This is a genomic window from Streptomyces coacervatus (assembly GCF_029223485.1).
Classification (GTDB): domain Bacteria; phylum Actinomycetota; class Actinomycetes; order Streptomycetales; family Streptomycetaceae; genus Streptomyces; species Streptomyces coacervatus.
This window is the reverse complement of the sequence record NZ_JARHTP010000003.1, coordinates 569747-685089: the sequence shown is the minus strand read 5'-3', so window position 1 is coordinate 685089 and position 115343 is coordinate 569747. Positions and strand designations below refer to the sequence as shown.

The window sequence follows — 115343 nt, the reverse complement described above, 5'->3', positions numbered from 1 at the left end:
GTGCTGGTCCCCGCCTGGGTGGATCCGGTGAGCAGTTACCGCTGGTACGAACCCGAGCAGCTCGAAGAGGCCCGGCTGCTGGCCCGCTTGCGCCGGGCCGGGATGCCTTTGGCGGACATCCGGCTGGTGCTGGCCAGCTGGTCCGGCACAGACACTGATCTGGTCCGGAAACTGCTTTAAGAGAGGTGTGCGGCTGCGGTCTTGTACGAGGCGGCCTGCCCGGGCGTCAGGTAGTGCGAGACGCGGATGACGACCGTCCCGTGGACGTAGTCGTACTCGGTGAGCGCGGGCATGGATTTGGTGACGGCCTGAATGTACTTGGCGCGGGCTGCCGCATCGGCCGGACTGCCGAACACCTCGATGGCGCCGCCGCGTTCGATGTCGCCCTTCTCCGTGCCAGCCACGTCGGCCGCCTTGATCCTGCTGTCCGTGAAGGTGACCTTCGACGTGTACTGGTTCGGCCGACCGAGGAGGTGATTCGGGTCGTTCTCGGCCGTGACCGTGCCGGACAGCTTTGCGGAACTGACCTTGCCGGAGACGGACGCAAACGCAGCGTTGGCGGTGAGCGGCTTACTCGCGGTGGCACTGGGTTTCTGCGACGAGCCCGAGCCGCTGTTGGACGTGCCGTTGCTGCATGCGGTGAGTCCCGTGAGGAGGGTGGCGGCGAGCGCGGCGGCGCCGAGGGTTCTGTTCATGCGGGCGATCATGGACGTGCGGCACGTGACGGGTGGGCGGTGTGGCGCGATTGTGACGGACTGTTCGGGTCGAACGAACGCCAGTTCTGCAGACGCGGGTGAGTAGCACGTCCTCTGGTTACGGGATGGGCAAGCTCGTGCACGTGGGGTCGTTCGCGCACTTCTGCAGCGCCTGCTGGTTCTGCCTGTTCCGCTTCTGCATCCCCTTGTATTGGGCCTTCTGGCCGGTCTGAAGACATCCAAGACCCTGCCAGTTCGGCTGCTACGCCGAACTGGCGGCCCCCGGGCTGTTCTTGAGATGGCTGGTAAGGCTCTGAAGCGCCGTCCAGGCCCCGGCATCGGTTCCGTCGCCAAGCAGGTAGTGGAGCGCCGGATAGCTGGGCGAGCCGAGCTGCCGCGGTTTCGTAGCGAGGGGTGGGCGGCGCGCGTGAGTAAGCCCCACGGCGCGCACGTCGCGCGGGCCGAGGGTGAAGGAGACCGGGAGGGGTGGCGCTTCCAGGTGTGCGGGCAGGGTGAGGTCGGTGCGGCCGTTGCGGAGGGTGGTGAGCATCGTCGTCAGGCCGTGGGAGCCGACGAGCGTGGCGGCGAGGGATTCCAGGGTGTTTAGGGGGACTTCGGTGGGTGTGGCGTAGCCGAGCGTGAGGGTCGTGTCCTCGGCCACGCCTGCCGTGGTGCGAGTGATGCGGTGGGTGGCGATGGCGGGGTGGGCGGGGTTGCCGATCGCGATGAGGTGGGTGGGGGCGGGGGCCCGGTCGCGGGCGAGGTCGGTCAACTGGCGTGGGGACCAGGGGAGGTTGACGGGTTCTGCGGTGCCCCAGCCGGTGGGTGCCGCGCCGGTGAGGTGGTGCCAGGCTGCTTCGAGGGCGCGGCCGAGTACGAGGTCGGGGTCGGGCGCGTGCACCGTGCGGAACGAAACCGTGAGTTGCCGTTGCTCGGGGGGTGTGCTCGCTGCCGTGAAGGCGTCGGCGACGGTGGTGTCGGTCGGCGCGAACGTGCCATTCTGCCAAGTGAGTTGTACGCCGGAGAGGCCGTCGTAGTAGCCGCCCGCAGGGGCCTGGATGACCCAGCGGTTGGGCGCGCCGCCCAGTGCGGTGCGCAGCGGCAGGGTGAGGCGGACGTGGGGCGGTGTGACGAGGTGGAGGGCACGGTTCGTCTGTGCGGTGGTGCGCAGGATGTCCGTGAGCCAGGCGGTGAGAGGGGCGAGTGGGCGGTCGGCCAGGACGACCGCGGTCGATTCGGTCAGTACGTCGACGATGGGGAGCGCCGAGGGGGGTGTCTGCGGCTGCTCGTCCGTCGAGTCGTCCGGGACCGGGACATGCACCGTGTGTGCGGCGCCGGGTGGCCAGCTGGTTCCGCCGAGCAGCATCGTCAGGCGGCCGCACACGGATCCCGCTAGGTGCTCCGCCTCGGGTACGGCCGTGGAGGCGCGGGTCTCGGTCCACCAGAACGGCAGCTCGGGCGCTGTTACTTGGGGGCCGAGGAGGCGTTTGGCTTCGCCGGGGACATGGACGAGGACCGGCGCCTCGACCGAGACCAGCGGGCGCCCGCCCGTCGTGCACAGCTGCAGGACCGCGCCGTCGTCGGTGGCGGTCAGGCTCAGCTCGGGGCCGCCGGCATGTAGGCCGGCCAGGAGCGAACGGGTGTCGGGCATCTTCGGGGTGAGCGCGATGACGTCCTTGGTCACGCGGGGGTCTCCATCGGGTCGGTCTCCTCTGTGAGGGCCGTCTGGATCAGCTGGTGACGGCGGCCGCGGCGGACCAGGGTGCCCCGTCCGGGCGGCTGCGCAGAGGCGTACAGGCCGGGGAAGAGCTGGCCCTCCGTGCGGTCCCCGGTCATCACGAGGGCTGTGGCGCCGGTCTCGCGCAGGGTCGTCAGGAACGGCTCGTACAGCGCGCGCGAGGCGCCCGCGACGCGGCGGGCGACGACGAAGTGCAGTCCGATGTCCTGGGCCGAGGAGATGTAGGGCAGGAACGGGTCGAGGGGCTGCTGTCCGGCGGTGGTGAGGATGTCGTAGTCGTCGATGAGGATCACGATCCGCGGCCCGGTGAAGGCCGGTTCGTCGTTCACCGCGTCGGGGTCGGCGCTCTCCGGGAGGCGCTTTTCCAGTTCGGTCGCGATGCCGGTGGCGAGGGCGGCGGACAGTTTCGCGTTGTGCGCGTAGCCGCCGCGGTACGGCTCCGGGATCACGCCGCGCAGGCCGCGCCGCGGGTCGAAGATGCCGAAGACGAGCTCGTCGTCGCTGTATCGGTCCACGAGCGCGCGGGAGATGAGCTTGAGGAGGTTGGTCTTGCCGCATTCGTTGTCGCCCAGGACGAGCAGGTGCTGGTCGGTGCCGAAGAGGTCGAGGACGGCGGGGGACAGGGACTCCTGGTCGACGCCGATGGGAACCGCGTGCGGTACGGCGGCAGTGGACGGCAGGCGCTGCGCGGGCAGTCGGGTGGGCAACACCCGTACGGGAGCGGCCTGTTCGCCGTGCCAGGTGGCGCGCACCGAGCGAACGGCGTCCTCCAGGGCTGGCCCCAGGTCCGTGGCCTGGGCGAGCGCATCGAGGCGCGGCAGGGCGACGTGCGCGAAGAGTTTGCCGTCGGTGAGGGCACGGCCGGGGGTGTCGGCGGACAGGGTCTCGGAGAGTTTGCGGTCGACGGAGGAGTCGGCGGGGTCGTTGAGGCGCAGTTCGATCCGGCTGCCGAACATCGACTGGGTGGCGATGCGTACGTCGTTCCAGCGGAGCATGCCCGCGACGACGTGGATGCCGTAGCCGCCGCCGCGTTTGAGGAGGTCGGACACGGAGTCGTCCAGGTCGGCGAACTCGTCGCGCAGCGCGCCGAAGCCGTCGATGAGCAGGACGACATCCGTGGAGCCGAGTTCGGGCAGCTCGCCCTTCGCGCGCAGGGTGCGCAGCTGGTCGACGGAGTCGATGCCGTGCTCACGGAAGAGGGCCTCGCGTTCGGCGAGCATGGTGCGCACCTCGGCGACCGTGCGGGCGGCGCGCTCATGATCGGCGCGCCCCGCGATCCCGCCGACGTGCGGCAGGCCGGACAGCGCGCTCAGACCGCCGCCTACCAGGTCGAGACCGTAGAGCGCGACGTCGTGCGGTGTATGGGTGACGGCGAGGGACAGGGCCAGGGTGCGCAGCAGGGTCGTCTTGCCGGATTGCGGGCCGCCGATGACGGCCGTGTGCCCGCCGGCCGTGTTCAGGTCGTGCACCCACCGGCCCTGCCACTGCCGCGCCGGGTCGTCGAGGACCCCGAGCGGAACCCGCAACGGGCCTTCCGTGCGGGCGAGTTGCAGCCCGTCCGCCGATGCCTGCACCGGCCCGGCCGCTCCCCTCAGCGTCACCGCGTCGGGCAGCGGCGCCAGCCAGATCCGCCGCACCGGCCCGGCCGCGTCCGCGAGCTGGTCGACCACGGTGGACAGCACGGTGGGCCCGCTGTCCCGCTCGCGCGGCACGGCCGCGCCGTCGTTTCCCGCCGCCGCCCCGGTCGGCGTCTCCAGCGTGTTGTACGACGGATACAGCCAGGCCAGCGGCTCGTCGTCGGCGACCGCATCGCGCTGTACCGGCCCGCGGTAGGCCCCGGAGACGAAGCCTGCCTTGAACCGCGTGTACGTGGACGTGTCGACCTTCAGATAGCCGAAGCCCGGCAGCGGCGGCAGGTTGAAGGCGTCCGTGGTCTCCAGGACCGTACGCGACTCGTCCGCCGAGAAGGTGCGCAGCCCCAGCCGGTACGACAGATAGGTCTCCAGCCCCTTCAGTTTGCCGCCCTCGATGCGCTGGCTGGACAGCAGCAGATGCACGCCGATGGAGCGGCCGATCCGGCCGATGGAGAGGAACAGGTCGATGAAGTCCGGCTTGGCGGTGATCAGCTCGCCGAACTCGTCGATCACGACGAACAGATGCGGGAGCGGTTCGAGGTCCGGGCGTGCGGTGGCGCGCAGCGCCCGGTAGTGCCCGATGTCGGCGATGTTCCCGGCATCCTTGAGGACCTGCTGACGTCGCTTGATCTCACCGGCCAGCGAGGTGTGCACGCGTTCGACGAGACCGGCCTGGTTCTCCAGGTTGGTGATGACGCCCGCCACATGCGGCAGGCCCGTGAACGGGGCGAAGGTGGCGCCGCCCTTGTAGTCGACGAGCACCATCGCCAGATCCTCCGGCGGATGCGTGGTCACCAGCGCGAGTACGAGACTGCGTAGCAGCTCGCTCTTGCCGGAGCCGGTGGCGCCCACGCACAACCCGTGGGGCCCCATGCCCAGTTCGGACGACTCCTTGAGATCGAGCAGCACCGGCTCGTGCTGGTCGTCCAGCCCGATCGGCACCCGCAGGAAGTCACGCTCACCACGCGGCGCCCACTGCCGGACCAGGTCCAAGGCGGCAGGGGCGTCGATGCCGAGCAGTTGGGGGAAGTCGACCGGGCCGGACACCGGCGTGCCGTCGGCGGCCGACTCGCCGGACAGGCGCAGGGGCGCCAGCATCCGGGCGAGCCCTTCGCCGCCGGCGGCGCTCACCGGATCCAGGACGCCCGAGACTCGTACGACGTGCTCGCCCCGCAGGTCGTCGACCGTGACCCGCTCCCCGCCCACGGTGATCCGCACGGCGACCTGATCGGGCTCGTGTACCTGCTCGGCGAGCAAGTGCACAACGGTCACCCCCATGTCGCCGAGGGCGACCGCCGCGTCCGGGCGGGGCAGTTCGGCCGCGTTCTCCCCGTACTCGTCGCTCACCACGAGCAGTCGGCTGCCGAGACTCAGCGCGGTGCGGTCGGACAGGCCGCGGCGCACCTCGGCGGCGTAAGAGGAGCGCTTTTTCAGGTCGCCACCGACGCCCCGGGCCAACTGAGCGAGATCGGGCGCGATGCGTCGTGCTGCCACCGGCCCGTCCAGCTCGTCCGGTTGGAGAAGGTGCGGCAGCCACTTCGCCCACTCCCACTCCGCCATATGCTCCCCGGGCACGCCCAGCGCGAGCGCAACGTCGTCGGGCGCGTGCGTGACGGCGGCCTGCACGAGCAGCGCCCGGGCGACGCGCAGGACGCCCTCGCGGTCGCCGACCACGCTCACGTTGCCCGCCCGGTCCAGCGGCACCGTCAGCGGATGGTCGGTCGTGGTCGCGAACCGGGCCTGCAGCGCCCGCGCCTCGTTGAGCATGAACGGGTCCGGCGGCGTGAGCACCCCACTCGCCGAGTTCTGCCCGACCACCACGTCCTGCACCGGTACGTCACCGATGCCGATGCGTACCCGAAGGAAGTCGGCGTCCGTACGCCGCCGCTCCCACAGCCGCGCCGGATCGCGCACCAGGTCGTACAGGGCCGACGGCGGAGGGTTCAACTCCCGTGCGGTGCGCCGTCGTGCCCGCTCGGCCGTGCCCAGCTCCTCGCGCAGCTCCTCCAGATATTCCAGATACCGTTCGCGCTGCACCCGCCGCTGTCGCTGTGCCTTGCCGCGCTGCGACAGGAACAGCGCCACGGCCCCGAGCAGCGCGATGACCAGCACGACCGCGCCGAGGCCCGCGAACTGGCTGGAGCGGATGACGGTCATCATCACCACGGACGACATGACACCGGCCATCGGCAGCAATGCCGTGGCCGCGGTGCCCATCTTTCCTTCGGGCAGATTCGGCGGCGGCTCGATGGTGCGGGCCCGGGTCGCAGGCAGCGGGCGGGTGGCCCGGGCGGGGCGGTGGATCAGGTGTTGCGTCATCGGACTTGCACCGCCCGCTGCAGCGCCTGCGCCGCGAGCTGCGTGGCGGCGCGGCGCGTGGCCGAGCCGAGCAGCTGGGTACGGATGGGTCCGCCGGCCGCGAGATGCCGGTCGTAAGGCAGGTGCACGATGGTGACCCCTGTTTCGCGCAGATGCGCTGTGGCCGTCTTCAGGTTGAGGTTCAGGTCGGGTGTGCCCGAGGTGAGGGCGACGACGGTGGACGCGAGGGCATCGTGCGGCAGTTGGGCGAGCCAGTCGAGAACGATGCGTGTACCGCCGACGCCCTCGGCGGTGAGGGGGGCGACGACCACGCGGGCGTGTGCGGTGTCCATCGCGGTACGGGCCACTTCACCGGGCAGCGTCTCGCAGTCCACCAGCGTGATGGAGAAGTAGCGGCGCAGCGCCAGCGTCACCGTGCGGTAGGTGCGGATGTCCAGCGGGGGGCCGAGGCGTCCCTGGCTCGCGGGCAGCAGCCAGCCGCCGTCCGTAACCGGCACCAAGTACCCGGTGATGTCGGTGAGTTGCATCGAGGGCGTGAGGATGTGGGCCAGTTCGGTGCACGACCAGCGCACCGACTCGGCGCCAAGCCGCACCGGCAGCGTGCCGAGCGCGGCGTCCGCCTCCAGCGCGAGCACCGGATCGTGCCGGTAGTGGTTGAACGTACGGGCCAGCAGCGCGGCAACCGTCGTCTTGCCGACACCGCCCCTGATCGACGTCACGGCGATCACCCGACCCGTCGTGACCGGCTGCTGCAACTCCCGACCGATCCGCGTCTCCTCGCCGACCTCCTGTGAGGCCGACGAGGTCAGCCGCCGTATCGACTGCCCGGTCCGCCGCGCCACGGAATCCCCGTGCAACGGCTTTCCCAGCGCGAGCGCGAGGCGCGGGTCGATGGTGGGGACGGATTCGGGGGTGGGGAAGGGGAGAGCGGGGCTGCCGGGGCGGTGACGGACGACCGGCCTGCCGCTCGCCGCCGGCGAGGCTACGGAGGGCTCGGCGGGGCGGGCGGCCGGGGCCCCTTGTTCTTGGAGGTTCGGACGGGCTTCGGGCTGGGGCGCGTACATACCCGGAGCGGTGGAGGCGGGCTCGGGGAGCTGGGGCTGAGGGTCGGTAGCGGAGGGGCCCGGCCTTACAGGCGCGGGCGGGGCGGTGGCGTCGTGATCGGGCGTGGTGTGGGGATAGAGAGGACGAGACTGGGACACCGGCCGCGGGACCTGTTCGGCCGGCCGGGTCGGGTTCACGGGCGGATGCGGCGGTATGTCACCGGGGGTTGCAGCCGAGCCGGTGTGCGGGGGAGACGGTTGCCCCGGGTTGGGGCGCTGTTCGGCGGGGTGACGGAGCGGGAGGGGAGCCTTGGCGCCTTCCGCTTCCTTCTGGCCCGCCGTAGTACCGCGCTCAAAGCCATCGGGCTCCGAGGCGTCGTTCGCGTTTGCCGCAGGTTCCGAACCGGCCGGCGCTGGCGCGCTGCCCCGCAGTTCGCGCAGCACCTCGTCCTGCCAACCGCCGCCTTGGGCCCTGGTCATCGCTGCCGCCTCACGCTCACGCGAAGGTGCCGAGCAGCCGCCCGTACACCCCGAAGGCGCCAATCACCAGCGGGAACAGCGCGATCACTCCGACCGACTCGAGCACGTCGCCGAACCGGCGCAGCCGCACCCGCACATGCTCGGGCGGCTGCACCGCGAGCACGGCCAGCGGCACGACCGCCAGCACCACCAGCGCCGCGAGCGGACCGACCGCACCGGAGCGCTCCAGCCACACCCAGGCCAGCCGAACCGCCACCACCGCGGCCGCCACGAGCAGCGCGACGACCTCAGGGACCAGCGGATACGCCCGCGCCCGCAACGCGAGCACCAGCGTGACGGCCATCGCGAGCAGCACTGTCCACACGGTGGTCGTACGCAGCACGAGCACCCCGGCGACGGCGGCGGACACCCCCGTCACGATCGTCGCGAGCGTGAGCCCGCGGTGCGTGGCCGCGAGCGCCGTCGACACCTGATAGCGGCTCACCGATGCGCCGCCCGAGCGTCGGTCGTCGAGCCCCGAAAGCCCGGATGCCATCAACGCGAACCGAGGCAGCAGTCCCAGTACGACCACCGACACGACGGCGAGCAGCGCACCGGCCCGCCCCGCCGATTGGAAGGCGAGCACCACCTCCCAGCACAGCCCGCCTCCAACGAGCGCAGCAGCCCCGAATACCCCGCCGCGTCCGAGTGGCGAGCACCATCCGAGGAGCAGCAGCGAGACGGCCGTCACCCCGGCGACACCCGCAAGCCGCACCGCGCCCGACCAGCCCTGGGCATCGGCCAGACTCCACACGCCGAACACACCCAGGGCGCCAGCGGTGACGACGAGTGTGCCGGCCAGCCCGCGGAGTCCGGCCCGGCCGAACGCTGCTCCCACGGCTGCGGCGAGCACGGTGATGACGAGCAGCACGGCACCCACGGTCTGCGCGGCGAACGCCTGCCGTGCGAGGAAGGAGGCGGCCAGCGCCCACCCGACCGTCGCGCCCCCGGCGACGACGCGTCGCGCGGCGGGCCGCCATCGCCAGGCCCGTACGTCGAGATCGTCGGCGGCCTCATCGGTCACGTCGTGGACGACGGGCGCGGACGGCGCGTCCTCGACACGCACGAGCCGCAACACCGCACCGTCGGCCACAGCCGCCGACTCCAAGGTGGCGTCCGGGTCCAGGACACTGCCGTCGCCCGCCACCAGATGACGTGTTTGCGGCCGCGTACCAACCCGATCGTCCAGCAGCCGCATCACCTCGGGAAGCAGCCGCCCGATCGGCTCCTGCGACGGCAGTACAAGATCGACCCGCCGTCGCTCACCAACCAGAGTGACCCGGCTCAACGCCAGCCCCGCACGGCTCGATGCCCCCGTAGATATCACGCGTTCGAACCTATCACCGGGCAGAAGACGCACCGGTCGGCGTTTGGGTGGGTGGTGAGGACGGCACCGTGGTCGAGGTCCCGTACGGACTCGCGCTCTTGCCTAGAACCCGATGCGAAACGAACGACCACCCCACACACCCGGCACACAACACCGCAGCGATCACCACACCCGCAAACACCTTGCCCAGCCGCTCATCCACGGTGCGCCGTTGCCGCTGCCCGCCGAACAGCACAGCGTCCCGCAGCCGCCGACGCCGGACCGAGACCGACTCAAGAAGCTGGCTGTCGTAGTCCTGGGCTGACATGGCTCAATTCCGAATCGTTGGTGGCGCGACGGCCTGGATGAAGATCAGCGCTTCCTGCCCGTCGACCACTACATCCTTCATGTCGATGTGCCAGCGTCCGAGGCGGGAGGCTCCGGCGTATCAGGTGGGGAATTCGCCGACCCACGTCCGTTCCAAGAGATGCTTGGGCAGGTACTCGGACTCGACTTCTACGGGGATGTCTGCGTCGAAGGCCATGCAGGCGATGGCCAGTGGGCCCAGTGCCACTAGTCCCTCGCTGCTCGTGGGCCGTGTGGCATCGCCAGTCCAGTACTCGCGGTGCCAGGTGACCGCGTCTGCCAGGGCGGCGTTGAATGGTTCCGGCTCTTGTCGCTGGTAGCGATGGAAGATCTCCAGCGGCGGGTAGAGGATCTTGAGCATGAGTTCGGCACTGGCGATGTGGGGGGCTGCTGGGTCTGTGCCGTTGATGGCGGTGACCAGGGTGTCCCAGGTCTCCTGGCGGCCGAACCAGGCGTTCTGCAGCGTCTCCACCCACGCATAGATGTACTCGTCGAACTCCACTCCGGAAGCGCGAAGGAACGAGGTGGGAATACGGGCCAGTTGGTCGAGGCGCTCGTTGTCGCGGCAGATCACGGCCAGGTAGTACGAGGTGAGCCAGTTGCCCGCGTGCAGGTACTCCTGAGGGCCGGTTGCGGGGAGGCTCTTGATCTCACCTTTGCTTCCGATACGGCATGGCACGGGGCCTTCCGCGGCGGCTCCTGAGATGAACAGGCCCGAGCCCACCTGCATCGCGGTGACCCACGCTTCCCACGTCGGGAATTCCCCTGCCGCGGGATCTGTCAGACAGGTCCACTTTGCGAGGGTCAGCGTGTAATCCAGAGCGTCGAAACGGTCGAACTCTGAGGTTTCGAGTTCCGACAGTGTCTCTATGGTGCTCTGGATGATCGGCGCCATGGCTTCGTCCGCGTTGTCCACGGGGAAGTCGTGGCGGGGAATGCGGATGACCACGGACCCCCCTTTCTCTCAGTAGATCTTCAGTTCTTCCACTATGACACCATCATAAAGGGAGCCGTTGGGCTCTTGGGCCTTGACCAGGACGTATCTCAACTTCCCTGTCTTCAGCGCGTTCCGGAACTCACGTGCAAGCTCGGCGTCACGACCGCCACGTTTCGTCATTTCGGCCATGATGGTCCGCAGGTACAGAAGCGTGCCTTGCTTCACCCTCATGCCCGCTGCGCCGCCGTCGTCGCCGAGATGTGGATTCGTGGGGTCTTCAGGATCGGCGCGCCCCTGCCGCCAGTCGAGGTCGTTCCCTGGAGCCTTGTCCTCGGCTATCAGGATTCCGTCGTCCTTGATCCTGTATGCCCCGTCGAACATGTGGGCGCCGTTGGCTGTCTTGGGAAGCTTGATGGCCTCGGCACCCGGAAACTCGTGCGGAATCGCATGGAGCCTGGAGGCGTCCTCACCCAGGTTCTCGGAAATCTTACTGTTGGGTGGCACGTCACCAAGCTGTTTGGCGTACGTCTCTTGAGCAGTGGTAAGGGCCTCGTGGTTCGATGCGGAGGGCGTCCCTTCAAACGCTCTCTGCGCATTCATGAGGTCCCGATAGGCCTGACGTTCCGCAGCCCGCCTGTCGAGAGTCGGCAGGACCTTGTCGGGCGCAGTACCCCGCGGGAGCGGCTTCGAGCCGAACCGGACTTCGGAGGGACCGCTCGGCAAGTTGTGCTTGGCGACCCAATGCCCGTGAGGATCCTTCGCGAGCTGAGGGAGTTCGACTCCGTCCACCAGCCCGATGTTGGGCTTCCTGCGTCCGAGGATGTCGTAGTGGTCCTTGCGCCACTCGGGATCTTCGTTGGCCTTCCGGACATGCTCGTCCTGGATGGCTTTACGCTCGGCAGGAGTCAGCTCCCGCTGTCGCTCGCCTTGGGCGCCGTCACCGTGCGTACGGTCCGTGTTGTGCTCATCGGGTCCTGTTGAGTGCGTGGCGCCGTCATGCGACTGGCCATGCTGCGGGCCGGTGCCGGACACGCCGCGGCCCGCTACGGGGCCGTTTCCCGAACCGTGTGAAGCGCCGCTGGCGCCTGTAGCCGGGCGCTCCCCGGTAGCTGCGCCGTTCCCGAGATCTCGTGCGCTGCTCCCTGCAGCCTGCTCACTGGCACGACCCGTGTGGGTGACAGAATTCTTCGATGCGTGAGCCCCGACGAGTTCGGGCTCCCGGGATCCTGACGTCGTTGAGCGTGGCGTGGAGTCGCTCCCCGCACGGTCGGCGGCCGATGATTCGACCTCGGCCTGGTTGACGTGCTGGTGAAGTGTGCCGTCGGCATTGAGGACGTGGCCGTCGCTGGTGAGATAGACCGGGTTGCCCTTGGCGTCGACGTACTCGATGGCGCTGTCGGGCACGGAGACCGGGCGTTCCGCGAGCGGCATCGGGTGTTCGGCAGGCGCGTACCTGTCGCCGACGTTCGCCATGTCCAGGTACTTGCCGGTGTGGAGGTTCTTCAGCGTGCTGAAGGTGTCGCCGACCTTGACGAAGGCGAACTTGCCCACCTTGCCGACATAGGTCATCGGGTCGATGGCCCGGCCGACCTTGCCGACCACCGAGAGGGTACGTGCCGCAGCGCCGACCTTGCCCGCCCCGCTAGCCGCGCTGCCGATGCCCTCGGTGCCGGCCACGGTCAGCACGTTGAAGCCGAACGCGCCCGCCGCGCGGGCCGGGTTGGTCTTCCACTGGTCGTAGGCGACGAAGCCCTTCACCGCCTGGTTGTGGACCTTGCGCGAATCACGCAGCCAGGAGGGCAGTTGGTCGTCCGGGATCAGCCACCAGGCGCCCAGCGTCGCACTGGTGAGGGAGGTGGCGGTGCCCAGCTTGGCGAGGTTCTTCCAGGCCTCACCGGCCGCGCCCCAGCCGTCCGAGCCGAACAAGGTGCCCAGGCCGTGGAGGGTGCCGATGACACCGTCGTGCCAGACGCCGTCCCAGACCTGCTTGCCCTGGTGGACCAGCCAGGACCAACCCTCATACTCCCGCTCGACCGGCGCCCCCCAGGGAGTTTCCTTGGCATGGTCGAGGTCGTCGGCGTTGTAGCCGTACGTGTTCTTGCCATGGGAGCCGTCGTCGGCACTCAGCGCGGCTCCGCCGATCAGCGCCATGATCTTGTTGTACGCAGCGCGTTCGGCGGCCTCAAAGGCGGCGACCGTATGGTTGACGTCGTGCCACAGGTCGTTGTTGTGGTCGACCTTGTCCTGGTCCTTGCGCCAGTCGTCGTCCCCGGTCACCGAGTTCACGAACGCGGTCGCGTCGGCCTTGAGCGCGTCCAACTTCTGTACCAGCGGCTGGACTTCGAAACTGTAGTCCGACAGGGCCGTGGTGACCTTCTCCAGGTCGTCGGCGAACGCGTCCGACTTCTGCTTCACCGGCAGCGTGGTGGCAAACAGCTGCTCCGCCTCTGGCGCCGCATAAAACGCTGACAGACCCTGGAACTCGGTGTGCACATCCGAGCCGGACGCTCGGAACTGGCCCGCGTCCGCGGTCAGCAGCATCACATCGGTATCGAGCGTGGCCAGGTCGCCGATGAAGTGCGGGATCCCTGACGGGTCTATGAGCTTCGCCTCGTCACCCACCGCTACTGGCCCTCCCGGGGACGACCCGTCTCACCCTTGCCGGGCATGTCCACCTTGGGTTCCTTGGCGGCCGCCTGTTGGGCGTTCGCCGCCTGCTCCAGGGAGCCGGCCATGTAGTGGCGGGTGGCCTCATCCGCTCCGTGCAGGGACTTCGAAGTCCGCTTGGCGATGTAGAGGAGATCCCGGCCCCAGTGCTCCGCGAACTGGCCCAGTGCCGAGCCGACCAACCCGACCGTGCTGGTGTACGGCCCGTACTGACTGGTCAGCGTCCCCGCCGCGGAGGCGGCTTCCTCGAGAGTGCCCTGCATCGCCGAGCCCGCGTCCGACATGTCCTTCGCCGCGGTTGCCGTCTTGGACAGCACGCTGTACACCCCGGCCGGATGGATGTCCCACCCCGTCACGACATTCCCCCTCGTCCCCGTACCTGCCGGGCATCTGCCCGCCGTGCGCCTGCCGCTGTGTCAGCCGATGTTGTCGACAGCCGACTTGGCTTTGGCCAGGGTCGACTGGGCGGTGCCGTCGTTCTGTTCCATCGTCGAGCGGACCAGCCGGATGATCTCGCGGACCTCGCTGGCCACGCGGTGCCAGCGGACTTCCTTGCCGTGGTACTCGTCGGCGACGCCGTCCGCGGTGAAGTCGGCCATCGCGGTCTTGACCGCGCGGTCGCGGTCGGTCAGTACGCGCTCCAGCTGACCGATGACGCCGGCGAGGCTGCCCTGGACCTCGGCGGAGGCGCCGGTGTCGTAGGAGCGCCGGTCTTGGTTCTGAGCCATGATCGAGTTTCCCCCTGAAGTTGGTGACGGATAAGGCGGCTTGACGGCTGGCGGTTACGACGCTCAGCGTGCGCCGAAGCGGGCCGCGTCGAAGTTGGCGGCGCCCATGTTCTGGTGCGCGTTGTCGCCCAGCTCCACATCACCGCTACCGAACGCGGTGTCCATGCCGGACTGACCGCCCAGGATCGCACCGAGCGAGCCGTTCAGCTCGTTGGTGATCTCGTCGGCATGCGCCTTGAACGCGTCGAACGCCGCCTTGCCCGCCCCGTTGAACTTCCCCTCGAGCGGCTCCGCCGCCTGGATCAGCAGTCTGATCAGCGCGCCCAGGTCCTCGCTGGAACCGACGGTGCTCTTTCCGAGCTCCGACAGGGTCGTCGACCCCATGTCGAACTTCATCAACCCACCCCCGTAAGTGTGTTGTGTGCCATTGCTGCATGATCGCCGCGACGTGATCGTGTGTCACGCACGCCTCACAGCTCATCGAACATCCTCTCGTGCCACACGTTGCAGGCGCAATGTAAAAGGGGCCGAAGTGGCGTGATCTAGTTCATGAGGGGCCGTGAAAGACGTGCGGGGTGCAGCGCGGCCGGTTCCCCGCCCGGCTACTGCCCCAGGTCACCTGGCCCAGGCCGCCCTGCCAGGTCCGCTCGAGCAGCCCGTATCCGCCCAGCTCGGAGGGTTCAATTGGAGCTGGGCAGCGTGAACCGGCAGCCGGAAGGGGCGATCACGGACGGGACTCGAATCCCCCTCCACAACGCGGTGCAGGATCCCGTGCCTTGGGAGGTGACGATGGTCGGCCAGACCGCCGGGCTGAAGACTCTCCTCCTTGCATCCTTGCAACGGGTGATAGTCGTATCTGACGTAATGGTGAGCAGGCAGACGCCCCGGGTGCCGCACTCACGCGAGCAAGCACGCCTTGGAGTGGGAGGTCTTTGCAGAGGAGACGCTTGTCGCGATGACCGGGCCCGTGAGGGGGCGTCGATGGCTTTGCCAATGCCCCTACCTACGGGTCCCCCTGCTAGAGAGGAAGCCCCCCTCGCCACTCTTTGTTGCAGGTCAGTTGGTGCGTGACCCCCTCCTGCGTATCCTGCAACTTTTATGTCCCTCTGGACAATGAATAGATGCGTGCGGGGGAGCGCCCCGAAGGTTTGCTGTTTGTGCGTTACGGCGGCAACCGCTGTTGACCATCAGCGCGGTCAGCCGACGGCATGCGCTTCAAGACGCGTCGACGTAGGCGAGATGGGTGCCGCAGATGGTGCAGCGGAAGAGCATGGCGCTTGCGTCTTCGCCGAGGTGGGTCAGGAAGCGCTCGAGCTGGGCAGCATCGTGCCAGCCGCCCATACGCAGGTCGAGACGGAGCTGGTCGAGGGCGTCCGGGTGGGCCGCCAGTTCCGTGTATCCGACCTCGCCGATGAAGGCGGCAGCGTCCCGGCAGTGGACGAGCCAGTGCGGATCCTGCCAGGCATGGAAGCCAGGAGTGCGACGGGTGACCTCTCGCAGGGTCTCCTCGCTGACGCCGACGAGCCCGTAGGAGTCGGTGAATTCACCTGCGAATCGTTCGGCGGCGCTGCCGTCGGCGATGCACCAGGGGCAGAAGTCCCCGTTGACCTCTTGAGCGGTATAGAAGGTCGCGGTGTAGATCCACCCCGTGCTGCGGTTGCAGCAGACGCACTCCTCGGCGCTCGCACGGATCGATCCGCTTGCGAGGGGGGCAGGGTGGTAGCGGAAGAAGGGCAGGCGGGTACTCAATGCTGCCGCCCAGGAAGGGAGATGGCGACTTCGTCGCCGGTGCTCTTTGAGTCGACGGCCGCTTCTGTGAACCCCATGGAGATGCACTCTGTCCACAAGGGTGGCTCTTGATCAAGCTGGTGGGGTCGAGGGGGCCGCCGTATGCGGCGGATGTCGCCTTCGACAGCACTGCGCGAGCGCCGACGAACAGTGTGACGTCCTAGTCCCAGAGCCTGAGTTCCCGGGTGGCCAGGTGCAGATGACGGGGCTCCGGCGGGTAGCTGGGCGGGGCCTGGAACCGCCATTTCTTGCCACGGTTGCCGCATCACGCGTTCCCCGATCTTGTGCAGGGAAGGTATGGGGAGGATCACTCGTCACGAAGGGACCGCTCATGCGCGGCTTCGCACACGTCTGGGCCCTGCGGCTCATAGTCCTTGGCAATTTTCTGCGCAAGGTCGTCGCACCGTTCCGCGTACGGGAGAGCCGGCAGTAGGTCCGGTCGTCTCCCCTTCTGCCGCCACTCCGTACCGTTCGCGGAGGGAGGTGGCGAAGGGCAGGGGGGTTGGGGAAGGGCCGGAGAGCATGACTCAGCACCTGGGCGACGCCGGCAGGGATCGGCCCGCCTGGTGCTGCTGTCCAACGCGCCGCTCTTGCTGGCCGCCACTCTCGCCGTCGGGGCCTGGTTCGGAGGGTGGGATGGACTTAGAACCGCAGGGATTGGCGTAGCAGGAGCCATCGTGGGTGCCTTCGCCCCGTACGCGGGCCGGGGGACGAGAGCGCTAAGGCTGATGGGCATGGCGTGCGAGGGGGACGGCAACGCCGGCACCGTCTCTGACCAGTGGCGCCGCAAGAGACACGCGCTAGAGGCCGACCCCGGCTCGGGGACGGGTCCGGGGGCGGACGGTCATCCGCAGGGCGCGCGGCCGAACGGTGAGCCGGGCGACCTGGCGGACGACCCGGCCCTCGGCGAGCTCCAGCCGTACCGAACGCAGCATCGTCGCGAGCGCCGTGACCATCTCGGTGAGGGCGAGTCGGTCCCCCATGCACTTGTGCTTGCCGTCCCCGAAGGGCAGGAACGCGCCCGGCGGCAGCGTCTGCGTGGCGTCGTTCCACCGGTTCGGGTCGAAGGTGAGCGGGTCGGGGAAGCGCGCGGGGTCGCGGTGCAGGGCGTGCTGGCAGTAGGCCAGTTCGGTGCCGGCGGGCAGCGTCCACGTGCCCAGCCGGGTCTCCTCGGTGGTGCGGCGGGTGACCAGCCAGCCGGGGTGGTGCAGCCGTAGGGTCTCGGTGATCACCCAGTTCAGGTACGGCAGCCGGATCACGTCGTCGAAGGCGACCGGCCGTTCGCCGAGGACCTCGTCCAGCTCGGCCAGGACCCGGGCCTCGACGCTGGGGTTGCGGGCGAGCTCGTACAGGGTCCAGGACAGAACCGACGCGGTGGTCTCGGTGCCCGCCACGGCTAGGGTGAAGATCTCGGAGCTGATCTGATGCCCGGTCAGCGGCTCGCCGGTCTCCTCGTCGATGGCGCGCAGCAGCATGGAGAGCATGTCCCCGGTGTCGTGCCCGGAGGCCTGCAGGTCGTCGACGGCGGTGTTGATGGTGGTGCGCACCCCGGCCCGGGCCCGGTCGAAGCGGCGGTTGAAGGGCAGCGGCAGGCGCTCGGCCCAGTCGGGCAGCATCATGCGCGCACCTACGCCGTTCATCACCACCGACAGGTCGCTGCGCAGCCGGCGGAAGACGGCGTCGTCGAGGCTGCCGGCGAACACGGTCTTGGCCAGCATGTCGAGACTGAGCCCGACCATCGCCTCGCGTACGTCGAGGGACCGCCCGCGCTCCCAGGCGGCGACCGTGGCTGTCACCTCGGCGCGCATGAGGTCGACGTACCGGCTGATCTCGGTGTGGGCGAACGCGGGTTGAAGCTGGCGGCGTTTGCGTACGTGGTTGCGGCCGGTGGCGGTGACGACGCTGTCGCCCAGCAGCTGACCCAGCTTGTCGTAGAGCCGGCCCTTGTCGAGGCTGGGTCCCAGGGCCTTGAGCATCTGGTGGATCAGGGCCGGGTCCTGGACCACGATCGTGCGCGTCCCGGGCTGCAGGACGATCTCGACGAGGGGTTCCCGTGTCTCGCGCAGCGAGTCGATGAAGCCGAGGTTGTCGCGCATCTTCAGCGCGTGACCGATGAGCGGAAACGATCCTGCGGCTCGGGGTATGGGGGGAGGCGCAGTGGACGTCACGGGTAATCCCTTCACGGCAATCGTGGGCGCCCCTATGACTTCCCTGAACATTCCCCAGCACAATCCTGTCATGAACGTGTCCTGCGCCACGTTGGACGCGCACCAGCCCCGCAAGCCTGCAGCAGCTGCTGGACGACGCGATCGCCTCGGCCCGCCAGACCAATGCCTCGAAGTCCCACGGCACCGTCACCACCGCAGCGGTCAGACTCTGGCTCCGACCATGATCCGCCGGACAGAACCTAGCCGGCTCGGCGTGCCCCTGCATATATAAAGACCGCTCAGTGCGGCGTTTTTGGACAGCCCCGATGAGCTGCTTTCCTTGGGCTTGAGCGGCGCTAGCGGCGGCCTGGACCGCACGTACTGGAACTGCCTTGCCTGGCCGGCTATTAGCCGTGATCTAGGGGCAATTCAGCTACTGCGTAAGGGTTCCGTAGTAGGCGTGTCGGTAGCGGCTACGACATGCTTTCCGCATGTGCTCAACCGCTGCGGGGTATGAGCCGGCATCCGTGTCGGCAGTGCTGGCGCACGCTGCCGGCCACGAGCAGGCCGCGTCAGTCCGTGTCCGTACCGGAACGGAGCCCAGTCGGACTCCAGAGCGCCTGTCTCGCGGTGTCACGGAGGCCGTCGAGTCCGTCTTGCGACTCGGTCGGACCGGGGCGCGAGGCCGGTGTAGGCCTTGCGGCCTCCAGTCGGCCTAATCCCAGACCGACGGAGTCCGTAGTCAGCCGCTCAGCGGAAGCACGGGTACGACTCCGCCGCCTCCGGCCCGCGAGCGCTTGACCGTGGTCGATGCGGAGTCGGGCCCAGGCCTTCTGTTCAAGGAGCGGCCAGCGGACCGCTCGGGTGCCGCCCCTGCCCCTGCCGCACCTGACGAGATCATCTGGGTGCGGCTCAATGTGCCTGTGTGGCACGGAGTCTCACATGGCGTCCTTGAACAACCGCCGTATCAACTCCGGGTAGGGAGAAGCGACTTCGGACAGCACTTCCTTCAACGCCTCGGGCTGGCCCACCCGGAGCGGCGTCGGAGTCCCCATGAGGCCAGGGATGGAGGAGAGGTCTCCGCCGCCGAAGCGTGATTCCGGTGTGGCCGGGAGATGTACCTGGTAGGTGCGCCAGACGCGAGCCGGGGGATTCAGCAGGACCAGGTGGGGAGCCGCTCAGGCGACGAATGCCCAGCGGTTCCTGCTCCGGGCCCGGACGAGCACGCCGTTGGTGTGCTGCCGCCCGCGCCGGTCGGCGGCTCTCGCCACCACTGGGACTGGATTCCCGAACGAGCCCGCGATCTCCCAGATGCCGTCCTCGCACGTGCTGACCGCCGGCGTCGGTGGCGGTCAGCACGTGCGTCAGCCACTCCTGCTCGGGCGCCGACGGAACACCGAGGACCGCATGCCGGTCGCGCCGCCGCTCAGCAGGAAACGGGGGCCGCGATCGGACCCGCTCGGTGCCCAGCTGTGCGTCGCCCCGGCCGCGATTACTCCCACGGGAGTACGCCCGCTGACGACTCTCGGTGGATGATCTCGGTGCCGTACAGGGCGATCCTTGTGGGGCAGGGACGAAAGCCGTCGAGATCGTCGGCCAGGACAGACAGGAACCGACGTGGAAGCCGACTCCCAGGCCGGGCAGATCGAGCCCCCACCCGCGGATTCCAATCCCGCACACCCGGCGTCGCAGCGCCGACCGAAGGCCAGGCGGTGGTTGCGGCGGCTCGTGCTCAGCTGCTCCGTCCTACTGCTGGTCGTCACCACAACCTCCTTGGTCTACAACGCATTCACGGCACAACGCGCCGCGCCCCCCACAGGGCTGCGCTACGTCCAGGCGGCCGACATCCGCACCCGTTACCAGACATGGGGCACGACCGGCTCGCCCATCGTCCTCGTCCACGGTGCCTTCGAGCAGGTGGACACCTGGTCACGGCTCGCCCCGCTGCTCGCGCGCGATCATCGGGTCTACGCGCTGGATCTGACCGGAGACGGCTACAGCCAGCGCCGCGGCCCGTACACCGTCGACCACTTCACAGAGCAATTCCTGGGCTTCCTCAGTGCCATGCACCTCGGCGGGCCGGGGGAGCGGCCCCTGTTGGTGGGTCACTCCAGTGGGGCCGCCGTCGTCGCGGAGGCGGCGCTGCGCGCGCCGGGGCGGATCGGGAGTGTGATGCTGCTCGACGGGGACGCCCTGGACACCGGCGCCGGTCCGCCGTCGGCCCTCAAGTACGTGCTGATCGATCCCTATCGGACCAGCCTGCTGCGCCTGGGACTTGGCGTCGACTGGCTGATCCGCTCCTTCTACGACGCCCAGTGCGGACCGGGCTGCCCGCGCCTCGACTCCGCCGGACTGGATCAGTGGCGTCTGCCGCTGCGGGTGCCGGGCGCCGAGGCCGCTCTGTGGAGCATGCTCGGCGAGGGCGTGCCCGGCCTTCCGGAGAGCCAGGTGGCCCGGCTTGCCGGACTCCGCGTTCCCAAGTCGGTCGTGTTCGGCGCGCAGGACGACGTGTTCAGCAAGCAGACTCCGCAGCAGACGGCCCGGCGTATCGGCGCGCCGCCCCCCACCCTCATTCCCCGGGCCCGCCACCTGACCATGATCTCCAGCCCCCATGAGGTCGCGGCAGCCGTGGAAGCCCTGGCGGGCGGGCACCCCGCTGCGCCGTAAAGTGGCGCCGTTACCGAGTTGGACGGCACGTGAACGGCCTCACGGGTGATCGGCGGACCATGCGAAAGGTGACCATGCGCTCCTTGACCTTCGTCATCGGTACGGGACGCAGTGGCTCGACGGCGCTGTCACGCATCGTCAACGCCCACCCGGACGTACTGAGTCTCAACGAGTTCATGGCCTCGGTGGGCGACACCGCCTTCCCCGAAGGGGAGTTGACCGGTGAGGAGTTCTGGCAGACGCTCTTCAGGCCCGCCCCGCACTTCGAGCGGATGATCCGTAGTGGGCTGCCGTTGCCGGAGTTCCTCTACACACGTCGCCCCGGGAGATACACGGCGGAGACCACGGGTATCCCCGCGCTCTCCCTCATGGTGCTGCCTCACCTCACTGACGACCCGGACGGGCTTCTCGACGAACTCGGTGCAGCGGTGGTCCGGTGGCCCGAACGGGCCGCCGCCGAGCACCACCGGGCACTGTTCGACCTGCTGTGCGCGCGGTTCGGGCGGACCGCCGTCGTGGAGAGGTCCGGCTACTCGACCGGCTGGGCGCCAGGACTGCGGGCCGCGTTCCCGCACGCGAGGTTCGTGCACATGTTCCGGGACGGGCCGGACTGCGCCCTGTCCATGAGCCGCCATCCGGGATACCGCACGATCTCACTGCTGCGCGAGATCAAGGCACGAGCCCGCGTCGACAGTCTGGGCGACCTGACGCCCGAGCACGTGCGCGCGCTGCCCGCGGACCTGGCCCCGCTGCTCGACGAGCGCTTCGATCCCGCGCTCGTACGCGACCGGGACATCCCCCTGCGAACCTTCGGCGCGCTGTGGTCGGAACTCGTCACCGAGGGCACACGGTTCCTCGGCGAGTTGCCCGCCGACCAGCGCAGCACGCTCTCGTACGAGAACCTCCTGGACCGTACCGACGAAGAGCTGACCCGCCTGGCTGAGTTCATCGGCGTCGCTCCCCTGCCCGAGTGGCTGCTCGCTGCATCTGAATCGCTCGACCACAGCCGCCGCGGTGCCGCCAGCAGGCTGCCGACGGCCGAACTCGACGAACTGAGCGAGAGCTGCGCACCTGGCACCCGCGTTCTGCAGGGGGAGCCGGGGCGCTGACCTGACCCCCGGTTCGCGGGTCCGCGGCACAGCCGTCACCCCCGCCGCAAAAGCGTCTCCATTGTCGCCTCCAGGTACTCCGGAAACCCCTCCGCCGACGGCAGCGCCGACGGCACCGCATGCCCCAACTGGCTGTGCCCCAGATAGAAGCTGTACGCCATCAAGCCCCGCTCTCGTGCCTCGTCCTCCGTGAAGCCCACGTCGGCGAAGAGCCCGGTCAGGTAGTCGATCCTGCGCTCGGTGACCTGCCGTAGTGCGGCCGCGACCTGGGGGTGGTCGGTGCTGGCGAGGAGTGAGAGTTCGAGGGGGTCGGCCGTGCCCGGCTTGGTGACCCGTTTGAAGAGGGCGCGCAGGCGGTGCTCCGGATCCGGTTCCGTCTCCACCGCCGCGATGATCTCGTCCGTGTTCGCCTCGACCCAGCGGGCGAGTGCCGCCTCGATCAGGGCCTCGCGGTTGGTGAAGTGCCAGTAGAAGCTGCCCTTTGTGGTGCCGAGGCGGGTGGCGAGCGGTTCGACCGCCACTGCTGCGAGGCCTCCGCCCTCCCGGATTGCGGTGAGGGCGGCCTCCGCCCAGTCGAGTGCCGTGAGCCTGGGCTTCTTGGGCTGCTGCCGTTGCACCATGTCCATACGCTACCGTATGGTTTCCATACGCCAGCGTATGGAGGTGCGCGATGCGCAAGGACAGGCCCGTGGCGGTGGGGTTTCCCGTAGGCGCTCGGTTGATCAGGGCAGCCGTGGAACGGCCCGACTATCAGGATGCGTACGCCATGCAGCTGCGGCCCGGGATGCCGCGCGATCCGGCCGCCTGGACTGGCATCCTGCGTGACGCCTTTCCGGTCGTCGCGCGGGAGGACGGCGAGGTGCTCATGGAGGTGAGCGCGGGCGGGCTGGATGCCTGGGCTTCGATCGTCGTCGATGCCGAGTCCGTCGTCCTGTGCAGCTCCGTGAAGACCAACGCGTGGCGTTCCAGGCTGTATTGGGGTGTGGTGAAGCGGGTGCATCCCTTCATGGCCCGGCTCATGATGGTCCGCACCCATCGTCGGCTTGCCGCCCTCGCAGCAGCACGGAACATCACATAGGGAGTCGCCCCGCCACGTAGTCCTCCCGGAGTGCGTTCTTGCGGATCTTGCCGGAACCGGTCAGCGGGAAGCCGTCTACGAACACCCAGGTGCGGGGCGTCTTGTGCGGGGCCAGGTGGGCGCGGACGTGGTCGAAGAGTTCCTTCTCACCCACCGTTTCTCCCTCCGGGTTGAGGCGGATGAACGCGGCGACCCGTTCGCCCCAGACCGGATCCGGTACGCCCACGACCGCCACCTCGGCGACGGCAGGGTGTTCGGCCAGCACCTGCTCGATCTCGCGAGGGTAGATGTTCTCGCCACCGCGGATGATCATGTCCTTCAGGCGGCCGTCGATACGGCAGTAGCCGCGGTCGTCCATCGACGCCAGGTCGCCGGTGTGGAGCCAGCCGTCGGCGTCGATGGCCGCGGCGGTCGCCTCAGGGGCGTCGAGGTAGCCGGTCATCACGTGGTAGCCACGGGTGCAGAGCTCGCCGGTGACCCCCGTCGGTACGACGGCGCCCGCCGCGTCCACGATCTTCACCTCGGCCAGCGGCAGGGGCCTGCCGACCGTGTGGGCGCGGTCGTCGGGCGTGTCGTCGGGGCGGGTGATGGTGATGCCCGGGGAGGCCTCGGTCTGGGCGTAGATGATGGACATCGGTACGCCGAAGGCCTCCTCCACCCTGCGGACCAGCTCGGGCGGGACGGAGGCGCCGCCGGACAGCATGTACCGCAGTGACGAGAGGTCGGTGCGGGGGAGTGCCGGGTGTTCGAGCATGGCGATGAGCATCGTCGGGACGCCGCCCATCGCCGCGCAGCGTTCGGACTCGGTGAGTTCGAGCATCAGTCCCGGGTCGAAGTACGGGGGCAGGACATGGGTGCCGAGGCTGCCGATCGACGCGAGGGTGGCCAGTACGCAGCCCGCTGTGTGGAACAGCGGCATCGGGTTGAGTTGGGCCTCGCCCGGTTGCAGTGCGAAGGTGCGGACGTAGGCGATGCGCGCGTTGTTGGTGATGCCGCGATGGTGCAGGACCACGCCCTTCGGCAGCCCGGTGGTGCCCGAGGTGTACTGGATCTGGGCCGGTGAGGAGGGGGCGACCTCGGGCAGCTCCCGGCCGGCGGAGCCCTCGGCGCAGAACTCCGCCCAGTCCTCGAACAGCACGCTCGTGTGCAGGTCGGGCAGGTCGTCGCGGATGCCGGCCAGGGTGCGGGCCATCGGGTTGCCGCGGTACTCGTGGCGCAGGAAGACGCCGGCCGCCCGGGAATGGCCGAGCACGTGCCTCAACTCCGTCTCGCGCAGGGCCGGGTTGACCGTGACGAGCGTGATGTCCGCGAGAGCCGCGGCGAGTTCGAGGATCACCCACTCCGGGATGTTGTTCGCCCACACCGCCACCCGCTCGCCCGGCGAGAAGCGGCCGAGCAGGGCCCGCGCCGCGCGCTCGGACTCGTCGAGCAGTTCGGCGTACGTCCACGTGCGGCGCTCGGCGGGCTCCGGCACGCCCTCGACCAGGGCGACGGTGTCGGGTGCCTGCCCGGCGGCGCGGCGCAGCAGTGATCCGACGGTCTCGTCCAGTACTTCTACTTGCTCGCCGGACTTGCCCGGCCAGTACGACGTCGCCACCATGTCAGCCCCCTGGCCCCTCGTACGGTGTGCCGTGGCCGGCCGGCCACGGCGCCAGTATCCGGACCCCGGCCCGCGCGGAGCAACCGGCGCGGGCCCAATTCCCGTTCCGGGCAAGCTAGTTGCCGGACAGGGCGCTGGGGACGTATCAGCTCCCGAGGGAACGTGCGGTGACCTTCGCCAGATGCCGCGTGAACACCTCCCGGGTGTCCGGTGTCAGCGTGCGCAATGCCACCAGAGCCGTGATGACGACATCGCAGAGCTCGCCCTGGACGTCCTCCCAGGTGTGGCTGATCCCCTTGCGCGGGTTCTGGCCCGTCGCGCCGATCACCGCCTCCGCCACCTCGCCGACCTCCTCCGACAGCTTGAGCATGCGCAGGAGCATGCCCTCCCGGCCGCCGTGCGGACGGTTCGCGTCAAGCCAGGTCCACAGATCGTCGACGGCCGCCCAGAGGTCGGGGGAGGCCGGGGGCTGGGTAGCAGTGGGGGGCTCGGCGAGAGTCGGCGTTTCGGGGAGCGGGGCCTGATCAGTCATGGGCGCAGCCTGCCCGACCGGATCACTCCCTGAACAGCGTCTCCCGGTCACTCCCCGAACAGTGTCTCCCGGTCACTCCCTGAACATCGCCTCCTCCTCCGCGAACAGGGCCTCCTGCTCGTCCGGCTTCTGGTCCCGCAGCCTCTTGTTCCGCGCGCCCACGACCAGTGCCGTGGCCGCCGCCGTCACCCCGAGTGCCGTCGGGACCATCCAGCCGCGGTCGAAGACATGGCCCAGCGCGTGGTCGAGGGAGAGACGGCCGGGGCCGGCGACCGCGAGGCCCGTGGCGGCCAGGGCGAGGGTGGCTGCGTACTCGTAGCCGCCCTCCGCGTTGAAGAAGCCGTTCGGGGCGTGCACCGCGGACGCCCCGGCCATTGCGCCGGCCGCCGCCGCACCCGCCGCCGGGGTGGCCAGGCCCAGCGCCAGCAGCGTGCCGCCGCCTGCCTCCGCGAGGCCTGCCGCGGTTGCGCTCGCCTTTCCGGGCGCGTAGCCGACCGACTCCATGAACTGGCCGGTCCCCTCGATACCGTGTCCGCCGAACCAGCCGAACAGCTTCTGCGCGCCGTGCGCCGCCAGCACGCCGCCAGTACCCAGCCGGAGCAGCAGCAGGCCCAGATCACGCCGGTCGTAAGAGCTCATGATTTCTCCCGGGACAGACAACACGGACAATGGAGCCGGACAACCAACACAGACAATGGAGCCGGTCAACGGGAACACTCCCCTCCGCGTGTCCACCGTCCCACTCCTCGCACCCCGCGGACCCGTCCGCGCAGCCGTTCGGGTGGCGGGTCCCGGCGGGCGGTGTGAGTCTGCTGGCATGACGATTCAGCCAGCCAAACTCACCGACCCGGCCGTCCGCGCGTTCGTCACCGCCGTCAACGCCCACGACCGCGATGCCTTCCTCTCCCTCCTCACGGAGAACGCGACCATGGCGGACGACGGCTCCGACCGCGACCTCACCGAGTGGATCGACCGGGAGATCTTCACCTCCAACGGCCACCTGGACGTCGACAACGAGTCCCAGGGCGGCCGCGCCCTCCTCGCCCACTACCGCAACGACGCCTGGGGCGAGATGCGCACCCGCTGGAACTTCACGATCGAGGACGACGGCAGGATCTCCCGCTTCGAGACCGGGCAGGCCTGACAGCGACAAAAACCTTGCCTTCGCGTGCACTTCAGCTTCTAGCGTCTTCGGCATGGAGACGATCAGGAAACTGGGCCGCAGCGGTATCGAAGTGAGCGCTCTCGGATTCGGCTGCTGGGCGATCGGAGGCGAGTGGCAGACCCCCGACGGGCAGCCCCTCGGCTGGGGCAAGGTCGACGACGACGAGTCCGTACGGGCGATCCGGCGCGCCCTGGACCTCGGCGTGAGCTTCTTCGACACCGCCGACGCATACGGCACCGGACACAGCGAGCGCATCCTCGGCCGTGCGCTCGGCACCCGCCGGGACGAGGCCGTGATCGCCACCAAGTGGGGCAACGTCTTCGACGAGCGGACCCGCACCGCCACCGGCAGCGACGACTCCCCCGAGCACGCCCGCCGCGCGCTGACCGCATCGCTCCGGCGGCTCGGCACCGATCACGTCGACCTCTACCAGCTGCACATCTCCGACGCCGATCCGGAGCAGGCCGCCCGGCTCCGGGACCTGTGCGAGGAGTTCGTCAAAGAGGGGCTGATCCGCGCCTACGCCTGGAGCACCGACGACCCCGCGCGTGCCGCCGTGTTCGCGGAGGGGGAGCACTGCACGGCCGTGCAGTTCACGGCCAACGTGCTGCAGGATGCACCCGACATGTTCGCCCTGTGCGAGAAGCTGGGGCTGGCCGGCATCAACCGCGGTCCGCTCGCGATGGGGCTGCTCACCGGCAAGCACGCGGCGGGGCGGAAGCTGGAGGCCGGGGACGTCCGCAATGCCCCGCCCTCGTGGCTGCCGGGGTTCAAGCACGAGGCCGGTGCCGACGAGGAGTGGCTCGCCCGGGTGGAGGCGCTGCGCTCCATCCTGACCTCCGACGGGCGCACCCTCGCCCAGGGCGCCCTCGCCTGGCTGTGGGCGCGCAGTCCGCGGGCGATCCCGATCCCCGGGTTCCGCTCGGTCGAACAGGCCGAGCAGAACGCCGGCGCGATCGCCAAGGGGCCGCTCACCGCCGGGCAGTTGGCCGAGATCGACCGGATCCTCGGGCGGTGAGCGGCCCCGGGCCGCAAGTGGGCGGCGCTCAGTAGGCCTGGTTGCCGTACTGCGCGTACTGCTGCTCACCGCCGTACGGCGACTGCTCCGTCAGCGTCAGCTGCCCCGCCTTGATGGTCGCCAGGCGCGGGGCGCGGCGGGCGATGGACGAGTCGTGAGTGACCATGATGAACGTCAGGCCGTGCTCGCGCCACAGGCCCTCCAGCAGGGCCATGATGTCGTCGCGGGTGCCCTCGTCGAGGTTGCCGGTGGGTTCGTCGGCGAGCAGCACCTTCGGCTTCTTGACCAGGGCGCGGGCGATGGCGACGCGCTGCTGCTGGCCGCCGGACAGCTCGGTGGGGACGTGGGAGAGGCGCTCGCCGAGGCCGACGGAGCGCAGGGCCTCGGCCGCGCGGTCCCGGCGTTCGGCCGGCTTGACGCCGAGGGGGACCAGGGCCGTCTCGACGTTCTCCTGGGCGGTCAGCGTCGGGATGAGGTTGAACGACTGGAAGATGATGCCGATCTTTTCGGCGCGCAGCCGGGTCAGCTTCGCCTCGCTGATCCGCGCGAGGTCGACGCCGTCCAGCTCGACGCTGCCCTCGGTCGGGCGGTCCAGGCCGCCGATCATCTGCAGCAGCGTGGACTTGCCGCCGCCCGTGGGGCCCTGGATGACGAGCTGGTCGCCGTCCTCGATGGTGAGGTCGATGCCGCGCAGCGCCTCCACCGTCTCCTTGCCCCGCGTGTAGCGCTTGGTGACGCTGGTGAGTCTGTACATGGGTGCTCCACAGAAAGGTATGGGGTGGCCACAGAAGGTATGGGGTGGGGCGCCGCCTCCCGGGGGGATGTCGGAGGCGGCGCCCCAGTTCAGGGGGTGATGCAGGAGGGTGATGCAAGGGGAGTGACGCAGGGGGTTTAAGACACGCTGCGCAGCGCGTCCGCCGGGCGCATCCGGGAGGCGCGCCAGCCGCCCATGGCACCGGCGATGAGGCCGCCGGTGACCGCCAGGCCCACCGCGAGCGCGATGGTGGTCAGGGAGACGGGCGCGGACAGGGCGATCTCCATCGTGTTGGACGCCGACTGCTGGCCGGGGCCGCCGCCACCGGGGCCGCCCATGCCACCGCCCATGCCGCCACCGCCGCCGGAACTGCCGAGCTGCGCGGTGAGCTTCGGGCTGATCGCGGTCACCGTGTAGGCGGCCGCGAGGCCCAGGCCGATGCCGAGGGCGCCGCCGAGCAGTCCGTTGACCATGGACTCGCCGACGACCTGCCGGGTCACGTTGCGGCTCGGCCAGCCGAGCGCCTTCAGGGTGCCGAACTCACGCACCCGGCGGGAGACCGCGGAGGAGGTCAGCAGCGCCGCCACCAGGAAGGCCGCGGCCAGCACCGCGATCGACAGCCACTTGCCGACGCTGGTCGCCAGGTTGGAGGCGGTGGAGAGGGAGCCGGAGACGGTGGACGCCAGGTCGGCGGAGGTGGTGACCGTCGTACCGGAGATGTTGCTCTGGATCGTCTTCTTGACGGTGGCGATCTGCTTGGAGTCGGTCGCCTTGACGTAGATCGTGGTGACCTTGTTCTTGGCGTCGCCGAGCGTCTGCGCCTGCTTCAGCGGGACGAAGACATCGGTGGTGGACTCGCTGCTGTCGGGTGTCGCGATGCCGATGACGGTGAACTTGGTGCCGTTGATCTTGAAGGTCGAACCGACCTTGTACTTCTTGGACTTGGCGTACGACTTGCTGATCACGGCGGCCTTCGCGCCTGTCTGCGAGGCCGTGAACGTCTTGCCCGAGGTGATCTTCGAGGTGGCCAGCGGGCCGAGCTCCTGGTCGGTGACGTCGATGCCGGCCACCGAGTAGGAGTTGACGTTGAAGGAGGCGCCGCCGCCCTGGACCTGCGGCTGGCCGCCACCGCTGCTGTTGCCGCCGGTGCCGCCGGGGCCGCCCTGCTGGGAGTTGGAGGACCCGGAAGAGGTGGTGGACTTCGCCTTGCCCTGGGTGAAGGAGCCGTCGACCTTGGTGACGTTCAGGGTGATCGCGCCGACCGCGGCGGACACGCCCTGCTGCGCGGCGACCTTGGTGACCAGCGCGGACGACAGGGCCTGACCGCCCTGTGTCATCACCCGGTCCGAGCTCTGCTTGGAGCTGCTGCTCTGCTTGGCGTCGAACTTGAAGTTCGGGCCCTGCGAGCTGCCCGCCTTGGGAGCCGACTGCGCCTTGGTCACCGTCATGTCGGTGCCGAGGCCGTAGAGCGACTTGAGGACCTTGTCCTGAGCCTGTGTCATACCGGCCGACACCGAGTTGACGGTGATGACCAGGGCGATTCCGAGCGCCAGACCCAGTGCGATGACCAGGGCCGCCTTCTTTCTGCGGCCCAGTTCGCGCTTGAGATAGATGCCAAACATCCCGTTCCTCGAAGGTTCTTGGCGCCCGCTGTGGGCGCTGCCACAAGCTAGGGAGAAACCTTTGAGCCAGACTGAGTAAAGGATGTGTCAGGGCTGAGAAAGTGAGGTGCCGGGTCAGAATTCCATAAGACAGGCAATTCCTATGCCATAGACGGTGTACTGCCAGGAAACCCCTGTTGGGTGGGTGTTACGGTCCCGGGATGCACGGTTCTTCTCCGCTCTCTCGGCGTGCCGCTCTGGGTCTCGCCGCAGCCGCCATTCCGCTTGCCGCGGCGACTCCTGCATCCGCCGCCAACACCGTCGTCGGTGGCGAGCGACTCGCCCGCAAGGGAATTCAAGTGAGCGGCGCCACAGGTCTGCCCGGGAAGCTCACCGCGAGTGCGTGGCTCGTCGCCGATTGCGAGAGCGGGGAGGTGCTCGCCTCGTTCGCCGCGCACCGCCGCCTGCCGCCCGCCTCCACGCTGAAGATGCTGTTCGCCGACACGGTGCTGAAGAAGTTCGACCGCACCGAGCGGTACAAGGTGACCGACGCCGACCTGGCCGACATCCCGGCTGGCTCCAGCCTGGTCGGCGTCAAGCCCGGGATCACGTACACCGTCGAGCAGCTGTGGCAGGGCGTCTTCCTGCGCTCCGGCAACGACGCCGTGCATGTGCTCGCCCATATGAACGGGGGAGTGGCGAAGACGGTCGCCGAGATGCAGGCCAGGGCCGAGGACCTGCAGGCCCTGGACACCCATGTGGTCAGCCCCGACGGCTTCGACCACAAGGGCCAGCTGTCCTCCGCCTACGACCTCACCCTCTTCGCCCGGCACGGCCTCAAGAACGCCGACTTCCGCGAGTACTGCCACACGAAGATCGCGAACTTCCCGGCGGGCGGCAAGAAGACCTTCCAGATCCAGAACACCGACCGCCTGCTCACCGGCGCGTGGGGCGTGAAGACGTACGACGGACTGATCGGCGTCAAGAACGGTTTCACCAGCAACGCCGGCAACACCTTCACCGGGGCCGCCACCCGCGGCGGCCGCACCCTGCTGGCCACCGTGATGCATCCCACGAGCGGCTACAACGCCGTCTACGAGGAGACGTCCGCGCTGCTCGACTGGGCCTTCACGCACGGGGGTTCGGCCCAGCCGGTGGGCACGCTGGTCGAGCCGCTCAGTGAGGGCGGGGCGAGGGCGACGCCCACGCGGAGGACGGCCCAGGCGGCGGCCGGCGCCCCGGGCACGGGCTCCGGTGGCCCCTCGGCCTGGCGGCTGCTGGAGGGTGCGAGCGGCACGGTTGCCCTGCTGGCGGGCGGCGTCTGGGCGCTGCGCAGGCGCGGCAAGCGCGGCGGCAAGCACGCCAACTGACGTACACGGCAGCCGTTCCACGTATCGGTGCGTACCTCGCGGTCCCACGCGAGATCCACCCCCACCCGATGCCGTGGAACGGCTGCCGTCTCCCCCCTCGGTTTGGTCTACGGAACTACGCTCCCCCAAATGTGAAGCTCTTGTGGAGGAGATTTGAGCATAGGTCCACGACCGGCCGCAATGACCCGGAAGGTCATATTCCGCTTGTGCAAGTTGATGGGCGGAGGGTCTGTGGGGGCCGTCAGCCGCGGCCCACGTACGGCATCGCGGTCGCCAGCACCGTCGCGAACTGCACATTCGCCTCCAGCGGCAGCTCTGCCATGTGCCGCACCGTGCGCGCCACATCGGCGACGTCCATCACCGGCTCGGCCGCGATCTCGCCGTTGGCCTGCAGCGCTCCGGTCTGCATCCGCGCGGTCATGTCGGTCGCCGCGTTGCCGATGTCGATCTGCCCGACCGCGATGTCGTACGCCCGCCCGTCCAGCGAGAGCGACTTCGTCAGTCCGGTCAGCGCGTGCTTGGTCGCCGTGTAGGCGACGGAGTGCGGCCGCGGCGTATGGGCGGAGATGGAACCGTTGTTGATGATCCGCCCGCCCTGCGGGTCCTGTTCCTTCATCTGCCGGTAGGCCGCCTGCGCGCACAGGAACGCCCCGTTGAGGTTGGTGTCCACCACATGCCGCCACGCGTCGTACGGCAGCTCCTCGACCGGCACCCCTCCGGGGCCGAACGTCCCCGCGTTGTTGAACAGCAGGTCCACCCGCCCGAACCGCCCGACGGCGGCGGCGAACAGTGCGGCGACGTCCTCCGGCTGCGAGACATCGGTGCGTACGGCGAGGGACGCGCCGCCGGGCACCAGCGCCGCCGTCTCCTCCAGCGTCCCGGGGCGCCGCCCCGCCAGCGCCACCGACCAGCCCGCACGCAGCAGCTCCACGGCGACCGCCCGCCCGATGCCGGAACCGGCGCCGGTCACCACCGCGATCTTCGATTGCATTCCAGTCCGCTCAGTCTCCAGGGCACTCATGGGCCCGCAGCGTAGGCGAGGGACCGGACGGGTCCGGATCGCGGTGTGGTATTCGGCAGTGTGTGCGAACTGAGAACATGGGGGGCGCAGCATTCGGAGAGGGACCGGAGAAGGACCGGAGAGGGAGGGGAACATGCCCGAGCAGGGGGCATCGACACCGCACATAGAGCAGGCGGCCGGACCGGAAGCGGAACCGGCCGCCGCCCGTACCGTTCCCCGCACCGGACTGCTCGTCACCCTGATCCTCGGCGGCCTCACCGCGACGCCCCCGCTGGCGATGGACATGTACCTCCCCTCGCTCCCGGAGGTCACGAAGTCCCTGCACGCGCCCGCGGCCACCGTCCAGCTCACGCTCACCGCCTGTCTGCTCGGGATGGCGCTCGGACAGCTGGTGGCCGGCCCGATGAGCGACCGGTGGGGCCGCAGGCGCCCGCTGCTGACGGGCCTGGTCGCCTACGTCGTCTCGACCGTCCTGTGCGCGTTCGCACCCACCGTGGAGTCCCTGGTCGCCTTCCGGCTGGCGCAAGGGCTGGCCGGCGCGGCGGGGATCGTCATCGCGCGCGCCGTGGTCCGCGACCTGTACGACGGTGTGGCGATGGCCCGCTTCTTCTCCACCCTCATGCTGATCGGCGGGGTCGCCCCCATCGTCGCGCCGCTGATCGGCGGGCAGATCCTGCGGGTCACGGACTGGCGGGGCGTCTTCGTGGTGCTCACGGTCGTCGGGACGGTGCTGACTGCCTTCGTCTGGGCAAAGCTGCCCGAGACCCTCCCGGCCGGTGAGCGGCACGGCGGGGGAGTCGGCGAGGCCCTGCACTCGATGCGCCGCCTCCTCGCCGACCTGCCCTTCACCGGCTTCATGCTGGCGGGCGGGTTCGCGTTCGCGGCACTCTTCGCCTACATATCGGCCTCGCCCTTCGTGATCCAGGAGATCTACGGCGCCTCCCCGCAGACCTTCAGCCTGCTGTTCGGCCTGAACTCGGTGGGGCTGGTCGTCGTCGGCCAGATCAACGGAAAGGTGCTGGTCGGAAGGGTCCGCCTGGACCGGGCGCTGGGCGCGGGACTGCTCGTGGTCATCACCGCCGCGACCGCGCTCCTGCTCATGTCCACCGGCGTCTTCGGTGATGTAGGACTTGCTCCCGTGGCCGCCGCCCTCTTCGTCCTGATGTCCGCGATGGGGGTGACCCTGCCCAACGCCCAGGCCCTCGCCCTGATGCGCACCAAGCACGCCGCCGGCTCCGCGTCCGCGCTGCTCGGCACGTCCTCGTTCCTCATCGGCGCCGTCGCCTCCCCGCTCGTCGGGATCGCCGGGGAGCACACCGCAGTCCCGATGGCCGTCGTCCAACTGGCCGCAGCGCTGGTGGCACTGGCCTGCTTCATGGGAATGTGCCGACCCGGGAACGGGCGTACGAGCGCGGAAGGAGCGGACAGCTGAGCGCACCGAGACTGCGCAGGGACACCCCCGAACGGGCCGGACTCGACCGCGGCGAACTCCGCCGCCTCGTCCGGGAGGTCCACGACCTCACCACCGGCGAACACCCCTGGGCCGCGGGCACCGTCGTGGCCGCCGGGCGCGGCCCGGTGATCGCCGTCGAGGAGGCGGCGGGCTGGGCCGTGCGGTACGCGTCCTACGACGCCGAGAAGGACCGCGGAGTCGAACTCCCGCCCTCGGCACGAGTCCCGATGACCGTCGACACACCCGTCGACCTGGCCTCCCTCACCAAGCTGTTCACGGCGGTCGCCGCCGTGCAGCAGATCGAGCGCGGCACCCTCGGAATCGACGCCCGGGTCGGCGCGTACCTCCCGGAGTTCCGCGCGGCCGTCCGGCACGGCATCACCGTACGACAACTGCTCACCCACACCTCCGGGCTGCGCCCCGAACTCCCGCTGTACGACTGCGCCGACGACGCGGAGCGGCTGGCGAAACTACGCGCAGAGGCGCCGATCGGCGTACCCGGCACCTACACCTACTCCGACCTCAACTTCCTCCTGCTCCAGTTCGTCCTGGAACGGATCACCGGCCGCACCCTCGACGTCCTGATCCACGACGGGATCACCCGGCCGCTGGGCATGCTCTCCACCGACTTCGGCCCCTGCCCCGGCGCGGCGGCGACGGAGGACCAGCGCCGGCCGTGGGCCAAGGCGGACCGGGGGATGGTGCGTGGCGCCGTCCACGACGAGAACGCCTGGGCGCTCGGCGGCATCGCAGGCCACGCGGGCCTCTTCTCCACGGCCTCGGACCTGGCCGTCTTCTGCCGCACCCTCCTCGCCGGCGGCTCCTACGGCCCCGCCCGCATCCTCGGCACCGACTTCGTGGAGCTGCTGCTGGCCCCTCCGGGGTTGGGGTTTGCGGTGGATCAGCCGTGGTTCATGGGGGAGTTGGCGGGGCGAGGGGCGGCGGGGCATACGGGGTTCACGGGGACGTCGCTGGTGGTGGATCCGGCGACGGACACGTTTCTGGTGCTGCTGGCGAATACGGTGCATCCGCGGAGACGGGACGCCAATAGCCGCCCCAGGGCAGCGGCGGCGACCCGCCTGGCGAGGGCGGTGTACCGCAGCCCGACCGGGTCTTGATCTTTCGCCCCCGCCGCCCCTACCCATTCCCGTCCCCTGGGGGCTGCCGCCCCCAGACCCCCGCTTCGGCCCTTAAGGGGCCTCGTCCTCAAACGCCGGACGGGCTGGTTCTTTTCAGCCCGTCCGGGGTTTGAGGACGAGGCCGTTCAGGCCGATGGGGGTCCAGGGGGCGGAGCCCCCTGGCGGGGTCGAAGGGGCAGCGCCCCTGGGGACGGGACGGGTAGGGGCGGCGGGGGCGAAATAGAATCGCCGGGTGAACGACCCCGCATCCCCGGCAGACGTCCTGCGCAGCAGCCTCGCCGCCCTCCTCGACGGCCTCCCGCCCAAGCAGGCCGCCCAGGCCGTCGACCGCCTCATCGCCAACTACCGCGGAGCGACCCCCACCGACGCCCCCATCCTCCGCGACCGCGCAGACGTCGCCGCCTACGCCGCCTACCGGATGCCGGCGACCTTCGAGGCGGTGCGCTCGGCGCTGGAGGCGTTCGCCGAGGCCGTGCCGGACTGGGCGCCCGGCAGCCACACCGACGTCGGGGGCGGCACCGGTGCCGCCACCTGGGCCGTCACCGCCACCTGGGACGGCGAACGCAGCGTCACCGTCCTCGACTGGGCCGACCCCGCCCTCGCCCTCGGCAAGGAACTCGCCGCCGCCAACCCGGCCCTGCAGCACGCCAGTTGGCGCCGCGCCCGCATCGGAGCCGCGCTCACCCTCGACCCCACCGACCTCCTCACCGTCTCCTACGTCCTCAACGAGCTCACCGAGCCCGACCGCGCAGCCCTCGTCGACGCCGCCGCGGCCGCCGCCCAGGCCGTCGTGATCGTCGAGGCCGGCACCCCCGCCGGGTACGCCCGCGTCATCGAGGCCCGCGACCGCCTGATCGCCGCCGGCTTCCATGTCGCCGCGCCCTGCCCGCACAGCGCCGGCTGCCCGATCGTCCCCGGCGAGGACTGGTGCCACTTCTCGGCCCGGGTCAGCCGTTCCTCCCTGCACCGCCAGGTCAAGGGCGGCTCGCTGCCGTACGAGGACGAGAAGTTCAGCTATGTCGCCGCCGCCCGCTTCCCGGTCGCCCCGGCGCCCTCCCGCGTCGTACGCAAGCCCCAGATCCGCAAGGGCCAGGTGCTCCTGGACCTCTGCGAGACGGACGAACAGCTGCGCCGCACCACGGTCACCAAACGCCACGGCGACCTGTACAAGGCGGCCCGGGACGCGGACTGGGGGGACCCCTGGCCGCCGCACACCCCGCAGCCGTAGCACCGCGAACCGCAGAACCACAAGCCGCAGAACCACGAGCCGGTACCGTCGGTTCCATGGTCAAGAAGCCCGCCCCCGACTCCGCCCGCCGCAGCGAGAGGTCCCGTCGCGCGATCTACGACGCCGCTCTCGCACTCGTCGCGGAGGTCGGCTACCCCAGGACGACCATCGAGGGCATCGCCGCACGGGCCGGCGTCGGCAAGCAGACGATCTACCGGTGGTGGGAGTCGAAGGCGGACGTCCTGCTGGAGGCCTTTCTCGACCTGAGCGAGCAGGCGTCCCGGGACGCGGGCCCGGAGTACGGGTTCGCCATCCCGGACACCGGCGACCTCGCCGCCGACCTCAAGGCCGTACTGCGCCTCACCGTCGACCAGCTGGGGGACCCCCGCTTCGAGGCCCCGTCCCGCGCCCTGGCCGCCGAAGGCGTGGTGAACGAACAGCTGGGCCGCGTCTTCGTGGCCAAGCTCCTCGAACCCTCGCTCCAGCTGTACGTCGACCGCGTGCGCGCCGCGCAGTCGGCCGGCCAGGTCCGCCGGGACGTCGACCCGCGCATCGCCCTGGAACTGTGGGTCTCCCCCCTCGCCCAGCGCTGGCTGCAGCACACGGGCCCGATCTCGTACGACTACACGGACACCCTCGTCGAGTACGCACTGAACGGTCTTGCCCCCCGTACCCCGGATGTCCCTTCTGGTCCTTCTGGTACCCCGGAGCACGGTCCGGTGGGACCATAGGGCATGCTGTTCCGCACGACGGCAAGGCGAGGGGATAGATGAGCGCGGAGTTCGGCGGACGCACCGGCCGGCAGGGCAGGCTCTCCCAGTGGCTGCGTGGCCGCCGCCCGAAGGAGACCGGCGCCGACGAAGGCGGCCGTGAGGCCCTGCTGCTCGCCGCCGCCGGAGCGGGACTGCCGCTCGCGCCCGCCGCGTATCCCGCCCCCGGCTACCGCTGTTCCTGCGACCGCGTGGGCTGTCCCACCCCGGCCCGGCACCCGGTGTCGTTCGCCTGGCAGACGCAGTCCACCACCGACCGCGCCCAGATCGAGCGCTGGGCCCGCAACCAGCCGCAGGCCAACTTCATCACCGCGACCGGCATGGTGCACGACGTCCTCGACCTGCCCCTGGAGGCGGGCCGGGAGGCGCTGGAGCGGCTGCTCGGGGCCGGCATCGAGGTCGGGCCGGTCGCCGAGAGCGACGACGGGCGGCTGCTGTTCTTCACCCTCACCCGCGGTACCCCCGAGGACGAGGACGAGTGGTGGCCCTGCGAGCTGGACTGCCACCCCGAGACGATGGACGAGCACCCTGGCCTCCGCTGGCACTGCCGCGGGTCGTATGTCCTCGTACCGCCCGCCCGGCTGCCCGGCGACGACGGCCAGACCGTGCACTGGGTACGCGGCCCTGAACACCCGCTGCCGGACCCGCTGAGCCTGCTGGAGATCCTCACGGACGCCGGCGCCCGCTACGCCGTCGAGGAGCCCGACCACGCGAACGCGGCCTGGCCCCTCCGGCGTTGAGCTGCTAGGACCCCTGCGCGGAGGTCAGTCCCTCCAGCCGGGTCAGGACCGACACCTGGCCGTTCCCCGAGCCCTGCTTCGGGTCCAGGGCCACCCCGTTGGACATGTACTCCAGGGTCAGCGACTGCTTGATCTCACCCGTCGTCAGGGCCCGCACGCTCGCGGTCTGCGTGGGGATCGAGGTGCCCTCGAAGGCGGTCTGCTTCTCGTAGCGGCGGTTGGTGAAGAACACCAGCGCACCGCCGTCCGCCGTGCGCAGCGCCAGCGGGGCGTAGTCGCCGCTGATCAGCGGCTCGTCGATGAACTGAGTGACGAGGCCCGGCTTCTTGGCGGCCTTCGCGCGTGTCGCCCGCCACTTGTCGGTGTGCTCGCCCGAGGCGAAGGTCTTCCCGCCCTTCTTCAGGTACGTGGCGTAGTCCTTGGCCAAGTCCTCGGGCGGGACGGCGAATTCGGTGGAGTTCACCGGTACGGCCTGGGCCCAGCCGTCCGCGTCCTTCTTGAATTTCGGCAGTGTGCCCGGGCGGATCAGCGTCAGATACGCCACCCTGAACGGCCGGCCCAGACCGTCCCGGGTGAACACCAGCAGCCAGTGCAGATTGCCGCCCTTGTTGCCCTGTGCCTCCGCGACGAACCAGCGGGGCCAGCCCGCCTTCTTGGGGATCGTGTACGTCACGTCGGTCAGCTTCAGCGGCGTGTGCGCCGGGTTGCCGGATGCGCTGAGCGCATGACCGGCCTTGAGGCGGGCCGCGTCGATGTCGCCCAGGGCGCCCGTGACATGGTCGGCGTCGAGCGAACTGTCGTACGCCTTGTCCGCCTTGTTGTACGCGGACGTGAACTGCTGGAGCGCCTTGGCTGCCTCGGCGCGAGTGGTGGAGGGGAGCACCTCGCGCTCCCCGTGCACCACCACACAACCGCTCGCCGTCAACGACAAAGCGGTCACCGAGGCCGCAATCAGTGCGCTTCGCTCAAGCCTGCGGAGCCTTCGAGGGCCGCGATCCCTGCTCATCAGGTGTCTTCACCTTCCCCTTCCCGGAGGCGAACCCTACCGGGGCGAAGAACAGCGTGAGTGTCGGGATCAGGTACAGCAGCCACACCGTGACCTGGAGGACGGTCGGGTCCGGCTGGAAGTTGAAGACGCCCTTGAGGAGGGTGCCGTACCAGCTGTCCGGCGGGATGGTGTCGCTGATGTCGAAGGCCAGATGCGTCAGGCCGGGGATCCAGTCGGCCTCCTGCAGGTCGTGGAAGCCGTACGCCAGCACGCCCGCGGCCACGACGACCAGCATGCCGCCGGTCCAGGTGAAGAACTTCGCGAGGTTGATCTTCAGGGCGCCGCGGTAGAACAGCCAGCCCAGGAAGACCGCGGTCGCCAGGCCCAGCGCGACGCCGATCAGGGGGCGCGGGGTGCCGTCGCTGGCCGCGTGGACCGACGCCCATACGAACAGGGCGGTCTCCAGGCCCTCCCGGCCGACGGCGAGGAACGCGGTGGCGACCAGGGCACCCGTGCCCATGGCGAGGGCCGCGTCCAGCCTGCCGTGCAGCTCCGACTTCAGGTGCCGGGCGGTGCGCCGCATCCAGAAGACCATCCAGGTCACCAGACCGACGGCGACGACGGAGAGCGAGCCGCCGAGCGCCTCCTGCGCCTCGAACGTCAGTTCCTGGGAGCCGAATTCGAGCGCGCAGCCGAAGCCCATCGCGATCAGGACGGCCACCGAGATACCGATCCAGATCGGCCGGATGGCGTCCCGGCGGTCCGTCTTGACCAGGTAGGCGATCAGGATGCAGACGACCAGGCTGGCTTCGAGACCCTCGCGCAGACCGATCAGATAGTTGGAGAACACGGGCTACGCCTCCTTGGAGAACAGCGTGCTGCCCCACCAGTCGTCCTTGTTGCGGACGCCGGGCGGAACGGCGAACACCGCCGAACTCACATGCTGGATGTACTCGTTGAGCGCATCCTTCGCCGACAGGTTGCGCTGGAGCGGGATGAACCCCTTGCGCACGTCCCGCTGGTAGGCGAGGAAGAAAAGGCCCGCTTCCAGGCGGCCGAGGCCGTCGGTGCCGTCGGTGAAGGAGTAGCCGCGGCGCAGGATGGTGATCCCGTTGTTGGAGTCGGGGTGCGCGAGCCGGACGTGCGCGTCGGGCTTCATGGCCTTCAGGAACGGCTTGTCGTGCTCCTTGGCCTTGCCGACCGGAGCGCCCTCGCCCTTGTCGCGGCCGAAGATGTCCTCCTGCTCCTGCAGCGAGGTGCGGTCCCAGGGCTCGATGTGCATCCGGATGCGCCGGGCGACGAGATACGACCCGCCGGTCATCCAGTCGGGACCGTCCTTCTCGCCGACCCACACGAACTTCTTCAGACGGTCCGTCTCCGTGCCCGCGATGTTGCGGGTGCCGTCCTTGAACCCCATCAGGTTGCGCGGGGTCTGGGCGTCCGGGGTCGTCGAGGAGGTCTTGCCGAAGCCGAGCTGGGACCAGCGGATGGTCACCTTGCCGAAGCCGATGCGGGCCAGGTTGCGGATCGCGTGCACGGCGACCTGCGGGTCGTCGGCACATGCCTGGATGCACAGGTCGCCGTTGCTGCGGTTCTTGTCGAGGTTCTCGTTGGGGAACTGCGGCAGGTCGACGAGGGCCTCGGGCCGCTGGTCCTTCAGGCCGAACTTCTCGAACAGGGACGGACCGAAGCCGATCGTCAGCGTCAGCCGCGAGGGCTTCAGGCCCAGCGCCTCACCGGTGTCGTCCGGCGGGGCCTCGGCGAGACCGCCGTACGCGCCCTCCCCGACCGCCTTGCCGCCGGTCATCCGGCGTGCGGCCGCCGTCCAGTCCTTCAGCATCTGCACGAACTCGGCGCGGTCGTCCGTCTGCACGTCGAACGCGGCGAAGTGCAGCCTGTCCTGCACCGGAGTGGCGATGCCGGCCTGGTTGGCGCCGTGGAAGGCGACCGCGGCTCCGGCCTCGGCGGCGGTCGGCTCCACGTCATTGCCGACGCGGGTCATCGCGACCGCACCGCCGGCCGCGGCGGCACCGAGCGCGAGCCCGGCACCACCCCAGCCGATCAGTGAACGCCGGGACGGAGCCTGCTCGTTGCCGGCGTCCGCGGTGGTGGCTTCCTGGGTGTCCGTCATGGTGTTGTCCGTCCCCTGCTTCTACTTCACGACGGCGGCGGCGAGCTTGGACAGCGGCTCCGCGAGCGCGTTCACCGCGTCCGAGAGCTCCTTGCGCTGGGTCTCGGTGACGGTGTCGTACGAGACGAAGCCGTCGGAGGTCTTGCTGGTGCGGTACTTGTCCAGCAGCGTGTTCAATGCGGCGAACTGCTTGTCGAGCTCGGCGGCCAGCGCCTTGTCGTTCTCCTGCGCGACCGGCTTGAGCAGCTCGTACGCCTGCTGCGCGCCCTCGACATTGGCCTTGAAGTCACTGAGGTCCGTGTGCGAGTAGCGGTCCTCCTCGCCGGTGACCTTGCCGGTGGCGACCTCGTCGAGCAGCTCCTTGGCGCCGTTGGCCATGGAGGTCGGGGTGATCTCGGCCTTGCCGACCCGCTTCTGCCAGTCCTTGAGGTCGGTGACCAGCTGGTCGGCGAGGGTCTTCTGCTCGGCGCCGATCTTCTTGTCCTGCCACAGCGCCTTCTCCAGCGCGTGCCAGCCGGTCCACTTCTGGCCCTTCTCCAGGCCGTCCGCGCGGGTGTCGGTCTTCGGGTCGATGTCACCGAAGGACTCGGCGATCGGCTCGGTGCGCTCCCAGCCGACGCGGGAGGGGGCGTAGGCATCCTGGGCCGCCTTCAGGTCGCCGGCCTTGATCGCCTTGGCGAAGACCTCGACCTTCGGGAGCGTGGCGTCGGCCTGCTCCTGCGCCCACTCGCGGTAGTCGGCAACGGCCTTGTCCAGCTTGGGGTTCCGCTTGGCGACCGCGCCGGATCCGGTGACCGTGAGCTTCTGGCGGACGCCACGACCCTTCATGCCCGGCCGGCAGGCGACCTCGTATTCGCCCGCCTTCACCTCGGCGGTCAGCGTGTACTTCGTACCGGACCCGATGTTCTCCTTCTCGGAGACGATCCGGTCGTCCGGGAAGAGGATCTCGACCTCGGTCGCCTTGGAGCCCTTGTTCTCGATCTTCAGGGTGACCTGTCCGGCCGGCACCGACTTGGTGGAGGTCTCGCACTTGGAGTCGGCGGCGGTCACCTGGATCGCGGCGTCACCGTCGCCCTTGCTCTTCTCCGTGCACCCCGTGACGGCGGTCAGCGCCGCCGCGGTGGCAACAGCGGTGACGACGGAGAGTCTGGCGGCTCGCATGCAGGCTCCTGAGGCTGGCGAAAAATCGCGTGTCGAGGCTCACACAGGGATGGTGAGGCTCGCCTAACTTATCTAAGGCTTGCCTATGCGATACCCACTCATGGGGTGATTCAGCTCTCATGGACGGTGTATGGGCACGGGCCGATCACGGTGGCCAAAAACGAACCCCAAGGAATGGTCAATGGGAAGTCAAGGGGTGGAGGTCGCGGGCGGCGGGCCGTCGGTCGCGACACGACCGGCGCACGGAGTCGCGACCCGGTGCGCACAGGTGGCGCCGAGCCCCAGTTCGTGCAACACGACCGCGACCGCATCCCCTTGACAATGTTTCAATGCCCCCGTGACCGACTACGACGTGCTCCGCGTCTTCTGCGCCCCGAACGGCGGCTACGGCAACGAACTCGGTGTCGTCCGTGAGGGATCCGTCATGCCCGACCGGACGGAGCGACAGGCGTTCGCCGCGAAGCTCGGGTTCAGCGAGACCGTGTTCGTCGACGACCCCGAGCGCGGAGTCGTCGACATCTACACCCCGACCCTGCGCCTGCCCTTCGCCGGCCACCCCTGCGTCGGTACGGCCTGGCTCCTCGACGTGGACGAGCTGGTCACGCCGGCCGGGGTGGTCGGGGCGCGCCAGGGCGGGGAGTTCAGCTGGATCGAGGCCCGGGCGGAGTGGGCCCCGCCGCGCACCTTCCGTCAGTACGCCACGGCCGCCGAGGTCGACGACCTGCCCGTGCCGCCCAAGGGGGAGTGGATCTACGCCTGGGCCTGGGAGGACGAGCCGGCGGGGCGGGTCCGCGCCCGCGGTTTCCCCGGCCGGGACGACGGCATCGAGGAGGACGAGGCGACCGGCGCGGCGGCGCTGCTCCTCACCGACCGGCTGGGCCGGGCGCTCAACATCACCCAGGGCGCGGGTTCCCAGATCCTCACGGCTCCTCAGCCGTACGGATGGGTCGAGATCGGTGGTCGCGTGTACCTCGAACGCCAGCCGGAACGCTAGGTCCGATCCCTATGCGCTCAGCGGGAACTCCTCGCCCAGCGCCCGGAACACGGCCGTGTTGAGCGCGAACGCCCGCTTGCACTCCGCCACGATCCGCTGCTTCTCCAGGTCGTCCGCCCGGACCCCGTCCAGCAGTTCCCGGTAGTCCCTCTTGAAGGCGGCCGGGTTGCCGATCCCCTCGAACACGTAGAAGCGGACCCCGTCGCCCTTCCGCTCGAAGCCCCACGTCCTCTCCGCCTTGCCCCGGATGATCTGCCCACCGGAGAGGTCCCCCAGATACCGGGTGTAGTGGTGGGCGACATACCCGCCGGGCCACTGCTCGGCGCACTCCCGCACCCGCGCCGCGTACGCCTCCGTCGCCGGCAGGGCGGACAGTCCCGCCCGCCACCCGGCGCCCCGCAGATGCGCCAGGTCCCGCTCCAGCGCGGCCAGCCGGAACAGCTCCGGCCGGATGAAGGGCCCGGCCACCGGGTCGGACGCCAGCTGCTCGGCCCCGGCCTCCAACGCCTCGTACACGAACCACAGTTGCTCGGTGTAGCGCGCGTACGCGTCCACGCCCAGTTGCCCGCCCAGCAGGTCGCTCATGAACGTCGAGGTCTCGGCCTCCATGTGCTGCTCGTGGGAGGCGGTGCGGATGACGGTCGAGAACGAGAACGAGGAGGAATCCATGAGCCTCATCTTCTAAGGTAAGGCTTACCTAAGTCAATAACTTTCCCGACTCCCCGTCGGTAAAGTTGCCGACACCCTGTCGGTAAAAGCGTACAAGAAAAGACCCGCCCCGGCAGGAGGGCGGGTCCGGTCTCGAAGACTGTGAAGACCGCTAGGGCAGCGTGAGGATCTCCGCGCCGGTCTCCGTCACCACCAGCGTGTGCTCGAACTGAGCCGTCCGCTTCCGGTCCTTGGTGACGACCGTCCACCCGTCGTCCCACATGTCGTACTCGTGCGTCCCGAGCGTCAGCATCGGCTCGATCGTGAACGTCATCCCGGGCTGGATGACCGTCGTGGCGTGCGGGCTGTCGTAGTGCGGAATGATCAGGCCGGAATGGAACGACGAGTTGATGCCGTGGCCCGTGAAGTCCCGCACCACCCCGTATCCGAACCGCTTGGCGTACGACTCGATGACCCGGCCGATGATGTTGATCTGCCGGCCCGGCCTGACCGCCTTGATCGCGCGGTTCAGCGACTCCCGGGTCCGCTCGACCAGCAGCCGGCTCTCCTCGTCGACATCCCCCACCAGGTACGTCGCGTTGTTGTCGCCGTGCACACCGCCGATGTACGCCGTCACGTCGAGGTTGACGATGTCGCCGTCGCGCAGCACCGTCGAGTCCGGAATGCCGTGGCAGATCACCTCGTTGACCGAGGTGCATAGCGACTTGGGGAAGCTGCGGTAGCCGAGCGTCGACGGGTAGGCGCCGTGGTCGCACATGTAGTCGTGCGCCACCTTGTCCAGTTCGTCGGTGGTGACCCCGGGCGCGATCAGCTTCGCCGCCTCGGCCATCGCCTGCGCGGCGATCCGGCCGGCGACCCGCATCGCCTCGATCGTCTCGGGCGTCTGCACCTCCGGCCCGGTGTACGGCGTGGGCGCGGGCTTGCCGACGTACTCGGGACGACGGATGTTTCCGGGTACGGAACGGGTGGGGGACAGCTCCCCTGGTACGAGCAGCGACTGGCCAGACATGCCAGCGAGTCTAACCAGCGGGCATGGGGGAACATGTCGGAGGCGAGAGGAGCAGCTCATGGCCTTGTTCAAGAAGCGCACGGTCGGCAAACCCGGCGAGTGGTACTACTGCCTGGAGCACAAGAAGGTCGAGGAGGGGCCGGAGTGCCCCGCCAAGGACCGTTTCGGGCCGTACGCCTCCCGTCAGGAGGCCGAGCATGCGATGGAGACGGCGCGCGAGCGCAACCTGGAGTGGGAGAACGACCCCAAGTGGCACGACGCACCGGCCACCACCCCTGACGACGACTGATCAGGCCTGAGCCCGGGTCTGGACCTGGACCTGGGCCGGTGCGGCTGCCGCCGCCGCTGCCGTCCGCTGGTCGCGCAGCCGTACCGCGTGCTCGTTCGTGCGCACGTCGTACGTCATCAGCTTCGGCAGGCACAGCGCCAGCAGCCCCACCGCGCCCGCACACAGCAGCCCGCCCGACCAGACGGACGCCCGTACCCCCCACCACGCGGCGAACCCGCCGGACCTGACCTGGCCGACGGTCGGCCCGACCGAGTACGACAGCAGCTCGATCCCGGCGAGGCGGCCGCGCAGCTCGTCCGGGATCGTCTGGTTCCACATGGCCCCGCGGAAGATCCCGCTGACCATGTCGCAGCCGCCGGCCACGGCCAGGAACAGCAGCACCAGCCATACGTTGCCGACGACGCCGGCGGCCGCGATCGCCAACCCCCACAGCGCGGCCGAGACGACGACCATCCGCCCGTGCCGGTCCACCCGTGAGGTCCAGCCGCCGGTCAGGCTCACCAGCAGCGAGCCGAAGGGGACGGCCGCGTACATCAGGCCCAGGGCCCAGTCGGCGTCCAACTCGTCGGCGAGGAAGGGCAGTACGGCGAGCGGCATCGCCAGGAACATCGCGGCGAGGTCGACGGCGTAGGTGCCGAGGAGTTCCTTGCGGCTCCAGGCGTAACGGGCGCCCTCGGCGATCGCCCTGAGGTCCGGCTTCGCGGCCTCGTGGGCGGCGGGGGACGCCGCAATACGGACGACCAGGACGACCGAGACGACGAAGGTCGCGAGGTCCGCGCCGTACGCCCAGCCGAGCCCCGCGTACGCCACGACCACGCCCGCCACCGCCGGGCCCGCGACGCCGCCGACGGTCCAGCGCAGGGAGTTGAGGGCGGTCGCGGCCGGCAGATGCTCGTGGGCCACGATCCGCGGGAAGAGCGAGTCGAGCGCCGGGCGCTGGACCGACACCAGTGCGGAGGACAGGGCGGCCACGACGTACAGCGGCCATACGGCGGGGTGCGGGAACAGGGCGTTGACCAGCAGCGCCGCGCTGAGCAGCCCCTGCCCGGCCTCCGACCACACGATCAGCTTCCGCTTGTCCAGCGCGTCGGCGAGGGCGCCTCCGTACAGCCCGAACACCAGCAGCGGCAGCAGTTCCACGGCCCCGATCGCCCCGACCGCCGCCGCCGAGCCGGTGAGCTCCTTCAACTGCACCGGCAGCGCGACGAACGTCAGAAAGCTTCCGAAGTTCGAGATCGTCCCCGACACCCACAGCCGCCGGAAGTCGACCGAGGCCCGCCAGGGGGCGAGGTCGGGGAGGAGGGTGCGCAGGCGCGAGGGGGGCGCTTCGGAGTCGTCTTCGGTGGTCACGAAGGGCCATGGTCGGTGGGGGTGACGGCCGCGGGCAACCGCTTTTCGCCCCCGCCGCCCCTACCCGTCCCGGGGGCCAGCCCCCGGACCTCCGCTCCTCAAACGCCGGAGGGGCTGGATTTGGCTCAGCCCATCTCAGCCCGTCCGGCGTTTGAGGACGAGGCCGTTCAGGCCGAAGCGGGGGTCTGGGGGCGGCAGCCCCCAGGGACGGGACGGGTAGGGGCGGCGGGGGCGAAAATCACCAGCGCGCCGGCGGCGGCGCAGTCAGCTGCTCCGCCAGCCGGTACAGCCGATCCCGCAACCGCCGGTTCCCCCTCGGCGCAGGCAGCGCATTCTCCCCGGCCGCCGCGCTGACCAGGTGCTGAACGGTGTCCAGGTCCAGCTCGGACCCCTCCGGCACAGCGAGCGACTCATGGGCCATCGAGGCGAGTTCACCCTCCCCGGGGCCGAGCGCCAGCACAGTCGCCCCCGCCCGCCGCACATCGTGCACCCGCTCCAGCAGGGGGCAGTCCGGCCCGGCGGGCGACACCACCAGCAGCGTCTCCCCCCGCCGCGCGGCCGCCAACCGGCCCAGCCCGACGGCCAGATGAGCCGGATCCGACGCGCGCGCGTCATGCCGTACGAGCGTCGGGGCCAGCTCCGGCGTCCCCGACCACGCGGCCTCGTCCACCAGATGGGCCGCCAGATGCCACGGCTCGTACTCCTCCGTGCCCACCAGCAACAGCCCCCCGCCGTGCGACACCACCGACCCGCGCAACGCCCCCGCGAACCGCCGCGCGGCCCCCAACCACTCGGTCCCGGCGAGCACTTCACGCAGCAACGCGACACGTACGGCGTCCATGCGTCCGCATCCTGCACCAACCGGCCACTTGTGACCCGGCGTTCACCATGAATTCGCTCGCCCTGGGGACAGTGCGCGGATGACAGAAGCCACCGTTCCCTTCCGCGCCGGCCGTGAGGGATACGCGAGTTACCGAATCCCGGCGGTCGTCGTCACCGCCGAGGGCACCCTCCTCGCCTTCTGCGAGGGCCGGGTCAAGTCGGCGAGCGACCACGGGCACATCGACATCGTGCTCAAGCGCTCCACGGACGGCGGCCACACCTGGGGCCCGCTCCAGGTCGCCGCGGACAACGGCACCGGCCTCGCCGGCAACCCCGCCCCGGTGGTCCTGAGCACCGGCCGCGTCCTCCTCGTCCACGTCCGCGCGGCCGCCTCCGCCACGGAGGACCTCATCCGGCAGGGCAAGGTGAAGGACGCCGACGGGCGCAGGGTGTGGGTGCAGCACAGTGACGACGACGGCCTCACCTGGTCGAGCCCGGTCGAGATCACCAAGTCGGTGAAGCAGGCAGGCTGGCGCTGGTACGCCACCACCCCCGGCCACGCCCTCCAGCTCTCCACCGGCCGGATCGTCGTCCCCGCCAACCACAGCGCCGCGCCCACCGGCACCGACCTCGGCACCGAGCCCCAGTACAACGGCGGCCACTGCCTGCTCAGCGACGACCAGGGCGAGACCTGGTCCATCGGCTACGTCGACGACAACACCGACGGCTACATCAACGCCAACGAGACCACCGCAGCCGAACTCCCCGACGGCAGCGTCTACTTCAACACGCGCAACGACTCCCCGTCGCCGGGCAACCGCGCCGACGCCCATTCGCAGGACGGCGGCCAGAGCCTGCACCTGCCATTCCGTCCGCAGGCCGGCCTGGAAGGCCCGGTCTGCGAGGGCAGTCTGCTCCAGCTCCGCGACCCGGACGTGCTGCTCTTCTCCGGCCCGGCCCACCCCGACGCCCGCGCCCTGATGACCATCCGCGCCTCGACGAACAACGGCACCACCTGGCGCCCGGTGTACACGATGGACGGCCTGCCCGCCGCCTACTCCGACCTCGTACGGATCGACGCCTCGACCGTCGGGATCCTCTACGAGACCGGGGACTTCGGCGCCTACGAGCGGATCGTCCTGCGGCGGCTGCCCGTGACCCGGCTCACCTGACCGACGGGGTCGGTCGGGGCGGACGTAAAGTCGGCCCATGACCTCTACCGACAGTGCTGCACAGACCCCCGCGAAGGCCCCCGCCAAGGACCCCTGGGACCTCCCCGACGTCTCCGGGCTCGTCGTCGGCGTCCTCGGCGGGACCGGGCCGCAGGGCAAGGGCCTCGCCTACCGGCTGGCCAGGGCCGGCCAGAAGGTGATCATCGGCTCGCGTGCCGCCGAGCGGGCGCAGGCCGCCGCCGACGAGATCGGGCACGGCGTCGAGGGCCACGACAACGCCGAGACCGCGCGCCGCAGCGACGTCGTGATCGTCGCCGTGCCCTGGGACGGCCACGGCAAAACCCTGGAGTCCCTGCGCGAGGAGCTGGCCGGCAAGCTCGTCGTCGACTGCGTCAACCCGCTCGGCTTCGACAAGAAGGGCGCGTACGCGATCAAGCCGGAGGAGGGCAGCGCGGCGGAACAGGCCGCCGCCCTGCTGCCGGACTCCCGGGTCGCCGCCGCCTTCCACCACCTGTCGGCCGTGCTGCTGCAGGACCCCGAGATCGAAGAGATCGACACCGATGTGATGGTGCTGGGGGAGGAGCGGGCCGACGTCGAGATCGTGCAGGCGCTGGCCGGCCGCATCCCGGGCATGCGCGGCATCTTCGCCGGCCGGCTGCGCAACGCCCACCAGGTCGAGTCGCTGGTCGCCAACCTGATCTCGGTGAACCGGCGCTACAAGGCGCATGCCGGGCTCCGCGTCACGGACGTATGAGCGCATGGGGGACACTGGACGCCGTAACGGTGTCCCCCGAGCCCGCCGACAGGAGCCGACCGCCATGCCCCGCCTTGGAATCTATGCACTGATCGTCTGTGTGCTGGCCGTGGCCGCGGCCGTGGTCTCCTTCGCGCAGGGCAGCTGGCTGGGGATCGTGTGGGTGCTGCTGGCGGGGCTGTCCAGCAATATGTGCTGGTACTACGTGAAGCGGGGCAAGGCCCGTAAGTCGGTCACGGGCTGATTGAGCAGAACTCGTTCGTGCCCTGCCAGAAGCGGTAGAGCTCCTGGCCGCAGTACGTGGAGAAGTCGCCGATCCCCAGGCTCCGCAGGATCGAGTCGATCACGTCGAAGAACGCGGTGTTGATCGACGGCACCCACAGCAGCGCGAACACGAACAGCAGGCCGAAGGGCGCGAACGGCTCCACCTGCCGCTTGATCTTGTACGACAGCCAGGGCTCGATGACGCCGTAGCCGTCCAGGCCGGGCACCGGCAGGAAGTTCAGGATGGCTGCCGTGACCTGCAGCAGGGCGAGGAAGGCCAGCGCGAACCGGAAGTCGCGCGGCACGCCGTCCAGCGCATGCAGCCAGAACGGGGCGGTGCACACGGCCGCGAACAGGACGTTGGTCAGCGGGCCGGCCGCCGAGATGAGACTGTGCCGCCAGCGGCCCTTGATCCGCCCCCGCTCGATGAAGACGGCGCCGCCCGGCAACCCGATCCCGCCCATGATCACGAACAGCACGGGGAGCACGATGCTCAGCAGCGCATGCGTGTACTTCATCGGGTTCAGCGTGAGATAGCCCTTCGCGCCGACCGAGATGTCGCCGCTGTGCAGGGCGGTACGCGCGTGTGCGTACTCGTGCAGACACAGGGAGACGATCCAGGCCGCCGTCACGAACAGGAACACGGCCAGGCCCGGCTGCGCGGCGAAGCCGGTCCAGGTGGCCCATCCCGTGACCGCCGTGACGGCCAGGATCCCGACGAAGACGGGACTGATCCGCCGGTCGCTGCGGCTGGTGGTGGCGGTGGTCATGGGGCTCCCTGGACTCTCCGTGCACGCGGTGGGACTGCCCGACGGTACCGGGCGTACCGGGAAAACGTCTCGCGGTGGGGTGGGGGTTCCGTGGAAGGGTGGGGACATGGGGCTTTGGCATGTGTTCTACGCGGACTGGCAGATGGAGTGCTGCGGGACGCCGTTCGCGGTCATGGACGAGGTGAGCTGGCCGCTGCTGCTGCAGGACGCGGACGGGGTGCTCGGCGGGGGCTGGCACGACCAGCTCACCAAGCTCGTGGGGCCGGTGGCGGAGGTACCGGACGAGGAGGGCGAGACCGTGCGCATCCTGCAGGAGGAGACGGGGCTGACGGTGGCCCTGGGCGGGGAACAGGGCGCCGGAGTCGGGCCGGGCGACCGTATCCGCCTGGTCGGACTTCTCACGGTCGAGCGGCACGGTGGCGCATGGCCTGAGGTGAGCGGTCGGGTGCGGGCGGTCCAGGTGGTGACCCAGGTGTACGAGGAAATGGCGCCGGGCTCGCGCTCCTCGCATCCGGTGCCGGGGGAACGGCAGTTGCGCTCGGTCGAGCGCTGCCCGAAGTGGTTCACCGGAGGCGGTTCGGACGAGCGGGGGCGGCGGTCCGTGCAGTCGGGGGTGGTGGCGACTCTGGAGGTACCGGGCACGGATTCCTGGCTGTCGTATGCGGTGCGGTGAGCCGGCGGAGCAGCCGGCGGGGATGAGCACGGTTTGCTGAGCGTTCCGCGGAATGGGCGGCATGTGCTGTCTTTCGTCCGCGGCACCGTTGTGGCTGGTCGCGCAGTTCCCCGCGCCCCTTTGGGGCGCGCCGCACCGGCCGCCCCGAACCCCGTGACCGGCCCCGACGTCAACGGAGACAATGGACCCCGTGCGCTATCGCATCCTCGGCACCACTCAGGCGCTCCGCCCCGACGGCACCCATGTCCCGGTCGGCGGGGCGCGGCTGCGTGCTCTGTTGACCGTGCTGGCCCTGCGCGCCGGGCGTACCGTGCCCGGCGGTGTCCTGGTCGACGAGGTGTGGGGCGGTGAGCCGCCCGCCGACGCGCCGGGTGCGCTGCAGGCGCTGGTCGGCCGGCTGCGGCGGGCGCTCGGTGCGGACGCCGTCGCCTCCGCCGAGGGCGGCTACCGGCTCGCCGCCCGGCCCGACGACGTCGACCTGCACCGTTTCGAGCGGCTGACCGGCGAGGGCATACGCGCCCTGGCCCACGGCGACCCCGCCAAGGCGGCCGTCGTCCTCGACGACGCCCTCGCGCTGTGGCTCGGCCCCGCCCTCGCCGACCTCCCCGACCGCACCGCGGAGGCGGCCCGCCGGGACACCCGGCGCCTCGACGCCCTGCGCGCCCGCCACACCGCCGCCCTCGCCCTGGGCCACGCCGAGCAGTCCCTCCCCGAACTGACCGCCCTCTGCGACACCCACCCCCTCGACGAGCCCCTCCAGGCCCTGCGCCTGCGCGCCCTGCGCGACGCGGGCCGCACGGCCCAGGCACTGGCCGCGTTCGAGGATGTACGACGGCTGCTGGCGGACCGGTTGGGAGCGGACCCGGGGACCGAACTGAGGGATCTGTACGGGGAGTTGCTCAACCCGGTGGCCCGTGGCCCGCGCGGGGCCACTCCTGGCCGGGCCGCCGACGGCTACGGGGCGGACTTCGGCGGACGACCGGGCCTTGCACCGGGCACCGTCGGCGACGGTAGGCCACCGGGTTCGCGGCCCGGCGGCACGCACGGCTCGGCGGCTGTCGGGGGCCCGGCCGAGGCTCCGCCCGGCTCCGAGGCGGGCGTCCACGGTCCGGCCGGCGCTGTCGGTGACGGCGTGGCACCGGGTTCGCGGCCCGGCGGCATGCACGGTCCGGCGGTTTTCGGGGGCTCAGCTCAGGCTCCGCCCGGCTCCGGCGCGAGCGCCCACGGTCCGGCAGGCTCCGGACCTGCTGCCGAAGATTCGACGGCTCCTTGGCGGGATGCCGGAGCTCAGCCCGACCCCGGGGCGGCTGTTCGCGCTCCGGGCGCTCCTGGGGAGGGCGCCCGCGCCCCGTTCGCCGCCGGCGCTGCCGCGCACGCCCCGATCGCCCCCGCGGCTGCCCCCACCCCCCAGCCCCCCGGCAACCTCCGCGCCCGCCTCACCTCCTTCGTCGGCCGTGAAGCCGACATCGATGCCATCCGGGGCGATCTCTCGGCCGCCCGGCTGGTCACGTTGCTCGGTCCCGGCGGGGCCGGGAAGACGCGGCTGTCGCAGGAGGCCGCCGAGACCGTGCGGTATGCGGCGCGGGACGGGGTGTGGCTGGCCGAGCTTGCGCCCGTCGACGACCCGGACGCCGTACCGGAAGCCGTGCTGACCGCCGTGGGAGCCCGGGAGACCGTGCTGTACGGCGCGGGGGCCGAGGCGATGCGGGCGGCCGGGGCCGACCGGAACGACGATCCCCTGGAGCGGCTCGCCGAGCACTGCGGCCGGCGGCGGATGCTGATCGTCCTCGACAACTGCGAGCATGTCGTCGACGCCGCCGCCCGGCTGGTGGAGGAGCTGCTCGCGCGCTGCCCGGAGCTGACGGTGCTCGCCACCAGCCGTGAACCCCTCGGCGTACCGGGGGAGTTGCTGCGGCCCGTCGAGCCGCTGCCCGAGCCGGTCGCCCTGCGGCTGCTTGCCGACCGGGGCGCGGCCGCCAGGCCCGGGTTCCGGACGGACGAGGACCCCGACGCATGCGCCGAGATCTGCCGGCGGCTCGACGGGCTCCCCCTCGCCATCGAGCTCGCCGCCGCCCGGCTACGGATGTTGACGCCACGTCAGATAGCCGACCGGCTCGACGACCGGTTCCGGCTGCTCACCTCCGGAAGTCGTACGGTCCTGCCTCGGCAGCAGACCCTTCGCGCGGTCGTCGACTGGTCCTGGGACCTGCTCGACGAGGAGGAGCGGGAGGTGCTGCGGCGGCTCTCCGTCTTCGCGGGCGGCTGCGATCTCGCCGCCGCCGAGGCCGTCTGCGGGCCGGCCGCGCTGGAAGCCCTCGGTTCGCTCGTCGACAAGTCCCTTGTCGTGGCCGCCCCTTCGGGGGACGGAGGCATGCGCTACCGGCTGCTGGAAACCGTCGCCGAGTACGCCGGGGAGCGCCTGGACGAGGCAGGGCGGCGCCCGGGGACCGAGCGCGCGCACCTGACGTACTACCGCGAACTCGCCCGCACCACCGACCCGTTGCTGCGCGGCCCCGGCCAGCTCGCCGCCATCGGGCTGCTGGAGCGCGAGTACGAGAACCTGCGCACCGCCCTGCGCCACGCCGTCACCGAGCGCGACGAGCAGGAGGGCATCTGCCTCATCCTGTCGCTGGCCTGGTACTGGCAGATGCGTGACGCGCGCATCGAGGCCCGCAACTGGTGCGCCGAGGTCATGGCCCTGGGCCCCGACCCGTTCACGGCCCCCGTCCGCCCCGCCGCCCCGGTCTGGCAGCGCTGCACCGATGTCCCGCCCCCGCTGACCGGCGAACTCCTCGCCGAGGCACGGCGGGGCGTCCATCTCTCGCATCTCGCGTGCATGGACACCGAGTTGGACGCCTGGGAGTCCCCGCAGGCGAAGCAGAAGCTGCGCACCATAACCGAGGTCTACGCACCCGGCCTCCCGCAGACCTGCCGCACCCCCGGCATGTTCTGGTTCTACGCCGTGATGCTGACCGGCAGCGTGGAGAGGCTGCCCACGATCCTCGACGCGTCCGTCGCCACCTGCCGTGCCACGCCCGGCATGGAGTGGGAGCTCGCCGCCACCCTCCAGATGCGCGCCAACCTTCTCGCCAACCGCAGCGACTGGGCGGGCGACGCGACCCGCGACGCCGACGAGTCGCTGGAGATCTACCGGCGGATCGACGACCTGTGGGGCACCGCCGAGGCGCTGTCGGCGCGCGGCGAGGCCCGGGAGCGGATCGGCGAGTACGTGCTCGCCGCCGCCGACTACGAGGCCGCCGTCGAACAGGCCGAACGGCTCGGCGCCCGCGCCCAGGTGGCGGTCCTCGGCGCCCGGCTCGGCAGCGCGCTCCTGGAGGCGGGCGAGTGGGAGCGGGGCGAGCGGCTGCTGCGCGAGGTGATCGAGCGGGAGGACGGCTCGGGCAACGAGGCCATGCCCGCCGCCCGGATGTTCCTCGCCGGCCGACTCGCCATGATCGGTCGGCTGGCGGAGGCGCGCGAGCAACTGCGGTTGCTGCGCGAGGAGTTCAGGATTGCCCACTTCATCGTCTTCGATGCGTTCATCCTCGGCTCGGAGGCCTTTGTGGAGGCGGTCGACGGCAACTACGAGCTCTCCCTCGACAAGACCCGGCAGGCACTGCAACGGGCCGGCGACCCGCTGTCCGAGGCCATCGCCCCGCACATGCGCCCCCTCTATCTGGCCCTCGCCGCGATCGGTCTCGCCGCGGCCGACGGCGGCAGCCGGGCCCGGGACGCCGCCCGCTGCATCGGGGCCTCGAAGGCGCTGCTGCCCACGAGCCATGTCGCCACGTCGATGGAGCGTGAGGTGTATGTCCGGGCCGAGCGCCACGCGCGCACCGCTCTCGGAGACGAGGCCTACGAGGCGGCGTACGCGGAGGGCGGCGGCCTCTCCCCGGAGGAGGCCGCCGCCCTGGTCTGACGCGGACCGAAGTGCCGTGGGCCGAACGTCAGCTCTTGGTACGGAACTTGTGGATCGCGTACGGCGCCGCCACCGCGGTGATCGCCACCGACCAGGCCAGCGTCACCCACAGGTCGTGCGCGACCGGGCCGCCCACCATCAGGCCGCGCGAGGCGTCCGCGAGGGTGGACAGCGGGTTGTAGTCGGTGAAGGTCTGCAGCCAGCCCGGCATGTTCTTCGTCGGCGCGAAGATCGACGAGCCGAACTGCAGCGGGAACAGCACCAGGAAGCCCATGGCCTGCACGGACTGCGCGTTCTTCAGGATCACGCCCAGGGTGAGGAACACCCACATGATCGACGTGGCGAACACGGAGGCCAGGCCGACGGCCGCGAACAGACCGCCCCAGTGATGGATGTCGAACCCGACCAGCACGGCGACGATCATCAGCACGGTGGTCGCGAACAGCATCCGCACCAGTTCCACGGAGATCTTCGCGAAGAGCACCGAGCCGCGCCCGATCGGCAGGGACCGGAAGCGGTCCATGACACCGGAGTTGAAGTCCTGGCTGAAGCCGGTGCCGACACCCTGTGACAGCGTCATGCTCATCATCGCGATCATGCCCGGGATCACGTACTGCACATACCCGTGCTGCCCGCCGCCCAGGGCCTGCCCGATAGAGCCGCCGAAGACGTAGACGAACAGCAGGGTGAAGACGACCGGCATCAGCAGCGCGTCGAACATCGACTCGGGGTCCTGCTTGATCCACAGCAGGTTGCGGCGGACGAGGGCGCCGGTGTGGCGGAGGTGGCCGCGCAGCGGGATGCGCGCGTCCGTTGCGGTGGCAGTTGCGGTCGCGGCGCTCATACGGCGACCTCCTCACGGGTGTCGGTGGGCACGGTGTCCTGCGGGGCACTGGCGCGGTGGCCGGTGAGGGACAGGAACACCTCGTCCAGGCTGGGCAGTTCGGTGGTGATGGAGCTGATCGTGATGCCCTGCGCGATGACCACGCCGGTCACCGCGGTCAGCTGGTCGTCGCTGAGGATCGGGACGATGACGGTGCCGCTGTCGGCGTCGACCGTCGTGGTGGCGAGCCCGGTGATGCCGAGGCCGTCGAGGGTGGCGGCGAGCGGCCGCAGTTGCTGCGGATCGGCGGGCCGCACCCGCAGCGTCCGTCCGCCGACCTTGGCCTTCAGTTCGTCGATGGCACCGCCCGCGATGACCTTGCCGCGGTCCACGACGGTCAGCTGGGAGGCGAGTTGCTCGGCCTCCTCCATGTACTGGGTGGTGAGCAGCACGGTCACGCCCTCGCCGACCATGGTCTTGACCTCGTCCCACACCTCGTTGCGGGTGCGGGGGTCGAGTCCGGTGGTGGGCTCGTCGAGGAACAGCACCTCGGGCCGCCCGATCATCGAGGCGGCCAGGTCGAGCCGCCGCCGCATACCGCCGGAGTACGTACTCGCAGGCCGTTTGGCGGCATCCGTCAGTGAGAACCGCTCCAGCAGCTCGTCGGCACGCGCGCGTGCCGCCTTGCGCGGGAGATCGAGCAGCCGCCCGATCATGTAGAGGTTCTCCCAGCCGGGCAGCTTCTCGTCGACCGACGCATACTGCCCGGTCAGGCCTATCACCCGGCGCAGCTGCCGGGGCTGCCGCAGCACGTCGTAACCGGCGACGGTCGCCTGCCCCGCGTCGGGGGCGAGCAGAGTGGACAGTATGCGTACGAGGGTGGTCTTGCCGGCGCCGTTCGGCCCGAGCACACCCATCACGGTGCCCTCGCGCACATCCAGGTCGACGCCGTCCAGCGCCTTGGTCTCGCCGTAGTGCTTGACCAGCCCCCGCACGGTGACGGCGGTGTCTCCGCCGCTGGGGTTGTTGTCGATTCGCGTCATGCCGAGAACGGTGCCAGCGCCCACCGACAAACGACCGACAGCTCACCTACAGCCCCGACAAGCCGCCGACACCAGCCACTTCCAGCCCGTCCGGCGTTTGAGGACGAGGCCGTTCAGGCCGAAAGCGGGGGTCTGGGGGCGCAGCCCCCAGGGACGGGACGGGTAGGGGCGGCGGGGGCGAGAAAACAAAGCAGCAGCCCGCCGACGGGGGATGATCGGCGGGCTGCCTCTGTGCCGCTGTGGCTCTAGTGGACGGAGTTCTCCTCGGCCGGGAACGCCCCGCCGACCACGTCCTCCGCAAACTCCTTCACCGCGTTCCCCATGACCTCACGCAGGTTGCCGTACTTCTTCACGAACTTCGGTACGCGACCACCGGTCAGCCCGAGCATGTCGGTCCACACCAGCACCTGCGCGTCGCACTCCACACCCGCCCCGATGCCGACCGTCGGGATGTGCAGCACCCGAGTCACCTCGGCCGCCAGCTCCGCCGGAACCAGCTCCAGCACCACCGCGAACGCACCCGCGTCCTGCACGGCCTTCGCGTCCCGCAGCAGCTGCTGGGCCGCCTCCTCGCCGCGCCCCTGGACGCGGTAGCCCATGGCGTTGACGGACTGCGGGGTCAGCCCGATGTGCGCCATCACCGGAATCCCGGACTCCACGAGCAGCCGGATCTGCTCGTGCGACCGCTCGCCGCCCTCCAGCTTCACGGCGCCCACCCCGGCGTCCTTCACCAGCCGGGTCGCCGAGCGCAGCGCCTGCACCGGGCCCTCCTGGTAGGAGCCGAAGGGCAGGTCGCCGACAATGAGGGCGCGCTGGGTGCCGCGCACGACCGCGGCCGACAGCATGGTCATCTCGTCCATGGTGACGGGCACGGTGGTCTCGTACCCGAGGTGGCAGTTGCCCGCCGAGTCGCCGACGAGGAGCACCGGGATCCCGGCCTCGTCGAAGACGGACGCGGTCATCGCGTCGTAGGCGGTGAGCATGGGCCACTTCTCGCCGCGTTCCTTGGCGAGGGCGATGTCGCGAACAGTGATACGGCGTGTGCCCTTCCCCCCGTACAGCGCCTTGCTGCCGTCGGAGGTCCTGTTCTGCACAGTCTGGGCAGCCGAAAGCTGCGTCATTGCAACGGCTCCTTCAGTCATCTCGAGGCGCCCTGACGGCGTCCCCGGATCACCCCCATGGTGGCACTTCGTGCCAGGGAGGGCCAGAGGGGTCTCCGTCTCCTCCGTCACGCGGGGGCTGACGTAAGGTCCGGGTAAAAGATTTACGATACGGCACCGTCTCGTATCGGAATTCGCCTAGCCTGGACGTCATGACGACTCCACCCCTTCCCGCCCCCCGGATATCCGAGGCGGTGCACCGGCGCCGCTGGGCGATCCTCGGTGTTCTGATGCTCAGCCTGCTGATCGTCGTGCTCGACAACTCGATCCTGAACGTCGCCATCAAGACGATCTCCACCCCGGCCCCGACCGGCCTGGGCGCCACGCAGAGCGAGCTGGAGTGGGCGATCAACGCCTACACGCTCGTCTTCGCGGGTCTGCTGTTCACCGCGGGTCTGATCGGTGACCGGGTGGGCCGCAAGAAGGTGCTGCTCAGCGGTCTCGTCGTGTTCGGCATCGGCTCCGCGCTCGCCGCCGAGTCCGGCTCGCCGACCCAGCTCATCGCCTTCCGCGCGCTGATGGCCCTCGGTGCCGCCTTCGTCATGCCGGCCACCCTCGCCGTCCTCATGAACGTCTTCGAGAGGGAGGAACAGCCGAAGGCCATCGGTATCTGGGCAGGCGGCGTAGGGCTCGCCATCGCCATCGGGCCGATCACCGGAGGCGTCCTCCTCGACCACTTCTGGTGGGGCTCGGTCTTCCTCATCAACGTGCCGATCGTGCTGCTCGCGCTCGCCCTGATGGTGTGGCTGGTCCCCGACTCCCGCGACCCGAAGCCGGGCCGCGTCGACCCCATCGGCGTCGTCCTGTCCGTCGTTGGCCTGGTCCTGCTCGTCTACGGCATCATCAAGGGCGGCGAGCTCGCGGACTTCACGGACGTCCAGGTGCTGTCGACCATCGGTGCCGGTCTCGTCGTACTCGCCGCGTTCGTCGTCTTCGAGAAGCGCAGCGACCACCCGTCCCTCGACGTCACGTACTTCAAGAACAAGGTGTTCTCGGCCGCCATGGCCGCCATAGCGCTGGTCTTCTTCGCGCTGATGGGCGTGACGTTCTTCGCGGTCTTCTACACCCAGAGCGTGCGCGGCTACTCGCCGCTGCAGTCCGGTCTGCTGATGCTGCCGCTGGCCGCCGCGCAGATGATCTTCGCGCCGCGGGCCCGGCTGCTCGTCGACCGGTTCGGCAACAAGGCCACCACCGGGGTCGGACTGCTGGTCCTGGCGGGCACGCTCGCCGCGTTCGCGACCTTCGAGGCGGACACCCCGATCTGGGTCCTGGAGGTCGTGTTCTTCCTGATGGGCGCCGGTATGGCACACGTCATGACCCCGACGTCCGTCGTCATCATGCAGTCCCTGCCACGCGAGAAGGCGGGCTCCGCGTCAGCGCTGAGCAACACCTTCCGCCAGGTCGGCGGCGCCCTCGGCATCGCCGTCCTCGGCTCGGTGCTGTCGACGGCGTACCGCAACGGTATCGAGGGCAAGCTCGGTCTCGTCCCGGCCGGCCTCAGGGACACGGCCGGCGAGTCCATCGAGGCCACCCTCGGCGTCGCGGCGAAGCTCGGCCCGCGGGGCCAGGCCCTGGTCGACCCGGCCAACAACGCCTTCCTGCACGCCATGCACGTCACCGCGCTGTGCGGCACGGTCGTCGCGATCCTCGGCGCGCTGGTGGCGTTCCTGTTCCTGCCCGGGAAGCCGCCGGCCCGTCAGAAGGGCGAGGAGGAGCAGGAGTTGGTGGCAGCGGCGGAATAACACCTTCCGCCGCACCCGGGGGCACCAGGGAGAATCGTTCCAGTACGAGGAAAGGGACGCAGACAGTGAGCCTCGCCGACAGTCCAGCCGCCGCACCCGGGGTGCCCGCACGGGGCCGCCCCCGCAGTGAGGCGGTCGAACGCGCCGTCATAGAGGGCGTGATGAAGCTCCTGGAGGACGGCGTCCCGCTCGCCGAACTCTCCATCGAGCGCATCGCCCGCACGGCCGGCGTCGGCAAGGCCACCCTCTACCGCCGCTGGAGCGGCAAGGAGGAGCTCTTCATCGACGTCGTACGCGCCGCCGAGCCCCCGGACCCCGAACTCCCCGGCACCTCCATGCGCGACGACCTCGTGGCCCTCCTGGAGCAGCTGCGGCAGCGCGGCGTCATGACCCGCACCTCGGTGCTCCTGCATAACGTGTTCGCGCAGATGAAGAGCAGCCCGAAGGTCTGGGCCGCCTACCACGCCTCCGTCGTCCGGCCACGGCGCCAACTGCAGATCGAGATCCTGCGCCGCGGCCAGGAGAACGGCGAACTCCGCGACGACATCGACGTCGAGCTGGTGACCGACCTGTTCGTCGGCCCGATGCTGCTGCGCACCGTCATGCGCCACGACGCCGACGTGGAGACCGACCTCTCCGAAGGCTTGTCGGAACGGATCGTGGACACGCTCCTCGAAGGACTACGGCCCGTCAAATCCTCAACCACCTAGCCCGAATGTGCGCGTTGCGTCACAGAGGGCGCTTTCCCCGGCCGCATTCGGAACTCCCCGCGCCGGGTTCGTCGTCCTCGTGCCCGTACGGCCGTCATGCGACGGCAGGATCGGAACCGATCATCCCCTAGGGTTTTGTGTCACGGGGGACGGACGGGTTGCACGGCAGGCAGTGAGGCGACGCAGTATGGCTCAGCAGGCGTACTTGACGGAGACGGACAACGGCGGCTCGGGGCCCGAGCGCCGGGGAGACCGGTTCCGGCGCCTGATGAACCGCCTGTTCTCCGGATGGCGCGGCGACCCGAGAATCTGGCGCCGCGGCATCTTCGTCGCCGCGCTCGCGCTGCTCCTCGCCCTGGTCATGCTGATGCACGCGCGGATCCCGAACACGGTCGGCAACACGGGCAGCCTCACCGAGACCTTCCTGCCCTGGCTGGGCCTGCTGATCCCGGTGCTGCTCCTGCTCGCGCTGGTGCGCAAGTCGGCGACAGCGCTGATCGCCGTACTGCTCCCGTCGATCGTGTGGCTGAACCTCTTCGGCGGTCTGCTCACCGACAAGACCGGCAGCGGCGGCGACCTCACCATCGCCACGCACAACGTCAACGCCGACAATCCCGACCCGTCCGGCACCGCCCGCGACGTGGCCGCGTCCGGCGCGGACGTGGTGGCCCTGGAGGAGCTGACCGCGACGGCGGTCCCGGTCTACGAGAAGGCGCTGGCGTCGACGTACAAGTACCACTCGGTGCAGGGCACCGTCGGCCTGTGGAGCAAGTACCCGATGACCGGGGTCAGGGCCGTCGACATCAAGCTGGGCTGGACGCGCGCCATGCGCGCCACGGTGACCACGCCCAAGGGACAGGTCGCGTTCTACGTCGCTCACATGCCGTCGGTACGGGTGAAGCTGAAGGCCGGGTTCACGGCCCGCCAGCGCGACCGGAGCGCCGACGCGCTGGGCGAGGCCATCTCCCACGAGCCGCTGCAGCGGAAGGTGCTGCTCGGCGACCTGAACGGCACGATGAACGACCGCTCCCTCAACGGCATCACCTCCCAGATGCGCTCCACGCAGGGCGCGGCGGGCAGCGGGTTCGGGTTCAGCTGGCCGGCCTCGTTCCCGATGGCGCGGATCGACCAGATCATGGTCCAGGGCATCGAGCCGGTGAGCTCGTGGACCCTGCCCAGGACCGGCAGCGACCACCTCCCCATCGCGGCCCGTGTGAGCCTGGACACCAGCTCTTAACCTCCCGGAATACTGGGCCTGAGAGGCTTTGTTCCGTGGCTGAACATAAACTGTCCACGGAACTCCGCTCTCCCTTCTCCCTTTGAAAGGCACAGGCCCCTCCATGCCCCTGGCCCTGCTCGCTCTGGCCGTCGGCGCTTTCGGAATCGGCACCACCGAGTTCGTGATGATGGGCCTGCTGCCCGATGTCGCGGACGACCTGCACGTCTCCATCCCCACCGCCGGGCACCTCGTCTCGGCGTACGCGCTGGGCGTCGTCATCGGCGCCCCGCTGCTCGCCGCGCTGACCGCGCGGATGTCCCGCCGCACGGTCCTGATCGGCCTGATGGCCCTGTTCGTGGCGGGCAACGCGCTCTCCGCGTTCGCTCCGGGCTACGACTCCCTGCTGGCCGCCCGCTTCCTGAGCGGTCTGCCGCACGGCGCCTTCTTCGGTGTCGGCGCGGTGGTGGCCACGGCGATGGTCCCGCCGGAGTGCAAGGCCCGCTCCGTCTCCCTGATGTTCCTCGGCCTGACGGTCGCCAACGTCGCGGGCGTCCCGGTCGCCACACTGATGGGGCAGCACCTGGGCTGGCGGGCCACGTTCCTGGGCGTGAGCGCGATCGGCATCGCCGCGATAGCCGCGCTGGCCCTGCTGATCCCGGCCGACCGGGTCGCGGCTCCCAGGACGGGCCTGCGCGGCGAGCTGGCTGCCCTGCGGTCCCTGCCGGTCTGGCTGGCCCTCGGTACGACCGTGGCAGGCTTCGGCGCGCTCTTCGCCGCGTACAGCTACGTGACCCCGATGCTGACGGACTCCGCCGGGTTCGCCGAGGGCAGCGTGACGGTGCTGCTGGCGCTGTTCGGCGTGGGTGCGACGGCGGGCAACCTGGTGGGCGGACGCCTGGCGGACCACTCGCTGCGGGGGACGCTGTTCGGGGGGCTGGTGTCCCTGGTTGTGGTCCTCGGCCTGTTCCCGCTGCTGATGTCGACGCAGTGGAGCGCTGCCCTCGCGGTGATCCTGCTGGGCGCGGCGGCCTTCATCACCGGTTCCCCGCTCCAGTTGATGGTCATGGAGAAGGCGTCGGCGGCTCCGTCCCTGGCTTCCTCCGCCAACCAGGCCGCGTTCAACCTGGCGAATGCCGGGGGAGCGTGGATCGGGGGGTTGGCGTTGGCGGCGGGCTTCGGGGTTACGTCCCCGGCGCTCGCCGGTGCCGGGCTGGCGGTACTCGGCCTTGGGGTGGCGGGCGTGGCCTACGCGGTGGACCGCCGGCGCGTCCCTGCCGGCGGGCGGGAGCGCGTGATCGCCACCCATGTCCCGCAGGAGGCGGAGGCGCTTCACCGCTGAGGGCGGCGGGCGTCGGGGGCGGCTGGTTCTCTTTCTTGGCGGCCTTGCCTTCTTCGCCTTCTTCCGTCCCCAGAGGCTCCACCCTTCGAAGGAAAACCCCGCCAGCGATTGCCTGGCGGGGTTCGACCTCAGCGATCTGTCGAGATCACTCTTGTGTCAAGGCAGTTCGCAGGTAGGCGATCAGATCACCGGTCGGCACCTCGACCCAGTCCGCCCCGGGCACGCCGGGGCGGATGACCTCGTAACTCTCTTCGCTCGGTTCGTACACCAGGACCTGACGGCTCGCTCCGTCGAACAGATCCACACACAGGCGGACGGCACCGTGCGAGATCGTCGGGAACATGTGCCGCAGTACCTCGTCCGCATGAAGGCGGCGCAGAAGGTTCCATTGCCGCCGGTGGAAGTCGGACGACAGAAGGGCATCCCACTGCGAAGAAGTGGGCTCTCCCCTTTCGATCGCCCCGGCGAATTCGTCGAGTTCCAGGAACGTGAATCTCGCCGCCAACTCGTCGATCGGCACGCCTTCGCGCCATGCGACGACCGCCTCGACGAGCAACCCGAAGTCGTCCGTCGCACCGATCTCCCAATTGAACCCGGGAACGTCCCAGAGGATCCCGGGAATATGAACACGCACCCGGAACAGTCGCTCCTCGGTCGCGGGAACGACCGACATGGTGCCCCTTGTCGTCTCGATACCGATGATGTCGTCGGTGGGCGAGGACACTGGCCAGATTTCGCCCATGCCCAGCTCCGCGGCCTTTTTCATCGCCGATACGAGGCCGCCCGCAGCGGTCACGTCCGGGTACAGGTCGTTCTGGCGGGTATCCATGGTCGACTCCTCAGCAGTGGCAGTAACCGATGACGGAACCCTTCACGGGGCGAAGGTCTCCCTTCAGCACCGATAGATCCGGCATAGGTGTCGGGGCATCCAGCACTATGGCTCCATCTGGGCCCGACGGGGAGTAGAACTTGATCGAACTCCACGGGCGTTGACCACTGGCGAGTGCCCTCGCGATCATGGACATCTCGTAGTCAGTAGCATGGCCGGCCTCCCCGGCCGTCAGGCCACGCTGGGCAGCATCTATGAAGGTTCCCTCGTTGGCCAGTCCCGTCATGTTGATGTGCAGCGTCACGCTCGGGTCCGCGATGGCCATTTCCGCAATACGTGCGAAGTCCCTCGGCGACACGTTGGAGAAGGTGGTGAACTTGTTCTCGGGCAGCCCGGCCCACTCGTCGAGCTTCCCGTTGTTCTGCCACCCGAGCGCCACCTTGCAGTTGTGGACAAGGACCGGAGTGGCACCCGCCAGCACGAAGAACGTGTGCAGGTCGTCGACCGTGAGGTCGTAGACCGTGCGCGGAGTCAGGCCCGAGCGGTCGAGAAGGGCGGTCACCGCGTGGACGGAGCCGTCCGGGGTACGCAGGCGGTCGCCGACGCGCAGATCGGAAACCAGCGTCCACCCGCGGTCCACCACGTAGAACCTGTGGCCGGTGGTGCTGGCCAGCTTCCCCCCATCGGCAACGGTGATGTCCACCAGCCGCTGGGTGTCGTGCTTGAAGGTGTCGGTGACCTGCTGGGCCCGCAACCGGCCGGTGGCCGGATCCATGGCCTCAACGCGGTCCCCTACACCCACCTGGCTGATGGGCCGGTGTGAGCCGTCCGCCATGAGCACCTCGGTGGCGCTGGGGAAGCTGTTGGTCCGGCAGGCGGTCCGCATCTCCTCGAAGAGGTTTGCCGACCGCTCGATACCCGCCAACGCCTCTGTGTCGACGTCCAGCGCGCGCAGCGCCTTCAGAGCGTCGGCGACTCCGATGCCGGTACGCAGGGAGGCGTCCACTGCCTTGACCCCGTCAGCGAGCGCGGCCAGAGGCTTCTCCAGTGGGACGAACATGGCAGCAGTCCAGGCGCACGCCGTCTTCGACCCGTGGAAGCACTTGATGGCGTCGCCGAGGATCACCTCGTACAGGATGCTGCCGAGGGTGTCACCGAAGAGGTTCTGCCAGCCCAGGCGGGTGATCTCACCAGCGGTGAAGTGGTGTTCCCAGTCGACGTCCTCGGCCGTCACCGTCTTACGGCTGAGCCACTGCCACGCCGCTTTGGGGCAACCGGTGGCGGTGGCGAGGGCGCTGTCGTCGGCGCACAGGTAGAAGTCGGCCACCAGCTTGGCGTTGACCTTGTACGCGACGTCGCAGCCCTGGACTGTGAGCGTGCAGTTCTTGGTCTGCTTACCGGAGAGGATCTCCGACTTGTCTTCATCGATGACGTAGAAGACGCCGCCGGTGCCGGTACCGGCACCCGTGGATACCTGCTTGTTGGCCTCCTCCTGTTCGGCCCGGTCGGCCGCGTCCTGGGCTTCCTTGGCGTACTTGTCGGCGTCCTTGGCGGCCTGTTCGGCCTCGGTGGCGGCTGCGTCGGCGCGGTCGGCGGCGGAGCGGGCGTCCTTGGCGTCCTGTTCGGCCTGGGTGGCGGCGGAGCGGGCGGCCGCGGCGTCGAGTTCGGCGGCGTCGGCGCTGTCGCGGGCGTCCTTGGCGTAGCCCTCGGCGTTGCCGGCTGCCTTGTCGGCGGCTGCGGCGTCGGCGGCTGCCTGGTTGTCGTAGTCGATGGTGCGGGCGAGGGAGGCTGAGGCTGCCGCGGCGGCCTTCGCGGCGTCGGCCGCGTAGCCGAGGGCCTCCTTGGAGTAGGTGCGGGCGTCGGCCGCGTACTGGGCGGCGTTCGCCGCGTGCTGGTAGGCCTCCTTCGCGTCGCCCTTGGCCTGGTCGGCGAGGTTCTTGGCGGCTTGGGCCTCGGCTGCGGCGTTCTTGGCGTGCGCGTCGGCGACGGCCTGCTGCTGGTCGGCGATCGTCTTCGACGCCTGGCCGGTCAGGACCACCAGGCCGGCCACCGAGTCGGTGTCGACGTAGGGGGAGCCGAGCTGGATCGCGTCGTTGGCCGGGTCGGCGACCTGCTTGGCCGCTTCCCCAGCGTCCACGGCCGCCTGCGCGGTGATGTGGGCGTAGCCCGCGGCCTTGGCCGCGGCGACGAGTGCGTTGCCGGCCTCCTTGTTGGCGGCGTCCGCCTGGGTCTTGGCGTCCTTGGCGTGCTGTTCGGCCTCGTCGGCCAGCTTCACCGCGGTCTTGGCCTCGGCGGAAGCGTCCTGGGAGGCCTTGATGGCGTCAGCTGTCGCGCTGGTCGCGGTCTTCACCGCCGCGTCCGCCTTCAGCTTGTCCGCCTGCGCGGCGTCCGCGTCGGAGCGGGCGCGCTTGGCGGCCGCCTCGGCGCGGGTGGCGGCGGCGTCCGCGTCGGCGGCCGCCTGGGTGGCGGCGTCGGCCTCGGAGCGGGCTTTGCCTGCCGCGGCCTCGGCGTCGTCGGCGTGCTTGTCCGCGTCGTTGGCGGCGGCACGGGCGGCGGTCGCCGCGTCCCCGGCGTCGAGCCGGTCGGCGTAGGCGTCCTTGGCGTCCGCCTTGGCGCGGGCGGCGTCGGCCTTCTGTTCGGCGTCCCAGGCGTCGTCGCGTTTGTCCTTGGCGTTGTCGCGGGCCTTGACCGCGTCGTCGCGCTTGCCTTCGGCGGTCTTCTCAGCGGCCTCGGCCTTGTCCTTGGCGTCCTTCGCGGCGGTCGCCTGGGTCTCGGCGTTCTTCTTGTGCTCGGCGGCCTCGGCCCGGCTGGCTGCGGCGTTCTCCTTCTCCGCCTTGGCCGTCTTCTCCTCGGCCTCGGCGGACAGGCGCTTGGCGTGCGCGTCGGCGGCGGCCGCCTTGGCGTCGCCCTCGGCCTTCAGCGCATCGGCGAGCTTCGCCTCCGCGGTCTCCTTGTCCTTCTTGGCGTTGTCCCGGTGGATCTTCGCGGCGTCGGCGGCTGCCTTCGCCTGCCACTCGGCCGCCTTGGCGGCCTCCTTGCGGAACTCGGCCTTCGACTGGGCGGCTTGGGCCAGGGCACGCTGCGTGATGGTCTGGCTGTCGCCGGCGGAGGCGCGGGTGGCGGCCTCGGCGGTCTCGGCAGCCTTCTCCATTGCCTGCAGTGCGGCGACCGAACCCTTGGTCACCTGGTCCTTCTGCTGGCCGACCAGCAGACCCCGGCCCCTGGGCGCGCCGTTGGTGTCGGCGATGCCATAGGCGGCCTGGATGGCCGAGTCCGACGTCGTGGCGGTCTTCTGCGCCGTGGCGAGCTGCGCCTGGACGGCGGCGAGCTGCTTCTTCGCCTCTGCCTGCGCACTCGTGACGTTCGCCTTGGCCTTGTCCACGTCGGCCTTCGCCGGCGTGGTGCCCGTGTGGCCCTTGGGCACGATGCGGAACTTCTGCGCCGTGGAGCCGTTGCACGCGTTGAGCAGGGCGTCCTTGCCGTTGTCGAACGTGGCCAGGTTCAGGCACTTGTCCGTGGCGATGTTGCGCAGTTCGCCCGCGGCGCGGACGTTGAACGTCCACTGCTGTGCCTTGCTGCTGCCGCAGTCCCTGATCTGGATCTTCGTGCCGTTGGCGTTGGCGCCGTTCAGCACCTCCAGGCATTTCTGCGCGTTGACGTTCAGGAGCGTGTAGTGGCCGTCGTAGACACCCCACAGCTGCCACTGGGCGCTGCTGCTGTTACAGGTGTTGATCTCGACCGGGGAGCCGTTGGTCTTCGCGGCCCCCTGCACATCGAGGCACTTCCCAGCGGCGCCCGGCACCTGGATCTCCAGCGGGGCGTCACCGATCCAGTTGAGGCCGCCTTCGGTGTAGTGGTCCAGCCAGCGGGTGGAGTAGTCGGCGATCCACGACTGGCCCAGCAGCTTGCCCAGGGCGAAGGTGCCGTCCTGCAACGCCTTCGTGGCGGTGACGTTGGCGGCGAGGATCTGCTGGCGCTGCGGGGCCTGGGAGGCGATCTCCTGCTGCCATTCGGTGGACGCCTGGGCCACTTCCTTGCCGAGAACCCGGTCCGGGTCGATCGGGTCGTGCCACGCGCACGAGGCGAAGCGGGCCTTCAGGTCCTCGACCGCGACGCGGAACTCCGGGGTGTCCTGGGCCGGAGCGGTGCGAGGGAAGCCGCCCGAGGACAGGAAGATGCGCGCGTCATCGGCGAACACCCTGGGAACGAACAACTGATTGGGTTCGATCTTCCCGGAGTTCTTCTTCCACAGCGCCCACGCCTGCTGCTCCTGCGGTGTCCCCCCACTGGCGTACAACTGGTCGCCGATCGCGACCGCGGCAGCCTTCGTGCTGTCGTCAGCGGTGGGCGATGTCTCGTAGAAGGGCGAGAACAGATCGATGCCCCGGCCCCATGTCTGGTAGATCCACGGGAGCAGCCCGATCTTGTCGTAGATCTTGTTCGCGTCCTGCGGCGCGCCGGGGTAGGAATCCAGGCCGCTGACGGCCTTGGCCCACGCCTGTCCTTGGTCTCCGACCTTCTTCTGCCATTGGCCGCTGTTGTCCTCATCGGCATCGAAGGCCACATGCAGCGGGGTCTTGACGTCGTTCAGGTCCCGGTTCAGCTTCTGATGGAGCTGATCGGACGGCAGCCCGACGGCGCCCTGGGCCAGGCCGAACAGGTTCGGCCCGCCCTTGCGCAGGGCATCAACCGCCACGCACTGGTCCCCGCGCAGCTGTTCAGCGGCCTTGCTGTCGTAGCCGTCATAGGAATCCCCTACGAGGCTTGCGTCGTCGTGGCCCGAGAGACCGGCGAGGTCGGGTCGCACGGCAAGGCCAACGACGACCGCGACCGCGGTCAGCAGAAGGATGATTCGGGCAAGTAGTCCTGAACGTCCTGGAGTTGGTAGGAGCAATCTTCCTGGGCGGGATCTTCCTGGGCGGGAAGGCAACGGAGCACCACTTTCTTCAGAGTGTGGATGCGCCGGTTGATCGGCCGATGCTCCGCAGAGCAGTGAATTGCAAGGTGTCTCACGGAGACTCAGAAGTGCAGGTCCCTGGCCGGGTTCACGCACATGGATGGCCAGTGCGACGGCATGGCGATGCATTCCCTCCCCGTGAGCGACGGCGTTCCCCCGGTCGCTGACTGGTGTGCGCGTACGGAGTGGTCAGGCTCCGCAGGTACACGTCGACACTCTAAGCACACAGGTGCACTCGTACAACTGTTCATTTTCGTGCAACGAAGGCGGTGGTGCGAACCTTTTGGCAGGTCGGCTGCTGGAAGGCGGGTGCTCACTCGCAGGTCGTCTGTGTCTTTTCTGTGATGTGTCTGTGCGCTTGGGTGGCCGGCGGGGGTCCGGCAGGTAGTCGAGATGACTGATTTTCGATTCCGATGTCGGCCAGTTCGCACCAGACCGTCTTGTGGTCCGCTCCCTGATCCACGCCCCAACACAGGGAGAGTTGGTCGACCAGGGCCAGGCCCCGGCCCGACTCGGCCGTGCCGGTGGCGGACAGGAGGACCGGCAAGGCGCGCGGGTCGGGGTCGGTGACCTCGATGCGGGTGTGGCCGCCGGGTGTGTCGGTGACGCGGATCGCTACCGGGGTGCCCTCGCCGAGGTGGTCGATGACGTTCGTCAGCAACTCCGTTGCACACAGGCGGACTTCGAAGCCGTGGGTGGCGACTTCCCCGGCGCCGCGCTGTGGCGCAAGTCGACCTACAGCAGCGAAGCCGAGGACGCCTGCGTCGAAGTCGCCCACAACATCCCCGGTCTCGTCCCCGTCCGCGACTCCAAGGTCCCCGACGGCCCCGCCCTCATCCTCACCGCCGCCGCCTGGGCGCCCTTCGTCGCCTCGCTCAAGGGCTGACCCGGGCCCCGGGGGCTCTCCGGCCCCCGGGGCTTCAACTACTCAAAGGTCGAAGCGCTCAAGCTCCCGCAGCCAGGCCCGCGCCGAACTGTCACTCGGCGCCCGCCAATCCCCCCGAGGCGACAGCGAACCCCCCGCCGAAACCTTCGGCCCATTAGGCATAGCCGACCGTTTGAACTGCGCAAACGCGAAGAACCGCCGGCAGAACACCTCCAGCCACCGCCGGATCTCCGGAAGGTCGTACGCCACCCGCTTGGCCTCGGGGAACCCCGGCGGCCAGGCCCCGCCCTCGACGTCCTGCCATGCATGCCACGCCAGGAAGGCGATCTTCGACGGCCGGAAGCCGTACCGCAGCACATGGAAGAGCGTGAAGTCGTGCAGCGCGTACGGCCCGATCTTGGACTCGGTCGACTGCATCTCCTCGCCCGGCACCAGTTCCGGACTGATCTCGGTGTCGAGGATCGCTGCGAGGATCTTTCCGGTCTCCTCGTCGAACTGCCCGCTGCTGATGACCCATCGGATCAGATGCTGGATCAGTGTCTTCGGCACACCGGAGTTGACGTTGTAGTGGCTCATCTGGTCGCCCACGCCGTACGTCGACCAGCCGAGCGCCAGCTCGGAGAGGTCACCGGTGCCGAGCACGATCCCGCCCCGCTGGTTGGCCAGCCGGAACAGGTAGTCGGTGCGCAGACCCGCCTGCACGTTCTCGAATGTGACGTCGTACACCGGCTCACCGGAGGCGAACGGGTGCTCCATCTCCTGCAGCATCAGCCGAGCCGTAGGCGTGATGTCCAGCTCGGCCGCGGTGACGCCGAGCGAGCGCATCAACGCGTGCGCGTTGTCCTTCGTGTGGTCGCTGGTGGCGAAACCGGGCAGCGTCCAGGCCAGGATGTCGCTGCGCGGCCGCCCCGCCCGGTCCATGGCCCGCGCGGCGACGATCAGCGCATGCGTCGAGTCGAGGCCACCGGACACCCCGATGACCACCTTCGGCCCGCCGATCGAAGCCAGCCGCTGCTGCAGCCCCTCGACCTGGATGTTGTACGCCTCGAAGCAGTCCAGCGCGAGCCGCTCGGCATCGGCCGGCACAAACGGGAAGCGCTCCAGCCGACGCCGCAGCCCCAGGTCGGTGAGGGGCGGGTCCAGCTCGAAGCCGACCGTCCGGAAGTCGCCGGTCCGCGCCCGGTGCGTACGCCGGTTGTCGTCGAACGTGCCCATCCGCTGCCGCTCCTGCCGCAGCAGATCGAGGTCCACGTCGGCCACCGCGTACTCGTCGCCGAGCGGGAACCGCTCGGTCTCGGCCAGCAGCACGCCGTTCTCGTAGACCATGGCCTGGCCGTCCCAGGACAGGTCGGTGGTCGACTCGCCGAGGCCGGCCGCCGCGTAGACGTAGGCGGCGAGGCAGCGGGTGGACGCCGAGCGGCACAGCAGCTTGCGGTCCTCGGCGCGTCCGACCGTGATCGGGCTGCCGGAGAGATTGACGAGGAGGGTCGCCCCGGCGAGGGCCGCCTCCGCGCTGGGCGGCACCGGCACCCACATGTCCTCGCAGATCTCGGCGAAGAGCACGAGCCCGGGGACGTCGTCCGCCGCGAACAGCAGATCCACCCCGAAGGGGACCGCCTCGCCGCCGACGCGAATCGTTCCGCCGCGCTCGTCCGCACCGTCGGCGATCTGCCGGCGCTCGTAGAACTCCCGGTAGTTCGGCGGGTACGACTTCGGTACGACGCCCAGGACGCGGCCGCGGTGCACGATCACCGCGCAGTTGTAGACCCGGTTGCGGTGGCGCAGCGGGGCGCCGACGACCAGCACCGGCAGCAGCTCCGCCGACCCGGCCACCACCTCCCCGAGCGCCTCCGCGACCTGGTCGAGCAGCGCGTCCTGCAGCAGCAGGTCCTCGATCGAGTAGCCGCACAGCACCATCTCCGGGAAGACGGCGACCGCGACACCCTCCTCGGCGCACCGGCGGGCATGGCGCAGGACCGCTTCGGCGTTGGCATGCGGGTCGGCGATGACGGTGTGGCCCGTACATGCGGCGACGCGTGCGAAGCCGTGCTGATAGATCGACCAGAAGTTCAAGGCAGTCACGGGCCCACTGTAATCGTCAGACCGACGCGATGGGGTGACGGGGCTCCGCACGGTGGCTCCGCACGGCGAAGGGGCGCGGGATGATCACATCCCGCGCCCCCTCAAGGTGCCGTTACCGGCGGTGCCTCACGGCTTGTGGTACGACTCCACGTACCCGTTCGCGGGCGAGCCCACGCCGGTGACGTCGTCGTAACCCTTCACCGCGGACAGCGAGCTGTCCTTGCCCAGGCTGCGGACCGAGGTGGCCAGGCCACCGGTGGCGTCGTAGCCGTTGACGAAGTCGACGCGCGCGACGGCCAGGTCCTTGCCCGTCGGCTTGTCGACGACGTCGTGGTAGACACCCTTGCCGTAGCGGGCGTAGATCTCCGGGTTGGCGAAGCCGATGGCCTTGCCGCCCCGCGCCTCCTGGGCCAGCGCCTGGACGGCCGCGATCACCGGAGCGGCGAGCGAGGTGCCGCCGATGCGGTACTCGTCGTAGCCCAGCGTCCCGTCCGGCAGGGTCTGCGTCTGGCCGACCTTGAAGCCGGTGTTCGGGTCGGCGATCGCCGAGATGTCCGGGACGACGCGGTTGCCGGCGGCGTTGTTGGCCGTGGCGAGCGCGTTCGGGACGATGCCCTTCTGGTAGTAGGGCTGGGCGACCGTCTTGCTGGTGCCGCCGCCCGCACCCGAGGTGAACGCACCGGGGAAGTTGGTCCAGCTCTTGCCGTCCGCGGACAGCACAGCCTTCTCGGTACCCCAGCCGGTCTCCCACTGGTACTTGTCGTCCTGGCCGACCGCCAGCGAGGTACCGCCGACCGCCGTCACCCACGACGAGTTGGCCGGGGTGTCGACCTGCTTCGTACCGGACTTGGCGACCTGGTCGCCGTCGTCACCGGAGGAGAAGTAGAAGCCGATGCCCTCGACCGCACCGAACTGGAACACCTGGTCGTAGGCGGCCGCGAGGTCCGGCGTCTGGTTGGCCTCGATGTCGCCCCACGAGTTGGACACGATGTCGGCGAGGTGGTTGTCGACCACCTTGCTCAGCGAGTCCAGCAGGTCGTTGTCCATGCAGGACGCGGAGCCCACGTACGTGACGTCCGCGGCCGGCGCGACCGCGTGCACGGCCTCGACGTCCAGGGTCTCCTCGCCGTACCAGCCGGCGGCGGAGCAGTCCTTGGTGTTCGTGTACTTCTTGGGCAGCACCTGGTGCAGCTGCCCGGTCGACCACTTGGCGTCACCGTGCTTGCCCGCGTACGTCTGCGCGTCGAAGGCGATGGACGGCGAGGCGTAAGCGTCCGTGATGGCGACGCGGACACCCTTGCCGGTGTACTTGCCCGCACCGTAGGCGGCGCGCAGCTGCTTGCCGGTGTAGCCCTGGATCGCGTACGGGATCTTCGACCCGTATGCGTCCGGCAGCGTGCTCGCGATGTTCGAGCCGTAGTACGAGGAGAACGGCCCGGAGTTGCGGAACACGGTCTCCGGCGGCGGCAGTTGGTCGTTGTGCGTCGACTTGTGCGGTGCGTTGTCCAGGCCGGTGACGGTCAGGACGGCGCCCTTCAGACTGTCCGGGGCGGAGGCGGTCTTCGCCGGCGCCCGGTAGGTCTTCGAGCCCTTGGTGTAGTTGTGCAGCTGGGTGCCGAACGCCTTCTCGGCGGCGGCCACGTCACCGGTGACGGAGACGTAGTGCTGCGTGGTGCCCGTGACCTTGAGGCCCGAGGACCTCAGCCACGACTTGACCGCGGCCACCTGGGCCTTGGTCGCGCCGTAGCGGGCCGCGGCCTGCTTGGCGCTCAGGTACTTGCCGTATGCGGCCGAGCTCGGGTCGGACACGGCCTTCGCGTACGCGGCGAGGCCGGCTGCGTCCTTGCCCGCGAAATAGACCCGGGCGGACAGCTGGGCGCCGTTCGAGGCGTCGCCCTTGTCCGCCTTGGCCGTCGCCCACGCGGGCTTGGTGCCCGCGAGTGCGTCCCGGCCGGGGTTGTCCGCAGCGTGCGCCGCGGGTATGCCGAGCGCCAGAGCACCGGCGATCATGGGCAGTGTCGCTGCCATGCTCACGGTGCGCAGTTTGGCGCGGTTGGATCTCATAGAACCCCCTGCGATGCGGTTCTTCGCATGTGTGGTCGGTCGTCGCAGTGATCCGCGTAGACACCCAGCGCCGCGGCGGAGGCGCGGGCATTGGATCAAGCGATGGGGGCCACTCTTTCGATGAACCGTTCATGCCAGGGGAATGCGCAAGCCAAGAGAAGCCCAAGGAACCGTCATGCAGGGCGATTTGAGGCTTTCGTTCTTACGGCAGTGTTACAGGAGCTGCTAGGAACGCGCTTTCGCGCCCCGCGCCTTGAGCATGTCCGCCATCAGTTGAATTTCCGACTGCTGAGCGTCGACCATGCCTTGCGCGAGACTCTTCTCCACCCCGACCTTGCACTTGGCGACACAGCCCTCGGCCATGTGGATACCGCCCTTGTGATGATCCGTCATCAACTGCAGATAGAAGACCTCGGCCTGCTTTCCGCTGAGCGTGCCGAGCTTGGTCATCTCGGTGTTGGTCGCCATGCCGGGCATCAACGCACCGTCTTTCCCCGAGGCCATGCCGCCCATCCCCATCCAGGTCATCGGCGGATCCGCCGACACCTTCGGCAGCCCCCACAGGTCCAGCCAGCCGAGCAGCATCCCGCGCTGGTTGGCCTGCGTCTGAGCGATGTCGTATGCAAGCCGCCGCACGTCCGCGTTCTTCGTGCGGTCGCGCACGATGTACGACATCTCGACGGCCTGCTGGTGATGCACCGCCATGTCCCGCGCGAACCCGGCGTCCGCGGAGTCGGCGGAAGGCGTGCTCGCGCTGGTGCTGCCCGCCCCGCCGTCCTCGGCAACCGCGTAGGTGATCGCGCCCGCCGCGACGAGCGCCGCCGCCGCTGTCCCCGCGATCCAGCCGATGTGCTTCTTCATGTCACATCGTCCCGCCGGTGCACGAGGCGCCCGGCTCGGGGGTCTGCTTGCCCTGCACATACGTCTCGAAGAACTTGGCGACCTTCGGGTCGTCGGCGCTCGTCACGCTCAGCTGGTGCCCCCAGGCCGACAGCTCGATCGGGGAGGTCTGGTTCGTGTACGGGCTCATCAGCGAGTACGGCGTCTGCTTCACCTTCGCCGCCAGCGTGTCCACATCGGACTTCTTGGCCTTGTCGGTGTACGTCACCCAGACGGCGCCGTGCTCCAGCGCGTGCACGGCGTTCTCGTCGTGCACGGCCTTGGTGTAGACGTTGCCGTTGCAGTTCAGCCAGATCTGGTTGTGGTTGCCGCCGACCGGCGGGTGCATCGGGTACTTCACGGTCCCGGCGACATGGGTGCGGGACAGCTTGCCCGTCCAGGTCCGCACACCGTCCTTGCCGGTGACGAAGTGCCCCGGGCCGTCGCCCGAGGAGGTCGAGTCGCTCGCCGTGTCGTTCTTCTTGCTGTCCTGCGACTTCACGACGAAGACCCCGCCGACCACCAGGCCGGCGACGACCAGCACGCTCGCGCCGATCGTCAGGATCCGGCCGCGGCGCTCGCGGGCCTTCTCGGCACGCCGCATCTCCTCTATTCGCGCCTTGCGCGCCGCGCTGCTGCTGCTCTTCTTGGCGGAGGCCATCGCAGTGTCCTTCTGGGGGAATCGGGTGGGGGGTGGGCGAAAAAGTGTCGATCGGGTCGCCTGATCGTAGTGGGAGACCAGTGACGTTTTGCAGACGGGGCACGGGAAAGCCGGGCCCGGCACAGGCGCGCGTCACCTTCCGCCCGGCCTCCCATTACGAATGTCGGTCCGAGCAGGCAAGATGGGCGGTGAGCAGTACACCCGCTGTTGGTGAGGCGTTCGGACCGGAGTCGGCCGCCCGATCATGGTCGGCAACGCGCACGAAATGCTGTTGTGGTGTGATGCTCAGGTGCCCGACCGCCTCCTGTGGGACCGGGAACAGGCGGCCTGACCAGCAAGGATGGGGAAGCGGAAGATGGACAAGCAGCAGGAGTTCGTGCTCCGGACACTGGAGGAGCGCGACATCCGGTTCGTACGGCTGTGGTTCACGGACGTGCTGGGCTTCCTCAAGTCCGTCGCCGTGGCCCCGGCCGAGCTGGAGCAGGCCTTCGACGAGGGCATCGGCTTCGACGGCTCGGCCATCGAGGGCTTCGCCCGGGTCTACGAGTCCGACATGATCGCCAAGCCGGACCCCTCGACCTTCCAGATCCTGCCCTGGCGCGCCGAGGCCCCCGGCACCGCCCGCATGTTCTGCGACATCCTCATGCCGGACGGCTCCCCGTCCTTCGCCGACCCGCGCTACGTCCTCAAGCGCGCCCTGACCCGCGGCTCCGACCTGGGCTTCACCTTCTACACCCACCCGGAGATCGAGTTCTTCCTCCTGAAGGACCGCCCGCTGGACGGCACCCGCCCGACGCCCGCCGACAACTCGGGCTACTTCGACCACACCCCCCAGAACATCGGCATGGACTTCCGCCGTCAGGCGATCACCATGCTGGAGTCGATGGGCATCTCGGTCGAGTTCTCCCACCACGAGGGCGCCCCGGGCCAGCAGGAGATCGACCTCCGCTACGCCGACGCGCTCTCCACGGCGGACAACATCATGACGTTCCGCCTGGTCATGAAGCAGGTGGCGCTGGAGCAGGGCGTCCAGGCCACCTTCATGCCGAAGCCGTTCTCCGAGCACCCCGGCAGCGGCATGCACACGCACCTGTCCCTCTTCGAAGGCGACCGTAACGCGTTCTACGAGTCCGGCTCGGAGTACCAGCTCTCCAAGGTCGGCCGCTCCTTCATCGCGGGCCTGCTGAAGCACGCGGCGGAGACCTCGGCGGTCACCAACCAGTGGGTCAACTCCTACAAGCGCATCTGGGGCGGCTCGGAGCGCACGGCGGGAGCCGGCGGCGAGGCCCCGTCCTACATCTGCTGGGGCCACAACAACCGCTCGGCCCTGGTCCGCGTCCCGATGTACAAGCCCGGCAAGACGGGCTCCGCACGGGTCGAGGTCCGCTCGCTCGACTCGGGCGCCAACCCCTACCTGGCCTACGCCGTCCTCCTCGCCGCCGGCCTGAAGGGCATCGAGGAGGGCTACGAACTCCCGCCGGGCGCCGAGGACGACGTCTGGGCCCTCTCGGACGCGGAGCGCCGCGCGATGGGCATCGAGCCCCTCCCGCAGAACCTCGGCGAGGCCCTGACCCTGATGGAGCGCAGCGACCTGGTCGCCGACACCCTGGGCGAGCATGTCTTCGACTTCTTCCTGCGCAACAAGCGACAGGAGTGGGAGGAGTACCGCAGCGAGGTCACGGCGTTTGAGCTGCGGAAGAATCTGCCGGTGCTGTAAGGGCAGGTCGAAGCGGGTTTCCTGCTGTTCGAACGAGTGGGGCTGACGGTCACAGACCGTCAGCCCCATCGCGTCGCCGCACTGGTCGACCGCCTTCTTGGCGGCCTGGTGGTCGGGGTCGGAACGGGTGCGGTGCGTTCTCGCGCCGCGTAGCCCTAGGACACCGCCGTCCGGACGTCGTCCTCGGCGACCGGCCCACCGAGGTCGAACGTCTCCTCGTCGGAGACGAACGGCTTGTCCCAGATCCGGTGCGCCAGGGCGATGCGGTGAATGCCCTCGCGGATCATCTCGGCCTCGGAGGCGCCCAGGCGGGCGGCGGCGGCTTTGATGAGGGCGAGGTCGTTGTCGTCGGCGTAGACGGTGGTGCGCTTCAGGGCCACATCTCCAAGGTACGGGACCTGTACCACCGGCCACCGGCGCGGTAAGGGCGTTCGACGTATGGCATAGGTACCATACGTCTATGAGCCTGAAACGAACGACGGTCTACCTCGAAGACGAGGATCTCCGCGACCTCAAGGCGACAGCCTCGCGCAAGGGCATCAGCGAGGCCGAGCTGATCCGCGAAGGCGTCCGTCTCGCGATCACGCGCAACCGCGTGTGGGACGAGCCCGCCGGCCTTCCCGTCCTCGACAGCGGTGATCCTTCCTTCGCGGAGCGGTCCGACGACATACTGCGAGACACCGGTTTCGGGGACTGGGGCCGGGCCTCGTAAGTGATCGTCATCGCCGACACCTCGGGCATCATCGCTTCCGTCGATCGCAGTTGTCCCGAGCATGAAGCCGCCCGTCAGGTCATGGACATCGCGGGCCTGCTCGTCATCCCACAGCTTGTCCTCGCCGAACTCGACCATCTGCTCAGTGGCCGCTTCGGCAAGGACCCCGCCGGGCTGGTCATGGATCAGCTCGTGACACAGGCGCGCACCGGACGCTATCTACTCGGCGACGCGAATGCGGACGTCCTCGCGGACGCACGCCTCGTCCAGCGCCGGTACCGGGACCTCGCGTTGGATCTGACTGACTCGGTCATCACCGTCCTGGCCCGCGAATACGCCACGGATACCGTCCTCAGTCTCGACCGGAAGGACTTCCGAGCCATCCGCCCCCTCACCTCACACGCGGCGTTCCGGCTTCTGCCCGACGATCTGTAGGCGCATCACGGCGTCCTCGGGTGATGACGGAGGGCGTCGGCCCGTGGACCGGGGATGCGGTTGCGTACGGTCACGGGACGTTCTCCCGGGCAGCAGGCCCACCGACGCCGCCGCGCCGCCCGGCCACGGCGAGCCGGGCGGCGCCACGTCCGTCTCAGGAGGCCCAGATCCCCGTGATGTCGGACGCCGAGGCCGCGTTGCCCGCGTGGGACGTCAGGCCCTGGGAGTCCTCCAGGGTGCGGAGCAGGTCGTAGTGGTCGTACGTGGTGGAGCTGGTGGAGCCTGCCGTCACCGGCTGGCCGTACAGGACCGTCGGGATGCGGTTGCCGGACAGTCGGTTGTCCTCGTCGAAGGTGATGACGAGGAGGCTGTTGTGGGTGGACGCCCAGGTGGCGTAGGCGCCGAGGTTGTTCTTGATCCAGGTGTCGCCGGTCGACACCGAGCAGTCGTGCATGTCGCTGCACAGGTCGGGGGTGACGAAGGAGACGTCGGGGAGGGTGGAGTAGTCGGTCGGGAAGTCGTCGAAGGTCTTCGCGGACGACGTCGGTACGTTGCTGAAGCCGAACCACGGGTTGTGCTTCTGCGCGTAGTCGCCGCTGCTGCAGGTCGTGTCGCCCTCGCTGGGCAGCGACTCGTTGTAGCTGGCCCAGGTCCGGCCGGCGTCGAGGAGCTCGGAGCCGAGGTTGGCGGCCGAGGAGAAGCCCGGGGTGACACAGCTGTCGTCGGTGACGCCCTGGGTGGAGCCCGAGAACAGCGCGTAGTAGTTGGGCTGGCTCGGGTGGGTTTCCGCGTATGACGCGGTCAGGCTCGCGCCGCCGGTCTTGAGCGAGTTGATGTACGGGGCGCTGGACGAGCCGATCACCTGGCCGTACGCGTGGTTCTCCATGACCACGACGACCACATGGTCCGGGGTCGGCACCCCGGAGGCGGCGGACGAGGAGCCGCCGAGGCCGGTCCACAGACCGACGGCCGCCGCGGTGAAGGCGAGCGCGGACGCGGCCGCCGTACTGCTGCGGCGATACCTTGAACGGCCAGCACGGGAAGTACTGCTGCCGGGCACATCAACCTCCGGTGGGGGGAAGGACGGGGGCGGCGGTGCGGACAGAGCATGCACACGTCAAGGTACTCCCGCGTCCCACCCCACCCAACCCGGACGGTGAAGATCGGATGAACTATTACCCGGCTCTCAATCGGTGGCTCCGGCGGCTCCGGTGACTACTGCTGTTGGGCCGCCAGGTCGGCCAGCACCTTGTGCAGCGGCTCCGTCTCCCGGCGCCGGTACTCCTGGATCGCCCAGCCGTTGCCGTCCGGGTCCTTGAAGTACATGAAGGTGGCGCCGTCCTGCGGCGCGAACTGCTGCGGCTCGCTGACCTCGAGCCCCCGCGCCGTCAGCTCGTCGTAGGCCGCCTTCGCGTCCGTCACGCACAGCTGCATCCCGTGGTACGTCCCCGGCTGCGGCGTTCCCGTCGGCACCTGCAGCCCGTCGACGAGCGCGATCGAACACCCGGAGCCGGGCGGGGTGAGCTGCACGATCCGTACGCCCTCCATGACCTCGCCGTCGAGGTCCACATGGAAGCCGACCTTGTCCCGGTAGAACTCCTTGGCCCGGTCCACATCGGAGACCGGCAGCAGGATCACTTCGAGGCTCATGTCCATGGAACGACTCCTTGTGTCGTACGTAGGGCGAAATCTGTCGTACGTCGGGCGAATCGCCATCGTGTCTGGCTGAACGGCTCCCCCATACCGAAGCCGAAAACGGTGCGGTGCGCCACCGAGAAGACGAAAGCAGCCCCGGAGCTTCTGTCAGTGTCTCCGGTTAGGCTCGGGCCAATACGACCTTGATCCGACGGGAGGACGGGGATGACGGTGCCCGGGCGCAGGAGCAGTACCTTCACGCGGCTGCTGCGGCACGGCTTCACCGATCCCTCGGCCGCCGAGCGGCTCCTGGACAGCGTGGAGCTCATGCCGGTGCGCGACGACCCGGTGCTGCTCGACGCACTGGGCGCCACCGCCGACCCGGACCTGGCGCTGCTCGGTCTGGTACGGCTCCTGGAGGCCCAGCCGGGGCCCACCGCGCGCCGCGAGCTGCTCGACACGCTGATAGCGGCCAAGCCGCTGCGCGACCGCCTGCTCGGCGTACTCGGCGCCTCCGCCGCGCTCGGCGACCATCTGACCCGGCACCCGCGCGACTGGGAGGCACTGGTCACGTACGAGCCGCGGGACCTGCATCCCGGGGTGGAGGAGTTCGAGCGGGGGCTGGCCGAGGCCACCGATCCCGTCTCCCTGCGCGTGGCCTATCGGCGCTGTCTGCTGTCCATCGCCGCCCGCGACGTGTGCGGCACCACCGACCTCGCCGAGTCCGCCGCCGAGCTCGCCGACCTGGCCACCGCCACCCTGCGCGCCGCCCTCGCCATCGCCCGCGCCGCCGCGCCCGAGGACGCCACGCTGTGCCGTCTCGCGGTCATCGCGATGGGCAAGTGCGGAGGCCATGAGCTCAACTACGTCTCCGACGTCGATGTGATCTTCGTCGGCGAGGCCGTCGACAATGCCGACGAGGGCAAGGCCATCAGGTCCGCCACCAGGCTCGCCTCGCACATGATGCGGATCTGCTCGGAGACCACCGTCGAGGGGTCCATCTGGCCCGTCGACGCCAATCTGCGCCCCGAGGGCAGAAACGGCCCGCTGGTGCGCACGCTCTCCAGCCACCTCGCCTACTACCAGCGCTGGGCCAAGACCTGGGAGTTCCAGGCGCTGCTCAAGGCCCGCCCGGTGGCCGGCGACATCGAGCTCGGCGAGGAGTACGTCGCCGCCCTCGAACCCCTCGTCTGGAAGGCCGCCGAGCGCGAGAACTTCGTCGCCGACGTCCAGAAGATGCGCCGCCGGGTCGTCGAGAACATCCCCGCCGCCGAGATCGACCGCGAGCTGAAGCTCGGCCCCGGAGGCCTCCGGGACGTCGAATTCGCCGTACAGCTGCTGCAGTTGGTGCACGGCAGGGCGGACGCGGCGCTGCGCAGCGGCACGACCCTGGATGCGTTGCACGAGCTGGCGGCGGGCGGGTATGTGGGGCGCACCGACGCCGTGCAGCTCGACGAGGCGTACCGGTTCCTGCGGTCCATGGAGCACCGCATCCAGCTGTACCGCCTGCGCCGCACCCATCTCGTCCCCGAGGACGAGGCCGACCAGCGCCGCATCGGGCGCTCACTCGGCCTGCGCGCCGACCCGGTCGCCGAGCTGAACCGCGAATGGCGCCGGCACGCCGCCGTCGTACGCCGTCTGCACGAGAAGCTCTTCTACCGCCCGCTGCTCGACGCGGTCGCCCAACTCGCCCCCGGCGAGGCCCGGTTGAGCCCGGAGGCGGCCCGGGAGCGGCTGGTCGCACTCGGGTACGGCGACCCGGCCGCCGCCCTGCGCCACCTGGAGGCGCTGGCCTCCGGCGTCACCAGAAAAGCCGCCATCCAGCGGACCCTGCTGCCCGTCCTGCTGGGCTGGTTCGCGGACTCCGCCGACCCGGACGCCGGCCTGCTCAACTTCCGCAAGGTGTCGGACGCGCTCGGCAGGACACCCTGGTATCTGCGGCTGCTGCGGGACGAGGGCGCGGCGGCCGAGAACCTCGCCCGCGTGCTGTCCGCCGGGCGCCTCGCCCCCGACCTGCTGATGCGCGCCCCGGAAGCGGTGGCGCTGCTCGGCGACGGCGACGGCGGGGGACTGGAACCGCGCGAGCGGCCCCAGCTGGAGCAGGAGATCATGGCCGCCGTCGGCCGCGCCGGGAACGCGCAGCAGGCGGTCACCGCTGCCCGAGGCGTCCGCCGCCGCGAGCTCTTCCGTACGGCCGCCGCCGACATCGTCGGCTCCTACGGCACCGAGACCCAGCCCGCCGAGGCCGACCAGGGCGCGCTGGTGGACCTGGTCGGCGGCGCGGTCTCCGACCTGACGGCGGCGACGCTCGCCGGGACGCTGCGCGCGGTGGTGCGCGAGGGCTGGGGCGACACACTCCCGACCCGGTTCGCGGTCATCGGCATGGGCCGCTTCGGGGGCCACGAGCTGGGCTACGGCTCCGACGCGGACGTCCTCTTCGTGCACGAGCCACGGGAGGGCGTGGCGGAACAGGAGGCCTCGGAGGCCGCGAACCGGGTCGTCTCCGAGATGCGCCGCCTGTTGCAGATCCCGAGCGCGGACCCGCCGCTGCTGATCGACGCGGACCTGCGCCCGGAAGGCAAGTCCGGGCCGCTCGTACGGACACTGAAGTCTTACGAGGCGTATTACCGCCGGTGGTCCCTGGTCTGGGAGTCGCAGGCGCTGCTGCGAGCCGAACCGGTCGCCGGGGACGAGGAGCTGGGGCGCTCCTTCATCGAGCTGATCGATCCGCTGCGATACCCGGCCGAGGGGCTCGGGGACGACGCCGTACGGGAGATCCGGCGCCTGAAGGCCCGCATGGAATCCGAGCGGCTGCCGCGCGGCGCCGACCCCAAGCTGCACACCAAGCTCGGGCCCGGCGGCCTGTCCGACGTCGAATGGAGCGTGCAGCTGCTGCAGCTGCAGCACGGCTGGGCCGAGCCGGGCCTGCGCACGACCCGTACCCGGGAGGCCCTGGCGGCGGCCTGCGCGGCCGAGCTGATCTCGACCGAGGACGCGTCGATCCTGGACGAGGCGTGGGTGCTGGCCACCCGCGTGCGCAACGCCGTGATGCTGGTGCGGGGGCGGGCGGGGGACACCTTCCCGTCGGACGGGCGTGAACTGGCTGCGGTGGGGCGGTACCTGGGGTACGGGGACGGGCATGTGGGGGACATGCTCGATGCGTATCGCCGTACGGCGCGGCGGGCTCGGGCGGTGGTTGAGGTGTTGTTCTACGGGGCGTAGCCGGTGGGGGTGCACGCCCCCTGGGGGCTCCGCCCCCAGACCCCCGATCGGCCCTTAAGGGGCCTCGTCCTCAAACGCCGGACGGGCTGGATAGGGCTGGCCTGGCTGGTATGGCTGGCCTGCACCTTGCCTTTTCAGGGGCGCGGGGAACTGCGCGACCAGCCACGACGAAGCCGCACACGATCGACGGCCTGACTCGGCACCACTCGCGGAGCGTCGCGCGGCAACTCATACGGCAACGTCCCGTACCAAACCCGCGCCACCGCGAACCCGAACCCCAGGCACAGCAAACCACCCACCGCATCCAGCCAGAAGTGGTTCGCGGTAGCGACAATCACCGTCAGCGTCGCCAAAGGATAAAGAAGACCCAGCACCCTGACCCACGGCACCTTGGCCAGCGCAAAGATCGTCAGCCCGCACCACACCGACCACCCGATGTGCATGGACGGCATCGCGGCGTACTGGTTCGACATGTGCTTCAGGTCGCCGGAGGCCATCGACCCCCAGGTCTGGTGGACCATGACCGTGTCGATGAAGGTGCTGCCGTTCATCAGCCTCGGCGGTGCCAGCGGATACAGGTAGTAGCCGACCAGAGCCACACCCGTCGTCGCGAACAGCACCAGACGCGTCGCCGCATAGCGGCCCGGATGACTACGGTAGAGCCACACCAGAACACCCAGCGTGATCACGAAGTGCAGCGTCGCGTAGTAGTAGTTCATGCCGACGATCAGCCAAGTCACCGAGTTCACGGCGTGGTTGACGGACTCCTCGACGGCGATGCCCAGATGGTGCTCCATCCGCCACAGCCAGTCGGCATTGCGCAGCGCCTGACCGCGCTGCTCCGGAACCGCATTGCGGATCAGTGAGTACGTCCAGTAACTCACCGCGATCAGAACGATCTCGAACCAGAGGCGGGGTCGGCGCGGGGTGCGCAGCCGGCGCAGGAGACCCGGCCCGTTTGCGGCCGTGGGGGAGTCGGGAACGGCCGTCTGCGTCGTCTGCTCACGGTCGTCCAGACTGGTCACCGTCGAGTCACCCATGGGCACAAAGTCTGCCAGAAACGCCTTCTGCGACCGATCATCCCGCGGTCGGGTTCAGGCCGCACTTTCTACAACAGACAGACGTGCGCGCCTACTCCCGACGCACTGCATGAATTCGAAGATTCTCCGCCCTAGGGACGATTCCGGTCCCCAGGCGCCGAAGCAGTCGAACCCCGCACCACCAGTTCCGGCATGAACACGAACTCACTGTGCGGCGCAGGCGTCCCGCCGATCTCCTCCAGCAACGTACGCACCGCCGCCTGACCCATCGCGGGGACCGGCTTGCGGACCGTGGTCAGCGGCGGGTCCGTGAAGGCGATCAAGGGGGAGTCGTCGAAGCCCACCACCGAGACGTCCCGCGGGACTTCGAGGCCGAGCTGCCGTGCCGCGCGTATCGCACCTAGCGCCATCATGTCGCTCGCGCACACCACCGCCGTGCAGTCACGGCCGATCAGCGCGGTGGCGGCGGCCTGGCCGCCCTCCAGGGTGTAGAGCGAGTGCTGGACGAACTCCGACTCGATCGTCTCCGTGCTCAGTCCCAGCTGGTCCTGCATCGTGCGCACAAAGCCCTCGATCTTGCGCTGCACCGGCACGAAGCGCTTCGGGCCGAGGGCGAGACCGATCCTGGTGTGTCCCAGCGACACCAGGTGCGTGACCGCCAGCGTCATCGCCGCGCGGTCGTCGGGGGAGATGAACGGCGCCTGCACCTTCGGCGAGAAGCCGTCCACCAGGACATACGGCACGCCCTGCGCGCGCAGCCGCTCGTAGCGCTCCATGTCGGCGGTGGTGTCGGCGTGCAGACCGGAGACGTAGATGATGCCCGCGACCCCGCGATCGACGAGCATCTCCGTCAGCTCGTCCTCGGTCGAGCCGCCCGGGGTCTGGGTGGCGAGCACCGGGGTGTAGCCCTGCCGCGTCAGGGCCTGGCCGATCACCTGGGCCAGCGCCGGGAATATCGGGTTCTCCAGCTCCGGGGTGATCAGGCCCACCAGGCCCTCGCTGCGCTGCCGCAGCCGGACGGGACGCTCGTAGCCGAGCACGTCCAGTGCGGCGAGCACGGACTGGCGGGTGGTGGCGGCGACGCCCGGCTTGCCGTTGAGGACGCGGCTGACGGTCGCTTCGCTCACCCCCGCCTGAGCAGCGATGTCGGCAAGCCGTGTGGTCACAGGGGTGGACTGTACCGGCCGACTCTCACTTTGCACACCAATCGGACGCCGGGGGCGAGCGGTTGCACGGCCCCGAGCGGGTTGCTGCGTCATCGCGGTCCCTCGTGTTCTGGTGGGCGCCTGGTACGGCAAGAGCTTGCAGAGTCTTGCACAAGACTCCCACGGCCCGCTCAACGGCTTCAATACCCGGTTGCGCGGGGGTCGAGGAGAGGTCACGGGCGGGTAACTCTCGGACGGTCTTGCAATTTTTTGCTGCAAGGTCTTTCGGTGCCGCTTACATCGCTGTTACGTTCACGTCGCCCGGCGGACGCAACGGCGCAGTCGGCAAAAAGGCAGGGACGGCAGACGGGGCCGCACCTGCACCACACGGGCTTTCACCCTCAAGGAGAACTCATGCGGCGTGGCATAGCGGCCAGCGCGCTGGTGGCGTCCTTCGCCCTCGCGGCGACGGCCTGCGGCGGAAGTGGCAGTGGCAGCGACAAGAGCAGCGGCCCGGTCACCATCACCTGGTGGGACACCTCCAACGCCACCAATGAGGCGCCGACGTACAAGGCCCTGGTCAAGGAGTTCGAGGCCGCCAACAAGAACATCAAGGTCAACTACGTCAACGTCCCCTTCGACCAGGCGCAGAACAAGTTCGACACCGCCGCCGGCTCCAAGGGCGCCCCGGACGTGCTGCGTTCCGAGGTCGGCTGGACCCCCGCCTTCGCCAAGAAGGGCTACTTCCTGCCGCTGGACGGCACCGAGGCCCTGACGGACCAGAGCAAGTTCCGCTCGAACCTGATCGAGCAGGCCAAGTACGACGGCAAGACCTACGGCGTCCCGCTGGTCACCGACACCCTCGCCCTCGTCTACAACAAGGCCCTGTTCAAGAAGGCCGGCATCACCGAGGCCCCCAAGACCTGGGACGAGCTGAAGGCCGACGCCGCCAAGGTCGACTCCAAGGCCAAGGTCTACGGCTACTGGGGCTCCACCCAGTCCTACTACGCGCAGACCTTCCTCTACGGCGAGGGCACCGACACCGTCGACGCCTCCGCCAAGAAGATCACCGTGAACTCGGCCCCCGCGAAGAAGGCCTACGGCACCTGGCTGAGCCTCTTCAAGGGACAGGGCCTGCACAAGGCCGACACCACCGCCGACGCCTACGCCCACATCCAGGACGCGTTCGTCAACGGCAAGGTCGCCTCGATCATCCAGGGCCCCTGGGAGATCACGAACTTTTACAAGGGCTCGGCCTTCAAGGACAAGTCCAACCTCGGCATCGCCACCGTCCCGGCCGGCTCCACCGGCAAGGCGGGCGCCCCGACCGGCGGCCACAACCTGTCCGTCTACGCCGGCTCGGACTCCGCCCACCAGAAGGCGGCCCTCAAGTTCGTGAACTTCATGACCTCCGCCAAGTCCCAGACGGAGATCGCCCTGAAGAACTCCACGCTGCCGACCCGCGACGACGCCTACACCGCCGAGGTCAAGGCCGACCCGGGCATCGCCGGCTTCCAGACGGTCCTGCCCGCCGCCCAGCCGCGCCCCTCGCTGCCCGAGTACAGCTCCCTGTGGACCCCGCTGGACACCGAGCTGACCGCCATCGCCGGCGGCAAGGAGTCCCTCGACAAGGGCCTCAGCAACGCCGAACTCGCCATGGCCAAGCTGGTGCCGGACTTCAGCAAGTAAACCCCGAGTGACCGTCGGGCCCGCCTGAAAAATGGGGGGACGGACCCGGCGGTCACCGGTCTGTGCCCAGCCACTTCTCAGAGCCGTAGAACTTCCAGAAGGTGTCGAACATGACAGTCGCCATCGACCGCGCCACCGGCAAACGCCACGGTGACCGCGCGCCGCGGCCCGGGCTGGGCCAACGCCTGAAGCACAGCTACCAGAAGAACTGGTACGCCTACGCGATGATCACGCCCGTGGCCGTAGTGCTCGGCGTCCTCGTCCTGTACCCGCTGGTGTACGGCCTGTACCTGACCCTCACCGACGCCAACAGCCTCAACACCGCGCGCACGATCGGCGTCAACCACATCGACGCCACCTACAAGTTCATCGGGCTCGACAACTACAAGGACATCCTGTTCGGCCCGACGGCCTACGACCGCTTCTGGTCCCACTTCATCTGGACGATCGTCTGGACGGCACTCTGTGTCGCCCTGCACTACACGATCGGTCTCGGCCTTGCGCTGCTGCTCAACCAGAAGCTGCGCGGCCGCACCTTCTACCGGCTGGTCCTCATCCTGCCGTGGGCCGTGCCGACCTTCGTCACCGTCTTCGGCTGGCGGTTCATGCTCGCCGACGGCGGCATCGTCAACCTGGCGCTCGACGCGCTCCACCTGCCGTCACCGGACTGGCTGGAGGACACCTTCTGGCAGCGGTTCGCCGCGATCATGGTCAACACCTGGTGCGGTGTGCCGTTCATGATGATCTCCCTGCTCGGCGGGCTGCAGTCCATCGATGCGTCGTTGTACGAGGCTGCCGAGATGGACGGTGCGACGGCCTGGCAGCGCTTCCGCTACGTCACCCTGCCGGGCCTGAGGTCCGTCAGCTCCACCGTCGTACTGCTCGGCATCATCTGGACCTTCAACCAGTTCGCCGTGATCTTCCTGCTGTTCGGCAACACCGCCCCCGACGCCCAGATCCTCGTCACCTGGGCCTACTACCTCGGCTTCGGACAGCAACCGCGCGACTTCGCACAGTCCGCCGCCTACGGCATCCTGCTGCTGGCCATCCTGATCGTCTTCACCTCCTTCTACCGCCGCTGGCTGAACCGCAATGAGCAGCAGCTCGCGATCTGAGGCAGGAGTCCCCATGAGCACCACCACTGTCGAGACCTCCGCCGCGACGACCGGGCAGAGCACCGCGCAGGCCGACCCGGGCGAGGCGCGCCGCCGCGGCGAGCGCAGCCGTCCGGCGTCGTTCGCCTCGCACGGCATCCTGATCGTCGCGAGCCTGATCGCGTTCTTCCCGGTCGCCTGGCTGATCTACCTGTCCCTCGGCCCGGACAAGGACGACTACCTCCACCCCGGCGGCATCTGGGCCAAGATGTCCTTCGCCAACTACTCCTTCGTGCTCCAGCACACGGAGTTCTTCGACTGGCTGAAGAGCTCGCTGATCGTCTCGCTGGGTACGACGGTCATCGGCGTCCTGATCGCCGCGACGACCGGCTATGCGGTCTCCCGCATGCGCTTCCCCGGCTACCGGAAGTTCATGTGGGTGCTACTGGTCACCCAGATGTTCCCGGTGGCCGTACTCATGGTTCCGATGTACCAGATCCTGTCGGACCTGCAGCTCATCGACAGCTACCTCGGCCTCGTCCTCGTCTACTGCTCGACCGCGGTGCCGTACTGCGCATGGCTGCTGAAGGGCTACTTCGACACCATTCCGTTCGAGATCGACGAGGCCGGACGCGTCGACGGGCTGACCCCCTTCGGCACGTTCGCGCGACTGATCCTGCCGCTCGCCAGGCCGGGCCTGGCGGTCGCCGCGTTCTACAGCTTCCTCACGGCCTTCGGTGAGGTTGCGTTCGCGTCGACGTTCATGTTGTCCGACACGAAGTACACGTTCGCGGTCGGGCTGCAGACGTTCGTGAGTGAGCATGACGCGCAGCGCAACCTGATGGCTGCGACCGCGGTGCTGATCGCGATACCCGTGTCCGCGTTCTTCTATCTCGTGCAGAAGAACTTGGTGACCGGTCTTACCGCGGGCGGCACGAAGGGGTAAGCGCCGCTGGGGAATTGGCCGTCGATCGTCTGCGGCTTCGTCGTGGCTGGTCGCGCAGTTCCCCGCGCCCCTTCGGGGCGCTGCCCCCCCCGAACCCCCCTTGGACCCGAGGCGGTCGCGGTGACCATCCGACCCCGCTGTGACCGCGGCCGCCTCGTCACCCACCGCCGTATCCACCTCTGACCCGATGACTCCGTTACGTATAGGACGCCATGAGCCAGCAGCACACCGCCATCGCCCCGGCACCGAACTCCGCCAAAGCCAAGCGCAGCGACTGGTGGCGGGACGCGGTGATCTACCAGGTCTATCCGCGCAGCTTCGCCGACAGCAACGGTGACGGCATGGGCGATCTGGAAGGCGTACGCTCCCGACTCCCGTATCTGCGCGACCTCGGTGTGGACGCCGTGTGGCTCAGCCCCTTCTACGCCTCCCCGCAGGCCGACGCCGGCTACGACGTCGCCGACTACCGCGCCGTGGACCCCATGTTCGGCAACCTCCTGGACGCCGACGCACTGATCCGCGACGCCCGCGAACTGGGCCTCAGGATCATCGTCGACCTGGTCCCCAACCACTCCTCGGACCAGCACGAATGGTTCAAGCGGGCGCTGCGGGAGGGCCCCGGCTCGCCCCTGCGCGACCGCTACCACTTCCGCCCCGGCAAGGGCGAGAACGGCGAACTCCCGCCCAACGACTGGGAGTCGATCTTCGGCGGCCCGGCCTGGACCAGGGTGCCGGACGGCGAGTGGTACCTGCACCTCTTCGCCCCCGAGCAGCCCGACTTCAACTGGGAACACCCCGCGGTCGGCGACGAGTTCCGCTCCATCCTGCGCTTCTGGCTCGACATGGGCGTCGACGGCTTCCGTATCGACGTGGCCCACGGCCTGGTCAAGGCCGAGGGTCTGCCCGACCTCGGCTCCCACGAGCAACTCAAGCTGCTGGGCAACGATGTCATGCCGTTCTTCGACCAGGACGGCGTGCATGAGATCTACCGCCAGTGGCGGCTCATCCTCAACGAGTACTCCGGCGAGCGTATCTTCGTGGCCGAGGCCTGGACCCCGACGGTCGAGCGCACCGCGAACTATGTCCGCCCGGACGAACTCCACCAGGCCTTCAACTTCCAGTACCTGTCGACGGATTGGAACGCGGACGAACTCCGCAAGGTCGTCGACCGGACGCTGGACGCGATGCGCCCGGTGGGTGCCCCCGCCACCTGGGTGCTCTCCAACCACGACGTCACCCGCCATGCCACCCGATTCGCCAACGAGCCCGGCCTCGGCACCCAGATCCGCCTGGCCGGCGACCGCGAACTCGGCCTCCGCCGGGCGCGCGCGGCAACGCTGCTGATGCTCGCGCTGCCGGGATCGGCATACGTCTACCAGGGCGAGGAACTCGGCCTCCCGGACGTCGTCGACCTCCCGGACGAGGTCCGCCAGGACCCCGCGTACTTCCGCGGCGCCGGCCAGGACGGCTTCCGCGACGGCTGCCGGGTGCCGATCCCGTGGACGCGCGAGGGATCGTCGTACGGCTTCGGGGGCGGCGGCAGCTGGCTGCCGCAGCCGGAAGGCTGGGGCGAGCTGAGCGTGGAGGCGCAGACCGGCGTCCCCGGCTCCACCCTGGAGCTGTACCGCTCCGCCCTCACCGTCCGCCGGGAGCAGCCCGACCTCGGCGCGGGCGACTCCGTCGAGTGGCTGCGCGCCCCCGAGGGCGTACTCGCCTTCCGGCGCGGGGAGTTCGTGTGCGTCGCGAACACGAGCGGCGAGTCGGTGACGACCCCGGCATACGGCCGCGTCCTGCTCACCAGCGGCGACGTGACCGAGGCGGACGGCGAGACGAAGGTACCGGCGGACACGACGGTGTGGTTCACCACCGCCTGAAATTTCTTGCATCAACTTCACACGGCCCGCTGCCTTTTCAGGCAGCGGGCCTTTAACATTCCCGTCATCGCAAGTTGGTTGAAAACTTTCAGCAAGAGCCTTCAAAGACGAAGGAACCCCCACATGGCATCCAGAAGATACGTTTCGGCGGCCGTCGCGCTCACCGCGGCCGCCGCCGTCATGACCCCCGGCACCGCCGCCGCCTCCCCGCCCGGCGCCAAGGACGTCACCGCCGTCCTCTTCGAGTGGAACTTCGCCTCCGTGGCCAAGGAGTGCACCAACACCCTCGGGCCCGCGGGCTACGGCTATGTCCAGGTCAGTCCGCCCGCAGAGCACATACAGGGCTCGCAGTGGTGGACTTCGTACCAGCCGGTGAGCTACAAGATCGCAGGCAGGCTCGGGGACGCAACGGCCTTCAAGAACATGATCAACACCTGTCATGCGGCCGGTGTGAAGGTCGTCGTCGACACGGTCATCAACCATATGTCGGCAGGCAGCGGGACCGGCACGGGCGGCTCGTCGTACACGAAGTACAACTACCCGGGCTTGTACTCCTCGGCCGACATGGACGACTGCACGTCCAAGGTCAGCGACTACACCAACCGCGCCAACGTCCAGAACTGCGAACTCGTCGGCCTCGCCGACCTGGACACGGGCGAGGAGTACGTCCGCGCCACCATCGCCGGCTATATGAACAGCCTCCTCGGCTACGGCGCCGACGGCTTCCGCATCGACGCGGCCAAGCACATCCCGGCGACCGACCTCGCGAACATCAAGTCCCGGCTGAGCAATTCGAGCGTGTACTGGAAGCAGGAGGTCATCTACGGTGCCGGAGAAGCCGTCCAGCCGACCGAGTACACGGGCAACGGCGACGTCCAGGAGTTCCGCTACGCCTACGACCTCAAGCGCGTCTTCAACAACGAGAAGCTGGCCTACCTCACCAACTTCGGCGAGGGCTGGGGCTATATGAGCAGCTCCGTCGCCGGTGTCTTCGTCGACAACCACGACACCGAGCGCAACGGCTCGACCCTCAACTACAAGGACGGGGCGAACTACACCCTCGCCAACGTCTTCATGCTCGCCTACCCGTACGGCGCCCCCGACATCAACTCCGGCTACGAATGGTCCGACGCGGACGCGGGCCCGCCCAACGGCGGCACGGTCAACGCCTGCTGGCAGGACGGCTGGAAGTGCCAGCACGCCTGGCCGGAGATCATCCGCATGGTCGCCTTCCGCAATGCCACGCGCGGCCAGTCGGTGACCAACTGGTGGGACAACGGCAACAACGCGATCGGCTTCGGGCGGGGCAGCAAGGGCTACGTCGCGATCAATCATGAGTCGAGCAGCCTGACCCGCACCTACCAGACGTCGCTGCCTGCGGGGACGTACTGCAATGTGCAGAGCAATACGAGCGTCACGGTGGACGGTTCGGGGCAGTTCACGGCCACCCTCGGCTCCAACACGGCATTGGCGATCTACGCCGGCAAGTCGAGCTGCTGAGCGATCGACAACAGCCAAAGAGGAACGTGGGATTGACGCTCGCAGAGTGTCGTCCTACGTTCCCTGCTGTCTATGGGAGCGCTCCCATATGTCTCTCATCCGTCTCCGTGCGTTCCTGTGAAGGGAGCACCATGCAGCGCAGACTCAGAAAGTGGGCGTTGACCTCCGTGGCCGCCCTGCTGACAGCCGCCGGCCTCACCGCGGTGGGCGCCCCGGACGCCTACGCCGCCACCACGGCCACCATCAACGGCTCCACCACATACCAGCCGATCGACGGCTTCGGCATCTCCGAGCACTTCGGCCGGGCCGCCATCATGAACGGCTCCCAGGGCTTATCGGCCGGGCACCAGCGCGAGATCCTCGACCTGCTGTTCAACCGCACCACCGGCGCGGGGCTGAGCATCCTCCGACTCGGCATCGACTCCGGCATCCAGCCGACCGATCCCGGCGGCCCGAACGCCACCCCGAAATACACCTGGGACGGTTACGACAAGGGCCAGGCCTGGCTGGCCAGGCAGGCCAGGTCGTATGGCGTGAACCGCTTCTACGCGGACGCGTGGACCGCGCCGGGCTACATGAAGACCAACGGCACGGACGCGAACGGCGGCACGCTGTGCGGCCTGTCGGGAGCCGCGTGCGCGAGCGGCGACTGGAGGAAGGCGTACGCCGACTTCCTTGTCCAGTACGCCAGGTTCTACGGCCAGGAGGGCATCGGCATCACCGACATCGGCTTCACCAACGAGCCCGACTGGACGGCGACGTACGACTCCATGCGGCTGACCCCGGCCCAGGCCGTCGAGTTCACCAAGGTGTTCGGCCCGATCGCGCACGCCGCCGGATACAAGGTCACTTGCTGCGACTCCTTCGGCTGGGACCAGCAGAAGAGCTACAGCAGCGCGATCGAGGCCGACGCGACGGCGCGGAACTACGTCGCCACGCACACCGGCCACACCTACGCGAGCGCTGTCGACGGGCCACTGCCGACCTCGAAGCGCACCTGGATGTCCGAGTGGTCCCCCAACGGCACCACCTGGAACGAGAACTGGGACGACGGCAGCGGCTACGACGGCTTCACCGTCGCCTCCGCGATCAACGACGCCCTCACCATGGGCAACACCAGCGGGTATGTGTACTGGTACGGCGCCTCGACGGGCGCCACCCGCGGCCTGATCCAGATGGACGGCGACAGCTACCACGTCTCGAAGCGCCTGTGGGCGATGGCCAACTACAGCCGCTTCATCCGCCCGGGAGCCACCCGCATCGGCGCCACGACCGGCGACTCGAACCTCAAGCTGTCGGCATTCCGCGGCACCGACGGGACAGTCACCGTCGTAGCGCTGAACGCGTCCACCAGCGCCAACCCGGTCACCTTCAGCCTGCAGAACACGGGGATCACCAACGGGACGGCGACCCCGTACCTGACGGACGGCACGCACAGTACGGCGCAACAGCCGACCGTGGCGGTCAGCGGAGGATCGCTGACCGCCACGGTTCCGGCTCGGTCTCTGGTCACCTACACCGTCAGGCGATAGAGCCCGATCACGCTCACTTACTTCCAGGTGTCACTCGTGGAGTACCCGGACGAACTGCCCGTCGTGTACGAGCGGTTCGTCCCGGACTCCCAGGTCACGGTCCCGGAGCTGTCCTTCTTGATGTACTTGTAAGTGAAGGCCGTGCTCTTCGGGACGATCACCAGCTTGCTCCACGTCGGGTACGACTCCGACGACAGCGGGATCGCGTCGCTCGTGTTCCAGGAGCCGAGGGAGGCGATGGAGCCGACGACGTAGACGTTGGTGCCGTAGTCGGTCGTCGCGTATTCGTTGAAGGTGACGTCGGTGGCGTCGGCGTCGGCCACATTCCAGGAGTTGTTCAGTGAGAGCGCCGAAGTCATGGTCGCGGCCGACCTGTTGGCGTTCGACTCCCAGGTGACGTTCCCGGACGAATCCTTCTTTATGTATTTGTAGGTGAAGGACGTGTTCGTCGGCACGCCGACCTCACCGGACCAGATCGGGTACCCGGACGACGAAAGCTGGATCGCCTTCGACGTGTCCCAGCCGCCCAGCGCCGAGATGGACCCCGCCACGTACACATTCGTACCGCTCGTCGTCGACGCGTACTCGTTGAAGGTCGCGCTCACCGTCGAGCCCGTCGAGCCGCCGCCCGTGTCATCGCAGCCCACCGTGCAGGTGTACGACGCGTTGTAGAAGGCGACCGCGCTCTTCGCGGGGATGGTGATCGAAGCGCTGCCGCTCGACACGGTCACCTTGGTCGCGCCGCCGTCGATGACATTGGCGTACGTTCCGTCGGCCATGCCCGTCGTGAAGCTGTAAGTCGCCGACGAGGAGCCGTTGTTGAGCGCGAAGAAGCCCGCACCCGAGCGCCCGAACCCGATCACGCTCGACGACTTGGTCTGCCAGTTGGAGACCGCCGCCGTGTCCACCGCGTTGTGCCAGGCCACCATGCCGACGACTCCGGTGTCGCGGTCCAGGCAGTACCAGGAGCCGCTGGAGCAGTCGGTGTTCGTGACGAAGCCGGACGAGTTCGGCGGCGCCTGGTCGCTCTGGGTCCACTCCCAGCTGGCGTAGACCGTCGGCGTCGACCACTTGTAGGCGAGCTGGAAGAGGTTGGCGAGCTTGTACGTGTCGCCGTCCTTGTACGACATGTGCAGGCCGTTGCGCTCGGTGTCGTGGTTGGTCACGAAGGACACCGAGTTGGCGGCCGGCAGGATGCCGCTGCTCTCCAGGGAGGACAGGTCGCTCACGTTCCCCTGGAACGCCGACTTCAACTTGCTCGCGTATGTGAAGTCCAGGACGTCGCCGGAGGAGTAGTAGTCCGACGGCTGTGGGGTCGAGCCGGGGTAGATCTCCTGGAAGACGTACGGCGCCTTCCCCGACGTGGTGTTCGTCAGCTTGGACTCGATCGTCGCGAGGTCGGTCTCGGGGATGTGCTTGGCCGCGTCCACGCGGAAGCCGTCAACTCCCAGCGCCAGCTGGGAGTTGAGGTAGTCGGCGAGGCCTGTGCGGACGTGGTCCGTGCCGGTCTTCAGGTCGGGCAGGCCCAGGAGTTCGCAGTTCTGGACCTGGGTGAGGTTCGAGTAGTCCTGGATGGTCAGGTCGGAGGTGGGGCAGTCCGAGGAGTCGTGGTAGTCGGAGCGGTCCCACTCGGGGGTGTCGTACTTGCTGGTGATCGTCGTGCCGTTGTAGCCGGTGCCGGTCTGGGCGGCGGTGTGGTTGATCACCGCGTCCGTGTAGACCTTGACGCCGGCGTTGTGGCAGGCGGTGATCATCGACGCGAACTTGGCCGCCGTACCGAAGCGGCTGTTCAGGTCGTAGGAGTACGGCTGGTAGACGTCCCACCAGTAGTAGTTGGACTGCTTGAGGGACTCGGCGGGCGGGGCCACCTGGATGGCGCCGTAGCCCGCCGGGCCCAGGACGTTTGTGCACTCCGAGGCGATGGAGTCCCAGTTCCATTCCCAGAGGTTGGCGATCACGTCGCCCTTGGCGGACGTGTCCGCGTGGGCGGTCGTGGCGGGCAGGGCTATCGCGCCGGCGAGTGCCAGCGCGCCGGCGGCCGCGGCACTGGCCGTGCGCCGGAAGACACCCGGGGGGCGGTGTCTGGTCATGTGCGGCTCCGATGAAGGGTGTTTGAGTTTCAACCAGTGGTGAGAGTGGGGGAGTTGAGAAGGCGCGTCAAGGTTGGCGTTGAAAGTTCTTGCTGTGGGTTTCAAGACTCTTGCTGTAAACCTTGCGTCAGCGGTACGGTCACGCGGGGTCGGACCCAAGAGAGCCGCTGTCGCTAGGAGTTCACACCGGTGATATACGTCAGACGGGTCGCGGCCGTCGCCGTGGCCGCCCTCGCCGCAGCCCTGATCCAGCCACTCGCAGCCCATGCGGACTCCCCGCCTCCGCCGCCCTCCGACGCCAGGCTCGCCGCCGAGCCCGCCCGGCACGACGACACCCGCGAGCAGTTCTACTTCGTCATGCCGGACCGTTTCGCCAATGGCGACACCTCCAATGACAAGGGAGGGCTGACCGGTTCGCGGCTCAGCACCGGCTACGACCCCACCGACAAGGGCTTCTACCAGGGCGGCGACCTCAAGGGCCTGACCGGCAGGCTCGACTACATCAAGGGCCTGGGCACCACGGCCATCTGGATGGCCCCGATCTTCAAGAACCGTCCCGTGCAGGGGACGGGCAGCAATGCCTCGGCCGGCTACCACGGCTACTGGATCACCGACTTCACCCAGGTCGACCCGCACTTCGGGACCAACAAGGACCTGGAAACCCTCATCTCCAAGGCGCACGCCAAGGGCATGAAGGTCTTCTTCGACGTCATCACCAACCACACCGCCGATGTCGTCGACTACAAGGAGAAGTCGTACGACTACCTCTCCAAGGGCGCCTTCCCGTACCTGACCAAGGACGGCCGGCCCTTCGACGACGCCGACTACGCGGACGGCAGCAAGAAGTTCCCCGCCGTCGACTCCGGCTCCTTCCCCCGCACGCCGACCGTCGCCGCCGCGGACAAGAACGCCAAGGTCCCCTCCTGGCTCAACGACCCGACGATGTACCACAACCGCGGTGACTCCACCTTCGCCGGTGAGAACGCCACCTACGGCGACTTCGGCGGCCTCGACGACCTGTGGACCGAGCGTCCCGAGGTCGTGCAGGGCATGGAGAAGATCTACGAGCGCTGGGTGCGCGACTTCGGCATCGACGGCTTCCGGATCGACACCGTGAAACACGTCGACATGGACTTCTGGACCCAGTGGGCGACCGCGCTCGACGCATACGCGGCCAAGCAGGGGCGCAAGAACTTCTTCATGTTCGGCGAGGTCTACTCCGCCGACACGTCCATCACCTCGCCGTACGTCACCCAGGGCCGCCTGGACGCCACCCTCGACTTCCCCTTCCAGGACGCGGCCCGCACCTACGCCTCCCAGGGCGGCAGCGCACAGAAGCTGGCGGCGCTCTTCGGCGACGACTACAAGTACACGACCGACAAGGCCAACGCCTACGAGCAGGTCACCTTCACCGGCAACCACGACATGGGCCGCATCGGGTACTTCCTGAAGCAGGACAACCCGAAGGCCACGGACGCCGAGCTGCTGGCCAAGGACAGGCTCGCCAACGAGCTGATGTTCCTCAGCCGCGGCAACCCGGTCGTCTACTACGGCGACGAGCAGGGCTTCACCGGCTCCGGCGGCGACAAGGACGCCCGCCAGACGATGTTCGCCTCGAAGGTCGCCGACTATCTCGACGACGACGAGATCGGCACCGACCGTACGCATGCGAGCGACTCGTACGACACGAGCGCGCCCCTGTATGAGCAGATCGCCGCGCTCAGCAAGCTCCGCAAGGACAACCCCGCGCTCACGGACGGCGTGCAGACGCAGCGGTACGCGGCCGACGGCTCCGGTATCTACGCCTTCTCCCGCACCGACGCCAGGACGGGCCAGGAGTACGTCGTCGTCTTCAACAACGCCGGCGACGAGAAGACAGCCAGCTTCGCGACCGGCTCCGCGAACATGAAGTTCCGCGGGATCTACGGAACTTCGGCCGACGTCACCTCCGACACCGACAAGAAGGTCACCGTCACCGTCCCCGCCGGGTCCGCCGTCGTCCTCAAGGCGGCCGGCAAGCTCGCCGAGCCGACGGCGAAGCCGACCCTCTCGCTCAAGGCCCCGGCCACCGGCGCCACCGGCACGGTGGAGATCTCCGCCGACGTCGACGGCGGCCGGCTCAACCGTGTCGTCTTCGCCGCGCAGACCGGCAACGGCAAGTGGAAGACGCTCGGCTCCGCCGACCACGCCCCCTACAAGGTCACCCAGGCCATCGGCAAGGACGTACCGGCCGGAACTGCCCTGCGCTACAAGGCAGTTGTCATCGATTCCGCCGGACGCACGTCAAGCGCGACCGCACAGAGCACCACCGGCACCCCGCCCGCCGAGGAGACCCCCACCGCCTCCTCCCGCGACTACGCGATCGTCCACTACAAGCGCACCGACGGCGACTACGACAACTGGGGCCTGTACGCCTGGGGCGACCTCGCCGACGGCGAGTCCACCACCTGGCCGGCCGGGCACCCGTTCATCGGACGGGACGCGTACGGCGCCTTCGCCTACGTCAAGCTGAAGCCCGGCGCCTCCAGCGTCGGCTTCCTGGTCGTCGACAAGGACGGCAAGAAGGACGTCTCCGCCGACCGCACGATCGACGTCACCAAGACCGGCGAGGTCTGGATCGAACAGGGCAAGGAGGCCGTACAGACCACACGGCCCGACTACCCGGCGCAGGACAAGACCAAGGCGGTCATCCACTACCACCGTACGGACGGGAACTACGACGGCTGGGGACTGCACGTCTGGACCGGCGCCGCGAACCCCACCGACTGGTCGAACCCGCTGAAGCCGGTGAAGACTGACGCCTATGGTGCGGTCTTCGAGGTGCCGCTCAACGACGGTGCCACCAGCCTCAGTTACATCATCCACAAGGGCGACGAGAAGGACCTCCCGGCCGACCAGTCGCTGGACCTCAAGGCGGGCGGCTATGAGGTGTGGCTGTTGAACGGCCAGGAGAAGTACCTGCTGCCCCAGCCGGCGGGTTCCGCCGCGGCCCTGGACCTGACCACCTCCAAGGCGATCTGGATCGACCGCGACACCGTCGCCTTCAACGGCTCCGACGCCGCCGCCTCCACCCAGCTGCTGTACTCCCACGACGGCTCGATCGCCGTGAAGGACGGTGCGCTGACCAGCGACGACGAGCGCTGGCTGCGGCTGGAGAAGACCACCCTCACCGACGCCCAGAAGGCCAGGTTCCCGCATCTGAAGGACTACACGGCCTGGTCCGTCGACCCGCGCGACCGCGACCGGGTGCGTGACGCGCTCGACGGCCAGATCGTGGCCTCCCAGAGGGCCGCGAACGGCGCCGTACTGGCGGCGACCGGCGTCCAGATCGCCGGCGTACTCGACGACCTGTACGCGAACGCCACCAAGGCCGAGCTGGGGCCGACCTTCCACAACGGCCGTGCCACGCTTGCCGTTTGGGCGCCGACCGCACAGAGCGTGTCACTGGAGCTCGACGGCTCGCTGAAGAAGATGAAGCGCGACGACTCCACCGGCGTGTGGTCCGTCACCGGCCCGGGGTCCTGGAAGGGCAAGGCCTACCGATACGTCGTCAAGGTGTGGGCGCCGAGCGTCCGCAAGGTCGTCACCAACAAGGTCACCGACCCCTACTCGGTCGCCCTCACCGCGAACTCCGAGCGGAGCCTCGTCGTCGACCTGGACGACAGGTCCCTGGCGCCGAGCGGCTGGTCGAGCCTCGTCAAGCCCAAGGCCGTACCGCTGAAGGACGCCCAGATCCAGGAGCTGCACATCCGGGACTTCTCCGTCGCGGACAAGACCGTGCCGGCCAAGGACCAGGGCACCTATCTCGCCTTCACCGACAAGAACAGCGACGGCTCGAAGCACCTGCGCGAGCTGGCGAAGTCGGGGACGTCGTACGTCCATCTGCTGCCCGCCTTCGACTTCGCGACCGTCCCCGAGAAGAAGGCGGACCAGGCGACGACGGACTGCGATCTCGCTTCCTACGCGGCCGACTCCGACAAGCAGCAGGAGTGCGTCGCGAAGATCGCTGCGAAGGACGCCTACAACTGGGGCTACGACCCGTTCCACTACACGGTCCCCGAGGGCTCGTACGCGACCGACCCGGACGGGACGGGCCGTACGGTCGAGTTCCGCAGGATGGTGAAGGGGCTGAACGAGGACGGTCTGCGGGTCGTCATGGACGTCGTCTACAACCACACGGCGGCCAGCGGCGAGGCGGACACCAGCGTCCTCGACCAGATCGTGCCCGGTTACTACCAGCGGCTGCTCGCCGACGGCTCGGTCGCCAACAGCACCTGCTGTGCCAACACGGCCACCGAGAACTCCATGATGGGCAAGCTCGTCGTCGACTCCGTGGTCACCTGGGCCAAGGAGTACAAGGTCGACGGGTTCCGCTTCGACCTCATGGGACACCAGCCGAAGGCCAACATCCTCGCGGTCCGCAAGGCCCTCGACGCGCTGACCCTCGCGAAGGACGGCGTCGACGGCAAGAAGATCATCATGTACGGCGAGGGCTGGAACTTCGGCGAGGTCGCCGACGACGCCCGCTTTGTGCAGGCCACGCAGAAGAACATGGCGGGGACGGGGATCGCGACCTTCTCCGACCGGGCGCGGGACGCGGTGCGCGGGGGCAGCCCCTTCGACTCGGACCCCGGCATCCAGGGCTTCGCGTCCGGGCTGTACACCGACCCTAACTCGTCGACGGCCAACGGGACTTCGGCCGAGCAGAAGGCCCGTCTGCTGCACTACCAGGACCTGATCAAGGTCGGGCTGTCCGGCAACCTCGCCAAGTACCGCTTCACCGACACCGACGGCAAGGCGGTCACCGGCGCGGAGGTGGACTACAACGGCCAGCCGGCCGGTTACGCGGACGCCCCCGGCGACGCCGTCGCCTACGCCGATGCGCACGACAACGAGTCACTGTTCGACGCCCTCACCTACAAGCTGCCTGCCTCGACGAGTGCGGCCGACCGGGCCCGGATGCAGGTCCTCGCGATGGCGACGGCCACCCTCTCGCAGGGACCGTCCCTCTCCCAGGCGGGCACCGACCTGCTGCGTTCCAAGTCCCTGGACCGCAACTCGTTCGACAGCGGCGACTGGTTCAACGCCATCCACTGGAACTGCACGGACGGCAACGGCTTCGGGCGGGGACTGCCGATGGCAGCCGACAACCAGTCCAAGTGGTCATACGCAAAGCCCCTGTTGAGCACGGTGAAGGTGGGCTGCCCGCAGATCGAGGGCGCCTCGGCCGCATACCAGGACCTGCTGAAGATCCGTACGACCGAGAAGGCGTTCTCCCTCGGCACGACCGACCAGGTGCAGTCGAAGCTCTCCTTCCCGCTGTCCGGGAAGGACGAGACGCCCGGCGTGATCACCATGGAACTCGGTGATCTCGTCGTCGTCTTCAACGCGACGCCGAGCAGGCAGGAGCAGCACGTCGACTCCCTGGCCGGGACCGGCTACCGCCTGCACCCGGTGCAGGCGAAGGGCGCCGACCCTATCGTCAAGTCCTCTTCCTATGAGCGGGAATCGGGCACGTTCGCCGTTCCGGGACGCAGTGTCGCCATATTCTCCCGGATCTCCTGATAGGGGCATTACTTTGGTGGGGCAGACCGCGAACCGCGGTCTGCCCCACCAGCGTTGTCCAAGGGCTGAAAGATGGACCTCCACGGCAAGCTGACAGACACGACCGTGCTGGTCGTGGACGACGTGGCGGCCAGCCGGTACGCCATGGGCACCGTGCTGCGCCGGGCCGGACACCAGGTCGTACCGGTCGCCAGCGGCGGGGAGGCGCTCGTCGAACTCGACGTACGGCTGCGCAAGGGCATCCTGCCCGACGTGGCCCTCGTCGACGTCGACCTGCCGGACATGAGCGGCTTCGAGCTGTGCCGGCGGCTCAAGGAGCGGCCGCACATGGCGGGCCTGCCCGTGGTGCACTTCTCGGCCGCCGCCGTCGCCCCGGGCGACCGCTGCCAGGGGCTGGACGCGGGCGCCGAGACCTATCTGACGGTGCCTGCCGAGCCCGAGGAGATCGAGGCGGTGATCCGGGCCGCGGTGCGCACCGCCCGGCTGCGCGCCGACGACCAGGCGCTGGTACGGCGGCTGACTCTGCTGTCGCAGGCGATCGTCACCATTCAGTCGGCGCGCTCCCTGCAGGAACTCGCCGACGCGGCCGCCGACGGCACCTCGCGGCTCATCGGCGGTCCCGCCGCCGTGTTCGTCCTCGGTCCGGACGACGAGCTGTACCGCGGCATCTCCCGGGACCGCACCTCCCTCGCCCTGCCGGACGCGGGCGCCCACCGCACCGTGGCCGGTCTGCTGCGGCGGCTCACCCGCGGGCAGGCCGGGGTGCAGATCACCACGGTGCCCGCGCCGCTGTGGCCCGCCGGGTTCTTCCGGCCCGGCGTCCAGCACGACGCGCGGCTGGCGCTGGTCCTCACCCAGGACGGCCAGGCCCCGGTGTGTCTGGCCACGCCCACGCGCGGGGTGCGCCGGGTGAATCCCGAGGAGGAGACCCTGGTGGCCCAGCTGGCGCAGGCCACCGCGCTCGCCGCCGAGCCGCTGCTGATGTACCAGGTCGAGCGGCATGTTGCCCTCACCCTCCAGCACAGCTTCCTGCCGCAGCCGCACCGGCTGCCCGAACTGCCCGGTATCGATGTCGGCGTCCGCTATGTGCCCGCGTCCCGGGAGACCGAGATCGGCGGCGACTTCTACGCCGCCCTGCGCACCGCGGAGGGCGTGCTCACCGCGGTCGGCGACGTCGTCGGGCACTCGCTGGAGGCGGCCACCGTCATGGTCGAGATCCGGCATGCGCTGCGCGCCTACTGCGTGGAGGAGAACGATCCGGCCGTGCTCGCCGAGCGCCTCGACCGGATGCTGCAGCACTACCACCCCGAGGTCACGGCCACCGTCTGCCTGGTCCTGATCGACCCCGAGACCGGACGCACCCGGATCGCCAACGCGGGCCACATACCGCCGCTGATCCTGCGCAGCACAGACGACGCCGAGTACGCCAAGGCCGACGGCCCGTTGCTCGGCCTCGGCCTGCCCCACCCGCCGCCCACCGAGCTGTTCCTGGAACCCGGCGACCGGCTCCTCATGGTCACCGACGGCCTCATCGAGACCCGGGGCACGGACCTGAGCCTCTCGATGGAGCAGCTCCGCTCGGCGGCCGTCGGCGCGCTGCCCGGTCTGGACGCCCTGTGCGACACCCTCCTGGCCTGCTTCGGTCACGACCGCGAGGACGACATCGCGATGCTCGCCCTCCAGCTGAGGAATTAGGCTGCTCCCGTCGCTGCCGTTCTGGAACAGGAGTGCCCATGCCGCAGATCACCGTCGACCACTCGAAGTCGATCAGCTTCGACCGGGAGGGCTTCGCCCACGACCTGCACACCGCGCTCGTCGAGATCGCGGCGGCCAAGCCGGAGGCGTGCAAGACGCAGTTCCGCGCGTCCGAGGTCACCGCGTTCGGCTACGAGGACCCGGCGGACCACGGGCACGCCGTGGTGCACGTCATGATCGGACTGCTCGTCGGCCGCACCGAGGAGACGAAGGCGAAGCTCACCGAGACCGTCCTTGAGCTGCTGCGGAAGCACGTCGAGGACGACGGCCATGCGGTGCTGCACGCTTCCGCCGAGGTGCGGGACCTTGATGCGTCGTACCGGAAGTTCGAGCGCTGAGCGCTCCGCTGGGGGAGCCGCGATGGGTTGTCGATCGTCTGCGGCGCCGTTGTGGCTGGTCGCGCAGTTCCCCGCGCCCCTTTGGGGCGCTGCCCGAACCGCCGGTTTAGGAGGCCAGGGCGAGTAGGCGGGAGACCAGGTCCGCGAAAGGCCCGTCCGGTGGTTCGTCCTTGAGCATGCGGCGGATCAGGGTGCCCATCTCCTCGTCGTAGGCCGCGCTCACCGCTGCCAGGGCGGCGAAGTCGTGTACGAGTTGGGACTCCAGTTCGGCGCGTGGGATGCGGCGGCCGTCCAGCCAGATCAGTGCGGTGGACTCGGCGAGGGAGATCCAGGAGCGTACGACCAGTTCCAGTCGCGCGGGCGGATCCTGGACGCCCAGATGCGACAGGATTTGTTCGTACGCGGCCTGGCGTACGGAGTCGATGAGCGCGTTGGTTGCAGAGGAGCCTACGGCCGGGCCGCCGCGCATCAGGGCGGAGAAACCCGGCCCGTGGTCGTCCACGAAGTCGAAGAAGCGGCGCATCGCCCGCAGCAGCCGTGCGCCCAGCGGACCGTCCTGCGGTTCCTTGAACCGGCCCGCCAGGTCGTCCGCCGCACGCCTCAACGCGGCCTCGTAGAGGCTGAGTTTGCCGGGGAAGTAGTGGTACACCAACGGGCGGGAGATGCCCGCGGCGGAGGCTATCTCGTCGATGGAGACGTCGTCGGGAGAGCGCTGGCTGAACAGTTCGAGGGCGACGCCGATCAACTGCTGCCGCCGCTCTTCGACTCCCATTCTGCGGCGTACCCCGGTAGTCATGCGAACACCTTACCGATCGGATCCGGACCACAACGGACCGGACCGGCCACGGGTGTTCACATATCCAGCACGAGACGCTCACTTCGTGCCCGCGAAACGCAGATCAACATCGAGTCGGCGCGCTCGGCATCCGTCAGCAACTCGTCCCGGTGCTCCACCTCGCCTTCCAAGATCCGCTGTTGGCAGGTTCCGCAGAAGCCCTGCTCGCAGGAGTAGGCGGTGTTCGGCAGTTCGGCGCGCACGGCGGCCAGCACGGTCGAGTCGGCCGGCACGGTCAACGTCCGTCCGCTGCGGCGGAGTTCGACCTCGAAGGCGCCGTTGCCGTCGGCCGACGTATGAGGTGTGAACCGTTCGAGGCGGACCTGTGGGAACCGGGCCTCCATCGCAGCGATGAGCCCCTCCGGTCCGCAGCAGTACACGGCGGCGCCCTCGGCCGTGTCCGCCAACAGCCCGTCGAGATCGGGCAGTCCGTCCTCGTCCTCGGCGACGACGGTCACCCTGTCCCCGCCCAGCTTCTCGATCTCCTCCAGGAACGGCATCGACGCCCGCGTCCGCCCGCCGTACACCAGCCGCCACGGCGTGCCGCCGGGAAGCGCCCGCAGCATCGGCAGTACGGGAGTGATCCCGATGCCGCCGACGACGAAGACATACGAAGGGGCGTCGACCAGCGGGAATCGGTTCCGCGGCCCGCGCACCTCCAGCTCCATCCCCTCCGCCACCTGCTCGTGCACCTCGCGCGAGCCGCCCCGCCCGTCCTCGATCAGCCGCGTGGCGACGGTGTAAGACGAGGTGTCCTCCGGGTCGCCGCACAGCGAGTACTGCCGCACCAGCCCCGAAGGCAGCACGAGATCGAGATGCGCCCCGGGCTCCCAGCGCGGCAAGTCCCTTCCCTCCAGGCGCAGTTGTACGACGCCGTCGGCGACCGTCTCGCGCGAGGCGACCAGCAGCCTGAGCGCCCGCGACCGGGGCCGCCCGGAGGTCGGGTTCTCCAGGGCGGGGATCGGCCACAGCGGCGAGGCCTGGATGCGATGCCGCATCGCCCGCCTGACCAGCATCGCGGCGCCCGCGACGACCACGACCGTGCGCAGCTTCGGCATCACGCGGCTCCCTTCTCCGCCGCGAGGGCCGCGATCGCCGCGGGGGAGGAGGCGAGATAGGCGACGGCCTGCTCGGTGGAGCCCTCCTGGGAGGGGTGGTAGGAGTGGCTCAGATACCGCGGGATGGACTTGATCATGTCGCCGGTCGTCGGCAGGGTGCCTCGCCTGCCGCGCACGTAGAGGTCCTTGAAGCTCGCCTTGCCGTCGATCAGTGTCGGATCGTTCTCCATGAAGAAGCGCGCCCCGCGCTGCCACAGGAACACGATCGCGGCGAACGCCGTGGCCCAGGTGCGCACGCGCCGCCGGTAGCTGCCGTCGACGTGCATGAACAGGTCGAAGGCGACGGACCGGTGCTCGACCTCCTCGGCACCGTGCCAGCGCAGCAGGTCCAGCATGGTCGGGTCGGCGCCGCGCCGGTCCAACTCCCCGGCATTGAGGACCCAGTTGCCGAGGAACGCGGTGTAGTGCTCGATCGCCGCGATGATCGCGACCCGCTCCATCAGCCACCACCTGCGCGCCCGGCCGGGCGGCAGCGTCCGGTCGCCGAGCAGCTTCTCGAAGAACCAGTCGACCTGCGCGGTGTACGGCGTCGGATCGAGCCCGAGCTCCCTGAGGTGCGGCAGGACCTCGTCGTGGGCCTGCGAGTGCATCGCCTCCTGCCCGATGAACCCGATGACGTCCTCGCGCAGCCGGTCGTCCCGGATGTACGGCAGCACCTGCTTGTAGACGTGCACGAACCACCGCTCACCGGCGGGCAGCAGCAGATGCAGCACATTGATGGTGTGCGTGGTGAACGGATCCCCAGGCACCCAGTGCAGCGGTGTCTCCTCCCACGAGAAGGACACCTTCCGCGCCTTGAGGGCGACCCGCTCCGAGGCCTGCGTGTTAGACATGGTGTCAATGTACTGACGGGTAAGTCCGAGGGAAACCCTCCTGCAGTCACTTGTTGACGCCCACGTCAGCTAGCGCAGCCCGCTGATGGGCCTACCGTCCTCCAGGGTCCCCTTCAGCTCGGCCCGCACCCCCTGCTTGGTCCGTACGGCCAGCAGGCTGCCCGGGGCGGAGGCGCTGACCTCTCCAGTCGTACCGACCGACGACGTTCCCTGGCTTCCGGCGGCGAGCAGGAACCAGTTCCCCGCCTCCGACTTCCACAGCACCCCGGCCAGCACATGCGGGTCCTTCGGCCCGCAGGTCGGCACGTTCTCCGCCTTCGCCGCGACCGCCCCGTATGTCCCGCCCGGCGTGTGGAACTGCGCCAGTACCCGCGTCCCGCCGCCCCGCCAGGTGTCGGCCCGCGTGCACAGCCAGTCCGCCGAACCGCTGCCGTCGGGCAGCGGCTGACGGCCGTACGCCCAGGCGTTGACCGTGCGCACGCCCGCCGAGCGCATCGAGGCCAGCGAGCAGGCGTACGGCGCCCAGGTGTGCAGCGCCTGCCGGCCCAGGACCTCGCGGGTGGCGCCGGGGAGTCCCGTGGTGAGGTGGGCGGGGATGAGCTCGCCGAGGTCGGTGCTCAGGCGGGTGCCGGTCGGGTCCGTCAGCTGGAGCACCTTCCATGACGTGCAGTCGCCGGGCTGGGCGGCGGGGCTGGCCAGTGGTGCGGTGACGCCGTCGGTCAGGGCGAGGGCCGTCGTGCCGGTGCCCGGCTTGAGCAGGTCGCGCTCGGCGGCCTGCGTCACCCAGGGGGCCGTCAGATAGCGGACGTTGCCGTCGGCCCGGTCCAGGACCAGCGCGCTCGCCTCGGACCGGTCGGCGCCGTCGACCCGCGCGAAGTCGAGGGCGGCGCCCTTTGTGCTGTTGGTCGGCTCGGCGTAGCGGGCGATGCGCAGACCGTCGTAGAGCAGCACCACGCGTGCGCTGTCGACGGTCCCCGCATAAAGGAGCTGGGGCGGGCCGGACGGGCCGCCGGAGGGGGTGCCCGGGGTGGCGGAGACCTGGACGCTCTCGCCGGGGCGGGCCCAGACGGCGAGGGCGCGGTGCAGCAGGGCCTTGTCGCCGGTGAGGTCGCCGCGGGCCGGCCAGACGGAGAAGTCGCTGCGCGCGGCGGCCTCCCAGGCGGTGGGGGCGACCCGCAGCAGCTTGGCCGGGTCGAGGGCGGCTTCGGCGGCCGGGTTCTGCGCATATGCGGGAGCGGCCGCGCCGTCGGGGCCCCAGCCGCCGCCGGGCAGACCGAGCAGCACCCCGCACACAGCGACCGCCGCGGCGGCCGCGAGCGCGGCCTTGGTGTGCTGTCTGCGCCGCATCAGGTCGGTGGGCCGCGCGTGCAGCGAGCAGGGGTCGAACTCCGGGGAGTCGAGCAGCGCGTACTGCTCCGGGAGGTCGTCGGCCTCCTGGAGCGCTTCCTGCGGCTCCTCGCAGCCGGCGGCGGTCAGCACTTTGCATACGTCGCCGTCGGGGAGTTTCTCCAGGCCGCGCAGGACGTAGGCGGCGCGGGCGGGGCCGGACAGGGCGGACAGGCGCTGGTCCAGGGCGAGTTCGTCGGCGCCGCCCGAGCGCGGGAAGAGGCGCAGGCCCCAGACCTGGGGGAGCAGCGGCGGCAGCTGGGACCGCTTGGGGAGCGCCGTGCGCTTCAGCGGCAGGCCCGCCTCCAGGGCCGTACGCAGCACCTGGAGGCGGACGAAGGCGTAACCGGGGTCGCCGTCACGGCCCGTCGAGCGGGCCGGGATCGCGGGCGCCTGCGTCCGGCCCCTGGGCAGGGCGCGCTGGGTGAGGGCGTGTGCGGTCACCACGCGCCGGTTGCGGCCGAGGCTCGGCGGCAGCACCAGGTAGGCGATCCTGACCAGCCGCGGGTAGTGCTCGACGAGCGCGGCCTCGGCCTGTTCGACGTCTACGGCCAAGTCGGAAGGGGACGGTGCGGGGCGCGGGGCGACATCCTGTGACTGCACGTTCAGCAAAACGAGCGAATCGTCGGATAGTCACCGCCACCTGCGCGACTTACCCCTGGGGCTCGACCAGCGCCCGCGCGTAGTTCCCCATCGAGCGCTGGTAGCGGGGGAGATGGGGTGCCAGGGCGCCGAGCACCAGGGACAGCCCCTCGCGGTCCCGGCCGAGGCTGGACAGGCACAGCGCCAGACACGCCCGTACCGCGTCGTCCAACTCGTCGGAGGGCGCGTCCAGCTCGGGTGTCAGCAGCTTGACGCCCTCCTCGGCCCGGCCGATGTTCCGCAGCGAACTCGACATCTGGATCTTGGCCCTGCGGCCCTTGTACTGGCTGACCTCGCTCAGCCCGCGGTCCAGCGCCTCCCGGTACAGCGGCTCGGCCTTGTCCGAGTGACCGGTCGAGTCCCAGGCGGAGGCCTGCTCGAACAGGCCGAGGGGGCTGCCGTCGGGCAGCTCGGCGGCCAGGGAGTCGATCACGGCCCGGAAATCGGCCGCATTTTCCTCCGCGTAGTCGTCGAGGGTGGCCCAGGCGGCGGTCACACGATCTTCCCAGTCTTGATTCACTGGACCACCCTGGCACACGCGTTACACGGGAGACAGCCGTAATTTTGAGCCGTCGGAATTCCAGCCGTTGAGCCAGTCGGCATCGACAGCCGTATGGAAGGGGACGGGCCCAAGGGCCAGCAGAAGCGACCCGGAGGAACGAGGAACAGATGAGGTTGACCCGACCGATGCTCGCCATGGCCGGAGCCGCGGCGGTCCTGGCGCTGGCGGGCTGTGGATCCGCAGACAGTGATGCGGCCGCCAAGATCCCCGCCGCCGCCACCGGCAGCCTGGAGAGCCTGGCCGCCAAGGTGAAGTGCAAGCCGGACATGCAGATCGACTCCGACGAGGTCCGCCAGGCCATCTGCAAGACCTCCGACGGCAAGTACGTCTTCGCCACCTTCGCCACCGACCGCGGCCAGCGCGAGTGGATCAACGACGCCAAGGACTACGGCGGTTTCTACCTCGTCGGCCGCAAGTGGGTCGCCGTCGGCGACGACAAGGTGGTCAAGGCGCTGCAGACCACGCTGGGCGGTGACGAGGAGATCGGCACCAACCACAGTGCGCACAGCGGGCACAGCGGCTGAGCTTCGCGAGGCATACGAAAAGCGGGCGGTGGGAGATTCCCACCGCCCGCTTCTCTAGGGGCTCGTCACTGGCAACGCTGCCCGTTGTTGATGCAGTTGGCGATCTTGGTCGCCAGGTTGTTCTTGAAGACCGCGATGAAGTCGTCGTGGTCGGTGGCTGCCTTGTGGAGCTGCTCCGGGAAGCCGTCCACCGCGTAGGCGTTCTTCACCTGGCCGTTCTGCAGGACCGGCGGGGTGATCTTGTACACCAGGCGCATCGTCAGCTGCGGGATGGCCTTGAAGCCGTTGGCGCAGTTGCCGGCGGCGTCGGCGAACGCGACGTGCGTACGGTGGTTGGCGCTGTCGATGTTCGTTCCGTCCCAGCAGGACTGGAAGGCGAACGTGCGGACCACGTTGCTGCCCTGCGGGCAGATCGGGTACTGCGTCGTCAGCTGGACCTTGTTCTCGAAGCCGGTGCAGGACCAGTGCGCGTTGGCGTTCGCCAGACCGTTGGTGGTGGTCTTGGCGTCACCGGTGATGATGCGCAGGAACTGCGGCATCGCCGTGACCTTGCTGGTGGGCGAGCCGACGTACTTGATCTGGGCCTGGACCGGCGTCAGGATCTTGCCGACGTTGCCCTCGGTGCCACCGCCGGCCGCGTTCTGGTCGAAGTCCTGCGTGCCGTCCTGGATACGCACCACCGGCCAGTAGTAGGCCGACAGGTCGCTCTGGTTCTGGCAGCTGGTCTGGTCCGCGATCAGCGTGTTGTTGTTGGCGAACGCGTCGACCTTCTGGTTGCCGACGTAGTCGTGCAGGTGGTGCGCGCCGTTGGTCACGCCGGGCGCCACGATCACGTTGTCGGTGTTGTGGTTCTTGTTCGCGTTCACACCGCAGCGGGTGATGAAGGTACCGGTCGAGGCATTGCCGGACTTCTGCGGCTTCGCGGCGACGTTCGGCTGGACCTTGGTGATGTCCACGAAGTCGGCCGCGACGGGGCCGTTGCCGGCCTGACCGCCGATGTTCTGACCGGCACCTGCGCTGGCACTGGCGCTCGGGTTGGCAGAGGCCTGGCCGCCCTGCTGCTGACCGCCCTGCTGCTGACCGCCGTTCTGCTGCTGGCCGCCGTTGTTCTGGCCACCGGCGTTGGTCTGGTTGGCGGTCTGCGTCGTACAGGCGGCGAGGGCCTGCAGCCCGGCCGCGTCGGCCTGACCGCCCACCCGCTGGATGTCGATGCGGATCCGGTCGAGGGTCGCGGCCCGCTTCTCCTTCAGGGGGCCGACGATCGCGTTCTGCACGAAGTTGGCGTCCTGCGTCTGCGCCTGTCGCGTGGAGGCGAGCCGGGCGTAGGCCTCGGTGATCTGCTTGTCGAGGTTCGCCAGTTCCGTCGCCACACCCTGCTGGGCCTTGGCCGGAATGTTCGTCAGCTTCTGCTGCACGTCAGGGCAGGCGATCGTGGCGACCTGACCGGTGGCGGCCTTGGTCTGGTTCTGCCCCGAGTTGTTCGACTCGTGCGCCGAGGCGTAGAAGTTCGCCCAGATCAGCCCGCCCCCACCGAGCGCTAGGGCCGCCGATGCGGCTATGGCCTTGGTGGCCAGCGGCGTACGGCGTTTTCGTGTGTTGCGTCCCATGGAACTCCTCTGACTTCCTTGCGGGCTTGGCGGGGCATCGAGGCGCCCGACAGGAGTGAAGCGGCGCCATCTCATACGGGCGCGGTCCCAGGGGTGTTCAGCTGCCCCACAAACAAATCAGAGGATTGAGCGGCCGGCGGATCTCAACAGCCGCTTGAGCAGCGCAAGTTACGGAAAATCAGCAACCGCTTACCGGTCCTGGTCCAGATAGGCGAGGACCGCCAGAACGCGACGATTGTCATCGTCCGACACCTCCAGGTCCAGTTTGGTGAAGATGTTGGAGGTGTGCTTGGCAATGGCCCGTTCTGTGACCACCAGCTGCCCGGCGATCGCCGCGTTGGAACGGCCCTGCGCCATCAGCTCCAGCACCTCCCGCTCACGGGGCGTCAGCCGCCCGAGCGGCCGGTCGTCGGCGCCCCGCCGGGACAGCAGCTGCTGGATCACCTGAGGATCCATGGCCGTACCCCCGCCCGCGACCCGCCGCACGGCGTCCACGAACTGCTCCGCGTCGAACACCCGGTCCTTCAGCAGATACCCCACCCCGCCGGTCCCGTCGGCGAGCAGCTCACGCGCATAGAGCTGCTCCACGTGCTGCGAGAGCACCAGCACCGGAAGCCCGGGCCGGTCCCGGCGGGCCTGCAGCGCGCACTGCAGCCCCTCGTCGGTGTGCGTCGGCGGCAGGCGTACGTCGACCACGGCGACGTCCGGCTCCAGCTCGGCCAGCGCACGGGCGAGCTCGGGGCCGGACTCGACGGCCGCGGCGATCTCGAAGTCGTAGGCCTCAAGGAGCCGGACCAGTCCGTCGCGCAGCAGGAAAAGATCTTCGGCTAGGACAACGCGCAAGGAATCTCCATGGTGACCATGGTGGGACCGCCCGCGGGGCTGCTGACGGCCAGGACGCCGTCGAATGTACCCAGTCGCCGCTCGATGCCGGAGAGCCCGGAACCGGCTCCGATCGCGGCGCCGCCCTTGCCGTTGTCGGTGACGGTGATCCGCAGCCGCCCCTCGCCGTGGTGCAGGTCGATCCAGATGCGGTCGGCGCCGGAGTGCTTGACGGCGTTGGTGAGCACCTCGCTGACCGCGAAGTACGCGGCCGACTCGACCGGCGCCTCCGCCCGGCCGTCCAGCTCGACGTTCACCTCGGTGGGCAGCGGCAGCCTCAGCGCCAACGCCCTTACGGCGTCGCCGAGCCCGCGTTCGGCCAGTACCGGCGGGTGGATGCCGCGGACCAGATCCCGCAGCTCGACGAGCGCATCGACGGAGGACTGCCGGGTCCGGGCCAGGAGCTGCTTGGCCTTCGCCGGGTCCTTGTCGAGGAGCATCTCGATGGTGCCCAGATCCATGCCCATCGCCACCAGCCGGGCCTGCGCCCCGTCGTGCAGATCCCGCTCGATACGGCGCAGTTCGGCGGCGGAGGTGTCGACGGCATCGCGCCGGGTCTCGGTGAGAACACGGACGCGCTCGGCGAGTTCGCCCTGACTGGCGCCGAGGACGGCGCGGGTGAGCCGGAAGTGGGCGGTCAGCAGCCGCGGGGCGAGCGGGGTCAGGGCGAGGAGGGCGGCGGCCAGAGCACCGGCGCCGAGCGCGGAGGCCTGGTCGGTGACGTGCACAAATCCGTACCAGTACCCGCCGGAGTCGGAGAGCGGCCGCCACAGCCCGGCGGCGACCGCGAACCCTTCCAGCGGGTAGAAGAAGAGCACCGCCGGCAGCAACGCGGTGACGAACCCCGCGGTCATGTCCACCTGCAGCCACCGCAGATCCCGCCAGACCGCCGGGTCGCGGAGGAGGGCGTACGTACGCGCCCAGGGGTTGGCCCCCTCGGGTATCGGCCGGTACGCCGACGGGATCCGCACCCCGCACCACTGCGCCGCGAGCAGTCGCCGCCAGTCGGCGAACGCCCGCACCCCCGTCAGCACCCACGGCGTGGTCAGCGCCCCGACACCGATCGGGACGAGGGCGATGGACACAAGGGACAACGTGAAACAGAGGACCGCTCCGGGAAGCGTCACCAGGGCCAGCACGAACCCCCGCCCCGCCGCCAGAGCGACGGCCCGGGCCCTCGTGGAAAGAGAGCCGTTCTTCGTGTCGGTGTTCATGGCAGAAGTCTGGCCGAGCGGGAACGGGGGGTCACGGGGCCGAGCCCCCGGGTCGGGGGGTGGTGCCAGATACACCCCCGGGGGTTGCAGCTTTCAGCTTTCAGGGGCGCGGGGAACTGCGCGACAAGCCCCCGCCGACCCGCACCCAAATCACAACCCCAACACCTTCGCCTCCACCACCGGATCCAGCCCCACCGGCGGCCGCCCCGCCCGCACGGGCGCCGTACCACCAATGCCCTGCAACCACGCCCAGGTGTCGGCGACAGTCTCCTCGACAGGCCGGCAGGTCAGACCTGTCTCCACCGCCCGCGAAACGTCCCCACTGTGCAGGGAGTCATGCATGTCACTCCCCACCGGCACCCACACCGGCAACTGCGTCCACGGTGCAATCCCCGCATCGAGAACCACCTCGGGGTCGACCCATCGCAGCTCGGCATGCGAACCGGTGACATCGACGCACGCATCGAGCAACGCGCCCATCGTCGCGTGCCCCTGCGGACTGACCAGGTTGTACGGCCCGCTCAACTCCCGCTCCGCCGCCCCCAGAATCCACTCGGCCATGTCGCGCACGTCGACGTACTGCAGAGGCAACTCCCGCGGCCCCGGCGCCAGCACAGGCCCGCCACGCGCGATCCGCCCCAGCCACCACGGCAACCGCCCGATGTTCTCGTACGGGCCGAGGATCAGCCCGGCCCGTACGAGCACGGAGCGCTCCGTACCGAACGCGTCCACGACGGCGATCTCGGCGCCGCGCTTGTCGCGCGCATAGTCGGTCGCCTCGGCGTCCGGCTCGGCGCCCTCGACCAGCGGGGCGCTCTCGTCATACCCGGCCGGCGAGGGCCAGGCGTACACGGAGCAGCTCGACACGTACACATACCGCCCGGCGCGACCCCGCAGCAGCCGCGCCGACTCGTGCACGGCCCGCGGCGCCGCCGACCAGGTGTCGACGACGACGTCCCAGTCACCGTCCGCCTCGGCGAGGGCGGCAAGCCCGTCGGGCGCGGTGCGGTCGCCCCGCAACGCCCGTACACCGTCCGGGAGTTGGTGCAGCCCCCGGTTGAGGACGGTCACCTCCCAGCCGCGCCCCAGGGCCGCCTCCACGACGGCCCGTCCCGCGAACTCCGTACCACCCAGCACCAGAAGTCTCATGCAGGTGACTCTGCCCGGTCGGGCCGCGGGACGGAACGGCAATCTGCCGTCAGCAGAGGATCAGCCGGGTGCCGGCGGTCAACGGCCGGTCGGCGGCGTGTACTTGTACCCGACCCGCCGCACCGTCTGGATCGCCCCGCGGTGCTCGGCGCCCAGCTTGCGGCGCAGACGGGCGATGTGGACGTCGACCGTGCGGCCGTCGCCCACGTGGCCGTACCCCCACACCGTGGTGACCAGCTGGTCGCGGGTGTGCACCCGGTGCGGGTGTGCGACGAGGTGGGCGAGCAGCTCGAACTCCAGGTAGGTGAGGTCGAGTTCGCGCCCGTCCACCTCCGCGGTGCGCTGCACGGAGTCGATCAGGACCAGGGGGTTGCCGGCGCCGTCGGGTGCGGGGGTCTCGGCGAGGTGCGGGCGGTCGGCCGGGATGAGGACGAGATAGCCGACCATCGGGGGCTGTCCCGGCAACGTGGGCAGGGTGTGCGGGGGTGCGGGCAGCCAGGTGGCGCCCGGGGGCAGGAACTCCGAGACGTCGATCACCTCGTCCCGGCCCACGGCGCGCAGCCGGTGGCGTGAGCCGTTCGGGGAGGGGGTGTCGAGCGTGGCGGTGGGCAGAGAACGAATGTTCGCCATGAGAGGTCAGCTCTTTCGCGCGAGAGGTTCGTCGAGGGACGTACGCCGTTTCGCGCCGGCGGAAGGCCGAATGGGTGGGTACGGCTTTAGAGGGCCGGCGCGTTCATCGCGCGACAACACACCCGGTCGAAGTCGTGGTGCTGACGGGAAGGCCAGAACGGCTCAAGGTCATGGCGACCCGTCGCGGTGTGGTTCTGGAAGCTGGCCATGACCTCATTGAAGCAGACACAAGCCCTGACGAGGAGCCTTCTCTCACTGCGTGGACACTTCCGTGCCATGAATTTGACGTCGCCTGCAACACCTCAGGGGGCGCGGGGAACTGCGCGATCAACCCCCACCGGCCCGCAGACAAAAGAAAAAGGCGCCCACCGCGAACGGTGAACGCCCCTTCCGAGGAACGGAAACTCAGACCTGCCCGGCCTTCTCCAGGGCAGAGCAGCACGTGTCGACGAGCAGACGCGTCACCACGTACGGGTCGACGTTGGCGTTCGGACGGCGGTCCTCGATGTAGCCCTTGCCGTCCTTCTCGACCTGCCACGGGATACGGACCGAGGCGCCACGGTTGGAGACACCGTACGAGTACTCGTTCCACGGGGCGGTCTCGTGCAGACCGGTCAGGCGGTCGTCGATGCCGGCGCCGTAGTTCTTGACGTGGTCGAGGGGCTTGGAGCCCTCGCCGAGCGACTCGGCCGCGGTGATGATCGCGTCGTAGCCCTCGCGCATCGCCTTGGTGGAGAAGTTGGTGTGCGCGCCCGCGCCGTTCCAGTCGCCCTTCACCGGCTTCGGGTCCAGCGTCGCGGCGACGCCGAAGTCCTCGGCGGTGCGGTAGAGCAGCCAGCGGGCCACCCACAGGTGGTCGGAGACCTCCAGCGGGGAGACCGGGCCGACCTGGAACTCCCACTGGCCGGGCATGACCTCGGCGTTGATGCCGGAGATGGCGAGACCGGCGGCGAGGCAGTTCTCCAGGTGGGCCTCGACGATGTCACGGCCGAAGATCTCGTCGGCGCCGACACCGCAGTAGTAGCCGCCCTGCGGGGCCGGGAAGCCGCCCTTGGGGAAGCCGAGCGGGTAGCCGTCCTGGAAGAAGGTGTACTCCTGCTCGATGCCGAAGATCGGCTCCTGCGCGGCGAACTTCTCGGCGACCTCGGTCAGCGCGGCACGGGTGTTGGACTCGTGCGGCG

Annotated in this window: 92 protein-coding genes and 2 pseudogenes (2 of these 94 running past the window's edge); 38 read left to right on the top strand and 56 right to left on the bottom strand. The window is 69.5% G+C overall.

From position 1 onward, the window contains the following. Positions 1-177, top strand: a pseudogene (locus P2Q00_RS10625) (MerR family transcriptional regulator); its annotated part reaches 6 nt to the left of the window's first position; the annotation flags it as partial. Here the strand turns inward: P2Q00_RS10625 and P2Q00_RS10620 are convergent. The 13 genes from P2Q00_RS10620 to P2Q00_RS10560 all read right to left on the bottom strand — a co-directional run bounded on the left by P2Q00_RS10620 (position 177) and on the right by P2Q00_RS10560 (position 17959). Then, complete coding sequence (locus P2Q00_RS10620; protein WP_275771771.1) at positions 177-695, bottom strand: hypothetical protein; 519 nt, start codon at positions 693-695, stop codon at positions 177-179. The pseudogene P2Q00_RS10625 and the gene P2Q00_RS10620 sit on opposite strands and share 1 nt — an antisense overlap. 262 nt (positions 696-957) lie before the next feature. Beyond that, positions 958-2379 carry a DUF6177 family protein gene (locus P2Q00_RS10615; RefSeq protein ID WP_275771769.1) on the bottom strand — a complete coding sequence of 474 codons (1422 nt, stop codon included), beginning with the start codon at positions 2377-2379 and terminating at the stop codon, positions 958-960. Next, positions 2376-6386, bottom strand: a complete 4011-nt coding sequence (eccCa, locus tag P2Q00_RS10610) for a type VII secretion protein EccCa (protein WP_275771767.1) — start codon at positions 6384-6386, stop codon at positions 2376-2378. The genes P2Q00_RS10615 and eccCa overlap by 4 nt, the downstream gene beginning before the upstream one ends. After that, the gene (locus tag P2Q00_RS10605; RefSeq protein WP_275771765.1) at positions 6383-7450 is read right to left on the bottom strand and encodes a MinD/ParA family ATP-binding protein; all 1068 of its coding nucleotides are present in this window, start codon (positions 7448-7450) and stop codon (positions 6383-6385) included. Before P2Q00_RS10605 ends, eccCa begins: the two co-directional genes overlap by 4 nt. Before the next feature lie 475 nt (positions 7451-7925). Next, complete coding sequence (locus P2Q00_RS10600; RefSeq protein WP_275771764.1) at positions 7926-9275, bottom strand: EsaB/YukD family protein; 1350 nt, start codon at positions 9273-9275, stop codon at positions 7926-7928. Between the two features lie 13 nt (positions 9276-9288). Further along, complete coding sequence (locus P2Q00_RS10595; protein WP_275771762.1) at positions 9289-9582, bottom strand: hypothetical protein; 294 nt, start codon at positions 9580-9582, stop codon at positions 9289-9291. Positions 9583-9702: 120 nt separating this feature from the next. Continuing rightward, positions 9703-10569, bottom strand: coding sequence for an immunity 49 family protein (locus tag P2Q00_RS10590; RefSeq protein WP_275771760.1), 867 nt, complete (start codon positions 10567-10569; stop codon positions 9703-9705). Between the two features lie 15 nt (positions 10570-10584). Then, positions 10585-13179, bottom strand: coding sequence for a hypothetical protein (locus P2Q00_RS10585; protein ID WP_275771758.1), 2595 nt, complete (start codon positions 13177-13179; stop codon positions 10585-10587). 2 nt (positions 13180-13181) lie between these two features. Next, positions 13182-13580: a DUF6507 family protein gene (locus tag P2Q00_RS10580; RefSeq protein ID WP_275771755.1), complete on the bottom strand. Its 399-nt coding sequence runs from the start codon at positions 13578-13580 to the stop codon at positions 13182-13184. Positions 13581-13640: 60 nt separating this feature from the next. Beyond that, on the bottom strand, positions 13641-13952 hold the full coding sequence (locus P2Q00_RS10575; RefSeq protein ID WP_275771753.1) for a pore-forming ESAT-6 family protein: 312 nt from the start codon (positions 13950-13952) through the stop codon (positions 13641-13643). Positions 13953-14015: 63 nt separating this feature from the next. Beyond that, the gene (locus P2Q00_RS10570) at positions 14016-14348 is read right to left on the bottom strand and encodes a hypothetical protein (protein ID WP_275771751.1); all 333 of its coding nucleotides are present in this window, start codon (positions 14346-14348) and stop codon (positions 14016-14018) included. 819 nt (positions 14349-15167) lie between these two features. Then, a complete protein-coding gene (locus P2Q00_RS10565) occupies positions 15168-15701 on the bottom strand; it encodes a CbrC family protein (RefSeq protein WP_275771750.1) in 534 nt (177 codons plus the stop codon). 839 nt (positions 15702-16540) lie between these two features. Further along, on the bottom strand, positions 16541-17959 hold the full coding sequence (locus P2Q00_RS10560; RefSeq protein WP_275771749.1) for a cytochrome P450: 1419 nt from the start codon (positions 17957-17959) through the stop codon (positions 16541-16543). Positions 17960-19504: 1545 nt separating this feature from the next. On the opposite strand from P2Q00_RS10560, the gene P2Q00_RS10555 reads away from it, so the two are divergent. Together P2Q00_RS10555 and P2Q00_RS10550 are read left to right on the top strand one after the other, a co-directional pair. Next, positions 19505-20554, top strand: coding sequence for an alpha/beta fold hydrolase (locus P2Q00_RS10555; protein WP_275771746.1), 1050 nt, complete (start codon positions 19505-19507; stop codon positions 20552-20554). Between the two features lie 74 nt (positions 20555-20628). Further along, entirely contained in the window at positions 20629-21663 is a 1035-nt protein-coding gene (locus tag P2Q00_RS10550; protein ID WP_275771744.1) for a sulfotransferase family protein, read from the top strand. Positions 21664-21698: 35 nt separating this feature from the next. Here P2Q00_RS10550 and P2Q00_RS10545 read toward each other — a convergent pair whose 3' ends face one another. Next, positions 21699-22283 carry a TetR/AcrR family transcriptional regulator gene (locus P2Q00_RS10545; RefSeq protein ID WP_425579524.1) on the bottom strand — a complete coding sequence of 195 codons (585 nt, stop codon included), beginning with the start codon at positions 22281-22283 and terminating at the stop codon, positions 21699-21701. 50 nt (positions 22284-22333) lie between these two features. On the opposite strand from P2Q00_RS10545, the gene P2Q00_RS10540 reads away from it, so the two are divergent. Then, positions 22334-22741 (top strand): DUF2867 domain-containing protein, encoded by a 408-nt coding sequence (locus tag P2Q00_RS10540; protein WP_275771740.1) that lies wholly within the window; start codon positions 22334-22336, stop codon positions 22739-22741. On the opposite strand, the gene P2Q00_RS10535 is transcribed toward P2Q00_RS10540, so the two are convergent. The 3 genes from P2Q00_RS10535 to P2Q00_RS10525 all read right to left on the bottom strand — a co-directional run bounded on the left by P2Q00_RS10535 (position 22734) and on the right by P2Q00_RS10525 (position 25512). After that, positions 22734-24341: an AMP-binding protein gene (locus P2Q00_RS10535; protein WP_275771738.1), complete on the bottom strand. Its 1608-nt coding sequence runs from the start codon at positions 24339-24341 to the stop codon at positions 22734-22736. The two genes, P2Q00_RS10540 and P2Q00_RS10535, sit on opposite strands and share 8 nt — an antisense overlap. 145 nt (positions 24342-24486) lie before the next feature. Continuing rightward, on the bottom strand, positions 24487-24873 hold the full coding sequence (locus tag P2Q00_RS10530; protein ID WP_275771737.1) for a MazG-like family protein: 387 nt from the start codon (positions 24871-24873) through the stop codon (positions 24487-24489). A 72-nt stretch (positions 24874-24945) separates the two neighbouring features. Beyond that, a complete protein-coding gene (locus P2Q00_RS10525; RefSeq protein ID WP_275771736.1) occupies positions 24946-25512 on the bottom strand; it encodes a DoxX family membrane protein in 567 nt (188 codons plus the stop codon). 178 nt (positions 25513-25690) lie between these two features. Here P2Q00_RS10525 and P2Q00_RS10520 point away from each other — a divergent pair, with 178 nt between their 5' ends. Both P2Q00_RS10520 and P2Q00_RS10515 read left to right on the top strand, forming a co-directional pair. After that, complete coding sequence (locus tag P2Q00_RS10520; protein WP_275771734.1) at positions 25691-26017, top strand: nuclear transport factor 2 family protein; 327 nt, start codon at positions 25691-25693, stop codon at positions 26015-26017. 52 nt (positions 26018-26069) lie between these two features. Next, positions 26070-27056, top strand: coding sequence for an aldo/keto reductase (locus P2Q00_RS10515; protein WP_275771732.1), 987 nt, complete (start codon positions 26070-26072; stop codon positions 27054-27056). A 28-nt stretch (positions 27057-27084) separates the two neighbouring features. On the opposite strand, the gene P2Q00_RS10510 is transcribed toward P2Q00_RS10515, so the two are convergent. Then, positions 27085-27810 carry an ABC transporter ATP-binding protein gene (locus tag P2Q00_RS10510; protein ID WP_275771731.1) on the bottom strand — a complete coding sequence of 242 codons (726 nt, stop codon included), beginning with the start codon at positions 27808-27810 and terminating at the stop codon, positions 27085-27087. A gap of 137 nt (positions 27811-27947) precedes the next feature. After that, positions 27948-29432 (bottom strand): ABC transporter permease, encoded by a 1485-nt coding sequence (locus P2Q00_RS10505; protein WP_275771729.1) that lies wholly within the window; start codon positions 29430-29432, stop codon positions 27948-27950. 200 nt (positions 29433-29632) lie between these two features. Between P2Q00_RS10505 and P2Q00_RS10500 the strand changes: the two genes are divergently transcribed. Beyond that, positions 29633-30781, top strand: coding sequence for a D-alanyl-D-alanine carboxypeptidase family protein (locus tag P2Q00_RS10500; protein ID WP_275771728.1), 1149 nt, complete (start codon positions 29633-29635; stop codon positions 30779-30781). Positions 30782-31022: 241 nt separating this feature from the next. On the opposite strand, the gene P2Q00_RS10495 is transcribed toward P2Q00_RS10500, so the two are convergent. Then, positions 31023-31772 (bottom strand): SDR family oxidoreductase, encoded by a 750-nt coding sequence (locus P2Q00_RS10495; protein ID WP_425579525.1) that lies wholly within the window; start codon positions 31770-31772, stop codon positions 31023-31025. Positions 31773-31935: 163 nt separating this feature from the next. Between P2Q00_RS10495 and P2Q00_RS10490 the strand changes: the two genes are divergently transcribed. The 5 genes from P2Q00_RS10490 to P2Q00_RS10470 all read left to right on the top strand — a co-directional run bounded on the left by P2Q00_RS10490 (position 31936) and on the right by P2Q00_RS10470 (position 37132). Next, complete coding sequence (locus P2Q00_RS10490; protein WP_275771724.1) at positions 31936-33234, top strand: multidrug effflux MFS transporter; 1299 nt, start codon at positions 31936-31938, stop codon at positions 33232-33234. Then, a complete protein-coding gene (locus tag P2Q00_RS10485; protein WP_275771722.1) occupies positions 33186-34373 on the top strand; it encodes a serine hydrolase domain-containing protein in 1188 nt (395 codons plus the stop codon). Before P2Q00_RS10490 ends, P2Q00_RS10485 begins: the two co-directional genes overlap by 49 nt. 253 nt (positions 34374-34626) lie before the next feature. Then, positions 34627-35622 (top strand): small ribosomal subunit Rsm22 family protein, encoded by a 996-nt coding sequence (locus P2Q00_RS10480; RefSeq protein ID WP_275771721.1) that lies wholly within the window; start codon positions 34627-34629, stop codon positions 35620-35622. Positions 35623-35678: 56 nt separating this feature from the next. After that, on the top strand, positions 35679-36353 hold the full coding sequence (locus P2Q00_RS10475) for a TetR/AcrR family transcriptional regulator (protein WP_275771719.1): 675 nt from the start codon (positions 35679-35681) through the stop codon (positions 36351-36353). A gap of 38 nt (positions 36354-36391) precedes the next feature. After that, entirely contained in the window at positions 36392-37132 is a 741-nt protein-coding gene (locus P2Q00_RS10470; protein ID WP_275771717.1) for a bifunctional DNA primase/polymerase, read from the top strand. Between the two features lie 4 nt (positions 37133-37136). Here the strand turns inward: P2Q00_RS10470 and P2Q00_RS10465 are convergent, their stop codons facing one another. From P2Q00_RS10465 to efeO, 4 genes are read right to left on the bottom strand one after another with little or no spacing between them, the layout of a single operon-like run. Beyond that, positions 37137-38138 carry an SCO2278 family lipoprotein gene (locus P2Q00_RS10465; protein WP_275771716.1) on the bottom strand — a complete coding sequence of 334 codons (1002 nt, stop codon included), beginning with the start codon at positions 38136-38138 and terminating at the stop codon, positions 37137-37139. After that, complete coding sequence (gene efeU / locus P2Q00_RS10460) at positions 38098-38970, bottom strand: iron uptake transporter permease EfeU (protein WP_275771715.1); 873 nt, start codon at positions 38968-38970, stop codon at positions 38098-38100. Before efeU ends, P2Q00_RS10465 begins: the two co-directional genes overlap by 41 nt. 3 nt (positions 38971-38973) lie before the next feature. Then, complete coding sequence (gene efeB, locus P2Q00_RS10455) at positions 38974-40251, bottom strand: iron uptake transporter deferrochelatase/peroxidase subunit (protein ID WP_275771713.1); 1278 nt, start codon at positions 40249-40251, stop codon at positions 38974-38976. A 21-nt stretch (positions 40252-40272) separates the two neighbouring features. Continuing rightward, positions 40273-41412, bottom strand: a complete 1140-nt coding sequence (gene efeO / locus P2Q00_RS10450; protein WP_275771712.1) for an iron uptake system protein EfeO — start codon at positions 41410-41412, stop codon at positions 40273-40275. A gap of 337 nt (positions 41413-41749) precedes the next feature. Between efeO and P2Q00_RS10445 the strand changes: the two genes are divergently transcribed. Continuing rightward, positions 41750-42406, top strand: a complete 657-nt coding sequence (locus P2Q00_RS10445; protein WP_275771711.1) for a PhzF family phenazine biosynthesis protein — start codon at positions 41750-41752, stop codon at positions 42404-42406. Between the two features lie 9 nt (positions 42407-42415). Here P2Q00_RS10445 and P2Q00_RS10440 read toward each other — a convergent pair whose 3' ends face one another. Next, on the bottom strand, positions 42416-43075 hold the full coding sequence (locus P2Q00_RS10440) for a biliverdin-producing heme oxygenase (RefSeq protein WP_275771709.1): 660 nt from the start codon (positions 43073-43075) through the stop codon (positions 42416-42418). A 151-nt stretch (positions 43076-43226) separates the two neighbouring features. Continuing rightward, the gene (map, locus tag P2Q00_RS10435; RefSeq protein WP_275771708.1) at positions 43227-44084 is read right to left on the bottom strand and encodes a type I methionyl aminopeptidase; all 858 of its coding nucleotides are present in this window, start codon (positions 44082-44084) and stop codon (positions 43227-43229) included. 58 nt (positions 44085-44142) lie between these two features. On the opposite strand from map, the gene P2Q00_RS10430 reads away from it, so the two are divergent. Further along, positions 44143-44373 (top strand): hypothetical protein, encoded by a 231-nt coding sequence (locus P2Q00_RS10430; RefSeq protein ID WP_275771706.1) that lies wholly within the window; start codon positions 44143-44145, stop codon positions 44371-44373. Here P2Q00_RS10430 and P2Q00_RS10425 read toward each other — a convergent pair whose 3' ends face one another. Together P2Q00_RS10425 and P2Q00_RS10420 are read right to left on the bottom strand one after the other, a co-directional pair. Further along, entirely contained in the window at positions 44374-45723 is a 1350-nt protein-coding gene (locus P2Q00_RS10425; protein ID WP_275771704.1) for an MFS transporter, read from the bottom strand. It lies immediately after the preceding gene. A gap of 238 nt (positions 45724-45961) precedes the next feature. Then, the gene (locus tag P2Q00_RS10420; protein ID WP_275771703.1) at positions 45962-46564 is read right to left on the bottom strand and encodes a hypothetical protein; all 603 of its coding nucleotides are present in this window, start codon (positions 46562-46564) and stop codon (positions 45962-45964) included. 79 nt (positions 46565-46643) lie between these two features. Here P2Q00_RS10420 and P2Q00_RS10415 point away from each other — a divergent pair, with 79 nt between their 5' ends. The 3 genes from P2Q00_RS10415 to P2Q00_RS10405 are packed head-to-tail and all read left to right on the top strand — an operon-like array spanning position 46644 to position 48715. Further along, positions 46644-47717, top strand: a complete 1074-nt coding sequence (locus tag P2Q00_RS10415; RefSeq protein WP_275771701.1) for a sialidase family protein — start codon at positions 46644-46646, stop codon at positions 47715-47717. 37 nt (positions 47718-47754) lie between these two features. Continuing rightward, a complete protein-coding gene (gene npdG, locus P2Q00_RS10410; RefSeq protein WP_275771699.1) occupies positions 47755-48471 on the top strand; it encodes an NADPH-dependent F420 reductase in 717 nt (238 codons plus the stop codon). Positions 48472-48475: 4 nt separating this feature from the next. Continuing rightward, entirely contained in the window at positions 48476-48715 is a 240-nt protein-coding gene (locus tag P2Q00_RS10405) for a hypothetical protein (protein ID WP_275771698.1), read from the top strand. Here P2Q00_RS10405 and P2Q00_RS10400 read toward each other — a convergent pair. Continuing rightward, positions 48705-49505 (bottom strand): site-2 protease family protein, encoded by an 801-nt coding sequence (locus P2Q00_RS10400; protein WP_275771696.1) that lies wholly within the window; start codon positions 49503-49505, stop codon positions 48705-48707. The genes P2Q00_RS10405 and P2Q00_RS10400 overlap by 11 nt on opposite strands. A gap of 106 nt (positions 49506-49611) precedes the next feature. On the opposite strand from P2Q00_RS10400, the gene P2Q00_RS10395 reads away from it, so the two are divergent. Both P2Q00_RS10395 and P2Q00_RS10390 read left to right on the top strand, forming a co-directional pair. After that, complete coding sequence (locus P2Q00_RS10395) at positions 49612-50178, top strand: DUF6578 domain-containing protein (protein WP_275771694.1); 567 nt, start codon at positions 49612-49614, stop codon at positions 50176-50178. 181 nt (positions 50179-50359) lie between these two features. Further along, positions 50360-54097, top strand: a complete 3738-nt coding sequence (locus P2Q00_RS10390; protein ID WP_275771692.1) for an AfsR/SARP family transcriptional regulator — start codon at positions 50360-50362, stop codon at positions 54095-54097. 28 nt (positions 54098-54125) lie between these two features. Here P2Q00_RS10390 and P2Q00_RS10385 read toward each other — a convergent pair whose 3' ends face one another. The 3 genes from P2Q00_RS10385 to panB form a co-directional block, all read right to left on the bottom strand. Next, on the bottom strand, positions 54126-54941 hold the full coding sequence (locus P2Q00_RS10385; protein ID WP_275771691.1) for an ABC transporter permease: 816 nt from the start codon (positions 54939-54941) through the stop codon (positions 54126-54128). Further along, positions 54938-55963 (bottom strand): ATP-binding cassette domain-containing protein, encoded by a 1026-nt coding sequence (locus P2Q00_RS10380; protein ID WP_275771689.1) that lies wholly within the window; start codon positions 55961-55963, stop codon positions 54938-54940. Before P2Q00_RS10380 ends, P2Q00_RS10385 begins: the two co-directional genes overlap by 4 nt. 245 nt (positions 55964-56208) lie before the next feature. Then, the gene (gene panB / locus P2Q00_RS10375; protein WP_275771687.1) at positions 56209-57084 is read right to left on the bottom strand and encodes a 3-methyl-2-oxobutanoate hydroxymethyltransferase; all 876 of its coding nucleotides are present in this window, start codon (positions 57082-57084) and stop codon (positions 56209-56211) included. A 191-nt stretch (positions 57085-57275) separates the two neighbouring features. On the opposite strand from panB, the gene P2Q00_RS10370 reads away from it, so the two are divergent. The 4 genes and pseudogenes from P2Q00_RS10370 to P2Q00_RS10355 all read left to right on the top strand — a co-directional run bounded on the left by P2Q00_RS10370 (position 57276) and on the right by P2Q00_RS10355 (position 62133). Continuing rightward, entirely contained in the window at positions 57276-58865 is a 1590-nt protein-coding gene (locus tag P2Q00_RS10370; RefSeq protein ID WP_275771685.1) for an MFS transporter, read from the top strand. A gap of 65 nt (positions 58866-58930) precedes the next feature. Then, the gene (locus P2Q00_RS10365) at positions 58931-59575 is read left to right on the top strand and encodes a TetR/AcrR family transcriptional regulator (protein ID WP_275771683.1); all 645 of its coding nucleotides are present in this window, start codon (positions 58931-58933) and stop codon (positions 59573-59575) included. Positions 59576-59863: 288 nt separating this feature from the next. Next, a pseudogene (locus tag P2Q00_RS10360) lies at positions 59864-60812 on the top strand (endonuclease/exonuclease/phosphatase family protein). 103 nt (positions 60813-60915) lie between these two features. Continuing rightward, positions 60916-62133: an MFS transporter gene (locus P2Q00_RS10355; RefSeq protein WP_275771679.1), complete on the top strand. Its 1218-nt coding sequence runs from the start codon at positions 60916-60918 to the stop codon at positions 62131-62133. A gap of 145 nt (positions 62134-62278) precedes the next feature. Here the strand turns inward: P2Q00_RS10355 and P2Q00_RS10350 are convergent, their stop codons facing one another. The 3 genes from P2Q00_RS10350 to P2Q00_RS10340 all read right to left on the bottom strand — a co-directional run bounded on the left by P2Q00_RS10350 (position 62279) and on the right by P2Q00_RS10340 (position 68697). Then, positions 62279-62962, bottom strand: a complete 684-nt coding sequence (locus P2Q00_RS10350; RefSeq protein WP_275771678.1) for a hypothetical protein — start codon at positions 62960-62962, stop codon at positions 62279-62281. A 10-nt stretch (positions 62963-62972) separates the two neighbouring features. Then, positions 62973-67769: a ricin-type beta-trefoil lectin domain protein gene (locus tag P2Q00_RS10345; RefSeq protein ID WP_275771677.1), complete on the bottom strand. Its 4797-nt coding sequence runs from the start codon at positions 67767-67769 to the stop codon at positions 62973-62975. 463 nt (positions 67770-68232) lie between these two features. Continuing rightward, positions 68233-68697 carry an ATP-binding protein gene (locus P2Q00_RS10340; protein WP_425579526.1) on the bottom strand — a complete coding sequence of 155 codons (465 nt, stop codon included), beginning with the start codon at positions 68695-68697 and terminating at the stop codon, positions 68233-68235. On the opposite strand from P2Q00_RS10340, the gene P2Q00_RS10335 reads away from it, so the two are divergent. Beyond that, positions 68611-68805, top strand: a complete 195-nt coding sequence (locus P2Q00_RS10335) for a DUF397 domain-containing protein (RefSeq protein WP_275771676.1) — start codon at positions 68611-68613, stop codon at positions 68803-68805. The genes P2Q00_RS10340 and P2Q00_RS10335 overlap by 87 nt on opposite strands. Before the next feature lie 42 nt (positions 68806-68847). Here P2Q00_RS10335 and P2Q00_RS10330 read toward each other — a convergent pair whose 3' ends face one another. The 4 genes from P2Q00_RS10330 to P2Q00_RS10315 form a co-directional block, all read right to left on the bottom strand. Then, positions 68848-70887 carry an NAD(+) synthase gene (locus tag P2Q00_RS10330; RefSeq protein ID WP_275771675.1) on the bottom strand — a complete coding sequence of 680 codons (2040 nt, stop codon included), beginning with the start codon at positions 70885-70887 and terminating at the stop codon, positions 68848-68850. Between the two features lie 126 nt (positions 70888-71013). Further along, positions 71014-72951: a S53 family peptidase gene (locus P2Q00_RS10325; protein ID WP_275771673.1), complete on the bottom strand. Its 1938-nt coding sequence runs from the start codon at positions 72949-72951 to the stop codon at positions 71014-71016. 225 nt (positions 72952-73176) lie between these two features. Further along, positions 73177-73812, bottom strand: a complete 636-nt coding sequence (locus P2Q00_RS10320) for a DUF305 domain-containing protein (RefSeq protein WP_275771671.1) — start codon at positions 73810-73812, stop codon at positions 73177-73179. A 1-nt stretch (position 73813) separates the two neighbouring features. Then, entirely contained in the window at positions 73814-74491 is a 678-nt protein-coding gene (locus tag P2Q00_RS10315; protein WP_275771669.1) for a thioredoxin-like domain-containing protein, read from the bottom strand. 355 nt (positions 74492-74846) lie between these two features. On the opposite strand from P2Q00_RS10315, the gene glnA2 reads away from it, so the two are divergent. Beyond that, positions 74847-76208: a gamma-glutamylpolyamine synthetase GlnA2 gene (gene glnA2, locus P2Q00_RS10310; protein WP_275771667.1), complete on the top strand. Its 1362-nt coding sequence runs from the start codon at positions 74847-74849 to the stop codon at positions 76206-76208. Between the two features lie 155 nt (positions 76209-76363). Here the strand turns inward: glnA2 and P2Q00_RS10305 are convergent, their stop codons facing one another. Continuing rightward, positions 76364-76588, bottom strand: a complete 225-nt coding sequence (locus P2Q00_RS10305) for a ribbon-helix-helix domain-containing protein (protein ID WP_275771665.1) — start codon at positions 76586-76588, stop codon at positions 76364-76366. A gap of 80 nt (positions 76589-76668) precedes the next feature. On the opposite strand from P2Q00_RS10305, the gene P2Q00_RS10300 reads away from it, so the two are divergent. Beyond that, positions 76669-76920: a ribbon-helix-helix domain-containing protein gene (locus P2Q00_RS10300; RefSeq protein ID WP_275771663.1), complete on the top strand. Its 252-nt coding sequence runs from the start codon at positions 76669-76671 to the stop codon at positions 76918-76920. Beyond that, positions 76921-77355: a type II toxin-antitoxin system VapC family toxin gene (locus P2Q00_RS10295; RefSeq protein ID WP_275771661.1), complete on the top strand. Its 435-nt coding sequence runs from the start codon at positions 76921-76923 to the stop codon at positions 77353-77355. It abuts the gene before it with no gap. A 154-nt stretch (positions 77356-77509) separates the two neighbouring features. On the opposite strand, the gene P2Q00_RS10290 is transcribed toward P2Q00_RS10295, so the two are convergent. Then, positions 77510-78415 carry an alkaline phosphatase family protein gene (locus tag P2Q00_RS10290; RefSeq protein ID WP_275771658.1) on the bottom strand — a complete coding sequence of 302 codons (906 nt, stop codon included), beginning with the start codon at positions 78413-78415 and terminating at the stop codon, positions 77510-77512. Positions 78416-78570: 155 nt separating this feature from the next. Continuing rightward, positions 78571-79011 (bottom strand): VOC family protein, encoded by a 441-nt coding sequence (locus P2Q00_RS10285; protein ID WP_275771656.1) that lies wholly within the window; start codon positions 79009-79011, stop codon positions 78571-78573. A gap of 204 nt (positions 79012-79215) precedes the next feature. On the opposite strand from P2Q00_RS10285, the gene P2Q00_RS10280 reads away from it, so the two are divergent. After that, positions 79216-82212: a bifunctional [glutamine synthetase] adenylyltransferase/[glutamine synthetase]-adenylyl-L-tyrosine phosphorylase gene (locus P2Q00_RS10280; RefSeq protein ID WP_275771654.1), complete on the top strand. Its 2997-nt coding sequence runs from the start codon at positions 79216-79218 to the stop codon at positions 82210-82212. Between the two features lie 134 nt (positions 82213-82346). Here the strand turns inward: P2Q00_RS10280 and P2Q00_RS10275 are convergent, their stop codons facing one another. Further along, positions 82347-83252 carry a phosphatase PAP2 family protein gene (locus tag P2Q00_RS10275; protein WP_275771652.1) on the bottom strand — a complete coding sequence of 302 codons (906 nt, stop codon included), beginning with the start codon at positions 83250-83252 and terminating at the stop codon, positions 82347-82349. Positions 83253-83383: 131 nt separating this feature from the next. Further along, positions 83384-84418, bottom strand: a complete 1035-nt coding sequence (locus P2Q00_RS10270; protein ID WP_275771650.1) for a LacI family DNA-binding transcriptional regulator — start codon at positions 84416-84418, stop codon at positions 83384-83386. 393 nt (positions 84419-84811) lie between these two features. On the opposite strand from P2Q00_RS10270, the gene P2Q00_RS10265 reads away from it, so the two are divergent. The 6 genes from P2Q00_RS10265 to P2Q00_RS10240 all read left to right on the top strand — a co-directional run bounded on the left by P2Q00_RS10265 (position 84812) and on the right by P2Q00_RS10240 (position 93032). Next, positions 84812-86086 carry an extracellular solute-binding protein gene (locus P2Q00_RS10265; protein ID WP_275771649.1) on the top strand — a complete coding sequence of 425 codons (1275 nt, stop codon included), beginning with the start codon at positions 84812-84814 and terminating at the stop codon, positions 86084-86086. A 110-nt stretch (positions 86087-86196) separates the two neighbouring features. After that, positions 86197-87201 (top strand): carbohydrate ABC transporter permease, encoded by a 1005-nt coding sequence (locus tag P2Q00_RS10260; protein ID WP_275771648.1) that lies wholly within the window; start codon positions 86197-86199, stop codon positions 87199-87201. 13 nt (positions 87202-87214) lie between these two features. Then, positions 87215-88126 carry a sugar ABC transporter permease gene (locus P2Q00_RS10255; RefSeq protein WP_275771647.1) on the top strand — a complete coding sequence of 304 codons (912 nt, stop codon included), beginning with the start codon at positions 87215-87217 and terminating at the stop codon, positions 88124-88126. Positions 88127-88338: 212 nt separating this feature from the next. After that, on the top strand, positions 88339-90000 hold the full coding sequence (locus tag P2Q00_RS10250; protein ID WP_275771646.1) for a glycoside hydrolase family 13 protein: 1662 nt from the start codon (positions 88339-88341) through the stop codon (positions 89998-90000). A 123-nt stretch (positions 90001-90123) separates the two neighbouring features. Next, a complete protein-coding gene (locus P2Q00_RS10245; RefSeq protein WP_275771644.1) occupies positions 90124-91500 on the top strand; it encodes an alpha-amylase in 1377 nt (458 codons plus the stop codon). Positions 91501-91631: 131 nt separating this feature from the next. After that, the gene (locus P2Q00_RS10240; RefSeq protein WP_275771643.1) at positions 91632-93032 is read left to right on the top strand and encodes a glycoside hydrolase family 30 protein; all 1401 of its coding nucleotides are present in this window, start codon (positions 91632-91634) and stop codon (positions 93030-93032) included. Positions 93033-93049: 17 nt separating this feature from the next. Here P2Q00_RS10240 and P2Q00_RS10235 read toward each other — a convergent pair whose 3' ends face one another. Further along, positions 93050-95122: a carbohydrate-binding module family 20 domain-containing protein gene (locus tag P2Q00_RS10235; protein WP_275771642.1), complete on the bottom strand. Its 2073-nt coding sequence runs from the start codon at positions 95120-95122 to the stop codon at positions 93050-93052. Between the two features lie 189 nt (positions 95123-95311). Between P2Q00_RS10235 and pulA the strand changes: the two genes are divergently transcribed. From pulA to P2Q00_RS10220, 3 genes are all read left to right on the top strand, one after another. Next, complete coding sequence (gene pulA / locus P2Q00_RS10230; protein ID WP_275771640.1) at positions 95312-100687, top strand: pullulanase-type alpha-1,6-glucosidase; 5376 nt, start codon at positions 95312-95314, stop codon at positions 100685-100687. Between the two features lie 72 nt (positions 100688-100759). Further along, positions 100760-102382 carry a fused response regulator/phosphatase gene (locus tag P2Q00_RS10225; RefSeq protein WP_275771639.1) on the top strand — a complete coding sequence of 541 codons (1623 nt, stop codon included), beginning with the start codon at positions 100760-100762 and terminating at the stop codon, positions 102380-102382. Positions 102383-102420: 38 nt separating this feature from the next. Then, on the top strand, positions 102421-102780 hold the full coding sequence (locus P2Q00_RS10220; RefSeq protein ID WP_275771638.1) for a 5-carboxymethyl-2-hydroxymuconate Delta-isomerase: 360 nt from the start codon (positions 102421-102423) through the stop codon (positions 102778-102780). Positions 102781-102886: 106 nt separating this feature from the next. Here the strand turns inward: P2Q00_RS10220 and P2Q00_RS10215 are convergent, their stop codons facing one another. The 5 genes from P2Q00_RS10215 to P2Q00_RS10195 form a co-directional block, all read right to left on the bottom strand. Then, positions 102887-103576, bottom strand: coding sequence for a TetR/AcrR family transcriptional regulator (locus P2Q00_RS10215; RefSeq protein ID WP_275771637.1), 690 nt, complete (start codon positions 103574-103576; stop codon positions 102887-102889). Positions 103577-103632: 56 nt separating this feature from the next. Beyond that, positions 103633-104673, bottom strand: a complete 1041-nt coding sequence (locus tag P2Q00_RS10210) for a PDR/VanB family oxidoreductase (protein ID WP_275771635.1) — start codon at positions 104671-104673, stop codon at positions 103633-103635. Then, positions 104673-105566: a metal-dependent hydrolase gene (locus P2Q00_RS10205; RefSeq protein WP_275771634.1), complete on the bottom strand. Its 894-nt coding sequence runs from the start codon at positions 105564-105566 to the stop codon at positions 104673-104675. The genes P2Q00_RS10210 and P2Q00_RS10205 overlap by 1 nt, the downstream gene beginning before the upstream one ends. A 69-nt stretch (positions 105567-105635) precedes the next feature. Continuing rightward, positions 105636-107555, bottom strand: coding sequence for a hypothetical protein (locus P2Q00_RS10200; RefSeq protein ID WP_275771633.1), 1920 nt, complete (start codon positions 107553-107555; stop codon positions 105636-105638). A 49-nt stretch (positions 107556-107604) separates the two neighbouring features. After that, entirely contained in the window at positions 107605-108132 is a 528-nt protein-coding gene (locus tag P2Q00_RS10195; RefSeq protein ID WP_275771630.1) for a tetratricopeptide repeat protein, read from the bottom strand. Between the two features lie 131 nt (positions 108133-108263). Between P2Q00_RS10195 and P2Q00_RS10190 the strand changes: the two genes are divergently transcribed. Further along, the gene (locus tag P2Q00_RS10190; RefSeq protein ID WP_275771629.1) at positions 108264-108680 is read left to right on the top strand and encodes a hypothetical protein; all 417 of its coding nucleotides are present in this window, start codon (positions 108264-108266) and stop codon (positions 108678-108680) included. 65 nt (positions 108681-108745) lie between these two features. Here the strand turns inward: P2Q00_RS10190 and P2Q00_RS10185 are convergent, their stop codons facing one another. The 6 genes from P2Q00_RS10185 to glnII form a co-directional block, all read right to left on the bottom strand. Then, the gene (locus P2Q00_RS10185) at positions 108746-110287 is read right to left on the bottom strand and encodes a DUF1996 domain-containing protein (protein WP_275771627.1); all 1542 of its coding nucleotides are present in this window, start codon (positions 110285-110287) and stop codon (positions 108746-108748) included. A 189-nt stretch (positions 110288-110476) separates the two neighbouring features. Further along, positions 110477-111130: a LuxR C-terminal-related transcriptional regulator gene (locus P2Q00_RS10180; RefSeq protein WP_275771626.1), complete on the bottom strand. Its 654-nt coding sequence runs from the start codon at positions 111128-111130 to the stop codon at positions 110477-110479. Beyond that, on the bottom strand, positions 111115-112383 hold the full coding sequence (locus P2Q00_RS10175) for a sensor histidine kinase (RefSeq protein WP_275771624.1): 1269 nt from the start codon (positions 112381-112383) through the stop codon (positions 111115-111117). Before P2Q00_RS10175 ends, P2Q00_RS10180 begins: the two co-directional genes overlap by 16 nt. A gap of 150 nt (positions 112384-112533) precedes the next feature. After that, positions 112534-113532, bottom strand: a complete 999-nt coding sequence (locus P2Q00_RS10170) for an SDR family oxidoreductase (RefSeq protein WP_275771622.1) — start codon at positions 113530-113532, stop codon at positions 112534-112536. 78 nt (positions 113533-113610) lie between these two features. Continuing rightward, on the bottom strand, positions 113611-114162 hold the full coding sequence (locus tag P2Q00_RS10165) for a winged helix-turn-helix domain-containing protein (protein ID WP_275771621.1): 552 nt from the start codon (positions 114160-114162) through the stop codon (positions 113611-113613). 405 nt (positions 114163-114567) lie between these two features. After that, positions 114568-115343, bottom strand: the 3' portion of a protein-coding gene (glnII, locus tag P2Q00_RS10155) for a glutamine synthetase (protein ID WP_275771617.1). The gene runs 253 nt beyond the window's last position; only the last 776 of its 1029 coding nucleotides appear in the window; its start codon lies beyond the right edge, outside the window; the stop codon is at positions 114568-114570.

What these genes read in the sequence shown, in the direction of transcription:
- P2Q00_RS10620 (WP_275771771.1), bottom strand. Translation starts at nt 695, where the DNA reads ATGAACAGAACCCTCGGCGCCGCCGCGCTCGCCGCCACCCTCCTCACG.
- eccCa (WP_275771767.1), bottom strand. Translation starts at nt 6,386, where the DNA reads ATGACGCAACACCTGATCCACCGCCCCGCCCGGGCCACCCGCCCGCTG.
- P2Q00_RS10605 (WP_275771765.1), bottom strand. Translation starts at nt 7,450, where the DNA reads ATGTACGCGCCCCAGCCCGAAGCCCGTCCGAACCTCCAAGAACAAGGG.
- P2Q00_RS10595 (WP_275771762.1), bottom strand. Translation starts at nt 9,582, where the DNA reads ATGTCAGCCCAGGACTACGACAGCCAGCTTCTTGAGTCGGTCTCGGTC.
- P2Q00_RS10575 (WP_275771753.1), bottom strand. Translation starts at nt 13,952, where the DNA reads ATGGCTCAGAACCAAGACCGGCGCTCCTACGACACCGGCGCCTCCGCC.
- P2Q00_RS10570 (WP_275771751.1), bottom strand. Translation starts at nt 14,348, where the DNA reads ATGAAGTTCGACATGGGGTCGACGACCCTGTCGGAGCTCGGAAAGAGC.
- P2Q00_RS10560 (WP_275771749.1), bottom strand. Translation starts at nt 17,959, where the DNA reads ATGTTCAGGGAAGTCATAGGGGCGCCCACGATTGCCGTGAAGGGATTA.
- P2Q00_RS10550 (WP_275771744.1), top strand. Translation starts at nt 20,629, where the DNA reads ATGCGCTCCTTGACCTTCGTCATCGGTACGGGACGCAGTGGCTCGACG.
- P2Q00_RS10545 (WP_425579524.1), bottom strand. Translation starts at nt 22,283, where the DNA reads ATGGTGCAACGGCAGCAGCCCAAGAAGCCCAGGCTCACGGCACTCGAC.
- P2Q00_RS10540 (WP_275771740.1), top strand. Translation starts at nt 22,334, where the DNA reads ATGCGCAAGGACAGGCCCGTGGCGGTGGGGTTTCCCGTAGGCGCTCGG.
- P2Q00_RS10535 (WP_275771738.1), bottom strand. Translation starts at nt 24,341, where the DNA reads ATGGTGGCGACGTCGTACTGGCCGGGCAAGTCCGGCGAGCAAGTAGAA.
- P2Q00_RS10530 (WP_275771737.1), bottom strand. Translation starts at nt 24,873, where the DNA reads ATGACTGATCAGGCCCCGCTCCCCGAAACGCCGACTCTCGCCGAGCCC.
- P2Q00_RS10525 (WP_275771736.1), bottom strand. Translation starts at nt 25,512, where the DNA reads ATGAGCTCTTACGACCGGCGTGATCTGGGCCTGCTGCTGCTCCGGCTG.
- P2Q00_RS10520 (WP_275771734.1), top strand. Translation starts at nt 25,691, where the DNA reads ATGACGATTCAGCCAGCCAAACTCACCGACCCGGCCGTCCGCGCGTTC.
- P2Q00_RS10515 (WP_275771732.1), top strand. Translation starts at nt 26,070, where the DNA reads ATGGAGACGATCAGGAAACTGGGCCGCAGCGGTATCGAAGTGAGCGCT.
- P2Q00_RS10510 (WP_275771731.1), bottom strand. Translation starts at nt 27,810, where the DNA reads ATGTACAGACTCACCAGCGTCACCAAGCGCTACACGCGGGGCAAGGAG.
- P2Q00_RS10505 (WP_275771729.1), bottom strand. Translation starts at nt 29,432, where the DNA reads ATGTTTGGCATCTATCTCAAGCGCGAACTGGGCCGCAGAAAGAAGGCG.
- P2Q00_RS10500 (WP_275771728.1), top strand. Translation starts at nt 29,633, where the DNA reads ATGCACGGTTCTTCTCCGCTCTCTCGGCGTGCCGCTCTGGGTCTCGCC.
- P2Q00_RS10495 (WP_425579525.1), bottom strand. Translation starts at nt 31,772, where the DNA reads ATGCAATCGAAGATCGCGGTGGTGACCGGCGCCGGTTCCGGCATCGGG.
- P2Q00_RS10490 (WP_275771724.1), top strand. Translation starts at nt 31,936, where the DNA reads ATGCCCGAGCAGGGGGCATCGACACCGCACATAGAGCAGGCGGCCGGA.
- P2Q00_RS10475 (WP_275771719.1), top strand. Translation starts at nt 35,679, where the DNA reads ATGGTCAAGAAGCCCGCCCCCGACTCCGCCCGCCGCAGCGAGAGGTCC.
- P2Q00_RS10470 (WP_275771717.1), top strand. Translation starts at nt 36,392, where the DNA reads ATGAGCGCGGAGTTCGGCGGACGCACCGGCCGGCAGGGCAGGCTCTCC.
- P2Q00_RS10465 (WP_275771716.1), bottom strand. Translation starts at nt 38,138, where the DNA reads ATGAGCAGGGATCGCGGCCCTCGAAGGCTCCGCAGGCTTGAGCGAAGC.
- efeB (WP_275771713.1), bottom strand. Translation starts at nt 40,251, where the DNA reads ATGACGGACACCCAGGAAGCCACCACCGCGGACGCCGGCAACGAGCAG.
- efeO (WP_275771712.1), bottom strand. Translation starts at nt 41,412, where the DNA reads ATGCGAGCCGCCAGACTCTCCGTCGTCACCGCTGTTGCCACCGCGGCG.
- P2Q00_RS10440 (WP_275771709.1), bottom strand. Translation starts at nt 43,075, where the DNA reads ATGGATTCCTCCTCGTTCTCGTTCTCGACCGTCATCCGCACCGCCTCC.
- map (WP_275771708.1), bottom strand. Translation starts at nt 44,084, where the DNA reads ATGTCTGGCCAGTCGCTGCTCGTACCAGGGGAGCTGTCCCCCACCCGT.
- P2Q00_RS10430 (WP_275771706.1), top strand. Translation starts at nt 44,143, where the DNA reads ATGGCCTTGTTCAAGAAGCGCACGGTCGGCAAACCCGGCGAGTGGTAC.
- P2Q00_RS10420 (WP_275771703.1), bottom strand. Translation starts at nt 46,564, where the DNA reads ATGGACGCCGTACGTGTCGCGTTGCTGCGTGAAGTGCTCGCCGGGACC.
- P2Q00_RS10415 (WP_275771701.1), top strand. Translation starts at nt 46,644, where the DNA reads ATGACAGAAGCCACCGTTCCCTTCCGCGCCGGCCGTGAGGGATACGCG.
- npdG (WP_275771699.1), top strand. Translation starts at nt 47,755, where the DNA reads ATGACCTCTACCGACAGTGCTGCACAGACCCCCGCGAAGGCCCCCGCC.
- P2Q00_RS10405 (WP_275771698.1), top strand. Translation starts at nt 48,476, where the DNA reads ATGGGGGACACTGGACGCCGTAACGGTGTCCCCCGAGCCCGCCGACAG.
- P2Q00_RS10400 (WP_275771696.1), bottom strand. Translation starts at nt 49,505, where the DNA reads ATGACCACCGCCACCACCAGCCGCAGCGACCGGCGGATCAGTCCCGTC.
- P2Q00_RS10395 (WP_275771694.1), top strand. Translation starts at nt 49,612, where the DNA reads ATGGGGCTTTGGCATGTGTTCTACGCGGACTGGCAGATGGAGTGCTGC.
- P2Q00_RS10390 (WP_275771692.1), top strand. Translation starts at nt 50,360, where the DNA reads ATGGACCCCGTGCGCTATCGCATCCTCGGCACCACTCAGGCGCTCCGC.
- P2Q00_RS10385 (WP_275771691.1), bottom strand. Translation starts at nt 54,941, where the DNA reads ATGAGCGCCGCGACCGCAACTGCCACCGCAACGGACGCGCGCATCCCG.
- P2Q00_RS10380 (WP_275771689.1), bottom strand. Translation starts at nt 55,963, where the DNA reads ATGACGCGAATCGACAACAACCCCAGCGGCGGAGACACCGCCGTCACC.
- panB (WP_275771687.1), bottom strand. Translation starts at nt 57,084, where the DNA reads ATGACGCAGCTTTCGGCTGCCCAGACTGTGCAGAACAGGACCTCCGAC.
- P2Q00_RS10370 (WP_275771685.1), top strand. Translation starts at nt 57,276, where the DNA reads ATGACGACTCCACCCCTTCCCGCCCCCCGGATATCCGAGGCGGTGCAC.
- P2Q00_RS10355 (WP_275771679.1), top strand. Translation starts at nt 60,916, where the DNA reads ATGCCCCTGGCCCTGCTCGCTCTGGCCGTCGGCGCTTTCGGAATCGGC.
- P2Q00_RS10350 (WP_275771678.1), bottom strand. Translation starts at nt 62,962, where the DNA reads ATGGATACCCGCCAGAACGACCTGTACCCGGACGTGACCGCTGCGGGC.
- P2Q00_RS10325 (WP_275771673.1), bottom strand. Translation starts at nt 72,951, where the DNA reads ATGAGATCCAACCGCGCCAAACTGCGCACCGTGAGCATGGCAGCGACA.
- P2Q00_RS10320 (WP_275771671.1), bottom strand. Translation starts at nt 73,812, where the DNA reads ATGAAGAAGCACATCGGCTGGATCGCGGGGACAGCGGCGGCGGCGCTC.
- P2Q00_RS10315 (WP_275771669.1), bottom strand. Translation starts at nt 74,491, where the DNA reads ATGGCCTCCGCCAAGAAGAGCAGCAGCAGCGCGGCGCGCAAGGCGCGA.
- glnA2 (WP_275771667.1), top strand. Translation starts at nt 74,847, where the DNA reads ATGGACAAGCAGCAGGAGTTCGTGCTCCGGACACTGGAGGAGCGCGAC.
- P2Q00_RS10300 (WP_275771663.1), top strand. Translation starts at nt 76,669, where the DNA reads ATGAGCCTGAAACGAACGACGGTCTACCTCGAAGACGAGGATCTCCGC.
- P2Q00_RS10285 (WP_275771656.1), bottom strand. Translation starts at nt 79,011, where the DNA reads ATGGACATGAGCCTCGAAGTGATCCTGCTGCCGGTCTCCGATGTGGAC.
- P2Q00_RS10280 (WP_275771654.1), top strand. Translation starts at nt 79,216, where the DNA reads ATGACGGTGCCCGGGCGCAGGAGCAGTACCTTCACGCGGCTGCTGCGG.
- P2Q00_RS10275 (WP_275771652.1), bottom strand. Translation starts at nt 83,252, where the DNA reads ATGGGTGACTCGACGGTGACCAGTCTGGACGACCGTGAGCAGACGACG.
- P2Q00_RS10265 (WP_275771649.1), top strand. Translation starts at nt 84,812, where the DNA reads ATGCGGCGTGGCATAGCGGCCAGCGCGCTGGTGGCGTCCTTCGCCCTC.
- P2Q00_RS10260 (WP_275771648.1), top strand. Translation starts at nt 86,197, where the DNA reads ATGACAGTCGCCATCGACCGCGCCACCGGCAAACGCCACGGTGACCGC.
- P2Q00_RS10255 (WP_275771647.1), top strand. Translation starts at nt 87,215, where the DNA reads ATGAGCACCACCACTGTCGAGACCTCCGCCGCGACGACCGGGCAGAGC.
- P2Q00_RS10250 (WP_275771646.1), top strand. Translation starts at nt 88,339, where the DNA reads ATGAGCCAGCAGCACACCGCCATCGCCCCGGCACCGAACTCCGCCAAA.
- P2Q00_RS10245 (WP_275771644.1), top strand. Translation starts at nt 90,124, where the DNA reads ATGGCATCCAGAAGATACGTTTCGGCGGCCGTCGCGCTCACCGCGGCC.
- P2Q00_RS10240 (WP_275771643.1), top strand. Translation starts at nt 91,632, where the DNA reads ATGCAGCGCAGACTCAGAAAGTGGGCGTTGACCTCCGTGGCCGCCCTG.
- P2Q00_RS10235 (WP_275771642.1), bottom strand. Translation starts at nt 95,122, where the DNA reads ATGACCAGACACCGCCCCCCGGGTGTCTTCCGGCGCACGGCCAGTGCC.
- P2Q00_RS10225 (WP_275771639.1), top strand. Translation starts at nt 100,760, where the DNA reads ATGGACCTCCACGGCAAGCTGACAGACACGACCGTGCTGGTCGTGGAC.
- P2Q00_RS10220 (WP_275771638.1), top strand. Translation starts at nt 102,421, where the DNA reads ATGCCGCAGATCACCGTCGACCACTCGAAGTCGATCAGCTTCGACCGG.
- P2Q00_RS10215 (WP_275771637.1), bottom strand. Translation starts at nt 103,576, where the DNA reads ATGACTACCGGGGTACGCCGCAGAATGGGAGTCGAAGAGCGGCGGCAG.
- P2Q00_RS10210 (WP_275771635.1), bottom strand. Translation starts at nt 104,673, where the DNA reads ATGCCGAAGCTGCGCACGGTCGTGGTCGTCGCGGGCGCCGCGATGCTG.
- P2Q00_RS10205 (WP_275771634.1), bottom strand. Translation starts at nt 105,566, where the DNA reads ATGTCTAACACGCAGGCCTCGGAGCGGGTCGCCCTCAAGGCGCGGAAG.
- P2Q00_RS10190 (WP_275771629.1), top strand. Translation starts at nt 108,264, where the DNA reads ATGAGGTTGACCCGACCGATGCTCGCCATGGCCGGAGCCGCGGCGGTC.
- P2Q00_RS10185 (WP_275771627.1), bottom strand. Translation starts at nt 110,287, where the DNA reads ATGGGACGCAACACACGAAAACGCCGTACGCCGCTGGCCACCAAGGCC.
- P2Q00_RS10175 (WP_275771624.1), bottom strand. Translation starts at nt 112,383, where the DNA reads ATGAACACCGACACGAAGAACGGCTCTCTTTCCACGAGGGCCCGGGCC.
- P2Q00_RS10170 (WP_275771622.1), bottom strand. Translation starts at nt 113,532, where the DNA reads ATGAGACTTCTGGTGCTGGGTGGTACGGAGTTCGCGGGACGGGCCGTC.
- P2Q00_RS10165 (WP_275771621.1), bottom strand. Translation starts at nt 114,162, where the DNA reads ATGGCGAACATTCGTTCTCTGCCCACCGCCACGCTCGACACCCCCTCC.